This is a genomic window from Adlercreutzia agrestimuris (assembly GCF_943193125.1).
GTDB lineage: Bacteria > Actinomycetota > Coriobacteriia > Coriobacteriales > Eggerthellaceae > Xiamenia > Xiamenia agrestimuris.
In genome coordinates this window covers 461,371-576,713 of record NZ_CALPCX010000001.1, presented here as the reverse complement: position 1 = coordinate 576,713, position 115,343 = coordinate 461,371, and the positions used below count along the sequence as shown (strand labels likewise).

Annotated in this window: 83 protein-coding genes and 8 tRNA genes (2 of these 91 only partly in view); 46 read left to right on the top strand and 45 right to left on the bottom strand. The window is 45.6% G+C overall.

Translation table 11 applies throughout. The features are described 5' to 3' along the window. The 4 genes from NFR28_RS02305 to NFR28_RS02290 form a co-directional block, all read right to left on the bottom strand. A protein-coding gene (locus NFR28_RS02305) for an SdrD B-like domain-containing protein (protein ID WP_251178213.1) crosses the window boundary here: on the bottom strand, positions 1-12,834 show its beginning. 15,861 nt of this gene lie to the left of the window's left edge; the window shows 12,834 of its 28,695 coding nt (coding positions 1-12,834); the start codon lies at positions 12,832-12,834; its stop codon lies off the left edge, out of view. 501 nt (positions 12,835-13,335) lie between these two features. After that, the gene (locus tag NFR28_RS02300; protein ID WP_251178212.1) at positions 13,336-13,875 is read right to left on the bottom strand and encodes a rubrerythrin family protein; all 540 of its coding nucleotides are present in this window, start codon (positions 13,873-13,875) and stop codon (positions 13,336-13,338) included. 182 nt (positions 13,876-14,057) lie between these two features. Beyond that, entirely contained in the window at positions 14,058-16,214 is a 2,157-nt protein-coding gene (locus NFR28_RS02295; RefSeq protein ID WP_251178211.1) for a YhgE/Pip domain-containing protein, read from the bottom strand. Beyond that, the gene (locus tag NFR28_RS02290; protein ID WP_251178210.1) at positions 16,211-18,853 is read right to left on the bottom strand and encodes a YhgE/Pip domain-containing protein; all 2,643 of its coding nucleotides are present in this window, start codon (positions 18,851-18,853) and stop codon (positions 16,211-16,213) included. Before NFR28_RS02290 ends, NFR28_RS02295 begins: the two co-directional genes overlap by 4 nt. Before the next feature lie 119 nt (positions 18,854-18,972). On the opposite strand from NFR28_RS02290, the gene NFR28_RS02285 reads away from it, so the two are divergent. Further along, a complete protein-coding gene (locus NFR28_RS02285) occupies positions 18,973-19,797 on the top strand; it encodes an amidohydrolase family protein (protein ID WP_251178209.1) in 825 nt (274 codons plus the stop codon). On the opposite strand, the gene NFR28_RS02280 is transcribed toward NFR28_RS02285, so the two are convergent. The 7 genes from NFR28_RS02280 to NFR28_RS02250 all read right to left on the bottom strand — a co-directional run bounded on the left by NFR28_RS02280 (position 19,794) and on the right by NFR28_RS02250 (position 31,387). Beyond that, positions 19,794-21,128: a hemolysin family protein gene (locus NFR28_RS02280; protein WP_251178208.1), complete on the bottom strand. Its 1,335-nt coding sequence runs from the start codon at positions 21,126-21,128 to the stop codon at positions 19,794-19,796. The two genes, NFR28_RS02285 and NFR28_RS02280, sit on opposite strands and share 4 nt — an antisense overlap. 357 nt (positions 21,129-21,485) lie before the next feature. After that, positions 21,486-23,009, bottom strand: a complete 1,524-nt coding sequence (locus NFR28_RS02275; RefSeq protein ID WP_251178207.1) for a basic amino acid/polyamine antiporter — start codon at positions 23,007-23,009, stop codon at positions 21,486-21,488. Positions 23,010-23,167: 158 nt separating this feature from the next. Continuing rightward, entirely contained in the window at positions 23,168-26,146 is a 2,979-nt protein-coding gene (locus tag NFR28_RS02270) for an AMP-binding protein (RefSeq protein WP_251178206.1), read from the bottom strand. Between the two features lie 90 nt (positions 26,147-26,236). Then, complete coding sequence (menB, locus tag NFR28_RS02265) at positions 26,237-27,076, bottom strand: 1,4-dihydroxy-2-naphthoyl-CoA synthase (RefSeq protein WP_251178205.1); 840 nt, start codon at positions 27,074-27,076, stop codon at positions 26,237-26,239. A 228-nt stretch (positions 27,077-27,304) separates the two neighbouring features. Then, positions 27,305-28,264, bottom strand: a complete 960-nt coding sequence (locus NFR28_RS02260) for an alpha/beta fold hydrolase (protein WP_251178204.1) — start codon at positions 28,262-28,264, stop codon at positions 27,305-27,307. 63 nt (positions 28,265-28,327) lie between these two features. Beyond that, entirely contained in the window at positions 28,328-30,127 is a 1,800-nt protein-coding gene (menD, locus tag NFR28_RS02255) for a 2-succinyl-5-enolpyruvyl-6-hydroxy-3-cyclohexene-1-carboxylic-acid synthase (RefSeq protein ID WP_251178203.1), read from the bottom strand. A 3-nt stretch (positions 30,128-30,130) separates the two neighbouring features. Further along, positions 30,131-31,387, bottom strand: coding sequence for an isochorismate synthase (locus NFR28_RS02250; RefSeq protein ID WP_251178202.1), 1,257 nt, complete (start codon positions 31,385-31,387; stop codon positions 30,131-30,133). 168 nt (positions 31,388-31,555) lie between these two features. Here NFR28_RS02250 and mscL point away from each other — a divergent pair, with 168 nt between their 5' ends. After that, entirely contained in the window at positions 31,556-32,029 is a 474-nt protein-coding gene (gene mscL, locus NFR28_RS02245; RefSeq protein WP_251178201.1) for a large conductance mechanosensitive channel protein MscL, read from the top strand. 147 nt (positions 32,030-32,176) lie between these two features. On the opposite strand, the gene nrdD is transcribed toward mscL, so the two are convergent. The 8 genes from nrdD to NFR28_RS02205 form a co-directional block, all read right to left on the bottom strand. Next, entirely contained in the window at positions 32,177-32,542 is a 366-nt protein-coding gene (nrdD, locus tag NFR28_RS08955) for an anaerobic ribonucleoside-triphosphate reductase (protein WP_251178200.1), read from the bottom strand. A 218-nt stretch (positions 32,543-32,760) separates the two neighbouring features. After that, positions 32,761-33,240: a 23S rRNA (pseudouridine(1915)-N(3))-methyltransferase RlmH gene (gene rlmH, locus NFR28_RS02235; protein ID WP_251178199.1), complete on the bottom strand. Its 480-nt coding sequence runs from the start codon at positions 33,238-33,240 to the stop codon at positions 32,761-32,763. Between the two features lie 51 nt (positions 33,241-33,291). Beyond that, entirely contained in the window at positions 33,292-33,561 is a 270-nt protein-coding gene (locus NFR28_RS02230) for an ACT domain-containing protein (RefSeq protein ID WP_251178198.1), read from the bottom strand. A gap of 83 nt (positions 33,562-33,644) precedes the next feature. Next, the gene (folE, locus tag NFR28_RS02225) at positions 33,645-34,211 is read right to left on the bottom strand and encodes a GTP cyclohydrolase I FolE (protein ID WP_251178197.1); all 567 of its coding nucleotides are present in this window, start codon (positions 34,209-34,211) and stop codon (positions 33,645-33,647) included. Positions 34,212-34,237: 26 nt separating this feature from the next. Next, on the bottom strand, positions 34,238-35,023 hold the full coding sequence (locus tag NFR28_RS02220) for an exodeoxyribonuclease III (RefSeq protein WP_251178196.1): 786 nt from the start codon (positions 35,021-35,023) through the stop codon (positions 34,238-34,240). A gap of 48 nt (positions 35,024-35,071) precedes the next feature. Next, positions 35,072-35,590, bottom strand: a complete 519-nt coding sequence (locus NFR28_RS02215; RefSeq protein WP_251178195.1) for a shikimate kinase — start codon at positions 35,588-35,590, stop codon at positions 35,072-35,074. A gap of 150 nt (positions 35,591-35,740) precedes the next feature. Then, entirely contained in the window at positions 35,741-36,655 is a 915-nt protein-coding gene (locus NFR28_RS02210; protein WP_251178194.1) for a DMT family transporter, read from the bottom strand. A 2-nt stretch (positions 36,656-36,657) separates the two neighbouring features. Further along, positions 36,658-38,601: a DUF2207 domain-containing protein gene (locus tag NFR28_RS02205; RefSeq protein WP_251178193.1), complete on the bottom strand. Its 1,944-nt coding sequence runs from the start codon at positions 38,599-38,601 to the stop codon at positions 36,658-36,660. A gap of 166 nt (positions 38,602-38,767) precedes the next feature. Between NFR28_RS02205 and NFR28_RS02200 the strand changes: the two genes are divergently transcribed. Then, a tRNA-Ser gene (locus NFR28_RS02200) sits at positions 38,768-38,858 on the top strand. Positions 38,859-39,254: 396 nt separating this feature from the next. Here the strand turns inward: NFR28_RS02200 and NFR28_RS02195 are convergent. The 3 genes from NFR28_RS02195 to tadA all read right to left on the bottom strand — a co-directional run bounded on the left by NFR28_RS02195 (position 39,255) and on the right by tadA (position 41,437). Next, positions 39,255-39,809: a LemA family protein gene (locus tag NFR28_RS02195; RefSeq protein ID WP_251178192.1), complete on the bottom strand. Its 555-nt coding sequence runs from the start codon at positions 39,807-39,809 to the stop codon at positions 39,255-39,257. 109 nt (positions 39,810-39,918) lie between these two features. After that, positions 39,919-40,932 carry a 4-(cytidine 5'-diphospho)-2-C-methyl-D-erythritol kinase gene (ispE, locus tag NFR28_RS02190; protein ID WP_251178191.1) on the bottom strand — a complete coding sequence of 338 codons (1,014 nt, stop codon included), beginning with the start codon at positions 40,930-40,932 and terminating at the stop codon, positions 39,919-39,921. Then, positions 40,919-41,437: a tRNA adenosine(34) deaminase TadA gene (gene tadA / locus NFR28_RS02185; protein ID WP_275556957.1), complete on the bottom strand. Its 519-nt coding sequence runs from the start codon at positions 41,435-41,437 to the stop codon at positions 40,919-40,921. The genes ispE and tadA overlap by 14 nt, the downstream gene beginning before the upstream one ends. Positions 41,438-41,520: 83 nt before the next feature. Between tadA and NFR28_RS02180 the strand changes: the two genes are divergently transcribed. Then, positions 41,521-41,608: transfer RNA gene (locus NFR28_RS02180), tRNA-Ser, on the top strand. A 229-nt stretch (positions 41,609-41,837) separates the two neighbouring features. On the opposite strand, the gene NFR28_RS02175 is transcribed toward NFR28_RS02180, so the two are convergent. From NFR28_RS02175 to NFR28_RS02155, 5 genes are all read right to left on the bottom strand, one after another. After that, entirely contained in the window at positions 41,838-43,193 is a 1,356-nt protein-coding gene (locus tag NFR28_RS02175; protein ID WP_251178189.1) for a citrate/2-methylcitrate synthase, read from the bottom strand. 287 nt (positions 43,194-43,480) lie between these two features. After that, complete coding sequence (locus tag NFR28_RS02170) at positions 43,481-43,630, bottom strand: DUF5679 domain-containing protein (RefSeq protein ID WP_251178188.1); 150 nt, start codon at positions 43,628-43,630, stop codon at positions 43,481-43,483. Positions 43,631-43,769: 139 nt separating this feature from the next. Beyond that, entirely contained in the window at positions 43,770-46,754 is a 2,985-nt protein-coding gene (locus tag NFR28_RS02165; protein WP_251178187.1) for a zinc-binding metallopeptidase family protein, read from the bottom strand. A gap of 58 nt (positions 46,755-46,812) precedes the next feature. After that, positions 46,813-48,087 carry a hypothetical protein gene (locus NFR28_RS02160; RefSeq protein WP_251178186.1) on the bottom strand — a complete coding sequence of 425 codons (1,275 nt, stop codon included), beginning with the start codon at positions 48,085-48,087 and terminating at the stop codon, positions 46,813-46,815. A 49-nt stretch (positions 48,088-48,136) separates the two neighbouring features. After that, positions 48,137-51,211 (bottom strand): helicase C-terminal domain-containing protein, encoded by a 3,075-nt coding sequence (locus tag NFR28_RS02155; protein ID WP_251178185.1) that lies wholly within the window; start codon positions 51,209-51,211, stop codon positions 48,137-48,139. Positions 51,212-51,340: 129 nt separating this feature from the next. Here NFR28_RS02155 and NFR28_RS02150 point away from each other — a divergent pair, with 129 nt between their 5' ends. After that, a complete protein-coding gene (locus NFR28_RS02150) occupies positions 51,341-51,985 on the top strand; it encodes a hypothetical protein (RefSeq protein ID WP_251178184.1) in 645 nt (214 codons plus the stop codon). Between the two features lie 25 nt (positions 51,986-52,010). On the opposite strand, the gene NFR28_RS02145 is transcribed toward NFR28_RS02150, so the two are convergent. Continuing rightward, on the bottom strand, positions 52,011-52,949 hold the full coding sequence (locus NFR28_RS02145; protein WP_251178183.1) for a D-alanine--D-alanine ligase family protein: 939 nt from the start codon (positions 52,947-52,949) through the stop codon (positions 52,011-52,013). Positions 52,950-53,115: 166 nt separating this feature from the next. On the opposite strand from NFR28_RS02145, the gene rlmN reads away from it, so the two are divergent. Further along, on the top strand, positions 53,116-54,159 hold the full coding sequence (gene rlmN / locus NFR28_RS02140; protein ID WP_251178182.1) for a dual-specificity RNA methyltransferase RlmN: 1,044 nt from the start codon (positions 53,116-53,118) through the stop codon (positions 54,157-54,159). Between the two features lie 55 nt (positions 54,160-54,214). Here rlmN and NFR28_RS02135 read toward each other — a convergent pair whose 3' ends face one another. The 8 genes from NFR28_RS02135 to rpmH form a co-directional block, all read right to left on the bottom strand. After that, complete coding sequence (locus tag NFR28_RS02135; RefSeq protein ID WP_251178181.1) at positions 54,215-55,249, bottom strand: ParB/RepB/Spo0J family partition protein; 1,035 nt, start codon at positions 55,247-55,249, stop codon at positions 54,215-54,217. Beyond that, positions 55,242-56,108: a ParA family protein gene (locus NFR28_RS02130; protein WP_338025898.1), complete on the bottom strand. Its 867-nt coding sequence runs from the start codon at positions 56,106-56,108 to the stop codon at positions 55,242-55,244. The genes NFR28_RS02135 and NFR28_RS02130 overlap by 8 nt, the downstream gene beginning before the upstream one ends. Positions 56,109-56,339: 231 nt before the next feature. Then, positions 56,340-56,990 carry a 16S rRNA (guanine(527)-N(7))-methyltransferase RsmG gene (gene rsmG, locus NFR28_RS02125; protein WP_251178180.1) on the bottom strand — a complete coding sequence of 217 codons (651 nt, stop codon included), beginning with the start codon at positions 56,988-56,990 and terminating at the stop codon, positions 56,340-56,342. Between the two features lie 101 nt (positions 56,991-57,091). Further along, positions 57,092-57,637: a Jag family protein gene (locus NFR28_RS02120; protein WP_251178179.1), complete on the bottom strand. Its 546-nt coding sequence runs from the start codon at positions 57,635-57,637 to the stop codon at positions 57,092-57,094. A gap of 94 nt (positions 57,638-57,731) precedes the next feature. Continuing rightward, the gene (locus tag NFR28_RS02115; protein ID WP_251178178.1) at positions 57,732-58,514 is read right to left on the bottom strand and encodes a YidC/Oxa1 family membrane protein insertase; all 783 of its coding nucleotides are present in this window, start codon (positions 58,512-58,514) and stop codon (positions 57,732-57,734) included. A gap of 41 nt (positions 58,515-58,555) precedes the next feature. Next, positions 58,556-58,789, bottom strand: a complete 234-nt coding sequence (yidD, locus tag NFR28_RS02110) for a membrane protein insertion efficiency factor YidD (protein WP_251178177.1) — start codon at positions 58,787-58,789, stop codon at positions 58,556-58,558. Between the two features lie 4 nt (positions 58,790-58,793). Next, positions 58,794-59,126, bottom strand: a complete 333-nt coding sequence (gene rnpA, locus NFR28_RS02105; RefSeq protein WP_251178176.1) for a ribonuclease P protein component — start codon at positions 59,124-59,126, stop codon at positions 58,794-58,796. A gap of 13 nt (positions 59,127-59,139) precedes the next feature. Next, positions 59,140-59,274, bottom strand: a complete 135-nt coding sequence (rpmH, locus tag NFR28_RS02100) for a 50S ribosomal protein L34 (RefSeq protein WP_042432297.1) — start codon at positions 59,272-59,274, stop codon at positions 59,140-59,142. A 792-nt stretch (positions 59,275-60,066) separates the two neighbouring features. Here rpmH and NFR28_RS02095 point away from each other — a divergent pair. The 6 genes from NFR28_RS02095 to gyrA all read left to right on the top strand — a co-directional run bounded on the left by NFR28_RS02095 (position 60,067) and on the right by gyrA (position 70,379). Next, positions 60,067-61,077: an ATP-binding protein gene (locus tag NFR28_RS02095; protein WP_251178175.1), complete on the top strand. Its 1,011-nt coding sequence runs from the start codon at positions 60,067-60,069 to the stop codon at positions 61,075-61,077. A gap of 42 nt (positions 61,078-61,119) precedes the next feature. Next, complete coding sequence (gene dnaA, locus NFR28_RS02090) at positions 61,120-62,682, top strand: chromosomal replication initiator protein DnaA (RefSeq protein WP_251178174.1); 1,563 nt, start codon at positions 61,120-61,122, stop codon at positions 62,680-62,682. 354 nt (positions 62,683-63,036) lie between these two features. Continuing rightward, positions 63,037-64,140, top strand: a complete 1,104-nt coding sequence (gene dnaN / locus NFR28_RS02085) for a DNA polymerase III subunit beta (protein ID WP_251178173.1) — start codon at positions 63,037-63,039, stop codon at positions 64,138-64,140. A gap of 16 nt (positions 64,141-64,156) precedes the next feature. Then, positions 64,157-65,296, top strand: a complete 1,140-nt coding sequence (gene recF / locus NFR28_RS02080; RefSeq protein ID WP_251178172.1) for a DNA replication/repair protein RecF — start codon at positions 64,157-64,159, stop codon at positions 65,294-65,296. Between the two features lie 274 nt (positions 65,297-65,570). Beyond that, positions 65,571-67,517: a DNA topoisomerase (ATP-hydrolyzing) subunit B gene (gene gyrB / locus NFR28_RS02075; RefSeq protein ID WP_251178171.1), complete on the top strand. Its 1,947-nt coding sequence runs from the start codon at positions 65,571-65,573 to the stop codon at positions 67,515-67,517. 39 nt (positions 67,518-67,556) lie between these two features. Continuing rightward, complete coding sequence (gene gyrA, locus NFR28_RS02070) at positions 67,557-70,379, top strand: DNA gyrase subunit A (protein WP_275556956.1); 2,823 nt, start codon at positions 67,557-67,559, stop codon at positions 70,377-70,379. An 89-nt stretch (positions 70,380-70,468) separates the two neighbouring features. On the opposite strand, the gene NFR28_RS02065 is transcribed toward gyrA, so the two are convergent. After that, complete coding sequence (locus NFR28_RS02065; protein WP_251178170.1) at positions 70,469-70,990, bottom strand: bifunctional nuclease family protein; 522 nt, start codon at positions 70,988-70,990, stop codon at positions 70,469-70,471. Positions 70,991-71,090: 100 nt separating this feature from the next. Here NFR28_RS02065 and NFR28_RS02060 point away from each other — a divergent pair. The 21 genes from NFR28_RS02060 to NFR28_RS01960 all read left to right on the top strand — a co-directional run bounded on the left by NFR28_RS02060 (position 71,091) and on the right by NFR28_RS01960 (position 91,203). After that, positions 71,091-71,167 (top strand) — tRNA-Ile (locus NFR28_RS02060). A gap of 87 nt (positions 71,168-71,254) precedes the next feature. Continuing rightward, positions 71,255-71,330 (top strand) — tRNA-Ala (locus tag NFR28_RS02055). A 54-nt stretch (positions 71,331-71,384) separates the two neighbouring features. Further along, positions 71,385-71,948 carry a J domain-containing protein gene (locus tag NFR28_RS02050; protein WP_251178169.1) on the top strand — a complete coding sequence of 188 codons (564 nt, stop codon included), beginning with the start codon at positions 71,385-71,387 and terminating at the stop codon, positions 71,946-71,948. A 3-nt stretch (positions 71,949-71,951) separates the two neighbouring features. After that, positions 71,952-73,766: a translational GTPase TypA gene (typA, locus tag NFR28_RS02045; RefSeq protein WP_251178168.1), complete on the top strand. Its 1,815-nt coding sequence runs from the start codon at positions 71,952-71,954 to the stop codon at positions 73,764-73,766. A gap of 153 nt (positions 73,767-73,919) precedes the next feature. Further along, complete coding sequence (locus NFR28_RS02040; protein WP_251178167.1) at positions 73,920-75,194, top strand: peptidylprolyl isomerase; 1,275 nt, start codon at positions 73,920-73,922, stop codon at positions 75,192-75,194. Between the two features lie 109 nt (positions 75,195-75,303). Further along, positions 75,304-76,116, top strand: coding sequence for an ABC transporter ATP-binding protein (locus NFR28_RS02035; protein ID WP_251178166.1), 813 nt, complete (start codon positions 75,304-75,306; stop codon positions 76,114-76,116). A gap of 56 nt (positions 76,117-76,172) precedes the next feature. Beyond that, positions 76,173-76,264: transfer RNA gene (locus NFR28_RS02030), tRNA-Ser, on the top strand. A gap of 62 nt (positions 76,265-76,326) precedes the next feature. Then, a tRNA-Ser gene (locus NFR28_RS02025) sits at positions 76,327-76,419 on the top strand. Between the two features lie 250 nt (positions 76,420-76,669). Further along, complete coding sequence (locus NFR28_RS02020; RefSeq protein ID WP_251178165.1) at positions 76,670-77,191, top strand: hypothetical protein; 522 nt, start codon at positions 76,670-76,672, stop codon at positions 77,189-77,191. 355 nt (positions 77,192-77,546) lie between these two features. Continuing rightward, positions 77,547-77,840, top strand: coding sequence for a 30S ribosomal protein S6 (gene rpsF, locus NFR28_RS02015; RefSeq protein WP_120360186.1), 294 nt, complete (start codon positions 77,547-77,549; stop codon positions 77,838-77,840). 48 nt (positions 77,841-77,888) lie between these two features. Further along, on the top strand, positions 77,889-78,353 hold the full coding sequence (locus tag NFR28_RS02010; RefSeq protein ID WP_251178164.1) for a single-stranded DNA-binding protein: 465 nt from the start codon (positions 77,889-77,891) through the stop codon (positions 78,351-78,353). A gap of 19 nt (positions 78,354-78,372) precedes the next feature. Then, a complete protein-coding gene (gene rpsR, locus NFR28_RS02005) occupies positions 78,373-78,633 on the top strand; it encodes a 30S ribosomal protein S18 (protein ID WP_120360184.1) in 261 nt (86 codons plus the stop codon). Between the two features lie 14 nt (positions 78,634-78,647). After that, positions 78,648-79,205: a 50S ribosomal protein L9 gene (gene rplI / locus NFR28_RS02000; protein WP_251178163.1), complete on the top strand. Its 558-nt coding sequence runs from the start codon at positions 78,648-78,650 to the stop codon at positions 79,203-79,205. A 123-nt stretch (positions 79,206-79,328) separates the two neighbouring features. After that, the gene (dnaB, locus tag NFR28_RS01995) at positions 79,329-80,741 is read left to right on the top strand and encodes a replicative DNA helicase (protein WP_251178162.1); all 1,413 of its coding nucleotides are present in this window, start codon (positions 79,329-79,331) and stop codon (positions 80,739-80,741) included. 8 nt (positions 80,742-80,749) lie between these two features. Then, the gene (locus tag NFR28_RS01990; RefSeq protein WP_251178161.1) at positions 80,750-82,036 is read left to right on the top strand and encodes a metallophosphoesterase family protein; all 1,287 of its coding nucleotides are present in this window, start codon (positions 80,750-80,752) and stop codon (positions 82,034-82,036) included. After that, complete coding sequence (locus NFR28_RS01985; RefSeq protein WP_251178160.1) at positions 82,033-84,204, top strand: ATP-binding protein; 2,172 nt, start codon at positions 82,033-82,035, stop codon at positions 84,202-84,204. Before NFR28_RS01990 ends, NFR28_RS01985 begins: the two co-directional genes overlap by 4 nt. Positions 84,205-84,296: 92 nt before the next feature. After that, positions 84,297-85,613, top strand: coding sequence for an adenylosuccinate synthase (locus tag NFR28_RS01980; protein WP_251178159.1), 1,317 nt, complete (start codon positions 84,297-84,299; stop codon positions 85,611-85,613). Positions 85,614-85,640: 27 nt separating this feature from the next. Beyond that, positions 85,641-86,933 (top strand): phosphoribosylamine--glycine ligase, encoded by a 1,293-nt coding sequence (gene purD / locus NFR28_RS01975; protein WP_251178158.1) that lies wholly within the window; start codon positions 85,641-85,643, stop codon positions 86,931-86,933. A gap of 1 nt (position 86,934) precedes the next feature. Beyond that, entirely contained in the window at positions 86,935-88,248 is a 1,314-nt protein-coding gene (locus NFR28_RS01970) for a coproporphyrinogen III oxidase family protein (RefSeq protein WP_251178157.1), read from the top strand. Positions 88,249-88,409: 161 nt separating this feature from the next. Next, positions 88,410-89,630: an acetate/propionate family kinase gene (locus NFR28_RS01965; RefSeq protein WP_251178156.1), complete on the top strand. Its 1,221-nt coding sequence runs from the start codon at positions 88,410-88,412 to the stop codon at positions 89,628-89,630. Between the two features lie 175 nt (positions 89,631-89,805). Continuing rightward, on the top strand, positions 89,806-91,203 hold the full coding sequence (locus NFR28_RS01960) for a serpin family protein (RefSeq protein WP_251178155.1): 1,398 nt from the start codon (positions 89,806-89,808) through the stop codon (positions 91,201-91,203). Positions 91,204-91,235: 32 nt separating this feature from the next. Here NFR28_RS01960 and NFR28_RS01955 read toward each other — a convergent pair whose 3' ends face one another. Continuing rightward, positions 91,236-92,570 (bottom strand): Na+/H+ antiporter NhaC family protein, encoded by a 1,335-nt coding sequence (locus NFR28_RS01955; RefSeq protein ID WP_251178154.1) that lies wholly within the window; start codon positions 92,568-92,570, stop codon positions 91,236-91,238. A 220-nt stretch (positions 92,571-92,790) separates the two neighbouring features. Next, positions 92,791-92,866 (bottom strand) — tRNA-Phe (locus NFR28_RS01950). 341 nt (positions 92,867-93,207) lie between these two features. On the opposite strand from NFR28_RS01950, the gene NFR28_RS01945 reads away from it, so the two are divergent. The 10 genes from NFR28_RS01945 (at position 93,208) to NFR28_RS01900 (ending at position 104,587) form a co-directional block, all read left to right on the top strand. After that, positions 93,208-93,933, top strand: coding sequence for a DUF554 domain-containing protein (locus NFR28_RS01945; RefSeq protein WP_251178153.1), 726 nt, complete (start codon positions 93,208-93,210; stop codon positions 93,931-93,933). 189 nt (positions 93,934-94,122) lie between these two features. After that, a complete protein-coding gene (locus NFR28_RS01940; RefSeq protein ID WP_251178152.1) occupies positions 94,123-94,455 on the top strand; it encodes a nucleotidyltransferase family protein in 333 nt (110 codons plus the stop codon). Between the two features lie 63 nt (positions 94,456-94,518). Then, positions 94,519-95,136 (top strand): hypothetical protein, encoded by a 618-nt coding sequence (locus NFR28_RS01935; RefSeq protein ID WP_251178151.1) that lies wholly within the window; start codon positions 94,519-94,521, stop codon positions 95,134-95,136. A gap of 107 nt (positions 95,137-95,243) precedes the next feature. Further along, positions 95,244-95,918, top strand: a complete 675-nt coding sequence (locus NFR28_RS01930) for a vWA domain-containing protein (protein ID WP_251178150.1) — start codon at positions 95,244-95,246, stop codon at positions 95,916-95,918. 211 nt (positions 95,919-96,129) lie between these two features. After that, positions 96,130-96,600: a 5-(carboxyamino)imidazole ribonucleotide mutase gene (gene purE / locus NFR28_RS01925; protein WP_251178149.1), complete on the top strand. Its 471-nt coding sequence runs from the start codon at positions 96,130-96,132 to the stop codon at positions 96,598-96,600. After that, complete coding sequence (locus tag NFR28_RS01920) at positions 96,601-98,610, top strand: thiamine pyrophosphate-dependent enzyme (protein WP_251178148.1); 2,010 nt, start codon at positions 96,601-96,603, stop codon at positions 98,608-98,610. Next, positions 98,603-99,211: an indolepyruvate oxidoreductase subunit beta gene (locus NFR28_RS01915; RefSeq protein ID WP_251178147.1), complete on the top strand. Its 609-nt coding sequence runs from the start codon at positions 98,603-98,605 to the stop codon at positions 99,209-99,211. The genes NFR28_RS01920 and NFR28_RS01915 overlap by 8 nt, the downstream gene beginning before the upstream one ends. 173 nt (positions 99,212-99,384) lie before the next feature. Continuing rightward, positions 99,385-100,626: a phenylacetate--CoA ligase family protein gene (locus tag NFR28_RS01910; RefSeq protein ID WP_251178146.1), complete on the top strand. Its 1,242-nt coding sequence runs from the start codon at positions 99,385-99,387 to the stop codon at positions 100,624-100,626. Between the two features lie 516 nt (positions 100,627-101,142). After that, positions 101,143-102,720, top strand: coding sequence for a sodium:solute symporter family protein (locus NFR28_RS01905; RefSeq protein WP_251178145.1), 1,578 nt, complete (start codon positions 101,143-101,145; stop codon positions 102,718-102,720). A gap of 220 nt (positions 102,721-102,940) precedes the next feature. Then, positions 102,941-104,587, top strand: coding sequence for a Na+/H+ antiporter NhaC family protein (locus NFR28_RS01900; protein WP_251178144.1), 1,647 nt, complete (start codon positions 102,941-102,943; stop codon positions 104,585-104,587). Positions 104,588-104,769: 182 nt separating this feature from the next. Here NFR28_RS01900 and NFR28_RS01895 read toward each other — a convergent pair whose 3' ends face one another. Continuing rightward, positions 104,770-105,480, bottom strand: coding sequence for a 5-formyltetrahydrofolate cyclo-ligase (locus NFR28_RS01895; RefSeq protein ID WP_251178143.1), 711 nt, complete (start codon positions 105,478-105,480; stop codon positions 104,770-104,772). A gap of 444 nt (positions 105,481-105,924) precedes the next feature. Here NFR28_RS01895 and NFR28_RS01890 point away from each other — a divergent pair, with 444 nt between their 5' ends. Then, positions 105,925-106,395 carry an RrF2 family transcriptional regulator gene (locus NFR28_RS01890; protein ID WP_251178142.1) on the top strand — a complete coding sequence of 157 codons (471 nt, stop codon included), beginning with the start codon at positions 105,925-105,927 and terminating at the stop codon, positions 106,393-106,395. A gap of 71 nt (positions 106,396-106,466) precedes the next feature. On the opposite strand, the gene NFR28_RS01885 is transcribed toward NFR28_RS01890, so the two are convergent. The 3 genes from NFR28_RS01885 to NFR28_RS01875 form a co-directional block, all read right to left on the bottom strand. Next, positions 106,467-107,852 (bottom strand): NRAMP family divalent metal transporter, encoded by a 1,386-nt coding sequence (locus NFR28_RS01885; RefSeq protein ID WP_251178141.1) that lies wholly within the window; start codon positions 107,850-107,852, stop codon positions 106,467-106,469. A 1-nt stretch (position 107,853) separates the two neighbouring features. Continuing rightward, positions 107,854-109,206, bottom strand: a complete 1,353-nt coding sequence (locus NFR28_RS01880; protein ID WP_251178140.1) for a magnesium transporter — start codon at positions 109,204-109,206, stop codon at positions 107,854-107,856. A gap of 373 nt (positions 109,207-109,579) precedes the next feature. Next, complete coding sequence (locus tag NFR28_RS01875; protein ID WP_251178139.1) at positions 109,580-111,088, bottom strand: response regulator transcription factor; 1,509 nt, start codon at positions 111,086-111,088, stop codon at positions 109,580-109,582. A gap of 184 nt (positions 111,089-111,272) precedes the next feature. On the opposite strand from NFR28_RS01875, the gene NFR28_RS01870 reads away from it, so the two are divergent. Beyond that, on the top strand, positions 111,273-113,006 hold the full coding sequence (locus NFR28_RS01870; protein ID WP_251178138.1) for an FAD-dependent oxidoreductase: 1,734 nt from the start codon (positions 111,273-111,275) through the stop codon (positions 113,004-113,006). 246 nt (positions 113,007-113,252) lie between these two features. Here the strand turns inward: NFR28_RS01870 and NFR28_RS01865 are convergent. Continuing rightward, positions 113,253-113,329, bottom strand: a tRNA-Arg gene (locus NFR28_RS01865). Positions 113,330-113,523: 194 nt separating this feature from the next. On the opposite strand from NFR28_RS01865, the gene NFR28_RS01860 reads away from it, so the two are divergent. Then, complete coding sequence (locus NFR28_RS01860) at positions 113,524-114,009, top strand: hypothetical protein (protein ID WP_251178137.1); 486 nt, start codon at positions 113,524-113,526, stop codon at positions 114,007-114,009. A gap of 147 nt (positions 114,010-114,156) precedes the next feature. Here NFR28_RS01860 and pknB read toward each other — a convergent pair whose 3' ends face one another. Then, positions 114,157-115,343 carry the 3' portion of a Stk1 family PASTA domain-containing Ser/Thr kinase gene (gene pknB, locus NFR28_RS01855; protein WP_420840395.1) on the bottom strand. It continues 835 nt past the right edge of the window, so the window shows 1,187 of its 2,022 coding nt (coding positions 836-2,022); its start codon lies off the right edge, out of view; its stop codon occupies positions 114,157-114,159.

Genomic DNA, 115,343 nt, shown 5'->3' with positions numbered 1-115,343 from the left:
GGTATTAGAAGCAGTTGCCGTTGCAGGTACGTCATAGTAGGTCCAGCGAATGGCCATGACGGTACGGAACGGGTTAGCATTCTCGTAATAACCTTCATCAGAGGGCTCTTGCGGGCGCGCGGCATTATTCGCCATGAGGGTCTTATAGTCAACCCAATCACCCATCGTTCCATCTTGCTTCATTGCCTTGGAATCGTAGTACTCAATAAAGATGTCAGGACGCTGATTTGCTGCACCCGTGCCATTGAGATTTACGCTGTCGGGCAACGTTGACGGATAGCACAGATCAATAGGCTTGCCATTGGCGTCTTTACGAACACTCGAAGTGCCATTTGCCAATTTCGGCGTATCGGTCATCTCAAAAACTTGACGTCCCTGGCTGTCGTAGAAACGTGCCGTCACCGTAATATCGGTGGTATGGAATGTCGGGTTCTTGATACCACGAACGGTATATTGAGCTGTTTCGCCGTCGGTACGCGGCAAATTGCCGTAACGGTCAACGCCAGTAAAGTTGATGGCTACTGTGGTGTCATCGCGGTGATTATCCCCACCACGAACACGGTCATAACCATGGTTGTAGAAGCGCACGAATGAATAGTCATGCGCACCAAACTGCGTCTTACCACAAGCCGACGTCATACCACGCCAGTACTGCACGTGCTCAAGACCGCCATCAGCTTGCGTAACGAATACATCATGATTGTTGTCGCCGCCACCGGGAATGCGGTACTGCAAGAAGCCATGCATCGGAGCAGAAACTGCATAGAAGTCCGCCTGCAAGCGAGCATCTTGATATACTGGCGAGTCATTCGTAAACGGCGAATTTTCCGCTGCATCATAGGCATCTGATCCCAGCTCAGAAGTCATCTGCGTAATGACGCGAATGTATACGCCTTCACCAGCTGCAAACTGACGCGTTTCCGGATCAGTAATCTTGCCGTTTTCGTCCCACTTGTCCTGACCAATGTTGAATACAAGCGCGCGGTTGTTGTTGTACTCTTCAATGGTTTCGGGCTCGGTCGGATCTGTTGCATGTGCCGGGTTGTCTACGCGAGACATGTCCACTTGTTGTGGCGCATCACGCATAACCGTCAGATCAGCGTTGCCAATCTGTGCAATTACGTCATAACCGGTCGTGTTGCGCTCATACCACTTGCCGTCAGCATCTTGTGCTTTCGCTACTTCCCAACCGACAATGCGCTGGCCGCGCGGCACCTGGAAGCGAGCATCCACATGTTCAAGCGGCAATGCCGAACCCGCCTGCGCACCAACGTATAAGGTGTACTCAATGTAGTCGCCCGCATAAAGGCCACCATCAGGCACACCTGTTTGTACAGCATTTGAATCAGGATCAAAGCTAAACGGTGACGAGATGTCAGTATCGTCAGCATCGTAGGCAAAGATCTTGGTGTTCGTGCCGTTGAGATTTACGGTCTTGCCGCGAACCATAGAGGTTTCCATGGAAGCCAAGCGATGGTTCAGATAATCCTGTGCATACCAGTCAAGCGAGTTGCCCGTTAATACGTTGTGGTTCGGGTCTTTCGTCTTGATAGAGTTCGGCACAATGCTCAACGTCTCGGTGCTCGTAATCTGGCTGAATGCCTGACCTTGCTTACCAAATGATGGGGTTGAAGTTTCGTTCCAATTGCCCGCATTCAAGTCAGTAGCAGTTGTTGCTGTAGCATTCTTGAAATCATCCACGGTACGGTCAGCATATACGCCGTCATAAGCAAAGGCGAAATTGCGACCATTGCCCGAAGTATTATTTCTGTCTGCTGCCAACCATTGACCTGAGTCAAGCATTGTCTCAGGTTTTGCACGTTGTGCATTGGGTGATTCAAATTCAAGCGCCAATGTTGCAATGCGCGTATCAACATAGGTCAAGTTAACCGTTGCAATATCAGGAGCAAAGCCATCAATCATGTTGGTAGCAGATACTGCAGTATAGGTGCGCAAGGTGATATTACCAGCCACTAACTGCTCACGCAGATAACGCTCAAGGTCAACCTCGTAGCAACCAACATATTTACCTGTGGTCAGAGGCTCGGCAGAAACAACACCCGTTGCCACCAAGTCTTTCCAGTCAACCGATACGGTTTGGCCATTAAAGGTAAAGGTGAACTTCTTAAGCAACATCCAATCCGGATCACTTTGTGCGTCTCCGGGCACCAGCTCACGCGGTACATACACATGCTGCATACGGAAGTAGCTTGAGGTGGTTGTTTGCAGTCCCACCGCACTAATATGCGAAGCACGATATTGGTCATCTTTGCCGGGGTTACGATCCGAGATGTTCTGGAAACGCACCTCAAACGTCTCAGATGCAGGAGTCAAATTGTTCGTTGCATAATCAACTAAGCTTCCAATAGAGCTGTCGTTGTTATAGCGCTGAATTGAGGTGTTGTAACCATACGGAATGAGATAACCCATCATATAGGCTTGATCGGTTGAATGCTCGTTGTAGTAGTTACCCCAGTTCAGAACCGTTGGGTTTTCATCATCATATAAACCTGTCAGATAATTATGACCATAGGTAAATGACGTATTCGTTGAGTCTGCAAGCGTGGTCGGCTTCTGATTCTTATAGGTATAAGGACGTCCGTAAACATAGACATCGCGGTCTGCGTTACCCATATTACGATTGGGCGTATAACCACGTCCCGTTTCTTTGGTGTGGTCAATGTCGCCGCCAAAGTTCTGCATCACGATGTCATAGTTCACTACGAATTCGTTTTCGTCCAATGCCAGTTTGACGCACTTGTTCAAACCGTAGTTTTGCAGCTCGGTTGCAGGATCTTCATTTGGACGCTCAAAGTAAATATAGACACCTGTATTATTTGCAATTGCAGTGTCAATTCCCAACTGAGCACGATCAAGAGTTACTTGACGCGTGGAAGTTGAATAGGTCTTACCATCTGCATTGAGCGTGTATTTGCGAAGATTAAAGACGACCTTCTTCACATGCGGCAGCAAGTCTTCGCCATTGGTGCGATTGATCATTTGCATACCAGTTGAAAGGAAGCCGTAGTATTGCAGCTCAGGGTCTGGCTCACACACTGGCATGGTGTCGCGCAAGATGGCCTGGTCGGCAAAACTGATCTTGCCCGAGAATTCGTCTACTTCCCAACCGCCCGAATAACCATACGGTTCATAGAGGCGGTAGAAAGAAACTGAATAGTGTTGATCAGACGCAAAGCGCAAGCTCTCGTCACCATCGTTGCCCTCGGTGAAGTTTTCATGCACGCCTTTACGGGTAAAGACCGCCGACTCACGAGCACTCATGCGAGCGCTGGTCATAAGGTGGCGCATCTTATGTGCTTCATGGCTGTGATAATACCCGTGGGTATCATGATAGTCCTGATAGCCAAAGATTGAACGATGGTCATCATGGCTATCGCCAGAATCATAACGCTGAACAGCAACAGCGCCCGGACGCTTCGTTGCAGAATGCTCGCCACCAATGCGCATCTTCACGTTTGTCGTGCAATAGATATCTTCTTTGGGACGATACAGACGACCGGTTACCTCAAATGAGTCAACAGCCGGATTTGCATAGTTATACCAGGTGCCGAAGTCAGTCTGGTTTGCACGCTTAGAACCATCAGCAGCATCAGCAGCGTATTGTGCCTGGTTGATGTCTAAGTTGTAAACAATAGTAGTAACGCGATCCCCTACCAACGGCTCATTAGCCTGGTCATATGCACTAAAGGCATCTTTGTAGGCATATTGCTTACCTGCGGCGGTAGTGTCGAAGTTAGGTTTATGCTGACCATTTTCCTTGTATAGCAAATTCAAACGCATGAACTGCGAATTGCCCGCACTATCGGTCTCCACCGAATTGAGACCCGCCATCTGAATGGTAGCTTTATCAATGGTGAAGCTTGTGCCATCTCCATAATAGACCGTGATGGAGTTGAGATAGTTCAAGGCATAGCGATGTACGCGCACATAATATGCGTCGAAGTTGTCTGAAGGAATGCTCTGTACAACCTCAAGATTTGCTGCCGTATTATATGTGCGACCATCAAGCGTTTGATAATTTACATAGCTTTGGTCAAGGTGGCACGCACTTTCAATTGAGTTGTTGTTGTTCTGTCTAAAGTCAAACGTGAACGATGCCTGAGTCTTGTATCCAACATCAAGACGCGTATCAGGCTCGGTGCCCACATACCAATAATGACGGTGGCATGGATCTGTGGTGTATGACCACTTATCAAAACGATTTGCTCCGCCGTCGTTGTAGGCAGCACGCGATGTAGCATCAAAGAACATCTTTGACATCAAAATGCACGTATCATCTTTGCGTGAAACTTGATACTGGTGATTGTGGTCACTCGGCAAGTTTTCGCGAATACCACGAAGATGGTTGGTACCCGTTGCCGTGATAAACACGCGCTCTGAACCAAGAGCGGCGTCTGCGAAGCCATCAAAGATAACGCGTTGAGCGTTCACATTTTGGCTTCCTGCGCGGTTCATGTCTTTCCAGCTATAGAGGTTAAAACGCGACAGATGGTGGATACCCCAGCTGCGCATTTGAGCCTCGGTAATAACCATGTTGCCATTGGCTTCACGGTTAATAACAGAACCATCGGGCGCTTTCCAACCGGTCACTTCGCCACTAACATCTTTAACAGGAGTCAAAGTTGCCTTAAGCGACGTTGTGGTGTCGGAGTCCGCCGCACCATACAACATAATGTTGCCGGGATTCTCATACTTGGTAATCAAATCATTGGTGATAGTGACCTTTGTGGTATGGAAGCCGGTCCATGCAGTCGTGGTGGCACCACCTTGGTCGGTGATAATGCCTGTCTCACGAGCAAGGTAGAGCGAAGTGTCCATGTCCACATCGTCAAGCGTTGAGTAGCCGGAGCTATTCCAGAACTCTGCCCACATGACGAAGTCGCGGTCATAAGGAACTGCCAAATGCGTACGCGCATTGTCGTCATTTCCAACAATATTACCTTGATTGCCTTCTGTTACTTCAACGTACTGAGCATGCGTGCGAACATGCAAGCCAGGACGCGGAACGGAAAGCTCAGGATACTGAGAAGTTGTTGCGCTGCCGTCTTCGGGACCCGTTTGACGACCTACCATGGTCAAGCGCAAATAAGTTACCGGATTGGGGTTTGAGTTGGTGTAATTACCATTAACGTCTGGACCGTGTACATACAAAGGAGATGCTGTGTCATACCAATCGGAAACACCTCGCGTTGATGCATGCAGCGTGATGCCTTCATACCACGGATCAATGGTGTCGTAGCTTGCTACAACATTAGCTAAATGACTCGTTGCAAATGGAGCAAACACACCACTTTCAAGATCAAATTTGTAAGTACCATCAGCTTGCTGATACTTCGCCAAATCTGCCAACGCGATAACAACATCCGGCGTAGCTGACGTTGTTCCTGTCAGCGGATTCATAAAGCTAAATGCCAACTGCTTGAACGTAGAGGTACCGTCGGCATTGGTGCCCATCTTGGTTAACGCTTCATCAAAGGTAAAGGTCTTTGCCTTATAACCGTGAACAGCAACACCAGGAGCAACCTCTTTGTTGCTTACTGAATCAACGTTGAACGTAATAGTATTTTCATCTGAACGAGAGTCAGTGTTGTTGCGAATAGCAAAATCATAGCCTACGTTATCCTGATCAATACCAACCTCAACGCGTGCTGCCTTGGTGTCAGTTGTTGTCGTCGGAAGTGAAGCAGCTGCCTTGAAGGCGTTAGATGAGGATGCCCATGCAAACCAGCCAATATGCAGACGATAGTTTGCGGTACGCGAAACGCTTGAACCATAGTTATCATTAAGCGGCGTGAAGTTTGCCGTTGAGCGCGTGTAGTGCTGATTGTAAAGAGCATGCGTCCAGTTATAACCAGAATCGCGATTCACCCATGCGCCATGCGTTTCAACTTTGCCATATACATAGGTATAAAGGGTCTTGTCGTCTTTAACGAACGGATTCAGTGTTGCATAACGAAGGCGAATACGCTTAACGTCAGCTACGTTCTTGAGTTTATCAAGCGGCAATGACAACTGACCAGTTGTCTTATCTAAATAAGTAGAAGCAAGTGTTGCCATGTCGATATCAGCAACTTTGTTGTCGTCGATATCATAGATCTCAATGCCATCAATCTTACCTGAGGTATGAATATATGCACCTGCATTATCAGGGTCTTCGCTAAATCCAGGAATACGCAACTCAGTTGCAACGAAGCCGCGCAAGTTGCCTTTTGCGTTATAAGACAACTCATCCATGACCATATCAAATGCCACTTCGTCAGCTGAAGACTCGGTGTCGTTTTGCAGATAGTACCTAAACCAAACAGCTTCATGCGCGGTGTTTTCGCCCCAACGATACGGCACCATGGTGTTTTCGCCATCATTTTGAGCGCCGTTATCTTTAGTCCAATATGAGTTCACACCAATCTTCGGATTAATAGTTGTAACGTTTAACCACGAGGTTCCTGTTGAGCTCTTGTCAAGTGTTCCATGGGTGGACTGCAAGGTAGCAGAAGCGGTACGCGTTCCCACCAAAGTTGGCGTACCAAAAAGTGCTACGTAGACATCATCAGCCAGCGTAGTTGCTTTCTCTTCACCCATATCTTCAAAGTCAATAACAATACGCTGGAAGTAGTAGTTACCCCAAACGCTTGCAGGGATAACAGCGCATCCGATGGAGTCAGCTCCGTACTTATCAATCAAAGCGGTATCTGTTGACTTGACGATGTATTGATCAAGATCCTTGCGCGTCAAGGTAACCGGTGAGTTAGCCGGATCCAGTGAATACAGCTCTACTTTATTAATAGTAGCGTCTTCAAGGTACTTGCGAGAAATCACTACATGGCTTGTCTCGAAGCCCTTCGGATTTCCGTTTTCGTCATTTTCAAAGGGAATGTTGCCCGTTGAGAACAGACCCGGTTTGAACGTTGCGTTATTGCGGTTGAGCAAACGGAAAACGTATCCCGAGCGATTCATAGCAAGCGGAGCCGAAACACCACTATTGACAGCAGACATAGAAGCTCCCCGCTTGTCAAATGCGTACGCTTGTACAAGCGGATCAGCATTAAGCACACGAAGCGTTGCGGTAGAACTTCCTGACTGTTCCATTGGCGGGTCGCCATATTGTGTTTCAAGTTTACCCGTTACAGAATGGGTTCCTACTTCAGTTGATGCGCCGTAGATGGCAACATAGCTGCCGCCACCACGTACAACTGCTGTATCGCCAGCGAAGGTATCAAAGCTAAACTCAAGATGCGAGAAGTATTCGTCACCCCACACGCTTGAGGGGAAGATATAGCTTCCCTCCATCGAAGGATCATAGGTACCACCCGCAGCAGTCTTGCCTGCTGTATCAACCAAATACGGAGCAAACTCATCGGCTCCGACAGTGGTGTCGTGATTAAGCGTAACGGAAGAAACATTACCGGCAACATCGGTGTAGTAAAGCGTAAGTGATGTAACCTCTGCCTTTGTGAACAGATCTTTGCTCATAGTGACAGACTGAGTGTTAAAACCACGCAACGCACCATTATGTACATGTGCCGTAATAGGGGTAGTTGAAAACTTACCTGGTTCAATCTTAGTTGAGGTTGTATCACCTAAATGGAACAACCATCCTTGCTCAAGCTGTCCAAGTGGTACTTCATAGGTAGAACCACGACCACCGAACGGTGGATTGTATGCAGTCTCAATAGGAGCAGCATCTACATAAGGACGCGCCGGCAAAACAGAGAGTTTTGCTGTTGCATTGCTAGAGCGCTGAACGTTTGAACCACTATATTTCGTTGTAAACGTACCCGTGATTGGTTGTTCGCCCGTGAAAGAGGACAAACCATGCAGCGCAACAAAGGCATCTGTTGCATTCGGGGCAGTAGCAACGCCACCTTCAAAGGTGTCAAAGTCAACCTCTAAACGCAGGAACAAACGATCTTTGCCCAAAATAGAGGTAGGTATCAAAATGTTGCCTTCAAGCGAAGGATCAAACGTACCACCAGCAGGTGTAGAGCCACTTGCATCCACCAGATAGCGCGTCAAATCAGATGCAGATAACCTAATTTGTGGCGAACTTGACCCCGTCTGATAACTATAGAGGCGAAGCTCGGTAATATCACTCTTTGCCAAAAGTCCCGCAGAAACCATGACATACTCAGCTTCAAAGCCACGCACACCATTGCTGGTATCAAACTTGACTGCCGAAGTTGAGAAGGTACCCGGTTCAATCATGGACGGGTTAGGATTGCTGAGGTTAAAGACATAACCATTGCGCGGATTATTCAATGGCGCATTGACGGTACCGTTCAGCGGTGACCATATTTGGCCAAGCTTGTCATAAGAATAGGCTTGTACTGTTGGAACAACAGGACCAATTGCAACCAAGTGAGCCTGAGATTCAGCGCCAGTTTGTTTTGAGCTGTAATACTTGTTACCGTCATTTCCTACCGGTACTGCCCATTGCTTGCGACCAAAGAATGGCTGCACTGAATTAGTAAAGCGACCAGAAACGCCATCACTTGACGGTGCACGCATAATGCCGTTTACCGTAATCTCACCTGGCATGGTTTGATTTTGATGGATCTCTTTTGCCATCAAGAATCGCATGTTACCAGTAAACGTCAACACAGGTTTTGCAATAAGAGAGTTGCGCGGCTTCGCAGAAACACCTTGCTGCTCAAGTTGTGCTGCAATGCCATTTGCGGCAGTTGCACCACCAACACGCCAAACAGCATATTCGGTATTGCCGTTAACGCCACTATCAATCTTGACAGGTGCAGCAGAAAGCGTCACCCATGACTTTTGACCACGAGCATTTGTTGCCTCAAATTGAACAAGGCCGCCGTCAAGATAGAGCCAATCGCGCATGATGTCATCAACCGAGCGATTGTCCGGATAGGGATCATCTGGATCCGGCAATTCTTTTTCAATCCTGAAGTCAATGCTTACCGGCTCCCAGCTTGCTGGCAGATCGTCATCAAGTGTTGCACCATAAGGCACATCAAGATCTTGACCAGAAATGGGCATATTGCCCGTAACTTTCAAATTACGCAAACGATATGAAGACAGATAGCCCACACGATCATAAGCGTCTTGGCCGGTTCCCATCCAGCGTTTTGCATTGTAGTTGTAAGCCTCTTTGGTGACTTCTACATTATTAACTGGCTCAACAAACGTATCACTATTGCTCAGCTGTTTGGTCCAAGAATAACCATTCAGGCCACGACCGCCGAAATACACCGTGGACGATGTAGCAAAGTCTACGTAGGGATATACCTTTTTGCCACCCATCGTAAACGGCTGGATGTTGGTGGTATAAGGTACGGCAATAACCATGGTGAAGTGATCATGGTTGTCTGCGATGAGATTGCCATCTTCGTCATAAGCATCAGGCGTCAGCTTACCACCGCGTTCTGAAGGAATCTTAAACGAGAAACGACCGTCCATGCCGCCGGTAAAGTACGACAGCGGCTTCAAGCCCAATTCTTCAGCATTGGAGAACTTGTCAATATCAATGGTTTCCCAAATATCATCAGTCCAGTCAGTTGCATCATAAATCAAGATGCCGCCCTGGTTAGGTTTACCAATAAGCTCACCTGGGTAGTCCGGTGAGAAGTTGTTGTTCGGGGTGCCATTAGCATTCCAGGTCATGATGTCTTCTTGACGAACACCGCCGCCACCACGTGAGTCATTGGTGACCATGAACGAATAGTCAAGCAAGTCAACCAAGGTATCAACTGAACTTGAGGTGTTAGTTGTTTCAACCTTGTAGACCATGTAGTTATATTTGTCCCACAAAGCAGGACGCCATAAATTAGTAACGGTGGTGTTCCACTCAAGATTGGTTTTGATGAAGGTCATTGAACGCGAAGAGGTAACGCCGCCGGTACGGTCACCTGCAGGAATAACCAAGTTACCATACTCAGTGGTACCACCTTGTGGCGTGTAGTTGTGAACTTCGCCACCAATTTGAATGGTTGCGCCAGTGTTTTCTGGAATGGCGCCAACAAAAGAAATCTCAAACTGCGGGCGCTGGAATTCCGTTCCCATGCGGAAGTCAGCAGAACCACCGCGATAACGCAATTTGTAGCTGCCGGTCAGCGTGCCCTCAGGATAGAGACGATTAAATTGCTCTTGGCTACGAATGATCGTGCCTGCCTCGTTTACCAATTCCCAGTATACAAACAAATTCGAAGGTGGCTTAGCAACCAACTTAATAGGTGAATTAGCATTGTTGAAGGCTTCATTATCCTTCATAGCTTTGTCATAGTCGGTCTTGGTGTAGCACGATGCCACTGCACCATTTTTATCAAAGTACAGATAAGGCACATTGAAATAGAGAATGGCCGGAGACTGTTGCGTTCCTAACCAACCACTCTTGAATGGGAACGTTGCGTCCAAGGTTACAAACGTCGGATCACCCGTTCCTTTAATAAGGTACGTGTCAACAGCACCAGGGATTGCTTCGTTTTCTGAGTTCAGCGTGATAAACGGATTAATTGCCTGCGAAAAGTCAATTGTTGCATGCGTTGAAATTCCCGCATCAAGAGGATTGATGAGCGAGCGGTTTGCAAATAACGGACGACCCGCGCTAAGGTTAACGTTACCAGGCTCAACACCAACAACAAAATCAGCTGCATCATCAGTGTTGTCATCTTCGTCATCTGTATCAGAGGCTTGCTCATCGTCAGAAGATGGAATTGAAGGAAGGTTCGTCTCAGGGACAACCGTCGTAATGTTATCAAGGTCACCAACACCAGGAAGCGTCGGGGTTTCCACATAAGGCTGTGCTTCAAATTCAAATGCAACATCTGCGCGCTCGGTCAAAAGCACCGGAGCGTTGTTTTCCAACACTGATGCTTGCAAATCGAAAGTTGCAAACACCGGCTCATAATCAGCTTCAGCGTGCTGCGGCGCAATTGCCTTTGCGTCGTTTTCGTCATAAAGCTCAACGGCATCTTCGCGATACGGAACCGCAATGTAGAGCGTACGCTGCGCGTTTTGCTCAACACGGCCAGCACCCTCAGTAAGCGAAACGCGTGCTTGAGCATCTTCAGTGACATAATAAGAGAGCGGTTCTAGACCAGCATCAGCAAACGTCTGAGCGTCAGTGGGATCAAGCGCTGCAATTTGAGCATCGGTCAAATCAGTAACATCAAATACCAGCAGACCACCTTCGCCCGCCACTCCAACGAACTGATTGTCCTCACGCGTTTGTTGGGATGTGTCAATTACGCCCGCTTCGTCACAGTTAGCTTGTGCGCCTTCGTCAGTTGAGCGGAACGCCATAAGATCTTCCAGCGTAAGACCGCCGATGCCGCGCCAATCCGCATTAAATGTTGCGGCTAAAGCAATACTTTGTGCAGGCAGCATTTTCTCGGGAACACGATACGTAGCAAGAGCAGTTGCATAACCCATGCCTTCGCCATCGCGCTCAATCATGGGCGACAGAGTTGTTGCTGACAACGTCATCTCTGCTACAGCTTTGGTGGTATCTGTTGAGAGGATGAGCGAACCTAACGTGGTGCGCAGACCATTTCCGCGCTCAACGGTGCCTTCTCGATCAGTGAACGTATACGCCTCAACGCCATAGGCAACCTTAATCACGTTGTTGTCGCTTACCGTGCCTACAAAGCCCAACTCGAACTCAGGAGCTACGGCATCAGCGTCAAGTTTGCCGTTATCGTGAGCCTCATTTGTGCCCCCTTCATAACGCAAAATGACGTGACCCGTCACGCCAAGCTGTAAATCTTCTTTGGTTGCCTTTTGATAGGCATCACCGTGCTTAACCCACACCGACCAATCGGGTAGCTCATCTTCGGCGAAAAGCGCCACACGAGGCGCGTCTTTTACGAGGGCTTCATCTTTAGCCTTCTCTCTTGCAGCAGCGGCAATACCTTCTGCGCTGTCTTGCGCTGTTGCTTCTTTGGCAAGCACTGCACGTGCGGTGCGAAGGCGCCATTCTTCTTGCGAAAGCGTGGTGCCCAACGCCTCTTCGCCCACATCAAAGAGATATGGAATGTCCAGAGTTAAACAAAAAGCATCTTGATCGGAAGTTCCTCCAAGATATCCACCCTCAAGCAACTCGCCTAAGTTGCCAAGCTCATAGCGGCTCGGCATACGATTTTCACCCACCAGATATCCGCCGGATTGCGTGTAGGGAACACCCCATGTGGCAAGCAGCGGATTCGTGCGGGAAGCAATATCGGCTTTGTCAGTTGATTGAGCAGGGGTAGGCAAAACTTGTGCAGCTGCAGTCAGATTCTGCGGCAGAAGCGAATCAAGTGCACTTGCTTCAAGCTCAAGCGCTTGGACATCAGCAACACCAACGATGTTCTCTTCAGGCTCATCAGCTTCACCCTCGGTGGAAACATCAGTGTTTTGGTCAGCCTCATTAGTGGCATCCTGATCCGATGCATCATCAGCATCAGCGTCGGTTGATGCGCCTTCGTCCTGACCGTCTTGCTTGGCGTCATCATCTTCAGCCACTGCATTGTTGTCAGAGTCAGCCTTGTCATCTGACGATGCAGCATCTTGAGAGGCTTGCTCATCACGAGTGCCCTCTGCGCTTGTATCTACAGATTGCTCATTTGTTGTGTTTGCCGCCTGAGCAGCCTGCACCAATGGCGAAATCCCGGAAAGATCAAACATGGTGACAGCCAACAAGACAGACAGGACGCACGATAAAGTGCGTACCCACAATTTGTCCCTAAACGAGGTTGAGCTTAGCTCTCCTCCTGTTACAAAATTGTTCTCATGATTGGCTGCGTGATTGGAAGAAGAATGCATCTTCTTCACCTCCTGAACCTGCTGATGACACGCTTCATTTCGATTTTGCTTCATTTTCTGCCTTCGTATCATATGTAGTTTCACTACGCTTTGGATTGGTGTGGGCAAAAGTTCTTTTGCGAACATCATCCAAAATTATTTACCCTATCGAACAAAGAATGCGCCCAGAGGCGCTTGTAATTCTCTAATGCAATTTCCCTCGTACGACGTGCTTAAACTCCCTTAATTCAAGCGCTTCACATTCATGCCGCATTCCCCTTTAAACGTTGTTGCGATTCGGGTGTTTTTTTGCCCGCACCCGACCGCTCAGCAGCGCAAATTGAAGAGCTCTATCCCCATAATGGGATACTTGTTTACACATTATAACCTATTTGCAACCTAATCACAATCATTTGAATGCATTTTCTTGACGGGTTTATTTGAAACAAGCTGGGATTATATGTTCTGCAATAACCCTGCAAATCACAGCAAAAAAAGAGCCGACGCGCTGTCGGCTCTTATCAGATTCTCACTGTTGTTATGCACGCTTTGAACACAACGTGCGCGATGAATTGTCTAGTAGTTTTCCGCCTTCAATTCAAAGTGACCCTGCGGATGTTTACACACAGGGCACTCTTTAGGCGGCTCGGTGCCAATGTAAATATGACCACAAACGGTGCATACCCAAACTTTCGCTTCATCGCGCTTAAAAACTTCATCATTTTCAATACGATCAATAAGCGTTTGGAAGCGCTGTTCGTGCGACATCTCAATTTTTGCAAGCATGGCAAACCATTCGCCAATTTCGTCAAATCCCTCGTCATAAGCGGTTTTTGACATCTCGGTATATTCGTCAACGCCTTCATGCTCCTCAGATTTGCGTGCAGCTTCCAAGTTTTCGAGCGTGTGCGGCACTTCACCCCCATGCAGCTTCTTAAACATAAGCTTGCAATGGTGCAGTTCGTTGCTTGCTGTTTCATTAAAGATCTCTGAAATCTGGGTGTATCCGTCTTTTGCTGCTTGCTGTCCAAAGAAGGTATATTCGCAATACGCCTTGGCTTCCAACTCAAGGGCAGTCTCAAAATTCTTCCACGTTTGGGAATCTTTCAGTTCCATTTTGCACGCTCCTTCCAACTTCGCCTTGATGCTCATCCATACATGGAGCGCTTTACAAAAGCGCAGGCGAAGGCTTCGCTAATGGAACTGATGGTGCCACAAATGATCAGTGAATTACTCGGCATTAGTTCGATGGTTATCGCGTTGGTATGAAGCAGTTTCCAAGGTGTAACATTGAAAAATTACACCAGTTTCGTCTCATCAAGCTTCTTGTTGAAGTATTCGTTCATCTTGATAGTTGGCTTGCGAAGAACAAGTCCCACAAACAAGGTTCCCAGCAAGAACAAGCCAAGGCAACCCCAGCTTAACCAAAGCTGGTTGCCATAGATTCCCGCCATACAACTCTCCAATGCTTCCATAGCATGAGTAAAAGGAAGCCACGGATAAACTGCCTGGAAAAACTCGGGCGCCATCTGAATGGGCATCAGACCTCCCGAACCTGCAAGCTGCATCACAAGGCCAACGATTGCTATCGCCTTTCCAACGTTTCCAAAGACCACGGTAAGCGTGTAGACCATACTGCTGAAAACTACGGCAATAATCCAGCCGGTGACCAGGTATAACCAAAAGTGCGTACACTCAACTCCAAGGAAAAAGACGTTGCCGACACACACGATAGTGGCTTGCATAAGCGCAATCAGACAAAACACACCATACCGCCCGATATAGAGCTGACAAGGCGTTGGATTATCCAATGTGGCAATGCGTTTTTTTGATACGTTGACCTGCATCAGCGCCACCATAAACACCGCACCAATCCACAGAGAAAGCGTGGTATAAAAAGGTGACATCGCACTGCCGTTGTTATCCATTGCATACACCACATGAGTTTCAAGCTTGGTTGGTGCTGAAAGAAACTGTGCTATCGCGGCAGGATTCGTTCCAATGATAGTGCGAACTTGGTTGAGATCTTTGGTGTCAAGTGCTTGTATAAGCGCATCGTTTGCTTCGCCAAGCTGCGCGTTTGCGTCGCCTAATACGCGCGCGGTTTCATCAAGAGCGTCTTTTGCAGCATGCAGGTTGTCGCTCAAAGAGCCTGTTGCATCTTCAAGATCAGTTGTAGCCTGAGCAAGATCTCCTGCAAGGACGCTTCCCTGCTGGCGAATATTACCAAGGGTGGTTTCAAGCGTGCTGACCTGACTTCCAATTTCACTCTCATACGTTGCTTTTAAGCCGCTCACAAGCGACTTCGCACTTTCAATCTTATCAAGCGCGCGTGCTTTTTGATCAGCTATATCAGCAGAAGCGCTGCTTGTATGAGACGAAGCCTCATCAAGGTCGTTTTTCAATGTGTCAAGCTGAGCGATGACAGCATCAAGTTGCGCAAGCACTGGTGTTGTGGGGTCAATTTGCGAAAGCGCATCGCGCACATCTTGATAGGCGCCAGCCAGATCAGCAACATCAGCGCTCGTTGCTTCCATAACACCCGACGCCTCACGAGGTGCACTTTCAAGCGATTCAAATGCAGTTTCGGTATCAGAGGCAAGCGTATCAAACGCCTGAGCGCTTTGATCCATCGCGTTTGTCAGTTGATCAGATACGCTTCCCAATGCTGAAGCGCTCTCCTTTAAGCCCTGTTCAGCATCACTAAATGCTGGCTGCATCTGCCGAGCCGCATCATCTGACTCGGTCAACAGAGATGCGGTTGCATCAACCAAGTTTGCGGTTGCATCAACAAGCTGAGCAAAAGAGGTGACCTCAGTTGTGGCCGCTCGCAATTCCCCTGAAATAGTACGCAGGTGATCGCTCATGGTCTGAGCATAGGTCAAGATTCCTTCGCCATTCATGAACGTCATGAGATTTGACGTGGTATGCAGCGCCACAGTAGAAACCGTCTTGGCGAAGGTTTCGTCAATTTGCTGCTCTAAAGTAGAGGCACCTGTATTGGTCACACGCGGAGCGATGGCGTTGAGTTTTTGGTTGGAATAGTATTCAATGCTGGCATGTGTGACCTTCTCTGAGAACACCGTCATAAGATCGGCTGAAAAGTCCTCAGGGATCACGATAGCTGCATAGTATTCGCCCGACTTAACCCCTTCAACCGCCTCATTCTCATCTACAAAAACCCAATCAAACTGGTCGTTTTTGCGCAGTTCATCCAAAATATCGTCACCTGCATTGATGCCCATGGGCAGCAAATCGCTCTCGTATCCTTCATCCTGGCTGGCCACTGCAACTTTCAAGTTACCCGTATTTGAGTACGGATCCCAAAACCCCGCTGTAGTAAACCACGCATACAACGGTGGTACAAGCGCCAAGCCAATCACCACAATTGCGGCAATGGGATTTTTCATGAGGCGCTTCATGTCGCCCAAAAAGAGTTGCCACATGTTTCTCATGACTTATCGCCCCCACTGCTATGAGCACCCTCAGTTTCCTCAGTGTTTGAATTGCTGTCCGCACTTGAAGCAGGCGTGTCAGCTTCCGCTCCCACCAGGCTACCTTGACGCAGCGCTTGCGTACGGAGTTGCTGTGCTGACAAGGTGCTTACATGTTGTTGTTGCACTAAATCTGCATTGATGAATTCGATGATGATCAAATAGCCGTCAACCACAATGATTGCGCCTACCATTACCAAAAGCAGAATGACCTTTGTTTCAATATCGGCTTTGACGAGCACCATGATGGCAAAGGTGATAATTGGTTGTGCAAAAATGGCAATCCAACCAGCTTTTATTAACGTGGGGTAGCGCTTTTTGAAACGCGTTGCCCGCTCTACCAAACGCGTCCGATACGCCTTGTTGTTAAGCAGAGCCGAAAGCATATGACGAATCCGAAAGCGCTCTTCTGTACCCGGGTTTGATTCGCTTGCAAAAAGATCTGCTTCGCCCAGTTTTCTATCAAACAAGATATTGAGATTGAAGGCATAGCGACCAATAACCAATCCAATAAACAAGGCAATGGGCAAGAACAGTAACAGCGCCCCAATATCTTGCCAATAATGCATACCATAAAAGCCACCAATGGACTCGCGCATGGCATCAATGCTATAGGTAAAGGGCAAGAGCGGGTTGATGAACTGGAAAAAAGGCGGCATCATTTCAACTGGAAACATGCCTGATGAACCTGGAATTTGCATAATGAGCAAAATCACAGCAATTGCTTTGCCAATATGTTTAAAGGCAAAGGCTAGTGCAAACATGATGTTTACATCAACCACCACAGTGACCAAACCAGCAAAAATAAACGCCGCGGGGTTTTCACACTGAATTCCAATGATAAGATCGCCGCCACAAACAACAAGTCCTTGCAGCAAAGCAAGCACCATAAAAAGTAACCAGCGCCCCCAATATGCCTGTCCTGTTGTAAAGGGAGGCAGACCTTCTGGATCCACACGTAGCTTAACAATTGCCATTAAGATGAACCCGGCCACCCAGAGTGCCAAATTGCTAAAAAACGGTGCTACACCTGATCCGTAATTTGCCACGGGATTGATTTTGATTGTCTCAAGCTTTACTGGGGCTGCCATATATTCGCCAATTTCATCAGCAGAAACGCCAAGATATTCGGAGAGGTCTTTGACGGCTGCTGAACCTTGTAGTGAAGATAAGTCTGCTTCGGTTTGCGTCAATTCCTTATCAAGCATTTCAAGAGATGCAGTCATGTTCTCCACATTGGTTTTAGTAGAAGCAAGCGTATCTTTAAGCTCGACTAAAATGCCTTGCGTTTGAGAAATAAGCGGGTGCAATGAATCAGTTGTTGCTTGCATGTCCGCTAAAACATCAACCGCGTTGTCGGTAGCACCAAGCAACTGAGGATAGATTGTCGAATGGAATGCTTCGTCGCTTGATTGCACCTTTTCAACTTCGCCATCAATATTGTCATTGAGTGTTTGTGCATCTGTTTCTGCCTGATTTGCTGCAGATCCAAGCTGGTCAACACAAGGTTTTAATGCATCTATTGTCCTTTGGTATGCCTCGTTTTGTTTTTCAAGTTGTGCAATGATCTCCTCATATTCAGGATGAGCTGCAAGCTGTGAGCGGAGACTTTCAATGAGCGCTTGATTTTGCGCAAGCAGCGTTTGCGCACTCGTAAGCGATGTTTGCATTGCGTCTTCCAAGCGACTTACTTCAACCGAGCTGTTCGTAAGAGCAATGAGCGCTTCTGCGCTGGCGCGGCCTACTTCGGCTGCAGCTTTCGAGAGATCTTGACTTGCAGTTGCAGCATAGTGCTCCGATGACGTGCGCAATGCCGAAAGCTGGTTGCGCGCGTCTTCAAGTTTGTCTCTGAGCGCGGGCAGCGTGGAGTCAATATTTGAAAGAGTCGTTTGCGCGTCGTCTATAGTTTGCGTACAGGAATCAATCGTTGGTGAAAGCTCTTCGGTGAGCTTTTCGGTTTGCGAAATAGCATTGCGTGCCTCGTTAATGCCACTATCAAGTTTACCAATTGCGCTATTTGCATGATCTTCGGCACTCTGACCGGCATCTTGCGTGATTTTTACCACGGTTTCAGAAACGGTCTCAACGAAGTTTTCGTTCACTTGATCTTGCAGCGCAGTAGCCCCGGCATTAGTTACCTTTGGAGCAATTGACGAGAGTTTTTCGTTGACGTAATAATCCAACGTCGGATGCACGAATGTGCCGGTAGTTATACTGGCGAAATCTTTTGAGAAGTCTTCTGGGATGATAATAGCGGCATAGTATTCACCTGAATAAACCCGCTCAAGCGCTTCATCTTCATCCACGAACTCCCAACCTAATTCGTGATTGTCGTGAAGCTTTTCTACCACTTGCTGCCCCACATTTATGTGCTCAGAGGTGCTCATCTCAGCGCCTTCGTCATTATTTACGACAGCAACCTTAATTGAACTGGTGTTTTGATAAGGATCCCAATTCGCCAAAATGGTATACCAGGCATACAACGAAGGCATCAAGCACACGCCCAACACAACGATAAGCGCAATTGGATTGCGCACGAGCCGACGGAGATCACGTGCGAATATTTGCAAGATAACGTGGATGTACGATTTAAGCTTCACGAATTCATACTATATGTCTAACTTGGTCATCATTTGTTCGTTCGCGGCGCAGTTTACCCGCGGTTACAAAACCGTATACCGTGCGTTCGTCTTTTCACCTACACTTTATGAAGACCAAGATGGAAAGGTTGACCATGCCTGTTGTTGACGCTCACGCACATATTTATCCCGAGAAAATTGCCGCAAAAGCAGTAAACGCAATCGGGAACTTTTATGGCGTCACCATGGCAGCTCCTGGTACCGCCGAAGCACTCCTTGAATGCACTTCGTGCTCTGATATCACTCACTTTATCGTGCATTCAGTTGCAACCTCCGCAAAGGCTGTACCAACCATCAACAACTTCATTGCTGAACAGGCACGCATACATCCTGAGTTTATCGGCTTTATGACCATGCATCATGAATTTAACAACATGGAAGCTGAGGTAAATCGAGCCATTGAGCTTGGCCTTCGTGGTGTCAAGATTCATCCCGATACGCAAATGGTCAACATGGATGATCCTCGTCTGATGCAGCTTTATGAAATTATTGAAGGCAAGCTTCCCATTGTGATTCATTCGGGCGACTACCGCTATGACTATTCCAACCCGCATCGCCTGCTTCGTGTGCTTGAGGCTTTTCCTGACCTCGTGGTTGATGCTGCACATTTTGGATGTTGGTCGCAGTATGAAATTGGCTATGACGTTTTACATACCAAAGCGGCACAGCGCGGAAATGTCTTTCTTGACGAATCAAGTTCGCTTGGCTTTCTTGGTCCGCGTCGTGCACGCGAACTCACTCATATGTGGGGTTGCGATTGCATTATGTTTGGCAGCGATTACCCCATGTGGGACCCAGTTGCAGAGTATGAACAGTTCAGCTCGGCAGGCTTTACCGAGCGTGAACTGGATGATTTATGCTGGCATAATGCTGAGCGCTTTATTGGATCACCAATTGGACGCTAAGCTTCTTTAGCCTCGTCTTCTTCGCCTTGTGGGTCTTCTTGCTCAACTACCATACGAATCTTATCGATGCGGTGTCTATCCATATCTACAACGCTGAAGGTTGCCTTGATTTTGCCGTTATCAACAGCCACTTCATCACCTTCACGCGGAATACGATCAAACAAAGTCAGCAACAAACCACCTGCTGTTTCGCACTCTTCGGTCTCAGGTGGTTCAAAGCCCATGAGATCAACCACATCGTCAATTGAGATTGAACCATCTAGCAAGTATGAACCGTCAGCCATCATAACCACGCGATCTTCCCCGTGATTATACTCATCATCAATGCGTCCAACTATCTGCTCCATGATGTCACTCATGGTTACAATGCCCGCTGTTCCACCGTGCTCATCAATGACAACAGCAATCTTGGTGCGCTGTTCTTGCAATGTTTGCAGCAGTTTTGCAATTGATAGTCCTTCAGGAACTGCCACAATTTCGCGAATTTCCAAGTCATCAACGGTAGCATCTGCTGGAAGCGAGTAGAGATCCTTAACATGTACAAAGCCCACAATGCGGTCTTTTGTCTCGCGACACACCGGATAGCGCGTATAGTTGTACTGACGTGCCATGGCAAGGCTTTCATCAAGCGGATCGTCTAAGTCTATGCAGATCACATCCATGCGCGGCGTCATAATTGTTTCAGCATCTTTGTCTCCAAGATCAAAGATGTTGTCCACAAATTCATTCTGCTCAGGATCAATGAGACCGCTTTCGGTTGACTCGTCAATAAGAAGCTTAATTTCCTCGTCAGTGTAAACTTCGTGCTCGTTTGCTACGTCATGACCCAACAGCTTCATAACACCATTGGTGATAGCGTTGAAACATACCATGACAGGGTAGGTGATTCTATAGAACCAAACCAAAGGACCAGCAGAAAACAGCGCGTACTTTTCTGTAGAGAAGATTGCAAGCGACTTTGGAATCAACTCGCCTACCACAATATGCAAAGCTGTGATAAGAACAAAACCAATAGCTACCGAGATACCTGAAATCACACCTTCCGGCAAACCAATCGGAGCCAAAAGCGGTTCTATAAGCGCTGATACCGCAGGCTCGCCCAACCAACCAAGGGCAAGAGAGGCAAGCGTAATACCCAGCTGACAAGCCGAAAGATACGCGTTAACGTTATCTGCTACCAGTTTCGCATACTTGGCGCCAGGCTTTCCCTCTTCAAGGGCTATCTCAACTTGAGATTTGCGCACGCGCACAAGGGCAAATTCAGCCACAACAAAGAATGCGTTCATGAGCAGGAAGAATACGACGAGCAATAAGCTTATCGCGATAGACATGAGAACTGGTCTCCTTAGGTCGAATAGTGCAGTATAAACGTCATATATTTTCGCATAACTCCAAAGCTTTAGCGGGACTGTACATAAAACAATGCCAATTCGTTAGCACGCTGATATGTTGCTTCTTGTCTCTGTACTTGGGGCCATCGCCCCAACCTCCGACATTTGCCAATACGCCCGATGCAGCCCTGTACGCATGCGTCCACTTTGCCACAGCCTGCAATACGTACACGACACACAACAAAAGCCCAGCGCAAATCAAACTGACCTGCACTGGGCTACAAATAACACGGCAAGACTAACTGTCACAGAGAGTGAAACGAGCTTGCAAGCACCACGCCACTTTGAGCGATGCGTTTATGCGACAAAAGCGCCTGTTGCAAACATGATGACAGAGGTAATTGCAGCAATGAGAATGATAGCCACCACCACTTTGTCGACAACCGTACGCAAGTAAGGTTCGTTGCGCTCTTTTTTGCCTTTGATATATACCAAGATGCCAGGCGCATACAAAAGAGACATGATCATGAGCGCTTCAAATCCTGAAGCCCACGCCAAAAAGGCGCCATAGATCACACCGAGAACACCAAAGATTCGCCACAGAATCAGGTTGCCACCAATTTTTCCAGCAAATGCTTCGGGCTCAGTAACGGTAATTTTGGCGAAATATGCTGCGGATAACAAATAGGGCAGCAAGATCATGCCTGCCGACAAGCGATAGAAGAACTGATACGTGCTATCTGAGAACAGCATGATAATCAAGAAAATCTCGATGATGATATTGGTAACAATCAGCGTGACAATGGGAGCACCCTTCTTGTTTACCTTGGCAAAAGACTTGGTGAACACGCCTTCTTGAGCTGCTTCAAAAGGAGACTCGGCAGAAAGAACCGTGTATCCCAACATAGCACCAACCAGCGAAAGCACAACGCCAGCGTTGATGAGAATTGCGCCCCATTCGCCAACGGCATACTCCATAACGCCTGCCAATGCGGGATTAGGAAGCTCAGCCAAATCAGCCAGAGGCATAACGCCCATTGAAAGGGTTGAAACCATAAGATAGATTGCCAAGACGCAGATGAAAGCAATAATGGTTGCCTTGCCAACATCACTTTGATGCTTCGCGCGACCAGAAATTGCTACCGCGCCTTCAATACCGATGAATACCCAAATGGTTACCATCATGGTGTTGTTGACCTGATCCATAAAGGGCATGCCAGGCTCTGCGCCTTCGGCCATGTTTGCCATAAAAATTGCCGGATCGAAATTATTCAGGAAGATGATTGCCATAATGGCAACGAAAATAGGCACAATCTTGCTGATAGTAATGACCGCATTAATGCCTGTTACCTCGCGAACACCGCGTGATACCAAAAACACGTAGAACCAAATCAGAAGCGATGCTCCGATTATGGATGGAAGATTATTGCCATTTCCAAACACCGGGAAGAAGTACGACAAAGCCCCAAAAAGCAACGCCGAGAAACTTACAGTACACAGCAGCGCAGAAATCCAATAACCCCATGCGCTGTTAAAACCTAAAAAGTCGCCAAAGCCCGCACTAGCGTAGCTGTAAATGCCGCCTTTTAGCTGGGGTTTGATTCGCGACAATGCGAAAAACAGCATTACTAAGCAGAATACGCCGATAGCAGAAATGCCCCACGAAGTCAGGATTGCTGCACCGGATGCGCCGCCCGCTGCTTGGTCGCCAGCAAGTGACCAGACACCGCCACCAACAATAAGCGTGATAACGGTTGTTACCAGACGAAAAATGCCCAGGTTACCATGCGAAGTCTCAGCTTCTGCCTCATAGATGTCTTCGCCCTGCGCGATTTTCGCATCTTCTGCAGCATATAGTTCGCTGCGTGTGGAGTTAGCCATGTTCTCCTCGTTCCGTCGAATAACACTTGGAACATGATACTCCAGTTTGTTGTATTAACCACGTGCATATGCGCTATTTTGTATACGAATCATCTACATTCGGCGCTGGTGGTCGGCAAAAACATGCGTTGTGACCAAAGAGTATGGGGTCAACTCAGCTATTCAATGACTGTGCAATCAACCCAAACATCGCGCAGTACACGGCGATTGATCTCACAGCCTACCCCGTAGCTTTCGTCTTCTGCATTTAAGGCAACAAGGCCTGATGAGACCTCATAAGCAGGCAACGTAATATCGTGCGCAAAATACCGCGTGGGCGCCCCAATATCACCTGGCAAGCTTGCTGCCGCCAGTGTTTCAAAAGCGGCATGGAAACGCTTCGATATCCCCGTATCATACATGCCACCCATCCAAACAGTAATACCACGCGCTTTTGCCATGCGTATGAATTCAAGTGTAGGCTGCACACCACCAAACTTGCCTATCTTAATGACATAGCATGCAAGATTGGGATACGTAAGCGCGGTCAACAAATCCCGTGGATGAGCGATAGATTCATCCAAACAAATGGGTGTTTTCATCGTGCGTTGCAAGCGTGAAAGACGGGCGAATAAATCAATCGGTCCGGTGCCTGCCGTCCGCTTCGGATCAAGCGGCTCTTCAACCCAAGCAACGTTGTAGGCGTCAAGCGCTCGCAGTTCGTCCACGGTTCGCTCAGTAAAGCTTTGATTGGCATCCACGGTGATCATTAAATGCGGATATGCTGCGCGAACAGCAGCTACACGCGAACGCGCCATACCCGGCGCAACTTTAAGCTTGACGCGTTTATAACCTGCCTGCACGCATGCTGCAACTGAAGCAAGCGTCTCTTCAACACTTCCCAACCCCACAACAGCACCCGCCAAAACACGTGCAGTTGAGGGCATGGGTTTACCCAATGCACACGCAATCTGAGCAAGCGAAAGTGGTGCTGTCACATCAGGTGCTGTAAAACCTCCGTTAGCATCCACCGCAAACGGCTCTGACTGCGCCGCTTCCATATAAGCATTCACGAGCTGCCATAAAGGTTTTTTAACAATCTTGCCATACAGATCCCACAGCGCTGGCTCCAATGCACCGCATGCCATCGGATGGTTTTGCGCTTCAGGATAAGCATCAAACAGACGGCTCGCCTCACTTGGATGCAACATTCCTTCATGTAACACCAGTGGCGCAAGTGTCTGGGTTAACACGCGCATGTCTTCATCAAGCGTTTCGGGCAAATACCAATCCGTATCAAACGCCACGCATTCGCCCAATCCCGTTCGACCAGCATGATCGGTCACTTCTACCAAGATAGATTCGCGATACTCAAGTGTCTCCTTCGCCGTCTTGAAGGGTTTCTTGAATTTTTGGCGAATCCGGTAGAGGGTCACCTTGCGAATCTCAATACGGTCCTCATACATTGCTTCAAGCGCTACGCGATCAGTCTTACCAATTCCTGTACGAGGAAATTCGTCAAGTGAATAAATGTGTTTAGGCATATACATGCGCGAAAGTTGTGAGTTGAGCGTTGTGCGAATACGATGCTTAAGCGATCCAGGACCGGCATGTGTATCGCGCTCCACAAAAGCCACGGGGCGACGCCCCCACTTTTCATCAGGCACACCAAACACATGCGCATCGCTTACACCTTCAACACTCATAAGCTTTTGGCAAATCTCAGCGGGATAGATATTTTCGCCACCTGACACAAACATGTCCTTGGTGCGCTCTTTAACAAAAAGAAGGTCATTGTGTAAAGCTGCGGTATCCCCTGTGAGAAAATAACCGTCAACCGTAAAAGCTGCGCGTGCATTAAGATACCCCGAGAACACACCAGGACCTTTAACGGCAAGACGACCGAAACCATCAGCTCCCGGATCTACAATGTGCGCATCATATCCCGGCAGAAGGCGAAGTCCTCCACCAAACGCCGGAAGCGCAGGTGCATTTGCAATTTGGCTGGAAGTTTCAGTCATTCCATAGCTGGCATATATTCGCGCACCACGTACTCGTGCGCGCTCCATAGTTTGTGCATTCAGCGGGCCGCCACCAATGAGAATGCAGGTATAGTCACGGAGGCTATCGCCGCTTGCGCGATCCGCTTTGATCATCTCCTGAAGCATGCGATCCACCACCGAAATATGCGTGGCGCCCTCCATGCGCGCATCTTCCAACACACGTGCGGCATCAAAATGCTCATAGAGCATAAACGGGTTTGCATTCAGGAAACTGCGCACGATCACTTGAAAGCCGCCAATATGGTAAAGCGGCAAGGCGGCTTGCCACATACCCTGTCCGTACGAGTTAAGCATTTCGTTGGATATTTCAGCAGATGAGCAGATGTTATCCCAAGTAAGAGGCACTGCTTTTGAGTAGCCTGTTGTGCCTGAAGTGAACATGATAAGCGCATGCTTGCTGCGGTCGAACAAACGCGATGCATGTTCGGCAAAATGGATGATGCTATCAACTGCGTCTTGGCGCATCATCTCATCGCGGCGCCTCATAGAAGCGCGTCCTGCAGCTGCTCTCCCAAGCGCCCGATCAGTGCGCGGTGAAGCACTGCCAAATGCCTGCCGCTCAAGATCATTGGGCTTTGCCGAGCGCGAATGCAAACCCGACGAAGCACTTGTTCCCGATCGCGATGCACTCATACTGCGCAAGCGCGCTACTTTTGTCAGAGGGAGCGACTGACTTGTGCCCTCTCGCGAACATCGCGGCGCTTCACCCATAAGCAACGCAGAGGCCTGCTCAAAAAGATTGCGGGCACCTGCGCTATCAATATGAAGAGCAATACGCGCTTGATGTTTTTGTTCAACAGAAAGCACGCGTGCTGTTTTTTCCGCAGAGGTGAGACGATGGTTGAGCGCTAAAAGCGTAAAGCCGCCATACGCTGCCGCCAACATCAAAAAGATAAACGCAGGACAATTTGGCAAATCAAGCGCAACGCAATCTCCGCGCGAAACACCTTGCTGTTTAAGCACCTGCGCAAAAGCTGCTGCATAAAGACGCGTCTCTTGATAGGAAAAGCACTCAGAAGTGCCAGAAGCATCAACGTAAACGAAACACGTTTTAAGCGGAGTCCGCCTCACCGTGCTTTCAAATACCTCGATCATGCTTCGTATTTGCCTTTCCTGCTTGTTTCTAATCCGCTACTTCCATCAAACCCATTGTGCATTGCAAGCTTTGCGCCAAGCGTTTCTTTCCTACGGGAATTTCGGAAACTGCTCGAAGTGAGGCGTGCGCTTTTCTTTAAAGGCATCGCGCCCTTCTTTTGCCTCGTCGGTTGTGTAATACAAAAGCGTTGCATCTCCAGCCAACTGTTGCAAACCAGCCAAGCCATCCGTTGCGGCGTTAAACGACGCCTTCATAAAGCGCAGGGCTGTTGGTGAGAGTTGCAACATTTCACGTGCCCATGCCACACATTCTGCTTCCAGCTCACCAAAAGGCACAACCTTGTTGACCAGTCCCATGTCCAGTGCTTCTTGAGCACTGTATTGGCGACATAAGTACCAAATCTCGCGCGCCTTTTTCTGTCCGACAATTGCCGCCAAATAACCAGCGCCATAGCCTGCGTCAAAGCTGCCCACTTTAGGACCTGTTTGTCCAAACTTCGCTGTATCAGCAGCAATGGTCAGATCGCATAAGATGCTCAAAACATGACCGCCGCCAATGGCATAGCCATTCACCATTGCAATAACAGGCTTGGGCACCACGCGAATAAGTCTTTGCAGATCTAATACATTAAGGCGCGGGATGTTGTCATCTCCAACATAGCCTCCATTACCACGATTTTTTTGATCACCGCCTGAGCAGAATGCCTCATCTTCATGGCGACCACCGTGGTTTTTACCTGTCAAAATAATGACACCAATCTCTGCGTCATCTCGCGCGCAGGTAAATGCATCAAAAAGCTCGCTTACCGTGCGCGGCGTAAAAGCATTGCGACGCTCTGGACGATTGATGGTAATTTTTGCAATTCCCTCAGCGGTTTCATAGGTGATTTCGCTATAGGCTTGTCCTGGTTGCCAGGCAATATCGGTCATAGCTGTCCTTTCAAACTTATGTGGTCGCACTCAGGTACGCAAATATCTCTTCGCGCAGCTAACCGCCCCCGCATACGCGTAGTGATTCAAGAACGTTGCATTTGTAGTGTGATTTGCTTGATCTAGTGTATGGTACCGCGCCGATAAGCATATTTTGTGGTTCATTGCGAATTTTTTGGAAAATACGCTCATTTTATTGCGAGCGCAATAAAAGCGCACAGCCTACCTTCACGCAAGCATTGCTTCAACCATGCCAACAAACGCATAGGGGTCTTCAAGGTGTACATTGTGACCCACGCCCGGAATAATCTCAGTATAAAAAGATTCAAGCGCTTGGTTGGTACGAACTAGTTTTGCCAACATGCTATATTTTTTATCACGCTGCCCCGTTATGTATCCCACACCAACACCTGCCTGTATCAAGTACTGAGCAGCATCGAAGGTTTTATCAATTGAGGGCATGCAATGCTGTCCCGCATATTCAAAAGTACGCGCAAGTGCTTCTTCATCGTTGGCAAGCCGATCTGCACGAAGCTGTGAACGCGTTTCCTCATCAAGATCATTTTGGGTGGCAAAAACAGGCTGTCGCTCCCACCAGTTCATAAAGCGCACAAGCCCACCCTCACGAAGACGTTGTGCGCATGCATGATCTTTTTGCGCCGCCGCAATACGCTCTTGCTCACTAGGCATACCAAGACCGGCACTTTCTAAAACAACCGTGTCAATTTCACGAACAAATCTCTCAGGATTTGAAGTTGCCGCTTCAACAAGAATGCGGCCACCCAGCGAATACCCCACAACCACCGCTTTGGCACATGCTGTTGGGTCGCCAACAGACTCTGTCATCTGATCGGTTGTAGCTTCGCCCTCTTGAGCGCTATCCAAGCGCGCAAACTGCACAAAGGACAAAAGAGCATCGGCCTGACGCGCCAATAGATAAGGAGCTGCTTGTCCCGGAACTTGAGATCCTCCGTGTCCCACCAAATCAAGCGCATACACCAAACGGGCTTTCGTGAAAAGCGGTGCTACCTCTTGCCAGGTTTCACTTGATTGCGAAAATCCATGCACAAGCACGATGGGCGATGAGACCCTACTGTCAGCCTGACACTCCTGAGCATCGTTTGTCATCCATTTGCGATACCGATAGCGTATGTCACGATAATCAAAGCATCCGGTTATTTGCTTCACGTGAAACCACTCCTACACGCGTTGCTTCAGTTGCTCGTTGGCAACCATTCCGAATTTGGGCAATCACTCCAAGTGCGGTTGCCGGTACATGCGCGATTGTACACCACGCAAAGCAGTTTTAATCTCAATAAGCGAAATTCCTGGCGTATGTAGCGCTTGTTGATATGCACGGTCAAATTCCTCTGGCGTGGACACTTCGCATGTGGACACCCCAAATCCAGCAGCTGCCTGCTGGAAATCAAGTGTCTGCGGCGTTAAAAATAATCGTTCAAAATATGCATCCTCGGAGGATTGCGGCAGCATATCAAAAATTGCTCCACCGCTATTATTGAGCAGCACCACCACAATGGACGCATGGTTATCCCACTTCAACACTTCGCGCTGGAGAGCGAACGCATTTATATCATGCAACAATGCAAGATCGCCCAACAATACCGTTGTCGTACCCAAGCTCTTCGCTGCACCAATTGCTGAAGAAAGGGTGCCATCAATGCCATTGAGACCGCGGTTGCCCAACACACATAGTTGCTTGTTTTGACGAGCGACATAAAACAGATCAAGTAAGCGCACACTCATTGAATTGCCAGCAAATAAGCATGATTTATGAGGAATTGAATTAAGCAGCTTGCGAATAAAAGCACCTTCTCCTGCGTCCGCCATTTCAACACTCTCTCGCGATGCACGCTCAAGCGCCGCCGTCCATGCTGCAAGCCAGTCGCCCGCAGACTGAGAAGTACTCGTTGCTAAGAGAGCAGCTGCAAAGTTCACGGGCGTGGTGCGAACAAACAAACCGGTTGACGAGAGGAAGTCGCGCGTCTCAAGCGGATCAACGACCACTTCTACCGCACCGGCAGCACACGCACGCGCCACAAATTGGGTGGCGCGCTTAGAAATAGGATAGCGTCCGAAGCGCACAATGACCTGAGGGTATAACAACCCATCAGGTATACCACCTCTCGCTTGCAACACTGCATCATAGCTAACGGCTACCTGCGGCTCATCAAAAGCACGCAATCCAGAAAGAGGATCAGCAAAGACAAGCGCTCCCACCTGCCGGGTCCATGCAAGCACCTGCTCTGCCTCATGGACATATCGCGCGGTTCCTTCGCCTGCCAGCACCAAAACTCGCTTTTGCGCAAGAAGCGCTGCTATTTCCTCGGCCTGCGCTGATGACAGCGTCATTTCGCCCACCATGTAAGGCGCAACTGGCTTGAGCGACTGCTTGTCAATGATCTCATCAAGCAAGCGCCTATCGGGCAAAAGGGGTTCTTCAAAAGGAAAATTTGCATGCACCGGTGCGCCCAAACAAGCACCCGCCAAGGGATACTGCACAGCTCCTACCGATGCCGGCTCACCAAACGGCAACGACGCACTCACCAACTCACGTGCTGCTTGCGCCGCAAACAACAACGTGTCAGCATCATCTGCAGGAAGCGGCATCTGGCGAAACGTTGCAACATGCGACCCAAACACACCAAGCTGATCGCATGTTTGCGGTGCTCCTAAGTTTTGCAGACGACCCGGTCGGTCTCCCGTGAGCACAATAAGCGGCACGCGTGACACATTTGCTTCCATTACTGCAGGATAATAATTTGCCACCGCCGTACCTGAAGTACAAACAAGCACCGTTGGTCTACCACTTGCCTTCGCCATGCCAAGTGCCATAAAGCCAGCACTCCGCTCGTCGACATCCACATGAATCGAGAGTGCTTCAGGATGGCGAATTGACCACTCATATGCAGTTACCGCCAATGGTGTAGAACGTGAGCCAGGGCTAATCACCACATCACGAATACCCCACCGAACCAATTCATCAATGAATGCTGTTAAAAATCGCGCCGTTGCTTGCGGATTGGCTTTCACCGGTTAGCTCCTCTCCCCATCAAATGCGCTTAAAATAGTCTGCAGCTTCAGTGCTACTTCGTCATATTCTGCCTGTGCATCACTTTGCGCAACCACTCCACAGCCCGCATACAGCCAACCAATTTCGCCATCAAACACGCCGCTACGAAGCGCAACTGAAAATTCACCATCTCCGTTGCCATCCACATACCCACAGGCACCTGCATAAAAACCGCGATTGTACGGTTCAATCTGACGAAGCACCATACGCGCTTCTCCAACCGGCGTGCCCGCCACGGCAGGAGTAGGATGAAGTTGCGTCGCAATTTCCCATAACGTTGTGCCTTCTAAAAGTTCAGCTGTGCAGGGAGTATAAAGATGCTGGATCGTCGGCAATTCCAAAAGCGTAGGTGTTTCTGGAACAGAAACGTCGTAGCAGTTGCGCAACAATACCTCGCGAATAAAAGATACAACGTACTCGTGTTCTTCACGGTTTTTCTCATCCGCTAAAAGCTCTTCGCCTAATGCCAAGCGCTCATCAACACTGTTGCCCACCGGAGCACTGCCCGCAAGACACATGCTCTCTATCTGCTGGCCTGATTTGCGAACAAGCAGCTCAGGCGTACATGCGCAGAAAAAGACATCTGCGTAACGATACATAAGCACCGTTCCACGTGCTGGACCATCAATTAAATTGACGAGCAGATCCTTAGAGGAAAACGGTGACTCAGCAACTACTTTTTGACGGCGCGACAAAACCACTTTTTTCACGCGTCCTGTCTCAATGGCACCGAGCGCTTGTTCCATAGCATCTTGCCACGCTTCGCGCGAATCTGGTTCACGGGTATAGCGAATTGTACGACGCGTTCGCGGCGCAGCAGCCAGCGCTTGCTTACAAAAGCGCTGCACGCGTCCGGGATATACCGGCCCTAATGAGTTCACCTGCAAAAAGCTTCCGCTTTCATTCTCAATTAAAACAATCTCGGGAAGCATAAAGTGCAGACGAGGAAAAGACTCAAACAGCTCATCAGGAGGAGCAGGGTTTGAAGCATCAAATCTATTAAACGAAAAAAAGACGGGAGACACTTCCGCTAAGCCGCAAAGCGTGTAATCGTTTTCTTCAATGCTTGAAAGTGCAACACAGCGACCCAGTCCCATCAAGCGAGGAGAAGTGTCTTTGCGATAGTAGACAAATTGATCAGTGAATCCTTTTTGTAGCGCACAAAAAGCGTCCACGATATCAGTTTCAAGCGGAGTGGTAAACGAATATATTTTGCTCATACGAAAGCTTTTCTCTATCTGTTTTCATTAGTGCAACATGCCGTCAATTTGCCGTAAAGAGCATTTTAGCATGCTGGTTTTATACTAACTGAATAGGTAATAACATGCGCGAGGACACCTCGTTCTGACAACCAATGCACATGACATTATCTCCGGAAGGCGGATACTATGAAAAATTTCCTCGTCGAATTTAAAGAGTTCATTGATCGCGGCAACGTCATGGATTTAGCGGTTGCCGTTATCATTGGTGGAGCATTCACTGCAATTGTCACTGCGCTTACTGACAACATTATCAACCCACTGATTTCACTTATCACGGGTGGCGATGGCACCATCTCAGGGCTTGTTGTTCCAGGAACCCAAATTGACTTCGGCGCTCTCATCAGTGCAATTATTAACTTCTTGCTTGTAGCCTTCGTGGTCTTTTTGCTTGTTAAAGGCATTAACAAAGTTCAGAGCAAATCTAGTGTAATTGTGCGCCGTAAAAAGAACGGTCAAGGCGAAGTGGAAATTTCTGTTACACCTCCTACGTGTCCCTTCTGTTTAGAAGAAGTAAAAGAAGGTGCCACACGTTGTCCGCACTGCGCAGCTTCCTTTGATGAACCAGCTGCTCCAACTGAAACAATTATTGACAAAGCTTAGTGGTACAAACTTTCTAAAGCAAAGGCGAAGGCGCCGGTCAAAAGACCGGCGCCCTCTCAGACTAACAGTTGCTATGTAAGTTAGTCACCGATTAGTTGGAAATCACAAATACAAGATAACATACCGAAGCGCATATCTTATTTAAGATTAACGTCCCTCAGTACAAGAACAGCCCGTGTTTACGCCATGCTTAACGCGGTCGTGCTCTTCAGAGGTCTTTGCATCATTCCAACGATCCATCGTTCCCACAAGATATCCGGTGATACGACGAATACGCTCAAACGGAACAGGAGAAAGTTCGTAGCGAATATCAATATCATCGCCATCAACGGTAAGACCAAGGCCTGTAACCGTACAACCCATATGCTGCTGATTGCCACGATCAATATATGCGCGAATTTCTTCGTCACTTACTGGCGCATCAGAATCATTAGTATATGCAATTACAACGGTAACATCTTCTACGACGCGTTCTTCAGCGGCCTTTTGGTTGGTGTCGAGCAAAGTCTCCATAATGGGCTCCTTTAAAGCGAGGGGTATTGATACGCATTAACATCAATACGAGTCGTTTATATGATGCTAAAATACTAACATTTATTATTACAAATATGGGTTAAAACTTGAAAGCAAACAGCATTTATGCACAAAATTCACGATAAATGGTGGCTCTTTAAAAAGCAAACCACAATCTCTTGTGGTTTGCTTATTGATTCAAGAGAGTTATAAACTCTTTACTTATGATACGGTTCGCCACGAGAAATTTTTTGCGCGCGATACAACTGTTCTAAAAGTACTACGCGCGCTAAGTTATGAGGAAGGGTTATTTTGCCAAACGACAACAGCTCCGACGCTCGCGCATAAACCGCCTGATCTACCCCATCCGAACCGCCGATAATAAACGCTATATCGCTTTGGCCATAAAGTCCAAGATCATCAAGATGAGCAGCAAACGCTTCGCTGGTGTGTTGCTTACCCTCAATAGCAAGCACAATAACATGCGTTTTTGGAGAAAGGGCGCCAAGCGCATGAAGAATAGCTTCGCCCTCTTTTGCCCGCGCAGCAGCTACAGATCCTGCGCGAGCAGGATCCACATCCGCGATCTCTATTACCTCAGTTTTGGCATACGGTTTAATGCGCTTGAGGTACTCAGCGCAGGCATCCTGCCAAAACCGTTCTTTGAGCTTGCCAACCGCTATGATGGTAAAACGCATTTCACACGCTCACCTACGCAGAAGTTACGATATCACCAGATACCCAACCGCTTAAATGGTGTACATAGACTGGAACACATCTTCACGTTGAATAATGATCTGTACACCAAGTGCTGATGCCGCCTCATCAAGCTTCTCTTGTACGGTATTGAAGTCTGCTGTCTGGGGCTCCAATGTCACAAGCATCGTCATAGAGAAAATGTCATCAAGAATCGTCTGACTAATATCATCAATATTAGCTCCACAGTCTGCAAGAACGGTAGCCACCGTGGCAACAATTCGTGTACGATCCTTACCAAGAACTGAGATAACGCACTTCATAGGATATTCCTTTCAGATAGAACCAGCAGCAATGGTATCCCTACATAACCATCTTGCCAAAGGCAAGCTTTCGCTCACCCAGATTATCGACGAGCAAAAATAAGCGACAGCGCCTCAGCGCGTGCAGCAGTATCTTCGTCAAAAATACCGCGAATAGCACTCGTTGTTGTTTGTGTACCAGGCTTTTTTACACCGCGCATGCTCATACACAAGTGTTCTGCCTCTAAAACAACTATTGCGCCTTGCGGCCTGAGCTCTTTCATGAGCGTATCAGCAACTTGTGATGTCAAACGCTCTTGCACCTGGGGGCGGCGGGCAAATACATCCAGCAGGCGCGCCAACTTAGACAACCCACAAATACGACCATCGGGAGCAGGAATATAAGCAATGTGCGCATGCCCAAAAAAGGGTGCCAAGTGGTGTTCGCACATTGAGTAAAACGGGATGTCGCGAACTAATACCATTTCCTCATGGTGTTCATCAAAAGTTGTTTCAAAATGAATGGCAGGGTCTTCGTTCATACCCGCAAACACTTCTTCATACATCTTCGCCACGCGCTCCGGAGTCTTGCGCAGTCCTTCTCGCGACGGATCTTCGCCCACTCCTTCTAAAATAAGACGAACGCCCTCTTCAATCTTCGCTCTATCCATGAACTATCTTTCGCTCTCTACTTATCCTATAAATCTAATTCAAGTCCAACAGGGCAGTGGTCACTGCCAAACACTTCTGGGTAAATGCTTGCTGCACAAATTCTATCTGACAGCTCATTGCTTACCAAAAAATAGTCAATACGCCATCCCGCATTATTTGCACGTGCATTAAACCGATAACTCCACCAACTATATGCCCCCGTAACGTCGGGCTTCACAAATCGAAAGGTGTCAATAAACCCTGCGGCAATTAACTCTGAAAAAGAATCACGCTCTTCGTCAGAAAATCCCGGATTTCCTCTATTTGGCTCAGGGTTTTTCAAGTCAATCTCTTGGTGAGCAACATTAAAGTCTCCACACATGACAACCGGTTTAGGTTTGGACGTTTCACCAGAAGGCAATATGCCCTCCTCAAGTCCTTTGCAAAAGTCTCGAAACGCATCATCCCATTGCAAGCGATGTGCAATACGCGCAAGTTCGCTTTGCGAGTTGGGCGTATAAACATTTACAAACCAAAAATCTTCAAATTCAAGCGCAACAATACGGCCTTCGGTATCAAGGTATTCATCACCCAATCCGTGTAATACGCGCAAAGGCTCTTCGCGCGTAAGCACCGCAGTCCCTGAATATCCTTTTTTCTCAGCTGACGACCAATAGGCGTGATACTGTGGCAATGCTAGCTCTACTTGTTCCGGGCGACATTTGGTTTCTTGAATGGCGAAGATATCAGCTCCGAATTGCTCAACAATCTCCTCGAAACCTTTCTTTTGCACGGCACGCAAACCGTTAACGTTCCACGAAACAAATCGCACAGACCTACCAGCTTTCTTATGAGCTCCAAAACGATGCGCATGCCTGCGCTAATTATTTGCCTTCTCAATTGCATCAGCAACTTTACGCGCAGCTGCCGTAATGGACAAATCATTTACGTCAACGGTAATGTCTGCATACTGTTCGTAGAGCGGCTTGCGCTCGTCATAAAGTTCGCGCAAGCTCATACCAATGCCGCCTTTGAGAACAACGCCACGTTCTTGCAAATCTGACAAGCGCTCAACGAGCTGATCGTAAGAGATCTTGAGATAAACAATCGTTCCAATCTCACCCAGATGTTTCATAGCATCATCTGAATACACTGCAGAACCACCCGTTGAAATAATGGAATTCTCAGCTTTAATGTCGCTTAAAATCTGATTTTCTACTTCAATAAAGCCCTCAGGTCCAAGCGCATCAATGATCTTTTGCAACGTTTTATCGGTCTGATTCTGAATAACCAGGTCAGCATCAATAAAGTTCAAATTCATAATCTTTGCCAACACAATACCAAGCGTAGACTTTCCAGCACCAGGCATGCCTATTAAAACGATGTTGTTATCTGCCATAACCGCTTTCCCTTCTTCTGGGTGTATACCTGCAAGCGTGTTTCGCCATTATACCAGCCGTGTTGCAACAATATGTTTCGCTTAGGTGTCGGTCGGTGACAACATCACACGATCCACTTTGTCCACATCATTAACACAGCGCTTCGTCGTTTATGCACCATCACTTTCAATGGGCATCGTAGCTGAAACATTTCCCATTTTGATCGGCAATAATTCACTGATTAGAATTGCGCCAAAAATAAGGGCAAAACCACAGATGAGCTTGAATGTAAGCACTTCACCATAGAGCAAAACAGAAAAGACGACACCAAACACAGATTCAAGCGAAAGTAAAAGCGATGCCGGAGCCGGATCAACATGTGCCAATCCTACGTTCTGAAACACAAGCGCCATACATGATGCGAAAACAACCAAATAGACCATATTCCACAAAAAGTCAGGTGTAAGGGCTGAAACCGAAGGCAGCGTTTCAGTGCAAGCACCCAACAGTATGCCGCATGCCCCTCCTACCAAGAACTGATATACCGTCAACGCAAGCGCATCACAATCATCCGTAAACTTTGATACGTAAACAATGTGCAGAGCGAAAAACACACTGCACACCAACGTCATTGCGTCCCCAAAACCAAGGGTTAAATCTCCCGCACTTTCTTGCAACGACACAAACCCGATACCAACAATGCAAAGAATGGCTGCGATGATGTTATACCGCGTTGGTTTACGTCGCGCAAAAAGCCACCACGCAAACGGTACAAGCACACAATACGTTCCTGTAAGAAACGCATTTTTGCCAGGAGTGGTATAGGCAAGACCAATCGTTTGTGTCCAAAACGCTAAAAAGACCAGCACGCCAATGATGGTGCCGCGCATGAGATAGGTTTTTGTTAAAGCAGCAGCAAAACGCTTGCGAAACACCACCGCTAAAATAAGCCCTGTTGCCATAAACCGGATACCTATCAGCCATGCTGGAGGCAACACATCTACCGCGTCTTTCATAAAAACAAAACTTAAGCCCCAGATGATCGTAGCTGCAACGATCAGGAGTTTATACTTGAGCTGTCCCATTTCTAGCGGGCACCTCCGCCACCGCCACCGAAACCGCCACCGCCGCCTCCTGAAAAGCCGCCGCCGAAGCCGCCGCCGCTTGAGAAGTTGCCACTTGCGGCAGAAATCGCTGAGTTTGCGACATGTACGGTATTGGTGATCGAATGGGCAAATGATGTACTCAGTGCAGACATTGGTCTACCACCAGCACTATATCCGCCGATATACCAGAACCACCACGGCATATAGGTGGGACCATATTCGCCTGAGTATTCAAAAAGCTGTGGCTGAGTTTGTCTTAACTGACTAATTGCCCGATCGGCTACGCCAAAGAGGTAGGCATAGACCATATATTCGCCCCATACCTTTACATCTGTTGGCGGCCGCTCATCAAGTAAAGAAAAATCGCGAAGCCAATTACGCAACGCTTTGCATTTAGCTACCGTGTTATTACCAAACACACTGCGACGAGGCATATAATTTGCAATAACGAAAAGCGCTATTGCCGTAGGAACAAGAAAAATCAGCGGCACAAAATTTTCTGTTAACACAAAGGTGAGCACCGCAGCGACTACTACTATCAGTGATGCTGCAACAAGATAACCTTGGTAGCGATTGCTTCTCTCTTCAAAAAAGTCGTACCTGTTAGTTTCCGCCGAAAGCATCCCTTGCCATGCCGCCATAGCATCCAAAAACTGCTGCGGATGCTTTTTGCCATACTCCTTAATCGTGTCAAACCACAAAGCATCTGCTCCACCAGCAAACTGACCAAAAAGCGTTTCAAGTGCCATCTGATCAATGGGGTTTTTGATACTACTTGCAGCAGGCAAACGCGTAATGTAGCAGTCCTCAACCATAATTGAGCTACCAGGATATTTAGGGTAACTCCCTGAATCAATACGCACTGCTCCTACATGCGCCAGGTGCATGATAGTTGCAATAAAATCATCTTGGCTTTGACGATCCCATCGCCACAGACGGCCAATAACCGCTGGATGAATCCGCGGATCGGGCACATCTCGCCAGTATTCTTCAGTAAAATCGGGGGTGTGTTCTTTGCCGTATTTATAATATGCCCGCAATGCCCAAACTAAGAGCAGCACGCAGATCAGAGCTATACCAATAATAAACAACAGCGAAAAAATTCGATCTTTATTTGCCTGATCAGCCCAGATACTTTCTTGAGTGAGCACCTCTTGTTCACGACATTGCCCCTCATGGGCACTTGCTGCCTCAGGCGAAAGATTTGTTAACCACTCCACTGGAAAAAGTACATGCGCCTCAGCAAACTGACCTGATTCAACTTTGCTCACTTGATAAGTAATACTACCGTCTTCGTGGATGCTAACCGTTCCATCAATCGGACCATGTCCCCATGCTTTCACGTTGTCGCCCGCAACAACGCTCTGCCCTTCTGGGACAGGAAGCCACAGATTCATCGTGACATTTTTAGAAGATTCCGCCCAGCCAGATCCCACATATTTCCAATAGAGATCCGCAACGTCAGCATAAGCTTGCGCCGCATTGGTGATCGTATAGTCAATCTGAATTACCTTGTTTTCATCATGCGCAGAAAAGAATACGTAGAGTGTGTTGCGCGCAAGATCATAGGAGTACGCATCTTTTGATGGACCACCCTCGCTTCGCCACTCCGTTGAGAAAGGAACGTTGTCCAGTTCAGTGAGTTCGCCAATAAGTTCGCCCTCGGTATTTGCTGAGCCAATAGAGACAGAGGCTATGGACATCTTCCCGTTTTCTGGAAGACCCCCAAAATCCCACCAGACCGCACTAAAACTTCCGTCAAAATCAAACGACCGTTGTTCTACGACATGAAGCGACGCATCATTTCCAACCTGCGCTTCAATATTGACCCGTGGCATTGAATAGGATTTAGCGAAGGCGGTGTTTGGTGCAGCAACAACGCTCATAAACGCAATACAGACCAACACGACAAAAAATATCGTCATTCGCAGCCGCATAACACCTTGATATAACGTATCAGCAAAAGATTGAGATTTAGGAGCCGCACAATAATTGTGTGGAAGTATTCCTCTCATCATGTTTTATCGGTCCTCTGTTCTTGCACATTACCTAACGTCACGGTATCATAGCAAATTGCACTTCATTGTTCGCGGAGAGCTGACCGAGAGGCCGAAGGTGCTCGCCTGCTAAGCGAGTATACCCCACAAGGGTATCTGGGGTTCGAATCCCCAGCTCTCCGCCACTTCTTTTTCCCTCATAGCTTTCTTTATTTTTTACCCCCGCGAGATTTGAGTCGCTTTGTTCGTTGCGGCTTTTTGCGATATTCCGGGTGGCGCTTCAAGAAAATTGCACGACACCACAAGGTGATGCCGAGCCCAATTAGCATGGTAAGCAAAAAGCTGAACGCTAAATCAAAAACTGCTTCATTATGCTCAAACCACGCATATAAACTCACTAGTGCAAAGAACCCTGATGTGAGAGAAGTGATCCATATAAATAGTTTGATGAGTATTTCTTTTGCACGTGAGGGTGAATGGCGATACGTCATCACAACATAGATGACACCTGCAACCACTGCAAGCACCAACAGAAATGGAATTATCCTTGAAAGACGTACGAGCATCACGAGTAAGCTGTCCTAAAATTGCACGTTCGGAACAGTATTAGCTTCTGCTTGTGCTGAAAAACTTTCTCTTTTCGTGAAACCAAACATACCCGCTACGAGTACTGCAGGAAATGTCTGAAGAGCAGTGTTGTAGCGCATAACAGTATCGTTATGGCTTTGACGCATGTAACTAATTTTGTCCTCGGTATTTTCAAGCTGAGATTGCAATTGCTGAAAGTTCACATTTGCTTTGAGATCAGGATAGGCTTCGCTTACGGCAAAAAGCGTCCTTAGCGCGCCTGTTAATACGTTATCAGCAGCCATTTTCGCTTCTGGTGTTTGCGCCTGCATTACCGCAGAACGCGCTTGCGTTACCTCATCAAGCGTAGCGCGTTCATGAGTTGCATAACCTTTCACGGTCTCAACGAGGTTCGGAATAAGATCAAGGCGTCGCTGAAGCTGTACGTCAATTTGTGCCCATGCATTGTCCACCATGTTGCGCAGCTTTACGAGGTTGTTGTACAGCGCAATAAGCACCACAACCAACACAACCACAATAGCAAGGAGAACAAGTAATACCGTTGTCATAGCAATGACCCCTTTCGCTCTGCAAAAGTATCTGCATAAGCTTCATATCATACGAACTCGGTCATTGTATCATGCCTCATGCATGCAAAAATTGCTCTGTAACCACTCGTTAACGCACAGGCACCATTGCAGCTCGATACGCCCCCAACAAAGTAGCTCGTGCCCAAAGCCCAATCTTTTGCGCCTGAGTTGCAAGTGCTGTTGCATGATCAAAGGTGTCGCATAACGCAAAAGTGGCCGAACCGCTTCCTGACATAAGCGCTCCCTGTACGCCTTCGCACTCGGAAAGCCATACACGAATATCAGCAAGCTCTGGGTAAATAGCTTCCGAGGCATACGCCAAGTTGTTCGCTAATGGCACGTTTTCTGCTGTTTTAGCAGACAATGCTTGCTCGCGCACGCTATCAGGAAGCAAAAAAGGAGCTTTATCAAATGCTTGATACGACTGCGCTGTTGAAACTCCAAAATCTGGTTTCACAACGACAAGCGGTGCGCGCATAGGCTCAAGAGCGTGATCAAAAGTGTCTCCCACTCCACGCAAGCAGGTGCATCCGCCATATAAGAAAAACGCTACATCAGCACCAAGTTCTTGTGCAACAAGCTCAATGCGAGGATCATCTTTTGCAACCCCCCACAAAGCAGCTGCTCCTAACAGTGCAGCTGCAGCATCTGAAGATCCTCCGCCTAATCCCGCTTGCGAAGGGATGTGTTTTTCCAAATGAACAAAAAGGGGCGTTGGGTTTCTTAATTCAAGCACTTCGGCCAGACGAACAATTGCTTTCCACACGATATTATGGTGCGGGTTGATATCAAGCGGCGCAAGTCCCTCAAAGGCTCGCTCGCTTAGCTTCGCAATAAGAGGCGTATTGTTTTCAGTAGATTGTTGACGAATATACTCGAAATCTTTTTCGGTTGTAGCCTTGCGCATCCAAAGCACATCATGAAGCATTAAAGCATGCATTACTGAAATTGCATTATGATATCCATCCGCGCGCTTATCACTAATATCCAGATAAAGATTCACTTTTGCCGGAGCTACCAGCTTTATACCGTCGCGCTTAAACGGCTGTAACTCAACTTCTTGAGCCGCTCGAGCCACCTCCATCATGTCAACGTGAGGCATCGGCCTTCGCTCCTTTCTTTTGTGCGCGACGTTTCGCAAAGAAATCTTTGAGCAACTGGGCGCATATGTCCTGCTTAACTCCTGCTCTAACTTCAAAGGTGTGATTAAGGCGTTCGTCTGCGTGAATCTCATAAAGTGATCCCAGCGCACCTGCCTTTGGATCACGCGCACCATATACACATCTATCAATACGCGACTGGTGCATAAGTCCGGCGCACATAATACACGGTTCAAGCGTCACATACACCGTACAACCTGTTAATCTCCACGTATCCAGCTCACGCGCTGCTTGTTTCAGTGCGAGAAATTCAGCGTGACCCGCTGGGTCATTTGTCGTCTCCCGAAGGTTTCCTGCTTTCGCTATAATGCGCGGTTCAGCAAGAGGTTTTCTTGTTGCTGGATCAACAGGAGCATAGACAACAACAGCACCAATGGGCACTTCGCCATCCTTTGATGCCCGAATTGCCTCATTTATTGCTAAAGTCATGTAGTCTTCGTCTTGCATTTCTCTATTATATGGTATTATGAAAAACGATCGGGAAATTACTGCATGACTTACAGAGCAGTAAGCTTCCGAACCGCTTAAGCGGAGGAATGGCCGAGTGGTTGAAGGCGGCAGTCTTGAAAACTGTTGTGCCGAAAGGTACCGTGGGTTCAAATCCTACTTCCTCCGCCAGTTTTTTCTTTTTACTTCCCTTTTATATTTCCTAATACCTGTCTACTTGTCTACTGGTAGCTTGCTACTTACTGCAGCATGACTTCGTTGCTTTCTTTGTGAGCGCTTTATAAGAAAGCCGTTAGCATGAGCGTACTTTCAAACGCACATACTAACGACTCTCATAAACGTACAAAGCAATTATTTACCTTGACGTAGTGTTCTATTAAACGAACGCCAGGTTGAGTGCTTATTCCTCTGATCGTTCTTCAAGTGGTTGATATTCACGCCCATTTGCAAACATAGATTTATATGCTGGACGAATAATACGTTTTCCGGAAACAATCTCCTCAAAACGATGAGCCGCCCAACCCGACATGCGGGCACAAGCAAACAACGGTGTAAACAACGACTCGGGGATCCCCATCATGGAGTACACAAATCCTGAATACATATCAATGTTTGCGCACATATCCTTTTTAGTTCCTTTTTCACGAAGGATAACTTCAGGCGCCAAGCGCTCAATACTCTCAAGAAGTCGGTATTCTGCTTCATACTCAGTGCCTTGCGCCAGGTCGGCAGCAAAGTTCTTACAAATAATGGCGCGGGGATCTGATTTCGTGTAAACCGCATGTCCCATGCCATATACCAATCCCGTTTTGTCATAGGCTTGCTTGTTTACAATCTTCGCCAAATAGTCGGCTACTTCGTCGTCATCTTCCCAGTTTTTCACAGCTTCTTTGATTTCTTTTTGCATTGCCAAAACTTGATGGTTGGCGCCACCATGCTTGCGACCTTTCAGAGAACCGATAGCTCCTGCATACGCAGAATATGGATCGGTGTCTGATGAAGTCAACACACGAGTAGTAAAGGTTGAATTGTTACCGCCGCCATGCTCAGCATGCAGACAGAGCATAATATCAAGCATGCGAGCTTCTTCTGGTGTAAATTCACGATCAGGACGAAGCATAGACAAGATAGTTTCTGCCGTAGATTGTCCTGGGATAAAGCGGTGCATGATCATAGAGCCATTGTTGTAGCGAGCTTGCTGGGCATAATAGGTCAGCACCATAATGCGCGGCAAACGCGAAATCAACGACATGGCGGTATGAATCTCATGGTGTGCTGAGCGATTTTCAGCTTCATCGTCGTATGCATACAAGAGCAAGATAGAACGCGCCAAAACGTTCATGATGTCAGGCGGAGTGTCGCGCATAATCATTGATGCCGTAAACCCATCAGGCAATTCGCGATAGTCGTCAAGTACCGAAATAAAACGCTCAAGCTGCGTTTTAGTAGGCAGCTCTCCCATGAGCAGCAAGTAGGTAATCTCTTCAAAACTATAACGCTTGTCTTGTGGCTGACCGCCGAGCAAGTCATATACGTCATAGCCGCGATAGCTCAAGTGGCCTTCATCAGCAATTTTTACACTGTCTGAAACAACGTAACCGTGAACATTAGAAATGTTCGTTAAACCTGCCAATACGCCCGTGCCGTCAGCATTACGCAAACCACGCTTAACATCTAAGCTTTCATATTTGCTTGCATCGACAGAATTCACGCTCTGGAAGTTGTCATATAACGAAATTTTCTGTTCTTCATCCATGGTGGCTCCTTCCCTCTGCCTCATAACGCTTGTTCGGGCACCTTGGTATTGTTTTCGTTCGTTAGAACTCTCTAGACACCCTCATAAAACGAGTGTTTTTTTACGAATGGTTTAATAGTAGCTTGTGGCGAAGATAACACCTATACCCACCCTTCGCTTCAGGTGCTCCGCTTCGGCGAATGCCATAGAAATGCGTTCTGGCTTTTTAAAACACCTCCTTAAATGAACAAAATGCTCACCATAGGTGAGCATTTAGATTCCAAACAAATAAGATGTTTGTACAAACGTTATTTTGCTGCGCCAATGCGGCAAATAGTGGTGCCACAGTCAGGGCACTTACCCTTCGTGATCGGCTTACCGTTCTTGGTAACACCTTCAACCGGATCTTGCATGGTTTTCTTTGCTTTGCACTTTACGCAATATGCTTCAATAGCCATTGGTGCAAACACCTCTCTGTCTAACATTTGAGCGTGATAACACACGCTATCCCGAGTACTTTTTGTGCAGGTGTATCACCAGCACGATGGCATATTATAATCTAACCCGATCAGGTAATTTACCATAGTCTGTAAGTGGTTAAATTATCTTCAACAACTCCATAACGAAGTCAGCATTTTTGCGCAATATTTCCTCATCAACGTTCTCCAAAACATCATCTGCTTGCGCAAAATAGGCCGGCTTACCCTGCTTCATACCACACAAATGCATAGCTTGATATCCGCGCTTGATAGCATAGGAAGCCGCACTGTCCTTCCATGTAATTTCGCCATCTCCTACCGACATCTGAGTAGCTTGAGATGCTTTTCGAATATAGCGCTTGATACGTGAAGATGTTTTAACTGAGCGCAGCTTTCCTTCTTTACTGATCACGCACAAATCGCCAGCGCCAAGCGCGTCTAAATCAATAATGATAGAACCGCGCATATCTTGCTGATGCTCATCAAGGAATGCCCTCATGCCACCATTGTGTTCAAGCTCAGAACCAAGAGCAACAAACCACACTTCGGTATTGATATCAGGATTGCGGAATTGATAAATCTGCTGCAATTCGTCTTCTATTTCTACCGTTCCTGCTGCAGCTATAGCAGCTTCTTCGGCAATCTCTTCTGAATCTAAATCAGCAGATTCCAGGCGACGAAGCGAATATCCACCACCATTCCAGTTTTCATCGTCAAACGAGTCTCTCGTTGCTGAGAAGTTCTCTTCATAGGTGTCATAATCATCAGAGCGGAAGCTCTCCCAGCCACCACGTTTTTCGCCTACGCTGCGTGCTTCGAAATCTTCGTCAACATCAAGCCACTCATGAGCAGAGGATTCAACCTCTTTATCCTTATGACGAAACTTACCAAACAAGCGATGCATACGAGACTTCGGCATCTCAACATAACCAGGACCTGCAAATGCGCCTGTCTCAGTTATGGTCTCGTGATAGGCCGAATCATCAACATCCTCAACATAGATATCTTCAGGAGCTACATCTTGAATAAGCTCATCCCCTACAGGAGCAAACGATCCTGTTGCACCTGCAGGAACAAATGCACCTGCTGCATTAACGCTTGTTGCAGGCATTGCTATTGTTTGCGAAGAAATATCTTCCGTTACAGCTTCTTGGCTAACCGCTTCAAGGGAAGAAGCTACTGAAATAGGCTCAAGCGCACCGGTTACGGCGTCAATTTTGCCCGTTGATCCTACGTCTTTTGGATCTTCCAAGGAAATAGTAGGCAACATCGTGAGCAAGCTTTTCGCTGCATTTTGCGATGAGGTTTGTGCTTCAGCTAAAGGAGCGCGTTGCTTCGTTAACTCAGCAACAGGCGTGAGATTTGCTACGGTTGCATCAATGTCTGGAAGCTGGATAGCGGGACGTGCGGGCTGCTTTGCTGGTTCCTCAATAGAGGGCACCATAACTCGAGGCGTGCCGGGTTTAACGGCAGATTGCACAGTCGGAACAAATTCCACCGCTGGCACCGATTCATTCAGAGTGTCTTGAGTGGGTTGCGCTTGCGCTTCAAGCGTTTGACGTGTTTGTTCTTCAATGTCTAAAACGCCAATACCAAGCTCTCCTGTTTGCGAAGGAACTTGAGGTGTTGCCCATTGTGGCGCTTTTACTTCACGAATTTCCTCACGACCTGCTGCAAGACTTTCTTCAAGTTCGTGCTCAACGATGTTGTTTGCCTGAGCAAAATGAGCCGCAGACTCTACTACTGCTGCATCCAGCGCACTTGCATAGCGCGAGCGCTGTGCGGGCTTTTCGGGCTCGTCTGACTTTTTAGCTTTTGCTTGTGCTGCCTTAAACCAATCAGGTACTGAAGCGTCTTCTTCGGTTTCGGTTACCGGAGTTGCATACATTACACCATCTGTAGATATTTCAGGCGTCGCTAATACCTGTTGTTCTAATGCTTCATCTGCTTGATCTTGATCTGCAAAGATAACCGCATCAAAGCCAGCACTTTGTTCGTATTCGTTGTCGCCTAGGCCAAAAGGTGTTGCCATAGACTCTTGCTCAAACACTTGTGCAGCAGCCATAGCCTCTTCTTGCTCATTTCGCTGAGCGCGCGCAGCGTTTCTTCGCATACGATCAAGCTCGTCAGGCGAAGGTGCGCCCTCCACCGGTTTACCCATAAACGCTGCCATTGCTGCTTTTGCTGATGCCAAACGTAGTTCTTCGCTACCGTAGTAGTTATCATCATCAAATATCTGAGAATCGGCCTGAGGATTAGCAACATAAGTTAGATGCGTATCAGGCGACACATCTCCGCTTGCTAGCGCAGCATCATAACCATGCACTACAGCATTGTCACGTCGAGCCAACTCGGCTTCACTAACACACCCTTTACCTACGCGACGAGCTACTTCCAACAACACCGCTGTTCCTGCAGCGTTGCAATTAGCGCCTTCGTTATAAGGGCTTATCTTATGAATAATGCTCAAAACTGGTGAAATTGCCACAACGATCAAAAGAATGATCATAATAACGCGCATAACTGCATTACCGGCGCCTTCTGCATTAGCAAAGGCTACGGTATTAATTGTCATAACAATTGGCAGAAGTATAAGTGCTCCCACAATGACCCATTGAAGAATTGGAAGGATTTTCAAAAGAGCGGGTGATGTTTCGGGGCGAACTTTACCGCTGTCATAACGCGCGATTAATACTACCTTGAGGCGACGCGAGCTACCAGTTTGAGTGGAAAAGCCAGGGTCATACTTCGCCACAACATTTTGGCTAATTCCACGGCTTAGAAGGTTTGATAAAATAGGTTTGTCAAAAGCCTCTAATACATACAGTATCGCCGCTATTGCTGTAACAACAATTGCTGCAACACCTACAGCCGGGAAAACAAGAGCCGCTATAGTAATCACAATTGAACATAAGCAGCAAATAAGATTAGCAAGATTGAGATCTGGCGAACCTTTAAAGTCTTCCATTACTGCAGACAAACCAGCTTCCTGCTGCATTTGATCCGTAATATAAAGCGCAGCTTGCTGCTCTTCTTCGGTTCCAGCAGGTCGTGGACCAATCTCTTGTGATAAATATGCAACATGATCAAGTATTTCAGGCATACTTTTTGCCTTTCATGGTAGTTACGTCCAACTTTGACATACACGCTTAAAGTATACGCTATTTAGTCTGTTTACCCAAATAATCACGAATTTCGGCATCTGAGGCGCTCGCTTGTGTTCGGGCTGCCTCAAACGCTTGATAAGTTTGCTGTGTAGCTTGATCAAAAGCTTTCTCATACCCTGCCATAGGATCTTCATCTAAATCTTGTGCGAGCAAAACAGCTTCTTGATCGGCTTGGTTATATGCATCGTTTTGCGCTTGTGCCTCTTCCTTATTTCTATCTAACAACGCCTGATCAGAGGCGATTGCATATTTAAGAGCTTCAATACGTTTATTAATATAGGCGATATATGGATCCCTATTAACGGCAGGATAATTCTGTTGCGCTTGTGATATCAATTGCGAGGCCTCGGTTAAAGAGGTAATCGCATTATTTGTTTGTTCAATGGAAGCTTCAACGTTTTCCGTGGTGGGATCCTCAACAAGAGCAGCGGCTGAACGGACCTGCTCGTCGGCTTCGGCTACCGCATACCAACCATCCATCATTTGCTGAGCACTACTTTTGGCTCTATATGCCTCGTTAAGTATTTCTAAGCCATATTCAATCATTGATATACGAGCCGAAACTGCACTTACTGTTTGACTTGCAATGTTTTGTTCGTTTGTATTTGCTAGGTTTGCTGAAGCTGATTTCGCCAGATCATCAGCCTCTTTTAAAGTAGAATCCGCTTCTTGGGTTGTTGTGGTTAAAGAAGTTAGTTTGTTTTCGCTTACTGAATCAAAAGGGTCTTGTAATTCTTCATCAAGTTCAAGCATGGCATTATCGGTCTCGGTTAAAAGATCAATTGCATCATTCAATGTTTGAATATATGTTTGCTCTGTTTTATGTGCTTGATAAAAATAGCCTGTTCCTGTGGCTATTAATAACACGCTTATAACCATGATGAGAAGCATCGCGGTAAGGTTGCGAATACGACGTTGCTTTTTTCTCCGTGCAATCTCTTGTTCAAACGTATTGTTTCTTTTGGTAGCCGTTTCGGGTTTTATTGCTTGATGTTGCTTTTTTTCTTGAACATCAATTTTGCGTTTTCTTCCTTTTTGAGGAAATGCAGACATGATTGCATGTCCTCGGTAAAAACCACTACGCCTACTTTTTTTACCTGCTAACGTAAATAGTGATACTTCACCAACGAGAGGAAGGTCGTCTTCGCCACCATTAAGTTGCGCATTTTTAGCTGCATCAAGCACACTAAATGACAATTCGTTAGAAGTGCCTTCTGTACGACGCTTAATATGCGCAGCATGATTTATCTTGTCGTGACGCTTTACCATAAAGCACTAAACTCCACATACCTATTCGCAAGAAGGCAAAGTATTCTCTTCATAGGATGACGTTTTTAGAGTGGCTGCACGAGGCGCCTTTTTTCATCATATCTGCGCGAGATGCAATGTCCTTAATTATCTCCTGAGCAGGCATGATGTGTATGTTTTGCGATGGGAGCGAGTTCAAAAATGTCTTTCCATACCCTTTAGTTATTAGTCTATTATCCGCTAGAATCAAAATACCAGAATCGGTCGATTTACGAATAAGACGCCCTGCTGCCTGCTTTGTTTCTAAGACCGCTGCAGGCAAAACAAAATGCCTCCAAGCTTGATCATCTCGTGCTGCACGCTCACACGAAAGAGGATCACTCGGTTTAGAGAAAGGCAATTTTGGAATTACAACTCCTTTAAGTGTAGATCCTGGCGCATCAAACCCTTCCCAGAAGCTTTTTAACGCAAAGAGCGACAAATGCTCATCTTTAATAAAATCATCACGCAATCCTTTAACTGAAACACCCCATTTTTGGCAGACGAGTCGTAAATCTTCTGCTTTCAATTGCGGTTGAACCGCCTCGAAACAAGCTTCCATTTCTTTTCGGTTCGTAAATAACGTCAACATTGAACCCTGTTGCGCTTTATGAGCCCCCACCAAAAGATCCTGCAGTGCTGTGAGGTATTGAGGGGAGTTTGGATCCGGTATGTCTTGAACGACATAAACAACCATTTGTTTATCGAAGTCATAGCTGGATTTAACTAAACAAGTTGTCGCGGGTGAGTATTCACCGCTATTAAGTCCAAGCGCTATTTCTAGAGGTTTAAAACTGTTGTTCACCGTAAGTGTTGCCGAGGCAAATACTACGGAATGAGTATGTGAGAAAAGCTTTTCGTTTAAAGTTTCGCCAACATTTAGAAGAAGCGCCTCTAGAACATCATTTTGACGATCTTTCTTTTTTGAGAGCTTCGCTGCATATGCATAAGACTCTTCAGGATGCGTTAAGATGACATTAATTGCACCTATTTGGTCTTTGAGCTCTATAGCCACAAGGGCTATTTCGCGCTGAATTTCTGTAACATCCTCAAGGTCTTCTAAGAACCCGACAAGATCTTGGCAGGTAGTTATTGCCTTCCCAGCGCGTTTTTCTACTTCTGAACCCAATTCAACTAGCTGCTGAAAGGTCTCTGAGTTGCGTATTTCGCTATTTATCCACAACTCAACGGTGTCATAGGATTTATTACGTTTATTAGTGTCGAAGTACAGTAAATCTTTTATATGAATACATAATTCTCGCGCTACCTGGGAATACTCAGAAGCAGCACTTTTAGCTTTTTGTGATAACCCGTAATAGAGCGTACAGTTTTCACCTATAAGCTTTTGCTCTACCTTCCTATCCGCACGATTAAAAAGATTGCGCGGAAGATCCGTATCGCCTATCTGATTTGTTAGCCTCACTATTTCTTCTGCATCAAGTTCAACTGAAAACGCTCTACGCGCCTCGCTCTCAGCTCCATGGGCCTCATCAAGCACCCAATATCTTAAAGGAGGTAATAGACCACCATCTGCTGCTTTATCACAGAAGAAGAGGCTATGGTTTGTAACAACAATGTTTGCAGCTTCCGCTTTTCTTCTTGACCCGTGAACAAAACAAGTGTTCCCATAATAAGGGCATTTCCTGCGGAAGCACTCTTTACTTGATGTGGTAATTGTTTTTCGAGGCAGAACACGATAATCAATTTTCAAACTATCAAGATCATCGTATTCCGATTGTTCAATATATGAAAGCAATGCAGCGTATGCAGGTGCTTGCGATATCTCCTTACCAGCAACCTCACGCATTCCAACACCATCGCGGCCAATGCGATCAATTTTCCGTAAGCAAGGATAATGGGAGTATCCTTTGAGTGCTACAAACTCAAGGTTTTTGCACTCTGGATTTTGTACGCTAAGGGCATCGCGTAAAGCTGGTAGTTCATGGTACACAAGCTGATCAAGGAGGGCGTTTGTCTTTGTAGCAACACCAACTCCGATATTATTATCAAGCGATGTTAGTACTGCAGGTACAAGATAAGCCATTGATTTACCAACACCTGTGCCTGCTTCAACCATGAGATTCTCTGACGTCTCAAACGCCGTCCGCACTGCTTGAGCCATCTCTAATTGTTCAGCACGCGGCTCAAAATCATTGTATAAACAACCGACTAAGCCTGCTTGTGAAAAGGCACTTTCTATGTCAGCTGGACAAGGAAATACTAAAGACTTATTTGGATCTGCTGCAATGTCATCTGCATCAATCTTAGGTTTATTAATACTATTTAAAACACGTTCTTTTCGCATTGTACGAAGAGAAAAGTTTATATCAGTAAACACCTTTTCTGCTTTATGTGTTTCAGATTCCTCTTGACTTAATTCTTGTTGATGTTGTTCGCGATAGAATTTTGCAAAATGTTCAAATACCACCTGTGTAGACCATTGATCTGGTGTTGTAAGATCCGCAATCTCACAAACAAGTGCACTAGGCATACTTGCTACTGCAGCTAACAGTATCCTATAAATAGCACATGTAGCCGCTACATCATCATCCGCCCTATGAGTAGACAGTGGCGCACCAAAGGCTTTAACAAGGTCAATAAGCCTATGTGATTTCATTCGCGGGAGTGCTATTCGGGCAAGATCAAGGGAATCTATCCATTGGTTATTCAGAAGCGGATAACCACCTGGATGATGAGTGGTAAACGTTTTATCAAATTCAACATTATGAGCAATAATCTTTGCATCGCCAACAAATTCAGCAAGTTGTTTTAATGCTTCATTTGGTTCAGGGGCATCTTTTACATCATCGTCATGAATATTAGTTAGGTATTGCACATCTTCAGGAATTGGCTTGCCAGGGTTTACAAACGTATTAAACCATTCAACAACTTCACCATTTTCCATTCGAGCTGCGGCAATTTGGGTCAACTCATCATGATGAAAAGAGAATCCTGTTGTTTCAGTATCTAAAACAACAATATTCTCATCCAGGTCGCCAAATTTTCTATGATTTGAAATCTCTGGCAATCGCTGATATCTTCTAATTACATCTGAGGGTGTCCCATCTAAGATATATTCCGAAAGATTTTCTGGATTAATATTCATAATATAGGTTATCTAACTCTCTATTCCTATTTTGTGTAGTCCTCGAATTATCTCACGATTCAGCTGTATATACCTGCATAAGTTCAATTTGCTACGCTATAGTAGTTTTAAAAGATGTTTGGGGGTTATATGAGTCAAGAACAATTCTTCGGCACTTACTACACTTTTAACACTGCTTCAAAAAAAGATGCAAGTTTATTGCTTGGTGCAGACAATCTTGTTGGAGATATATATAACATTGTTTTCAAAAAAGAGCATAATACAACAATTGCTTGGTTATTAAATCGTTTCGGTCAAGAGATTGCTTTCTTTGACCAAGACATTTCTCACAAATTAGCACTCCTTCAAGCTCGTAATTGGAATATTAAGGCAGTTTTGTCTTTTGTTGCTTTTACTGAGAGCCCTGAACCTGGCTATTATTGGGGTGAATGCGCTGTTTTGGCATGGCCTAAAACGCTTGATGCGCCAATGACTACTTTCCTTGAAAAAGTTTCAAAAAGAATTGGAGAAGGTGTTCGTCCAAACCTCGAACTAGGTAAACAAGGTGTTCAACAAATTATAGAAACTCAAGGATCTTGGCAACCTACTTCAACTATCCCATTACCAAAAAAGAAACCAGGGACGGTTATCATGAAGTCCCATCTAAAACTTTCAGAAAAGATGATCGAACAAGGTCGTAAAGGTAATAAAGGTTGTTATGTAATTAGTTGGGTTTTCTTACTAACTATCGTCGCTCTTATAGTTATTTTCGGAAAATCTTGTATAGGATTTTAAAAGGGGCGACATTTCGCCCCTTTTTCTACTTTTCCAACGCTAACTCTATAAGCTCTCTGCATAATTCTGAGAAAGTTTGCCCTGATGCGCGAGCTGCATCAGGTAATAGTGATGTTGCTGTCATACCAGGCAACGTATTAGTTTCCAACGCCCAAGCTTTCCCAGTCTCATCAAGGATAAAATCAGTACGTGACACGCCTTTACAACCAAGAGCATGATGTGCCAATATTGCAGATTCTTTTATTGTCTCGGTTATTTCATCATCAAGCTCAGCAGGACATACATGACTGGAACCGCCAGGCTTATATTTTGAATCGAAATCATAGAAATCGCCGGTTGGAATGATTTCAATAATAGGTAATGCACGTGCATCTTCATTACCAACCACTGCTACTGTAAGCTCTTTACCTTTTATATAAGATTCAATAAGAACTTGATCATCAAAAGTAAAGGCGTCTTGAATCGCCTTCTCAAGTTCATTTTTACCTTTTACAATAAACACACCAAGTGTAGAACCTTCTTTACTTGGCTTAACAACACACGTTTCGCCAATATCGTCAATAATGGCATCTAGATTAAGGTCATCACTTGAATTTATTGTAATTGAGACTGGTGTGAGAATACCATGCTGTGTATAGAATACCTTTGTTTTTGCTTTGTCCATTGCTAATGCACTTGACCATACATTTGATCCTATATAAGGAAGCCCAATTACCTCAAGAAAACCTTGCATTGCTCCATCTTCGCCATATTTTCCATGTAGACAAAGGAATGCTATATCAAAATCACCATCAATTAAGCTTTTTAGATCTTCTTTATTTGCTGGATCTAATTCAGTAACAATAAACCCAGCTTCTACGAGTGCTTCTTTTGCCCCTCTGCCTGACATAAGTGAAATTTGTCGTTCGCCGCTTCGACCACCTGCAAGAAGTGCAACTCTCGTCTGTGCTGGAGTAATTTTCATTACCTCTATACCTCCTATACCGGTATAAATAGTATTGCTGAGAACATTGCTTCATTATACGGCAGCTTTATTTTCAAATAAATATGTTTCACGTGAAACAACTTTATAAATCAACCATAAAACTCCAGGTCGTTACAATGAATTACTATTAAGTTATAATCAACTTATGGAAACGAAAACTAAAATATCACTGAAATCTCTATCTTATTCAGATCTTGTTAATCTAGTCTTAGAGTGTGGCTACCCAAAATTTCGTGCTGACCAAATCTATACATGGATGTACCAGCATAATGCTCAGACGTTTGAAGAAATGACAAACCTACCAAAACAATTACGAGAGTATTTGGAGGCATCTTATAGTCTTTCTTCCCTGTCTATTCTAAATATCCAGAAATCTAAAGATGGAACACGGAAATATTTAATGCAACTTGAAGATGGGTTGCTAGTAGAAACTGTTGGTATACCCTCGCATAATAAACAAAGATTAACAGTTTGTTTTTCAACGCAAGTTGGTTGCGCTATGCAGTGTGATTTTTGTGCCACAGGTAAAGAAGGTTTCTCTAGGAACCTTCTTCCAGGAGAAATATGTGATCAAATTCTACTTGTGCAAAACGATTTTGGTTCTCGAGTAACTAATGTCGTTGGAATGGGGCAAGGTGAACCTTTCCTAAATTTTAAGAATGTTCAAAAAGCGCTTACTATACTTAACGACCCTAAAGGCCTTGCTATAGGTGCACGCCACATAACAATCTCTACATGTGGAATTGTTCCTCAAATAGAATCATTCTCAAAAATTAGTGAACAATACACATTAGCGATATCATTACACTCTGCAATCCAAGAAACTCGTGACAAACTTATGCCAAAAGTAACTTATTATCCATTATCTTCTTTAAAGATAGCATTACAAAACTATATTGATGCAACAGACAGACGAGTGACTTTAGAATATGCCATGATTAATGGCGTGAATGATACAGAAGAGCATTTAAATGCTTTAATAGATTTCTGCAGAAACTTATTATGTCATATCAATCTCATTCAATTAAATGAGATACCAGACGCTGTTTATAAACCAAGCAACAAGGCAACACTTAATCATTGGATCACAACTTTAAATGAATATCATATTGAAACAACTTTAAGACGTTCAAAAGGTAGCGATATATCTGCAGCATGTGGTCAACTAAAGAATTCTTTAGCAAAATAAATAAAGGGGGTTTAAAACCCCCTTTATTTTAAGATGTTTCACGTGAAACAATTATTTATTCTTCGGAACCAACAATCTGAGTAAAGAGTCTTTGTAGGTCATCTTCATCTTTAAACTCAATTTCTATTTTATTTTTTCCTTTAGATGATTTAACGCGCACATTAGTTTGCAATGATTCACGCAGATTTTTTGCAACAGTTTTATACATTTTCGGCATAGGTTCACGTGGCGTTGATGTTGCATTTTGTTTGCCAGCTAACAAGCGCGCAATAGCTTCTGCTTCACGAACTGAAAGCTTTTCTTGAATTAATTTATCAGTAAGCTTTTGACGTCCTTCTTTTGTGGGAATAGAAAGAATAGCGCGCGCATGACCTGCGGTTATTTTATCTTCAAAGAGCAGCTGCTGAGCATCCTCAGGAAGTTCTAATAATCTGAGCGCATTGGCAACCGTAGATCTTCCTTTAGATACTGCCTGAGCAACCTCGGCTTGTGTCATTCTGCGGCGTTCCATCATCCTTCGATAACCATACGCTTCTTCAATTGGATTTAAGTCAGAGCGTTGTATATTCTCAATCAAAGCTAATTCAAGAGCTTCATCGTCATTGGCATCTTTAATACGGATAGGAACCTTTTTCAATCCTGCTAACTGCGAAGCTTGCCAACGGCGTTCACCAGCAATAATCTGATATTTCCCACTATTAAGTGGACGAACTAAAATAGGTTGCAATAATCCATCTTTTTTAATAGATGAAGCAAGTTCTTCTAACTCATTTTTATCAAAATTTGTACGAGGTTGATCTGGATTAGGTTCAACCAGCGTTATATCCACTTCGTCAGTATTCTTTTTCTCTGCAACAGGTGTTTTCTCGGATTTACCAGCTTTAGGAGTAGGTTCTGAAGGTGATTGTTTAATTTCTCTCTCAACCACAATACCTTCTTCTGCAGCTAAAGGATCAATAATTGTTGCATTTTCCTCAATTTCAACGCGTACTCTATTCTGAGCAGGCTCCATAGGAGTTGCCTCTTCCATAGAACCACTTAAAATTGCATTTAATCCACGTCCTAAACCTTTTTTCACATTATTAGCCACGTTGTATCACTTCCTTAGCGAGATCCATGTAAGCAAGAGCTCCTTTTCCGGCTGGATCATAAGTGATAATTGCCTGACCGTAGCTTGGAGCTTCTGAAAGTTTAACTGTACGAGGAATTAGAGTCTTAAATACTGACTTCCCAAAATAATTACGTACTTCTTCTACTACCTGTCGAGATAATGTTGTTCTTCCATCATACATCGTTAAAAGAACACCATAGATATCTAATGTTGGATTTAAACGAGATTTGACACGTTTCATTGAATCAAGAAGTTTTGTCACGCCCTCTAACGCATAAAACTCGCATTGAATTGGAATAATAAGTTTATCCGCTGCAACTAAAGCATTAATTGTTAGTAATCCTAATGCAGGTGGACAGTCAATGAGTATAAAGTCATATTTACCACGCAGTGATCCTGTTGCGTCTTTTAAACGATTCTCACGCGCCATCTCAGTTACTAACTCAACTTCGGCACCTGCTAAGTTGATAGTTGCTGGGACAATATCCACACCTTCACAAATATCAGGAATAATTACTTCCTCTATTGGCTCATCATTAAGAAGAACATCATAGATACAATTACGTATCTGGCTTTTCATTACACCTAAACCACTTGAAGAGTTTCCTTGAGGGTCTAGGTCTACTAGAAGCACTTGTTTACCTAATGAACCAAGAGCAGCAGCGAGATTAACAGCTGTAGTAGATTTACCAACGCCACCTTTTTGGTTAATGATTGCAATAATTTTGGTTTGCCCAATTACATGTTTAACCGGTGCTTTATCTTTATATGTTTTAAGGGGTGGTGCAGGTATCTCTTGTGCTGGTGATTGAACCGCTGGTCTTTCGATTACTTCAATTAATTCTTCAGAATCTACTTCTTCTCTTAAGTCAGATGAATTTTCAGATTCAAACTGACTTTGTTGAGAAATGAGATCTATATCCCTTTTTTCGCGCTTTAAACCATCAAAGAATCCCACAAGGACCCCCTTTCATATTAATTGGACAGTATACCTTGTTTTCAATGTTTCACGTGAAACATTGAAAACAATATTTGTTTGTCGGCTAAAGTGATAAGGTTAATTAGCCTCTTATAAAGGTTTTTTTTGAGCAAAGCCAGTTTTTCTAGGCAGGCTAATTGATGGTTTACTTATTTTTTCAAAAACAACTATACAACGGTGTTTATCATATAAATCAAAATCCCGGCGTGAAATTAATTTCATACCAAGTTTCTTTTCTAAACTTATTGCTTTATTAAGCTCTTCTTCACTGAGATTGCTTTTATAACAAATAAGATAACCACCTTTAATTAGAAGGGGAGAGGCGAATTCCATTAAGATAGATAACTGAGATAAAGCACGCGCTGAAACAACAGCAAAACTAGAAGGTTGTTCACGTGCGAGATCCTCAATACGACCATGGTAGGTTGATATATTAGTTAAGTTAAGCTCTTTAATAATCTCATCTAAGATATCAGTCTTTTTCCGTACTGAGTCAACAAGTAATGTTTCTCTCCCACTTGTAACTGCTAAAGGGATTCCTGGATAACCAGCGCCGCAACCAATGTCAGCATATTTTCCTTGTGGTGCTTTATTAAGTTCGTTTAATCCTGTTAAGGAATCTTCAATATGAAACTTTTGACCATCTTCAAAAGAATCAATACGTGTCAGATTAGTAATTTTATTTGCCTCTAAAACTAAGGTTAAATGCTTCTCTAGTATTTCTTTAGTTGATTCATCCATGAAGTATTCCTTAATTAGTCTTTTGTAAAACGTATCATAAAAAATGTCTGGATAGTTGCAATAACTACCCAGACATTTATATGAACACTATAAATAAAAGATTATAGAGGTATTACAACAACATGACGAGAGCTTCCTTCACCCTCAGAAGCTGTTTCAACTCGTTCATCATCACGAAGTGTAATATGTATAATGCGACGCTCATAAGGAGTCATCGGGCGCATCTTAATACTACGATGTTGACTTACAGCTCTATTAGCCGTTGAATGAGCAATTGATTCTAATTTCTCACGTTGACGTCCTTTATATCCTTCAACATCAATGACAACTGGATAACGGAAGCCAATTGTGCGAACTGTAATGGCTGAAACTAAGAATTGGAGAGCATCTAATGTTTTACCGTGGCGACCAATAAGAACCGCTAGATCATCTCCAGTGATATCTAGGATTAATTCTCCCTCATCGCCCTCATACTCATCAATAGTTACTTCTCCAACATCAAAGTATTTCAAAATATCTTGAAGAACATTAATTGCAGTATCAGCAATGTTATCAATGTCTTCGTCAGTGAGTGTTTCTTCAATACACTCATCTTCTACTTCTTCAGATTCAACTACTTCTTCCTGAAGATCTATTTCTTCGGTCATAACTTACTCCTTACTATTGCCAATCAGCTCTTTTGAGCTGTGAACCTTAAGATAAAAAAACAAGGATATAGAAACCTATATCCTTGCTAGTAATTTAACGATTTGAATTATTCTTCTTTTTTGGACGGGGTTTTTTATTCTTTCTTGTTACATCAACTTCAATAGGTTTCACTTCAATAATCTCTTCTTTTTCCGCATCACGGCGTTTCATTAGACGGAGTGAAACTTGTTGTTGCGCGATTGCAATAAGTGATGATGTACCCCAGAAAAGCAATACACCTGCAGGAGAACTCCAGCTAATCCATAACATAAATAAAGACATAACACCTGACATAATTAATGTCTGGTTGCGTTGAGGATTATCTTTTTGACCTCGCTGCATAAGGATCATCGGCAAGAAGGTAGCGCCAGCAAAAACCAGCATAAGAACCAGATAGGGAACAAATGTTCCTATACCATAATTGATTGCCTCAGAAGGAGACATAATAAGGTTTGGAACAATATGATAAAACTCATAAGTTGTATCACCTACACGTGTTGCCATTTCACGTAATACTTGGAACAACGCGATAAAGATAGGCATCTGAAGAAGCATTGGTAAACAACCAGCGAGAGGGTTAAACTTCACCTCTGCATAAAGCTTCTGCATTTCTTGCTGCATACGTGTAGGATCGTTTGAATACTTCCTTTGAATTTCTTGAATCAAAGGCTGCACTTTTTGCATTTGATAAGACGATTTCGTCTGTTTATACATAAGGGGAGAGATAATCACACGGAAGATGACGGTGACGATAATAATGGCTAATCCCCAGTCGCCACACATATGGTAGAAAAACTCGATTATGCCAAAAATCAAGTCTTTAAAGTAATCCCACATCTCCTTATATCCCTTCTATAACACACATGATAAGACTACCCCTAAGGAACAGGGTCAAATCCATGTGGACCGCCAGGACGACATTTTAAAATTCTTTTCGTAGTTAAAATGAATCCTTTTTTAAATCCATACCGTTTGAAGGCAATTATCCCATACTCTGAACAAGTAGGAGTAAATCTACAACAAGCAGGAAATAATGGCGAGATTGCACATTGATAAAACTTTATAAGAAAGAGAGCTATATTAGTTAATAGTATTGATAACTTCTCCTTCATAAAGTTAATCCTTAATAATTTTAGCGTTTCGGAGTGCATCCTCACATGCAGTAAGTACTTTACTATAAGTAACCTCGCAAATATTTGTTTTTGCAAGAAATACCACGTTATATGCTTCCCATGGCCCATGTAAGGTCTGACAAACCGCACGCATCCTACGTTTAGCTTTATTTCTCCAGACAGCATTTCCATTCTTTTTTCCTGCAATAAAAGCAACACGACCTTGGAGGTCGTGCTCTTTTACTGGCAACACTATTAATGTTAAGTATGGTGTTCTTAAACGCTTGCCTGAAGTAAAGAGATTGTTAATCTCTTCCTTAGATTTGATTGTTTCCAATCAAATCCTCACCTTAGACGCAAAGACGCTTACGGCCTTTTGCGCGGCGCGCGGCCAATACCTTACGTCCGCCTTTCGTAGCCATACGAGCGCGGAAACCATGGCATTTGGCGCGTTTACGAGTGTTCGGTTGGTAAGTGCGCTTCATGTTAGTCCCTTTCGTTTTTACATAGCAACTTAAGAAGTATATCTATCTAATACGAAAAGTCAATATATCCTTTAGCATTTAAAAGGATTCTATATCTTAGTAAAAATAGAGACTTAAGAAGAGAATTAACAATGTCACTCGACAACACTCTTCTTACTAAGAACCCAAAATCAAATTTTGTTCGATATTTTATTCTCCGAGATAATCAAATTTGTTAGAAATGTTGAAAACTTTAAAATCATTCGTATGTTGTTGTGGAAAACCTCTATAACAAGATCAAGTCAAGTATTATTTTGAGGTCAACTTTATTTACATTTCACCAGGTCAGTTTATTTCACAGAAAAGATTTTTAATATCTGATCAGGCTTTTTAGAACAAATTGATTCAACTTATAACAAGAAAGATTTTTCTAATCTACAGAACCCCACGTCAAACCAAGATTGCATTGATTTAAGTATTGCGGCCACTTTATTTACTACTCTTCAAGAACAATTACCAACATTAGGTTGTGGTTTTCCACATTTCAAAAGCCATTTATTCAATCTATTTAGGTAGTTTTCCACAATATTCGAATAAATTGTTAATAACTTTATGTCTAACCTGATTATCTAAGATATTTAGGTTTCATAATTCTTGAATTATTGATATATTCGACCGGAATTATTATTCACCTGATAGTAAAAAGACCAGGAAAACTATTACAATACAACTTAATTTGTTCAGTTTATATTGAATATTCATTCAATATATGGAACTAAATATTCAAATTAGAGTGAAAACACAGATCAAACGATGAATACAGACAACACTAGACAAACAATTTCTTCTGATTATTCTTTTGTGGATTCAGTTGCACGTATCGCACTTTATGATGATCTCCTTAGTGCCCCTCGTGTTACTGAAATACAACCGAATGAAACGGCAGTTTATTTAGAATCTTTAGCTTCCACTATTTATAACCTCTCACATGAAATCGGAGGAACGATTCCTTACACCATAATTAGAGAGGTGAGCGAGAATTTTATTCATGCTCAATTCAATGAACCAACTGTTACTATCCTTGATAAAGGCAACACTATTCAATTCACTGATCAAGGACCTGGAATAGAGCAAAAAGAAAAAGCTCTCAGACCAGCCTTTACTACTGCAACAAAAGAAATGAAATCATATATTCGAGGTGTTGGTTCTGGATTACCTATTGTTGCTGAATATCTCGAAGTCTCACATGGTTATATTACGATTGAAGATAATCTCGGCGCAGGATCAGTTATAACAATCAGCCTTAATGAGACGCGTAAACATACTGATTTAGAGAAACATGTTGATCAAACATCTCATATCCAGCCTGCGCCACAGACAGCACAACCACCAGTTCAGTCAATAATACAAACTGAAATTCCTTCGTCATATGTAGTACCTTTGCCACCGCAAAGTACACCACAACCTATTCAATATAGTCCTGTTCAGCAAATAACACCTCAACCGCAAGTACCTACTTATCAAACAAATCAGGTACCTTCAAGTTATGTTTCCCCTCGTCAATACCCAACACAACAACAAGCAACATATATACCAGTTCCAAAAATTGATGAAAAAGAACGGTTAATCCTTATAGAGCTTTTACAACAAAACTATCTTGGTGTAACCGATTTGACGCGTTTAACTAATATCGCCCAAGCAACAGTGCACTCAAAATTAACCAAACTAGAAAAACATGGACTAGTAATTACTGTTGACACACCACGTAAAGGACTCAGAATGTTAACTGAATTCGGTGTAAACGTCGCAAAAACGTTGTTATAGTTATGAATCTGAGAGATAGATCGACCGAGAATAGGCAGCATTATGGATAGCAATGCAGTAAATCAATCTTGGAATAATGTTTGTGAAAAAATAAAAACATATGAAGGAGTTACACCTTCGCAAGTTGACGCATTCTTCTCTCGCATTCACCCACAGGCAATGAGTGAAGGTTTTCTTATGCTCACAGCCGATAATCAATTCATAAAATTCTTTATTGAAAGAGAATTCCTACCACATATTAAAAGAGCACTTGAGGAACAATTTTCGGTTCCTTTTACGGTCATGTTAGAGGTTGACCCACTTTCTACTGACAACACACCTCTTCAAAATGAACCAACAACACAACAAAATCTTCCTAATCAGCAACAACCAATAACACATTCTGAAGTTTCACCGTTATCATCACCTTCGCAATCACTCCCAACACAAAGCGAAGTAAATGACCGAAACCACAGTTTTCCAAAAGTCGAAGATCTTTTAGAAGATCCCGATTACTATATAGAAGAGACAACCCCGTCTAAACAAGAAAGAACCGACTCTTCTCAAAACAATACCTTTTCAACGTACACATTCGAGAACTTCGTTATTGGTGATTCAAACAGAATTGCCCATACCATGGCTGTCACAGTAGCCGAACAACCAGGCCGACAAGCTTATAACCCACTCTTTATTTATGGGCGAAGTGGGTTAGGTAAAACACACCTTCTTTGTGCAATGAAAAACTATATTGAAGATACTCGCCCTGAACTCAACACAATTTATGTTGATGCAGATGAATTAGTAAACAAATATACCGAGTCAGCATTAGCCTACGACAAAGACAAAGCAAGTTATAAAAACTTCAAAGATCAATATGAAGATGTAGACGTACTCTTCATTGACGATGTTCAACAACTACAAGGTAAAAAACAAACACTCGATATTGTTTTTCAAATATTCAATACTTTAATCCATAAAGGCAAACAAGTTGTCTTATCAGCAGACCGTGCTCCTCATAATATTGATATCGACGAGCGCTATTATTCACGATTCAATCAAGGTGGTACATTTGACATCCAGCCTCCTGAATTAGAGACAAAACTTGGCATCATTAAGCTTTACATTAAGGATTACAACCAAACAAATCCTTTTGACATAGTTGAAATACCTGATGATGTGCAGCTTTATATTGCTGAAAACTCAGGACCTAATATTCGCGAATTAAAAAGCGCTGTGTTAAAAATAATTTCGAAAATTAAAATTGAGCACTTAAACGATATGACAATTTCCGATGTTCGCAGAGAACTCGAAAATCATTTTTCAGGTGGTTCTTTTAGAAGGTTCACTTCGGATGACATTATTGAACAAGTCAAAGCATTCTATAAAGTGAGCGATAAAGAATTAAAGTCTTCAAATCGTGCGCATAATATTGCTTTTGCGCGACAAGTAGCCTTTTTTCTAATCAAACAGTTCACTGATCTCACTTTTCAAGATATAGGTAAGCAATTCCATCGTCATCATTCAACGGTTATTACATCAGTTCAAAAAATTGAGAAACTTATGATTACCGATAGGGAAGTAAGTGAAGAGATTGATGTGCTCTCCAAGATGATTCGAGAAGGATAATTGAAGATATTGTGCAAATTGCAATGTTAATAACTTTCGGTTAACCACTCGGAAACTTAAAGGAAAACTTCGATATCTACTGTATTGATAAAATAAAGAATAATTGGTTGTAAAACTACAACATCTTTACCTCAAGAGTATTAAGAGAGAAATATTTGGAACCATAAGGGGAAACTCTTACTTTTCCACAAACTAACACACCTTATTAAGGTAATGATTAAGACAAATATTTATAGTTTTAATTTTTAATAAGTAAAGAAGAAACGCACACCTTAATGGATTAACGAAAATCTCCAAGGTGTGCGATACTAGCACTCTACGAAAACCAGTTGTTTGAGTGATATGAGGGTTTGTATGAAATTCAGTATTAATAAAACTGAACTCCAAAATGCATTAGCTGTTGTTATGAAAGGAACATCTACCCGTTCAACGCTTCCTATTCTTTCAGGTATTTATATTGAAACCCAGGAAGATTCACTTCTTTTACAAGCAACTGACTTAGAACTCTCTATCCAGTATCACACATCAGCACTTATTGAAGAACCAGGTAAGACCGTATTACCAGGCAAACTGTTCTCAGATATTGTTAAGAATATGCCCGATGCGGCTATCCATATTGATATTCAAGATGATGCTGCAGTTATTACTTGTGATACATCTTCATTCTCAATTAAGACTTTATCTGCAGATGATTTCCCTGGCTTTCCTCATGTTGATATTGAGCAAGAGATATCCGTTCCTTTTGATACGTTCGCTGCAATGGTTAAACGAGTAGCACGTATTGTATCTAAAGACGAAAGCCGTGGTGTTTTACAAGGCGTTCTGATAACACTGAAAGAAAATCAGCTTCGTATGGTAGCAACTGACTCATATCGTGTTGCGGTTACCGATGCAGAGACAACACAGTCAGAAGTGTCTGATTTCCAAGCAGTAATACTCGGAAGCTTTTTACAAGAGATAGCATCACTTCCTCGTAGTGAAAATCCCATTTCAATTGCGTTGTCAGAAAATCAAATTGTTATGAAGTATCAAGATACGGTTTTTATTAATCGTCGTATCGAAGGAAATTATCCTAATTACCAACAATTACTTCCAACTTCATACGAAACACGCGTAGAAATTCCGACGGATACTCTCTTAGCTGCTGTTAAACGTATTTCTTTATTGAGCCCTAATAATTCGCGTGTGAAATTTGATATCAATGTTGATTCGCAAACTTTGCAACTATCAACTACTGCACAAGATGTTGGTTCAGCGCAGGAAATTTTGCCGGCAACTATTATGGGTGAAGATAACGTTATTGGTTTTAACTACACATATATTGTTGACGGATTAAGTTCTATCGTGACGAATAATGTGATATTTGAAATGCAAGCTGCGAATAAACCTGGCGTTTTAAAAGCAGATCAAGGTGAGGATTATCTCTATCTTGTTATGCCAGTCACCCTAGATTCGTAAGGTTGTCAGGTTTCACGTGAAACTAACACTAAATCGGTTAGAATTTCAAAATTTTCGCAATTATCACCAGCTAAAGCTTTCTGATATTGGATCGCTGACGATATTTGTAGGTCCAAACGCCGTCGGTAAAACTAACATCATTGAAGGTATGCAGTTATTGACGGCGCAAACCTCTTTTCGTCATCCGAAGATTGATCACCTCATTTATCAAGGTGAACAGATGGCTCGCATTACTGCTGAAGTATCTGATGAACAACGTCGTTTAGATTTTGAGATACAGCTGGCGCCAAAAACAAAAAGACACCTTCTAAATGGTAAAGCGAAAAAAATAATTGACCTTAAAGGTATTCTTCCTTCAGTGGTTTTTACACCAGATGATTTAAGTCTTATAAAAGGATCATCATCAGGGCGACGTCGTATGCTTGATGAATTAGGGGTGCAACTAACGCCTAATTACTACCAAATCTTGAAAGACTACGAAAAAGTAATTCACCATAAGAATACTTTGCTTAAAGATAATGCAACCGATTCATTATTAGATAGCTTAGATGATTTAGTAATTACCTGCGGTACACAATTAATATGGTACCGGGTAACGTTATTCCAAAAACTCATATTAAAAGCGCGTGAGATTTATCAAAACGTGTCAGGTAATAAAGAGGTATTTTCAGCGAAGTATTATCTTTCATGGGATCAGGTAAGCGAGGGCTATAACGAAATATCTGAGATAGATAAATTTGAATTACGTGAAAAAATAACTAACAACTTGGCATATTATCGAGATCAGGAAAAACAACGTGGTTATTCCCTTATAGGTCCTCATGCAGACAAAATAGAGTTTTATCTCGACGATAACCAAGTAAGTATATTTGGTAGCCAAGGTCAACAACGTAGTCTTGTTTTAGCCTTGAAACTTGCCGAAGTAGAATTGATCCAAGAAACTCTCAATCAGAGTCCACTCTTTTTACTTGATGATGTTATGAGTGAACTTGATAAAGATAGAAGAAAAGCGCTTTTAGAACTAGTACGCGATGATGTTCAAACTTGTATAACAACAGCTCATATGTCCTACTTTGATCAAGAGACAATAAACCAAGCGGATGTAATACAACTTCCACAAAGTAATAATGATGAAATGGAATCTAACGCCTTATAGCTTATATTTTGGAAAATTTTTGAAAAAGTATCTTTAAAACGTCATACAAGCCGATTGAGATACCTTAATTAGCGCAAAAATGTACACTATGATAATCACCTGTGCTATACTTCATCACTGATAAAAATAGTTCTATTTCGCACTCATGTTGTTATGTACTTATAAAACTAACCCATAGTAAAACCTATTTACTATGGGTTAGTAGGTAATGAATTGTCTTACATAAACAAGGAATAGAAGCACTCAAAAAGCAGTATGAGACGAAGGAGTAAGTGTGGCTAAATCATCTGAGCACGAATACAGTGGAGCAGATATTCAAGTCCTTGAAGGTCTTGAAGCAGTACGTAAACGTCCTGGTATGTATATTGGCTCTACTGGACCACGTGGTCTTCATCATCTTGTATATGAGGTAGTTGATAATGCTGTTGATGAAGCATTAGCAGGTTATTGTGACACTATTGATGTTTGGATTCGTCGCGATAATTCAATTACTGTTATTGATAATGGCCGTGGTATTCCAATTGATAAGCACCCTAAAGAAAAAATTCCAACTGTTGAAGTAGTTCTTACTATTCTTCACGCAGGTGGTAAGTTCGGTGGAGAGGGATATAAAGTATCTGGTGGTCTACATGGCGTAGGTGTATCAGTAGTAAATGCACTTTCTTCAAAGGTAGTTGTTGACGTTCGTCGCGATGGAAAAGAATATGAAATTGCGTTCGAATATGGCAAAACATCTGAAAAGTTGCATGAGATTGGAAAATCTAAACACAACGGTACTTCAGTTTCCTTCTGGCCGGATCCAACTATCTTTACTGAGACGACTAACTATGATTTTGAGACCCTTGCCAATCGTTTCCGTGAAATGGCATTTCTCAATAAGGGCCTTCGCATCACCTTACATGATGAGCGAGTAACCGACCCAGAGGGCAACCCTCGTATGGAATCCTTTATGTACAAAGGTGGCATTATTGACTTTGTACAATATCTAAACCAAGGTAAAGAGACACTTAATAAACCAATTTATTTTGAAGCAGAAAATGATGCAGGTAGTGTTGAAATTGCCATGCAATGGAATGAAACATATACAACAAACTCTGTTCTAGCTTTTGCGAATAATATTAATACCCATGAAGGTGGTACTCACCTTGAAGGTTTTAAGAATGCTGTCACCCGTACTATTAACGAGTATGCTCGTGCAAAGAAATTCTTAAAAGAAAAAGATTCAAATCTTACTGGTGATGATACACGAGAAGGTCTTGCTGCAATTATTTCAGTTAAGCTTCATGACCCTCAATTTGAAGGACAAACAAAAACAAAGCTTGGTAATACTGAAATTCGTGGTTTAGTTCAAGATGCCGTTCGCCAAGGACTGGCAGATTATCTTGAAGAGAATCCAACACCAGCTAAAAGAATTATTACAAAAGCTACAGCAGCGCTGCGTTTGCGTGAGCAACTTCGTAAAGTAAAAGAAAAAGCGCGTAGTGGATCAGGTTTAGATTCTTTGTCTCTTCCTGGAAAACTTGCAGATTGTTCATCTCGTAAACCAGAAGAAAGCGAAATATTTATTGTAGAGGGTGACTCTGCAGGTGGTTCTGCAAAACAAGCGCGTGATCGTAAATATCAAGCTATTTTGCCTCTTCGCGGTAAGATCTTAAATGTTGAACGCGTTAATCCAACCAAAGCAATGTCTAGTGATACGATTAATTCACTAATCACGGCAATTGGTACTAACGTTGGTGATTCATTTGATGCGGATAAAGCACGTTATCATCGCATTATTATCATGACAGACGCTGATGTAGACGGTGCACATATTCGTTGCTTGCTTTTAACTTTCTTTTATCGTTATATGCCGGAACTTATTAACCGAGGATATGTTTACATTGCGCAACCACCTATCTTCGGTCTTAAGAAAAAGAATTCACGTAATCCGAAAATTGAACGTTATATCTATGACGAAAATGCTCTTTCTTCAGTTCTTTCTGAATATGAGGATCCGTCGAAATTTGATGTTCAGCGATATAAAGGTCTTGGCGAGATGGATCCTGAGCAACTCTGGGAAACCACAATGGAACCAGCAACTCGAACACTGTTGCAAGTAAATATCGATGATGCTGCAGAAGCAGAGCGTGTGGTAAGTGAACTTATGGGTGATATTGTTGAACCGCGTAAAGAGTTCATTCAAAAACATGCGCGCGACGTTCGTTTCTTAGATATTTAAATATCGTTGGTGAATAAGATAAAAGTTGAAAGGTAATCCATGGCAGATAATACTGAGGATTTCAACAAAGAAAATGATTCTCAAGATGACAGCTTAGAAAGATTATTGTCTCAGGCTGAAATTGATGAGTTAGATGATGAAGAGAATGTAAATGAAGAGGATGGCGAACTTGCATCAGCAGGTGTAATCCCAACAAATGGGTATTCAGAAGAGAATAAAGCACGTTCGCTTATTGATATCTCTACTCTTGAAAAACCACATGGTTCTATTGTTGAAGATGCGAATGGCGGCGAAGGTACGACAGTAATCTCTGCATATCTTGGCAAAGAGATGCAAACATCATTTCTTGAGTATTCGATGTCTGTTATTGTATCGCGCGCACTTCCGGATGTTCGCGATGGCTTAAAGCCAGTTCATCGTCGTATTTTATATGCAATGAATGAGAGTGGTTATACCCCTAATCGCCCTCATATGAAATCAGCTCGTACTGTCGGTGATGTTATTGGTAAATATCATCCTCATGGTGATAGTGCAGTTTATGATGCAATGGTTCGCTTAGCACAACCATTTTCTATGCGTTTACCGCTTGTTGATGGTCATGGAAACTTTGGATCTATTGACGGTGACTCCGCTGCAGCAATGCGTTATACCGAAGCACGTCTTGATAAAGCCGCAATGGAGTTACTTCGTGACCTTGATAAAGAGACGGTTAACTTCCAACCAAACTATGATGAAAGTTTGGAAGAACCAGAAGTTTTACCAGCGCGTTATCCGAATCTTTTAGTAAATGGTTCTAATGGTATTGCTGTTGGTATGGCAACTAATATTCCTCCTCATAATCTCGGCGAAGCCATTGATGCAACTTGTTTGCTCTTAGATAACCCCGATGCAAATACTGAAGAGATTCTCAAAGTAATGCCTGGTCCTGACTTCCCAACAGGCGGCATTATTATGGGTCGTGAAGGTATTCACGACTACTACAACACAGGACGTGGATCTTTAACTATTCGTGCGCGTACTGAGATTACTGAAGACAAAAAAGGTCGTGCATCAATTGTTGTAAAAGAAATTCCGTATCAAGTTAACCGTCAGCGTTTGTTGGAAAAACTTGGCGAACTTGTTCGCGATAAAAAGCTGCCGGAGATTTCTAATATTCATGATGCAGCAGATCGTCATGGTATTGATATTATTATCGATCTTAAAAAAGATGCTATTCCTCAAGTTGTATTAAATAAACTCTTTAAGCATACCCAGCTTCAAGTTGGATTTGGTGTAATCTTACTTGCTCTTGTTGATGGCATCCCGCGCGTTTTATCACTAAAAGAAGCTCTTCATTACTATATTGAGCACCAAAAAGAAGTTATCGTTCGTCGTACGCGTTATGAATTAGCGAAAGCTGAAGAACGTGCTCATATTCTTGAGGGATATATTATCGCGCTTGATAATATTGACGAAGTAATTTCTATTATTCGCTCTTCTCAAACTGATAAAGAAGCATCCGCGCGATTAACTGAGCGCTTTAAGCTAACCGATAAGCAAACTTCTGCAATTTTAGAAATGCGCCTTCGCCGACTCACCGGTTTGGAACGCAACAAAATTGAAGAAGAGCTTGCAGAATTAAACGAGCGCATTGCATATTATCGTCGCGTATTATCTGATGAATCACTAGTTCGCGACATTATTAAAGAAGAGTTGCTTGAAATTAAAAAGCGCTTTGCAAATCCGCGACGCACTCTTATTTCAGGTAAAGCAAAAGATATTGATGTGGAAGATCTTATTGCTGATGAGGTTATGGCGGTCACCGTTACCCGTTTGGGTTACATTAAACGCTTGCCTGTAGCAACATATCGCCAGCAAAAACGTGGTGGTAAAGGTATGCAAGGCGTCAACCTTAAAGATAATGATTATGTTGAGCATCTCTTTGCCGCATCAACACATGCATATATGCTGTTCTTCTCTACAAAAGGAAAGGTATATCGCAAGAAGGTATACGAAATTCCTGAAGCGTCACGCCATGCACGAGGTACAGCAATTGTAAATTTGCTTCACCTAGAACAAGGCGAAACTATTAGTGCAGTTATTGCTACTAAAGATTTCCCAAGTGATGAATACCTTATGTTTGCAACTGCACAAGGTATGGTTAAGAAGACTTCTATGGATCTCTATGATCGCACTCGTAACGATGGCTTAATTGCAATTAACCTTAAAGATGGCGATGAGCTTATCAGTGTACGTCGAGTTGCCGAGGGTGAAAAAGTAATGATGGTTTCATCTGCTGGCAAAGCGATTATGTGGGACGAAAGTGAAGCACGTGCAATGGGTCGCGATACCATGGGAGTTCGTGGTATGACGGTACCAGTTAATGCCAAAGTGCTTGGAATGGAGATTGCTCGTCCCGAAACTGATCTGTTTGTTATTACTGAAAAAGGTTATGGTAAACGTACCCCAGTGACTGAATACCCGGTACAACATCGCGGTGGACAAGGTGTCTTCACAATTACTATGACTGCTAAAAAAGGTCAGTTAGCCGCTATGAAAATTGTCGGCCAAGAAGATGAAATTATGATTGTTTCTGAGGAAGGTGTTGTGGTTCGCACGCCTGTCTCTGGAATTTCTGAGCTTGGACGTTCAACGCAAGGTGTTCGAGTTATGAATGTTGCCGACGAAGATAAAGTGGTAGCTGTAGCTATTTCTTCACATGGCAAGAAGAAGAAAGATGCAGCGGCTGGCTCTAATGATGAGATCAGTGATAATGACATTGATACTGATGACGAATCATCTCATAACGAAGATATTATTGAGATAGATGAAGAGCTGCAAGATGAGATGCCTAAGCCTGGCGAGGCAGAAGACGATAATTAGTTTTCTCATAACAAACAAAAGAAACTAAAACAAAACCCCGCAAAGCGGGGTTTTGTTGTTTGAGTAAACGAACTACATATAACTTCGCCTTATATATCTTTGTCTTCAAAATCTTGAGGAGCTAAAGTAGAAATAAACTCATGAAATTTATCCAACTCCTCTTCCATGGCAAGGTTATTGTTGCGGTTTTTCAAAACATAAGGGAAAGAGGCATGTTCAAGAACATCCTCTTCAATATAGAGAGGAGCCTTTTGTCTAACTGCAAGTGTTATTGCATCGCTTGGACGAGCGTCAAGAGTGATAAGCCTTCCGTGTTGTTGTAGCGTTAATTGAGCATAAAAAGTGGTGCCTTTCACCTTATTAATAACAACATGATCAACCCGTGCATCAAGATTAGTTAGCGCATCTAAGAAGAGGTCATGAGTCATAGGTCGCGCAAATTTCGTTTGCTCAAGTGTAATAGACAGTTGTGTTGCTTCATTAACACCAATCCAAATAGGTACTACGCGAAGCATTCCAGGTTGAATTTCTTCTTCGCAAGGCTGTAAGACAACAACCGAAAAAAGAGGTCCTGTTGACACGATGAGCATTTGTATAGAGACAGGAACCACAAGACCTTCTTTCGCAGAGAATAAAAAAGTTTCGCTTTATTATAAAATAGTTCTTGACCCACACCCTTTGTTTGTTATAAAGTAGTCAAGCACTTTTTTTGGGCCCGTAGCTCAGTTGGTTAGAGCGCACGCCTGATAAGCGTGAGGTCGCTGGTTCAAGTCCATTCGGGCCCACCATTTATCGCAATAGACGCTCCACCGTGAGCCGAGTTTGCCGGTGGAGCGTTTATTACAAAAAAAGTGCACGCGTACAGCGCAGTTCATGGGGCGTTAGCTCAGCTGGGAGAGCGCGGGCTTTGCAAGCCTGAGGTCAGGGGTTCGATCCCCCTACGCTCCACCATGAAATTGTAAGCCGAACGGAAACGTTCGGCTTTTTTGTGATAAGGGACTATTTATGAACCGGATTGAGGCACTAAGAATCCTTGGGTTAGATGAAAATGCAACCCAAGAAGACATCAAAACTGCCTACAAAGAGACGGTGCAAATTCTTCATCCTGATAAATTTGCTAGCAATAAAAAACTTCAAGAGCGAGCAACTGAACAATTTAAGAACCTACAAGAAGCATACGATTATTTAACTTCTGCAAAAGGTAAGCGCGCTGCAGCAAAAGATAATCCACGTGCAGCTAGATCAACCACTTATTCGTACAGCCAAGCGGAAGCAAAACTAGCTGGTATAGCTGCCGCACGCACTCAGTTAATAAAACAGCGCGATGTTGTATTAGATGAACGTCGCAATGGAATCGGTATGGCGGCAATTGGTGCAATCGTAGCGTTGATATTTGGTCGTAGACCTGGTGTATTTGCGGTAGTTGCAGGAATTGCAGGTGCGGCTGCGGTATGGGGGATTGTGCAAATTGTTTCATCACAAAAAACAATCACCACCCTTAATGAACATATTGCGCAACTTCGTAAAGAAGAGCGTAAGTTAAGACAAAGCTTAGAAGAGGACGAGTAATTTATGAAGCAAGAAAACATTCGCAACGTTGCTATTATTGCTCACGTTGACCATGGTAAAACAACACTGGTTGACCGTTTGCTATACACCGCGGGAGTATTTCGCGAGAACCAGCAGGTTGCAGAACGTGTTTTAGATTCAAATGATCAAGAGCGTGAACGCGGTATTACTATTTTGTCCAAGAATATCTCGGTCACATATAAAGATGTAAAAATCAATGTTATTGACACTCCTGGCCATGCTGACTTTGGTGGCGAAGTTGAGCGTGTTTTAAACATGGCAGATGGCGCACTGTTGATCGTGGATGCATTTGAAGGCCCAATGCCTCAAACTCGTTTTGTTCTTCGACATGCTCTTGATCAAGGCTTGCGTATTATCGTAGTCATCAACAAGATTGACCGTCCGGGTGCTCGTCCTGAAGAAGTCGTCGACGAAGTATTTGACTTGATGGTTGAATTAGAAGCAAGTGACGAACAGCTTGATTTTCCCGTCATTTATGCAAGCGCGATGAATGGATACGCGCGATACAATCCTGATGATGACAACATGAATATGGTGCCACTTCTAGAGACAATTCTTAAAGAGGTACCTGCTCCAGATTGTGAGCCAAATGGTCCTGTTGCATTGCAAATCTGCACCGTAGACCACTCAAGTTTTGTTGGTCGAATTGGTGTTGGCAGGCTTTTTAGCGGCACGATTCATAAAGCTGAACCTGTGTTGGTGATTAAAAACGACGGTACGCGTTATAACACAAACATTAAGCAGGTTTTCACTTTTGAGGAACTTGGCAAAAAAGAACAACAAGAGGTTCATGCTGGTGACATTGTTGCGGTAGTTGGTGTTGAAGATGCCGATATCGGAGATATGGTAACAAGTCGCGATAATCCCGTTCGCCTTGATCCTATTAAAGTAGAAGAACCCACTATGGCAATTGTGTTTGAAGCTTCTTCAAGCCCGCTTGTTGGTCGTGAGGGCGAAATAGTTGGTGCCCGCCAGCTCAAAGAGCGTCTTATGCGCGAAAAAGAGAGCAATATCTCTATGCGTATTGAGGAGCTTGAGGATAAATCAGGCATTGAAGTTGCTGGTCGTGGTGTGTTGCACCTTTCTGTCTTGATGGAGACCATGCGCCGCGAGGGATTTGAATTCCAGGTTGGTCGCCCGCGCGTGTTGATCAAAAAAGACGAAGCCGGCAACAAGCTTGAGCCTATTGAGGAAGCTACAGTTGATGTTCCGAGCGAATATGCGGGTAAAGCAATTGAGGTGTTTGGCAGCGCGGGTGGTGAAATGGTTGACATGCATCAACGCGGAGATCAAACGCATCTTGTATTTAAGATTCCTTCACGTGGAACAATGGGTCTGCGCACGCGTCTTTTAAATGCTACACGTGGTGAGGCCACGATGTTCCATCACTTCAGCGAGTATGGCGCATATCGCGGTGACTTCGCTGGTCGCAAAAATGGTTCAATGATCAGCATGTCTACCGAGAAATCAGTAGCTTATGCATTAGATACACTTCAAGAGCGTGGACGTTTATTTGTTGGACCGGGCGAAGATTGCTATGAAGGTATGATCGTCGGTGAGTCCGCAAAAGAAGGCGACATGGTTGTTAATATTGCAAAATCAAAGCAGCTTGGCAACCAACGTTCAAGCGGTGCTGATAAAGCAATCCAGCTCACGCCTCCTATCACCTTTACCCTTGAGGAAGCGCTTGAATATATTGAAGACGACGAATTAGTGGAAATTACTCCCAAAAACATTCGTCTTCGTAAGCGTATTTTATCTTCCGTTGAACGCAAAAAGGCTAATAAACGACAGTAGTTTATGAAGCGAAAGTGGTCATATTGTGCACAGATAAGAATGTTTTGTGCCATGTGAGAAAATACCAAAGGTTTATACACCTGTAGGTCGTGGGCGGCATATTATTGCAAATCAAACTAATAACGGACGAGCCCACGTAAAAGGAAGGGATTTATGAAAACAGCACGTTTTATGAAAGCGGTATGCGCAGTCGGTGTTGTTGCTGCGTGCTCTTGGGGGCTTGCCGGTTGTTCAAGCTCAGAGCAAACCACGGTAACTGATGATTCGGTTGCTGCTACTGTTAACGGTACGCCTATCCCCGAGGCACAGGTTACTGATTATATCGAAGGTCTTCGCCAGCAATATAACCTGGTTGAAGAGAGTGACTGGGGCACGTATCTTGCTCAGATGCAAATGACACCGGAGTCTCTTCGCGAGAATATTATCAATCAGTACGCTCAGATGGAAGTCATCCAGCAAGGTGCAGAGGATGCAGGCATCACGGTAGAGAGTGCTGAAGTGGACACCTATGTTGACGCCATGAAGTCAAACTATGGTGATGACGAGCAGTGGCAACAAGCTCTTGAAGGTGCAGGTATTACCGAAGAGCAATATCGTGAAGAGATTGAAAGCCAGCTCAAGGGTCAGCGTTTCATGGAAACTTTCGAGACCGACGAAGAGCCTACTGCTGATGAGCTTTTGCAATACGGCCAGATGTATGCACAGTCATACGATGGCGCAAAGCGCTCATCACATATTCTGTTTGATTCAGCAGATGAAGCAACCGCACAAGAGGTACTTGATAAGATCAACTCAGGTGAACTTGACTTCGCAGAAGCTGCACAACAATATTCAAAAGACTCAAGCGCTCAAAATGGCGGCGATGTAGGTTGGGACAAAATGACTAGCTTCGTTGAGCCATACCAAACTGCGCTTGATGGTCTTGAGGTTGATCAGGTTTCAGGTTTAGTAACCACCGATTATGGTATTCATATCATTAAATGCACCGATGAGTTCAATGCTCCGAAAACCACTGACGAAGAGGGCAATGAAGTTGCCAACATCACAAGCATTGATCAGCTTCCTGAAGAGTGGGTAGAAGAGATTTCAACCCAACTGAAGAGCCAGAAGCAAAACGAGGCATATCAAGAGTGGATCACGCAGGCTGTTGAAGAGGCTGATATTGTCATCAATCCAATGCCTGAAGGTTTGCCTTATGACGTTGATATGTCACAGTATGAATCTGAAGTTGTGCAAGAATCAATTGATGAAAATGCTGGCGTATCTTCAACACCAGAAGAAGAGCAAGTAACTGATGTTGAGACGGAGGGCGAAGTAGTTCCGCAGGACGAAACCACTGAGCAGTCCACTGATAATCAGTCAGGCGCAAACGATCAGACTGCTGGTAATGAAAATACCGAAGCCCCTAGTGGAACTTCAACCAATTAATGGAGCATTTAACTCAGAATAAAAGCTCTAAATAACATTAAGCGTTATAGTACGAAGACCTGCATTTGCGGGTCTTCGCCATTTTGAGAAGATAACATGACAGGATGTTATGACACGTAAAAAGACACCACCACTTCTTGAAATTAATGATGCTGTTGTTCGAAGAGCGGGCAACGATATCTTATCTATTGATACTTTGTGTCTTGGGATAGGGGAGAAAATAGCTGTTTTAGGACCGAATGGTTCTGGAAAATCTACCCTTATTCAATTGTTAACACGAGAGGTATTGCCGCTTTATCGCGATAACCCTCCTGTCAAATTTAAAGGTGATGCACGTGCAGTGCGCGCTGATGTGCACAAAAGCCTAGGGGTAGTATCTTCTACTATGCAGGATGAAATTACCGTTCATCTTCCCGTTGGAGAAGTGGTTGAGGGTGGGTGTTTTGGAACGCTTGGTCTGCCTTTTCATGTGCATAGTACAGAGCAATCTCGGATTCAAGCGGCTCAAGCTATGACACTTCTTGGTATAGGTGATTTAGCTGACCGAGATGTTATGACGCTCTCAAGTGGACAGGCTCGACGTGTGTTGATTGCTCGTGCGTTAGTGCATAATCCTGAGACACTTGTGTTTGATGAACCTTGTTCTGGTCTTGATCCTGAAGGTATGCATTATGTTCGCTCGGCAATGCGGAAGCTGGCCCAAATAGGTAAGGGCATTATTTTGGTTACCCATTATCCCGAAGATGTAATTCCAGAAATATCTCGCGTTGTTCTTCTTAAAAATGGAAAGATTTTTAACGATGGCGCAAAAAGGGAAATGCTTTCGTCTACCCAAATGTCAGAACTATTTGATGTGCAGTTGGTCAGTGAATGTCGCTGTGTGGATGGGAATGAATATTTTTCTCTTGTGAGTGCCTATTAGTGTTGTATACTATCTATTCGCTGATCACCTCATTGGTGAGCGCGTATTCGTAAAGCGGAGAGATGTCCGAGCTGGCCGAAGGAGCACGATTGGAAATCGTGTATACGCCAAAAGCGTATCTGGGGTTCGAATCCCCATCTCTCCGCCAGATTATTCTGGTCTTTTCTTTGGCCTTTTAGATATGCTGCTTATGGCAGCAATCGCCCCTGCGGAGGGGTGGCAGAGTGGTTGAATGCGGCGGTCTCGAAAACCGTTTCACCGGTATTCCCGGTGACGAGGGTTCGAATCCCTCCTCCTCCGCCATTTTATGACCTGGGGTTTTATCTGATTTCCCTACTGAAAAACTCCGCACAGTTCTCCACTGGAAATGAAAAGGCGGCAAGATTATCGTCTCCTATGAGATCTTGAAGTGTTTTAAGCAACGTACTCCAAATAAAAGTGCGTGTCTTTTGGTTACAGGGCAGTTCCTCGGTATAATCCATAAACATAAAAGCGCTTGACAAGATGTCGATGTCGTTAAAACAGGTAGCTAATCCCAAGAGAAGGAAATTTGATGGCAGATCGTGTAGTAGAGACAACAGAAAACGAAGTTCCCGAGATTCCTGAGATTCTCGAAAAAGTTCTTTTGTTTACCCTTGAAGAAGCAAAAGAAAAAATGTCAAACGGTGCAGATGTTATTCCGTTTACTGGTTTAGTCGTGAAAGAAAATTTATTTATTGAAAGCCATCCAGGCGAGTCTGTTGAAGAGTGTTTTGCTTTTGCAAAACATACGGTTGAAAACGCTCGTGGTGCAGATGCCTATGCATTTTGCTACGACGGATACATTGATACCGATGAGGGAGTAAAGGACGCACTGATTGCTGAAGGTGGTGTCCCAGGAGAAGACCGCGGCTATGCAGTTGGATATCTCTACACGCCCAACGAAGGCACACCTACTTTTGAAGCTGAAGTTGCCTATATTGGTGAAGCTCCCAATTTTATGAGTGAGCTCAAAGACGCCGAAAGTTATAGCGAAGAAGAGATTGACGAAAAATATACTGCAGAAGACGAAGTTGATGACGAAGAGATCGTATAAGAACTGCATGTATTTCGTATAAGAAATCTTGTACGTTTCGCAATAGCTTTTACGACCATACGCACAAAATTTATTTGTTTCACGTGAAATAAGTCCCGCAGCTGTCTGTCATGATGAACTTGTTTCCTAAGCGGTAACGCAGAATCGATTGGTAACCAAGCAGGGAAGCAAACTCTAAGACGAGTTAAAATGGCAATTCAGCGCGGGACTTTGTGTGTGTAATCCGTGTAAATCAGCCAGTTAAGAAGTAAATCGCCCAAAGTACTTCGCGGTTTGCTAGAATAGTTTGGCTAATTCCTGCCCCGGTGTATGCCTTCACCAGCCCGGGGCCGTATAGTCCAAAGGAGGTGAGCTGATGAAGGCTTATGAATTGCTGTTTATTGTCGCTCCGTCAATCGACGAAGAAACTCGTGGTGCTGTTATGGCACGTATTGAGTCTACAATCGCCGAGGGCAAAGGTACGGTAGACAATGTCGACAACTGGGGCAAGCGTAAACTTGCTTATGAGATCGACGGTCTGACCGATGGTGACTACACTCTCATCGATTTCCATGCAGATCCTGACAATGTTGCTGAGCTCGATCGTGTTCTGCGTATCACTGATGCCGTAGTTCGTCATATGATCGTGAAGCGTACTGATCGCGATTAAGAAATTGAAGCATAGGTTTTAACCTATGCGATGAGAAGAGGTAGAAACATGAGCATTAACCGTGTGATTATTAGCGGAAATCTAACACGAGATCCTGAGCTTCGCCAAACTGCAAGTGGTATGCCGGTTTTAGGCTTTGGTGTTGCTGTCAATGATCGTCGCAAGAATTCTCAAACTGGTGAGTGGGAAGATTGCCCGAATTACATTGATTGCACTATGTTTGGCACTCGCGCGCAGGCGCTTTCTCAATACCTTTCAAAGGGCAGCAAAGTTGCCATTGAAGGCAAGCTCCGTTGGAGTCAGTGGGAGCGCGATGGACAGAAGCGTAGCAAGATTGAAGTGATTGTTGACGAACTTGAGTTCATGTCAAGCCGCAATAATGACTCCTCGCAAAGTGCAGCTGGTGGATATAACAGCTACCAACCGGTAACTGCTCCCGCTCAACCTGCGCCTGCGATGGCTCCGGTTATTGATGCTTCCGCTTCAGTTTATGACGAAGACATTCCGTTTTAACTTTTGAAAGAGGTTAACTATGGCTGATTACGCGAAGCAGCCGCGTCGCAAGTTCTGCCAGTTCTGCAAAGAGGACACGCAGTTCATTGATTACAAAGACACGCAAATGCTGCGCAAGTATGTTACTGATCGTGGAAAGATTAAGCCCCGTCGCGTTACGGGTGCATGCACTCAGCACCAGCGCGAGATTGCTAATGCCGTAAAGCGCGCACGTGAGATGGCTCTTATGCCATACTCAGTTCCCGCTGTAAGCGGCCGTGGCGATCGTCGCGGACGCTAGGGCAAGGAGGAACTATGAAGGTTATCCTGCTCCAAGAGTTGAAGGGCAAAGGCGGCGAAGGTGACATCGTTGATGTAACTCGCGGTTTTGCTAACAACTACTTGCTTCCCCAGAAAATGGCTGTTGAGGCTACCCCTGGTAACTTGAAGCAGCTTGAGCAGCGCAAGCACAACATTGCTAAGCGCGAAGAGACCCGTATTGCAAATGCTGAAGCTTTGAAGGCACAGCTGGATGCAGCTACGGTAAAGATTGATGCAAAGGTTGGCGAAGAAGGTCAACTCTTTGGTTCAGTTACCGCTCAAATGATTGCTGATGCAATTCAAAACGACTTGGGCGTAGAGGTTGACCGTCGTCGTATCGAGATTGGTTCTCCGATCAAGACCGCTGGTCAGCACAAAGTAACCGTGTCTTTGTATCGCGACATCAAGGGTACCGTAACGGCACTTGTTGGTGTTGATGAAGCACCGGTTGCTGAAGAGGAAGTTGTTGCAGAAGAAGCTCCTGCTGAGATTGTTGTTGAGGCAGAAGAGTCTGACGTTGATCCGGAGTACCTGGAAGAGGTTTCTGAATAATCACGTGCAACACTTTGCATTGTTAATTATGCCCCTTGCAGCGTTTGTAAAAGTGCGCAAGGGGCCTTTTTCTCACTAACTTGCTACACTCACATTTGGTCAAACCCATAAGGAGATGATCGGATGCCCGCCACGCAGCCCTATAATCCAGACTTCGCGCCCGAAGCACCACGCGACCAAAACCAAAAAATTGATCCGCAAAACATTGATGCTGAGAAGTCGGTTTTAGCTGCCTGCATGCTTTCGCAAGATGCCATTGATGAGGTTATTGCGAAACTGATACCGCAGAACTTTTATCGCTTTGCGCATCAGACGATCTTCTCTTCCATGTTGGATTTACAACAGCGTCATATCCCTATCGACCATATTTCGTTGGCAGATAATCTTAAAGCCCAAGGACAGCTTGAAAGCATAGGGGGTCGAGCCTATTTAGCAGAGCTTGCTGATTTTACTTCAGCGCTTACCAACTGGAGAAACCACGCCGATATTGTAAAACGCACCTCTATGTTGCGTGATCTTTCGCGTGCTGGTTCTGCTATTTCAGCGCTTGCTTATGACGCGCCAGATGATCTTAATGTGGTAGTTGAAGAGGCCGAAAAAACACTCTTTAGCGTAACTGAAAAACGCGTATCTTCTTCTTTTGAGAAGATGGATGTTTTGGTACAGAATGCCTACTGTTCCATTCAAGAACTCAAACGTAATAAAGGCCAATTCGCAGGCGTTCCCAGCGGTTTTGCTGATATTGATAATTTATTCGGTGGATTTCGCGGCGGCGAGCTTATTATTTTGGCAGCTCGACCTGCAGTCGGTAAAACTGCCTTTGCTCTTAATCTTGCCACCAATGCTGCGCGCATGGGATCGACCGTAGCGTTTCTTTCATTGGAAATGTCGAAAGAGCAAATTGTGCAGCGTATTTTAGCTGCTGAAGCGCGCATTGCTTTAAGTAATATTCGCTCAGGCAACATCACTGATGCTGATGAGGGCGCCATTATTCAAGCTGCAAGTACGGTTTCAATGTTGCCTATGTATCTTGATGACACCACTAATCTTTCCATTTTGGAGTTGCGCGCAAAAGCGCGTCGCGAACTGCGTGGAATTGAAAAAGGCATCATTATTGTTGACTACTTGCAGCTGATGCAACCGCCACGGTCACGCTCAGATGGCAATCGTGCAGTTGAGGTTGCTGAAATCTCCCGCGGGCTCAAGGTATTAGCAAAAGAGCTTAACATGCCTGTAATTGCGCTTTCCCAGTTAAGCCGAAGCATTGAGCAGCGCGGCAAAGATAAGCGCCCTATGCTTTCTGACTTGCGCGAATCTGGTGCTATTGAGCAAGACGCGGACATCGTTATGTTTTTGGATAGAAGCACCTCAGAAGAAGAGGCCCTTCTCGATTCGCGTCCTGATCTTGGAACTGCAAAGCTGATTGTGGCGAAACATCGTAATGGTGCCACGCGCGACATTACGCTTTCGTTTGTGCCTGAGTTCACAAAATTTGGCGACTATTATGATGAATCAGTCATCATGCAATATGAATAGAGTGCACTATGGCGTCCCATGTCACATTTATTCATGCTGCCGACCTGCATTTAGGTGCGCCTTTTCGCGGGTTGCGTGCAGTCTCTCAATCATGGGCGAGGCGATTAACATCTGCATTGAGTGAGGCGTACGACAAAGTTATTTCTGCAGCAATTGAGCGGAGCGTAGACTTTGTTGTCATAAGTGGTGATTCTTTCGACTTATCAGAAACATCATATAGTGACTATCTTCACTTCGTTACTGGGTTACAGAAATTGGCAGACGCTCATATACCCGTCTTTATTGTGGCAGGCAATCATGATCCGCTGACCTCTTGGCAGCATGATTATTTCGAGCTCCCATCAAATGCGATACTGTTTTCCGCTGACAGACCTAACTTTGTGCTTTTGCGCAAAGAAGGCAAACCGCTCTGTATTGTTGGTGGACGGAGCTACTTTAATCAGACCTGGCTAGAAGATATTTCTATTGCCGAAGGAATCACGCGCAGCTCAGCAATAAGCACACTTCGACCTCTTAATCCCGACGTTGACCAGGCGCCATTTGCTGTAGGCGTTGTTCATTCAGGGCTTAATTTAGACCCCTATAAGGCACCGACTTCTCCCGCAGAACTATTGAATGCTGATATGGATTATTGGGCATTGGGGCATGTACATATGCCCTACATTTGGCCAAATGCAGATGATCCGCGCATTGTTTTTTCGGGTTGTATTCAGGGTCGTGACATTAAAGAAACTGGTCCACGTGGCGTTTATGAAGTTACGCTTCGTGAGAATCAGCCCGCACAACTTACATTCATTCCCACGGCATCGGTCGTGTGGCAGCAGTTTGAAGTTGATGTGTGTGATTGCTCAAACGTGCTTGATATTCAAAACAAAATTGTTCGTGAACTTTTTCGCGTAAATGGCAAAGCGCGATGCGAAGAAATGATATCTCGTATAACGCTGGTGGGTGCAACACCGCTTTGTCGCCACCTCAGCAATGATTCTACGTTGGAAGACTTGCGAACAAGCCTCAACGAAACTTATCCTTCATTTTTCTGTGATGCCATCATTAACAAGACAACGATGCCGCTTGATCGCAGCAAACTTGCTGCAGAGGGGCTTTTCCCGAGCGTGTTTATGCGCGTTGCCTCAGATCAACAGGCACTACCAGATGCTGAACTTTACTATCTGGAAGAAGCATTCACTGAACGAAATTTGTCGTCTTTGTTAGGACGCATAAAAGATGTCGAAGAGTTAGCTTCTGATGCAGAAACGCTTGTGCTTGATTTACTAACAAGGGATGAGCGCTCATGAGCAGATGGTTTTTAGAGCGCATCCACCTTGTGGCATTTGGCTCCTTGTCGCAAAAATTTGTTGGCCCGTTAAAGCCTGGCATGAACGTGGTATACGGAAAAAACGAAACGGGAAAAACAACAATTGCCGCTTTTATTGAAAGCGTGCTTTTCGGCTGGCCCCGCACAACGATGAACCAAAATGACTATAAGCCACTTGATGGGCAACGTGCAGGAACCCTGTTTTTTGAAAATACCGACGGCGAAGAAGCTTCGCTTTCGCGCAATCAATCTTCAAAAGAGCTTCAAGGTGATACGTGGCTTCTTGAAGATATTGATAAAGAAACGTATTCGACAATTTTCTCGCTTACCAGCGATGAGTTGCGTTCACTGGCGAACACATCTGATATTACTGCAAAGCTATTAACTGCCGGATCTGGTACGGCAAGCTCTCCTGCCCATGCCCTTCGTGATATACAAAAACAGATAGACGAATATACCTCACGCTCAAGTGCGCATGATCATTCGCTTGTGCTCCTTCGAGAGCAACAAAAAGCAATACGCACCAAAATCATAAGCGCTGCTGAAGAGGCAAATAACCTCAAGCATAAGAATAAGGACTTCCACGATCTTGAATTTGAGCGAAACGATGTGCGTTCGCGACTACAAGACTTACAAACTGAAATATCTGAGCTTACGGCATGCAAAGTGTCACTCAATCATGCCCTTGAAGATATATATCGTCTCCAAGAAGATATCGCCGAGATCAAACAAAGCGAAGAAGATGTTGCTCGCAGGCGCGCATATAGTCAGGTTGATAAGGCACCACTTGTATCTCTCAATGAACAGCAAGATCGTTCGCTGCGCGACATGATTGAGCGATACGAGAGAGAAAAACAAAAGCATGATCGTGCCGTTGATTTAGCGGAAAATGACTTCGCCAATTCGCTTGCTGCGTTTAATACAACGCATGAAATCGTGGACACTCAGGCAGCACATCGTCAAGAAAAACGCGTTCGTGGTGTGCAAATTGCATTGTCAGTATTTTTCCCGCTGCTTTTTATTGGAGCGGGAATCCCCTTATTTGTTCACGGTCGTACCATTTCCAGTATGTCGTTTACTGCACTCGGCGCCGGCTTGGTGCTTTTTTCCCTTATGTTGGCGCTTGGCGCACTCGTGATGCTTTTTAAGTCGGGTGGCCAATCTGTCACGCGTGAAGATGTTAAAGAATCAAGCGAATGGGTGCTTCGCAAAGATCAAAAGAAGCTTGAAGTGCTGACTTCTAAGCGAAAAGAGTTCTTGCAACATATGAAAGACGAACTTGATCGGGCGGGACTTGAACACGCAGAAGGATCTCTTTCTCAAGCGCGAACAATTTTAGACGAGGCACGAACGGCACGCGCTCAGCGAGATCGTTTTGACTTAGAGGCGCAATCGCTGGTAAGCAGGCGCACCGAATACGGTAAGCGTCTTCAATCAGCACAGGGCATGCTTAATGAACTGTGCGAAAAACACGAACTTGATCCGTCACAGCCGGCAATTTCGGTTGAGGTGCAGATAGACCGCAAAGAGCAGCAACGCAGAAGCTTGGAAGCTTTAAGCGAAAACCTGGATAAACGTTATGGCGAGCTGAAGCAAGAACTAACCTCAGCGCAAGATAAAACAGAACTTGCTGATGTGAAGCTTCAAAATGAGCAACTTACGACGCGCATCACCGAAAGCGCCGAAAACCTTGCGCGTCTTCTTTTAGCGAAGCGGATGCTTGAAGGAGCTATTGCTGCTTGGGATGAAACATCTCAGCCAGAAGTTTACAAACGAGCAAGTCAGCTCTTTGAATTGATGACCGATGGCGCATGGGTAAAAATCTCGCTTGGACAAGATGGTCGCTTGCAAGTTACTAATGCGCTCAAAATTACCCGCGACCCCAAAGAGCTGTCCCTTGGAACATGCCAGCAAATGTATTTAGCGCTGCGACTTGCTTTGCTTATGACCGCGGAAAACGTCGGTGCTGCATTTCCGGTGGTGGCTGATGATATTTTGGTTAACTTTGACAACGAAAGAAGGATGGGCGCGGCAAAGGCGCTTCTAGAGCTTGCAAAAGTTCGCCAAGTTGTGCTTTTTACCTGCCATAGCGAAGTTGTTGATGCGCTTTATCAAACAGGTTGTGAACTCAACGAATTAACGCTTTAGGACGCGCGTATCCATACTATAATGCAAGGGTTGTAGGTAACAACCGAGGAGAACTGTTTGCCGCAAAGGCACAGCGAAAGGATGCATACATCATGCCAAGCACCGTGTTGGTTGGCGCCCAGTGGGGCGATGAAGGCAAAGGCAAAATCACTGACCTAATTGCAAGCGATTATGATTATGTCGTGCGTTACCAAGGGGGTAATAACGCTGGTCATACCGTCATTCATGGCGACAAAAAACTGGCGCTTCACCTTATGCCCTCAGGCGTAATGTATGATCATGCGGTACCGGTCATCGGTAACGGCGTGGTAGTTGACCCTGGTGTGCTTATCAAAGAGATGGCCATGCTTGAGGCAGAGGGTATCTCGTGCAAGAACCTCAAGATTTCGTGTGATGCGCATGTCATTATGCCGTATCACAAAGATTTAGATGGCGCTGATGAAAAGCGTCTTGGTGAACATAAGATCGGAACAACCAAACGTGGAATTGGTCCGTGTTACCAAGACAAAGTTGCCCGCAAAGGTATTCGCATTCAAGACCTTATGGATGAGAAGATTTTCCGCCTCAAGGTTGAAACGGCGCTTGCTCAAAAGAATCCTATCCTCAAAAACATTTATGGTATTCACACTTATACCGTTGATGAGATTTGCGAAGAATACCTTCCCTATGCGCGCATTTTGAAACCCTACATGGCCGAGACAGCACAATTGCTCAACGAGGCCGTTCGTGAGGATAAATCAATTTTGTTTGAAGGTGCACAAGGTACACTGCTGGACATTGATCATGGCACCTATCCTTATGTGACCTCGTCATCATGCTGCGCAGGTGGCGCTTGCACCGGTACCGGTGTTGGTCCTAAGGCAATTGATCGTGTGCTGGGCATTCAAAAAGCATACGTGACGCGTGTTGGTGGAGGTCCTTTCCCTACCGAACAACGCTATCCTGAAGACGGTGGCACGGGCGAAGAAGCACTTGTGGGAGAAACACTGTGCGAAGTTGGTCACGAGTTTGGTGTTACCACAGGTCGTAAGCGTCGTTGTGGCTGGTTTGACGCAGTTATTGCTCGTTACGCTGCTGAGGTAAACGGCTTGACTGATGTGGCACTTACTAAGCTTGATGTGCTCTCGGCGTTCGACACTATCAAAGTATGTGTGGCCTATGAGTGCGATGGCAAAACGTATGATTACTTCCCCATGCAGCAAAGCGTGTTGTTCCACGCTAAGCCAGTATATGAAGAGCTGCCAGGTTGGAAGGGTATTGATATTACCGAGTGCCGCACGTTTGAGGAACTGCCAGAAAACGCGCAGCGCTATGTTGAATATATCGAAGAGGTTGCTGGCGTTCCGGTAACCATTATTGCAGTTGGACCTGACCGCGAACAAACTATTATGCGCGGTTGGGACAGATAACTCACGCACAGGCTGAAAGGCTGAGATATGAACATTTTAGTGTTAGGTGGCGGCGGTCGAGAACATGCTATTACGTGGGCTCTTGCAAAAAGTCCTCGCACCGATGAGCTTTTTGTTGCTCCAGGTAATGGTGGCACCGATGCAATAGCAACTAACGTTTCTGATCTGGATGCATGTGATGCGCAGGCGGTGCTTGCGTTTGTGAAAGATCACAACATTGAGTTGGTGGTCATAGGTCCAGAGGCCCCGCTTGTAGCGGGTGTGGCTGACGTGTTGCGTGAAGCCGGCATTGCGGTATTTGGTCCAGATGCACAAGGTGCACAACTTGAGGGAAGCAAGGCTTATAGCAAAGCATTTATGGAAGCCAACAATATCCCTACTGCACGCTATGCTACGTTTACTGAGCTTGAGCCGGCGTTGGCTTACGTTCGCGAACTTGGCGCTCCCATTGTGGTAAAGGCTGATGGTCTTGCCGCAGGTAAAGGTGTTATTGTTGCCGAAGAACTAGAAGACGCCGAAGAAGCTGTTCAGGATTGCTTCAGTGGTGCTTTTGGCGAGGCAGGATCTCGTGTAGTTATTGAGGAATGTCTCACTGGTCCGGAGTGTTCGCTTTTAGCTTTCGTGTCGAACGGTCAAGCACATTGCATGACCACCGCGCAGGATCACAAGCGTGCTTTCGATGGGGATCTCGGTCCAAATACTGGTGGCATGGGCGTATATTCACCTGTTCCGATTGTAACGGCAGATGAGTTGGCAGAAATGCGCGAAATCATGCAGCGTTCTGCAGAAGCCACGGCGCGTGAGCCGTTTGATGCGGATTATCGCGGCGTACTCTATGGTGGCTTTATGCTGACCCCTGAAGGACCAAAAGTGCTGGAGTTTAATGCACGTTTTGGTGATCCAGAAACGCAGGTTGTGTTACCGCGTCTTGAGAATGACTTGGTTGACATTATGATGGCCGTAGCCGAAGGTCGTCCGCAAGACATTGAGCTTGAATGGCAAGACCAATGGGCGGTTTGCGTGGTGTTGGCAAGTGAGGGATATCCGGGCTCTTATGAAAAGGGCAAGGTCATCCTGGGCGTTGATGAAGCTGAAACAATTGAGGGTGTAACAGTTTTCCATGCGGGAACTGCAAAGAATTACGACGACGAGCTGGTAACCGCTGGCGGTCGTGTATTGAACGTAGTAGCGCTTGGTGACACCTTTGAGGAAGCTCGCGAAAAAGCATATGAGGCTTGCGCACTCATCAACTTTGAAGGCAAACAGTATCGCAGCGATATTGGCAAACGCGCGTCACTCGGTAGAGAGGCGTGGGCATAGTATGCTGTCAGAACGACTTCTCAGCACGGTTGTAAGAGGATGTACTAATCAATATCTTCGCCTTACACCTTGCGAAGAAACGCGCATTCCGGATCCCGTTCCTGGTCAACGCTACATGCTTTATATGCATGTGCCGTTTTGTGAGCGTCTCTGTCCATACTGTTCGTTTAATCGCTTTCCTTTTGCTGAGGATCGCGCGCGCCCTTATTTCGCTAATATGCGCAAAGAGATGCTTATGCTCAAAGAGCTGGGCTATGATTTTGACAGCGTATATATTGGCGGTGGTACGCCAACAATCATGCTTGATGAGCTGTGCGAAACCATAGATTTAGCACGCGATACGTTCTCCATTCAAGAAGTCTCTAGCGAGACAAACCCCAATCACCTCATTCCTGAGTATTTGGACAAACTTCAAGGTCGCGTCCAACGCTTGAGTGTGGGTGTACAGAGTTTTGATAATGGTCTGCTTAAGCAGATGGATCGCTATGAAAAATATGGCAGCGGTGAAGAAATTCTTGAGCGCATTCAAGCGGCAAGTCCTTATTTTACGTCGCTTAATGTGGATATGATTTTCAACTTCCCTGCGCAAACAGATGACATTTTGATTAGCGACATTGAAAAAGTAGTGCAAAGCAATTCTAGCCAGACGACGTTTTATCCGCTTATGGCTTCACCAAGCGTTGAGCGATCACTGGCACAGACGGTTGGAAAAGTTGATTATGCACGCGAGCAACTCTTCTACGAGATCATTGATGAGTTGCTTGCTGGTGGTGATGATCCGCTATTCACCCACGGAAGTGCTTGGACGTTTAATCGTAACAACGCCGCTGGTGCATCCGATGAGCGCGGCATGATTGACGAATATGTGGTTGATTACGAGGAATACCCCGCAATTGGCAGTGGTGGTATTACCTATCTTGGTGAAAACCTCTACGTGAACACGTTTTCGGTAGTGGATTACAGCAAGGCAATTGAGCGTGGCAGTATGTCGCTTATGGGTAAGGCAAAATTCTCCAAGAAGCAACGCATGCGCTATCGCTTTATGATGCAGTTGTTTGGCTTACGCCTGGACAAAGTGCAGTTCAAGCGTGATTTTGGTTGTTCGGTTGAGGTAGGGCTGCCCGCCGAGATGGCATTTATGATTGCCAATGGCGCTTTTGCCACCAACACACCTGAAGAGCTTACACTCACTCCAAAGGGCCGCTATCTGATGGTTGTCATGATGCGCCAGTTTTTTGTCGGTGTTAATAATTTGCGCGACCAAGCGCGTGCTGCTTTGACCGGAGATGAGAAGAAGCTCATATTTGGTGAGTAGTCATTTCGCTCTATGTTCTGAATAATAGTTTGCAGCGCCCGCGAAACACGCGGGCATTTTTTGTGGGCACATAAGCTGCTGCAAGTTGTTGCCTAACGCTCACAATCAAATGCTTGTCGTGGCTTAGAATAAAGCTACAAAAGAAAAGAGAGGCGGCAACTATGATTGTGCTGGTAGTAAACGCAGGTAGTTCTACGCTCAAGTGTCAACTCATTCAAACCGATGGTAAACATCGCCTGATGAAAAGCTTAGCAGAGCGCATCGGAGATGCAGATGCTGTTATGGAAGTTGCCTTCGCCCCTGATTTTGAAAAGCAGGTATTTGATGTTGCAGGCTTAAGCGTTGAACAATGCCTTGAGAAACTCTTGCAGCTTTTAGCAACTGATCCTGCGTCACCCCTTCAAAGCCTGTCAGATATTCAAGCAATAGGAAGTCGTATAGTTGCAGGTGGCGAATATTTCTCGGCATCAGTTTTAGTAGATGACGATGCCTTTGAGAAGCTGCGCCTTTGCGAAGAACTAGCACCTCTGCACAATCCTCACGCTGATGCCTGCATAGCCCTTTTGCGCAAGGAGTTGCCAGACGTGCCGCAGGCTGCGGTATTCGATACGGCGTTTCATCAGACCATGCCGCCAAAAGCATATATGTATCCACTACCGATGCGCTATTACGACGAATATCGCATTCGTCGCTATGGTGCGCATGGAACATCGCATCGTTATGCAGCAGCACAAGCAGCAAACTTGTTAGGGCGTCCCCTTGAGGACTTGGGTATTATCACGTGTCATCTAGGCAGCGGAGGATCCATTACGGCAGTCAACCATGGCGAGTCCATTGATACCACGATGGGTTTTACTCCGCTTGAGGGGTTGATGATGGGCACGCGTTCGGGTTCTATAGATCCGGCAATTGTGACGTATATCATGCGCCGTGAAGGCATTAGCTTTGACGAGATGGATCGCATCCTGAATAAGGATTCGGGAATATTAGGTGTATCAGGACTCAGCAGCGACATGCGAACGGTGCTTGCCGCCGCTGATGAAGGCAATGAAGATGCCGAGCTTGCCGTTGAGATGTATGTTTATAAAGTACAAAAAGCCATCGGATCATTTTATGCAGCCATGACAAGAACCGATGCGGTGGTTATGACTGCGGGAATCGGCGAAAACTCCGCTGAATTGCGTGAGCGAATCTTTGCTGGTTTGGCTCACATGGGGATGATTCTGGATAAAGAAAAGAACCAGGTTGAGGGAGCAATTGGTGTAAATCGCATTGTTTCTATAGATGACAGCCCCATCAAGATCTGCGTTGTAACAACCGACGAAGAGATGCGTATTGCACGCGAAACTGATGCGTTAGTAAGTGGTGAGCATTCGTCATAAGCGTAAGCGGGCAAGGGCAAAGGCATCATGCTCAAACAGTCCTCGCTTGGTGAAACAGTTCGCTGAACTGTTTTAGTCGCTGCGGAACTGCGCGTGATACCTTCGCCCTTGCCAAGCCCTAGGCTGAAGACAAAGTTGCAAGCAGGCAAAAAGCACGGTTAGGAGGAGTGTCTATATGAAAGCTCAACGAGATCTTGCTTTAAACAAAGGGTTATCAAAAGAAATATCTACATCAACTAAAACGGAAGTCCCACGTAAAGCAATTGCGGTAGTGTTAGTAAGCCTGATGGGGTTTTGCATCTTTGGTTGCGCTTCGCCATCCCATGATGAGGAATCGTCAACGAGCGTTCCAGACAAACCAGCTAACCCTACCACGCAGATAGATTTTCCTGCTGAGCCTGCACCGACGAATAATGTCATGACAACAGACCAAGCTGACGCATTAGCTGATTTTTCGTTGCGGTTGTTTGGTGCAACGTATAATGATGACAATACTCTTATTTCTCCGCTTTCTGTTGCGTATGCTTTAAATATGGTTGAGCTTGGCGCACAAGGGCAAACGCTCTCACAGATTGAAGACGCAACAGGAATGACGTCTGAAGAGATGAATGGTGCTTTAACTACGCTTTCAACATCATTTACTCAGAGATTAGGCGCATCGGATAACGATGATTCGGAGTCTTTATATATTGCCAACGCGCTTTGGGTTGACCCAAAATTTCCAATAAAGTCAGACTATCTTGCAACTACCGAATCCCAGCTCAACGCAGAAGTGTTTTCGGGTATGTTTGGAGATCAGACGGTTAGCGAAGTTAACACCTGGGTAAATTCGCATACAAATGGAATGATCCCGCATGTTCTTGATAAGTTATCATCGTTCTCCGCACTCGTCCTTGTCAATGCGGCGTCTTTTGATGCGCAATGGGATTCAGCATATGAAGACGACGATCTGGTTGAAGATGTGTTCACGAACGCAAGCGGACAAACGCAAAAAGTCACTTTTATGGAATCTGAGGAAGATTACTATATTGAGCTTACTAACGCTTGTGGCTTCATGAAATTTTACGATGACACCCCATTTGCATTTGTTGGTCTTTTGCCTGCCGAGGGGAGCACGCCCGGTGATGTAATAGAGGGTCTTACGGGGGAAAACTTAAGACAAGCTCTTGCATATTCGCGCTATGCAAATGTTTCTGTAAGGCTGCCTCGGTTTTCGGATGAATGCAGAACTAACCTGGTTGATCCGCTGAAGCAGCTCGGCATTACTGATGCCTTTGGAGATTATGCAAACTTCTCGGGGATGATTGATGATGCGCCATCTGACAACAATGACGTTATTACGGGCGATGAAGGCTTCCATATTTCAAGTGCGATGCAAGATGCTGTTATTGAGGTAGATGAGAATGGAACAAGGGCAGCAGCGGCAACAGTTATTGTAGGAGATACGGCAGCTCCCGCCGCTCCACCTGAAGATCACGAAGTTTATTTGGATCGGCCGTTTGTGTATATGATCGTCCATGTGCCAACAAACCTTCCGGTTTTTATTGGCACCGTCAACACGCTTAACGCCTGAGCAGAGTATTCTTGCTGTTTGTTGTGCTGCTCCTAGTTTGTAGGATGAGCTTCTTTGCGTTGTGACTTATCGGGAATGATAAAGATGAACACCAGCACGCTTATCAGCAAGAGGTAGTTGTAGAACAAGAAAGGCATAACCTCAAAAGCGTTAATAGTAAATCCGAGTTCTGCGCAAGCTGAAAGAGCGACGAGCATTTGCGCGCCATAAGGGATAATGCCTTGCGCTACACAGGAGAAGGTGTCAAGCAAGGAAGCTGTTTTGCGCGGAGAAATGTCATAGGTTTCGCCCATTTCGCGCGCAATGGGGTTGGACATAACAATAGCGACGGTATTGTTTGCCGTGGCCACATCCATTGCTACCACAAGCACGCCCATGCCAAGCTGGCCGCCTTTGCGTGTTTTGAATGTGCTGCGAATGCCGTTAAGGAGTGCAACAAATCCACCATTTTCGCGGATGAGTGCACAGATAGCAGAGACGAGGATTGCCACCATGGTGGTCTCAAACATGCCAGCTGCACCTGAGCCCATATTCGCCAAAAGTTCAGTAGCTGGAGTTGCGCCCGTTGCAACCATGATAAGTGAGCCGGACACAATACCAAGCAGCAGGACAACAAAGACGTTGATGCCAATAATGCCGCCAACCAATACGATGATGTAGGGGATAAGCTGGATGAGATCGTAGCTCTCATTGACGCTGCCATTAACTGAGGAGGTCATAGAGAGCGCAAAAATGATGATGAGGGTGACCAGTGCAGCAGGCAGAGCAATCTTGAAATTCTCGCGGAACTTATCCGACATCTTGCACCCTTGCCCTTGACATGCGGCAATGGTGGTATCGGAGATGAACGAGAGGTTGTCGCCGAACATTGCGCCACCCATAACAGATCCCACACAGAGAGGCAGACTAAAGCCCGATGCAGCAGAAACGGCAATTGCAATGGGTGTAATGAGTGTGATGGTGCCAACCGATGTGCCCATAGAGATGGAAACAAAGCAGCTCACCACAAACAACACAACGACAGCAAGTTGTGTGGGAAAGATTGAAAGCAGCAAGTAAGCAACACTTTCGGCACTGTCGCGACCGACGGTGCCAACAAAAATGCCCGCAGTCATGAAGATGAGGATCATAGTGACAATGGTTTTGTCGCCAATACCTTTACCCATGACCGACAGCTTTTCGTCAAAGCTGAGTTTTCGGTTTTGGAAACAGGCAACTAAAAGCGCTACCAAAAAAATAACAACAATAGGAATGTTGTAGAAGCCCATAGGGATATTCATACCGTACTCAAATAGGATGCCAAGTCCTAGGTAGAGAACGAGAAAAACGCCGATAGGAATAAGTGCTTTAACGTTGCCTTTTTGCATAAGTGCCTCTTGTGTGTCGATACGGGCGAAAATTGCGGGTTCATAGTGTAAAGCAACACGTGATGTGCGCTTGATAAAAAGCGTAGGTGGTTTAGTGTATTTGGTTAATGGGTGATGTGGCGCCGCTCACTTGCGAGCTGCCCTCTGGTTTTTGCACAAGAAGTAAGACCGATACGCGAAGCAACAAAAAGCCCTCGCCGAAGCGAGGGCTGTAAGTTCGTGGTGGTCGGAGGGGGACTTGAACCCTCGGCACGCGGATTTTCAGTCCGCTGCTCTACCAACTGAGCTACCCGACCGGATTACGTCTGGTTTTGACGTGCCTTGATATTGTACTGGTCATAAACGAGCGGGTCAAGAAAAATATTTGCGCATGATGCCAGGTGACGGAATGAGCGGATTTATAGTGCTTGTGTTGCCTAATGGAGCGGAGGCTTATCTTTAGAGGGGTTGCTATTGGTCTTATTGTCGTGCTTGCGCCTTTCTTGAGGAAACAAGGCTCTCATCAGTTGAAAAAAATACCATCAAGGGCGCCTCGCCGCATCCGTTTTACCGATGCGCGCCATTTACCTCTTGCGAGCTCTGCCATAATTAATCCTGTTGCTAACGAAGAGACTCCAGCAAAAGGAGGGCATTGTCAGTGCCAGGCATAGGAACGATCATCAATGTCGTCGCTATCATTGCCGCCGGGCTTTTGGGCATGGTGGGCGAACGACTGGTGGGCGAACGCATGCAAGACGGACTCGAAAAGGCTTGCGGCGTATGCGTGATGTTTATTGGTATTTCGGGTGCCCTTTCCGGCATGCTATCTATCAGCAATGGGGAGCTTGTTTCGGGTATGTCTTTGTTTGTCGTCATTAGCATCGTTGTAGGAACGTTCTTCGGCGAGATAGTGGATATTGACGGGCTTGTGCGGCGTTTTGGCGAATGGTTAAAGCGCAAAACCGGTAACGAAGAAGATCGCTCGTTCGTGCAAGCATTCGTTGCTGCCTCCATAACGGTATGTGTCGGCGCGATGGCTGTTGTCGGATCGATCGAGGACGGCTTGAGCAGCGATTATTCCATCCTTATGACCAAGGCAATTCTTGACTTCGTCATCATCCTTGCTATGACCTGCTCAATGGGCAATGGGTGTGCATTCTCTGCGATCCCCGTCGGGTTGTTCCAAGGATCCATTACGGCTCTGTCGGTGTTTATCAAGCCGTTTGTGACTGACCAGGCGCTTGCCTCGCTTTCGCTGGTTGGCGGCGTTCTTATCTTCTGTGTGGGCGTGAATCTGGTTTGGGGTCAGAAGGTGCGCGTAGCCAATATGCTTCCTGCGTTACTTGTTGCGCCTGTCCTTACGTTTTTGCCGATTGTTTGGTAGTGTAGATTGGCGAAGTGCGGTTGTAAAACGCACCTGCCTATTTTCAACTGCAGACGAGGCACATGTGCCTGTTTGTCAACAACGTGGCAATGTGGTTGAAGATCTCGTAAAAGTGCAAAATATAAAAGAGATAGAGAGCTTGAGTTTGAAGGCCACCAGATCACCAATAGATCCAAAATGATAACGAATTTGATCTTCGATTATGAGCAATCGGAAGATAAGCTGAATATTAGCAAGATAGAATACCACGTTAGAGATATTGCAAAGAAATACGGAGCAAAAAAAGTATCTCTGTTCGGTTCATTTGCAAGAGGAGAAGAAACCTTGGATTCCGACATAGATCTCCTGGTAGAAAAAGGGAATATAAAAGGAATGCAGATAATAGATTTCCAAGAGGATTTGCAAAAAGCATTGAATCGAAAGGTTGATGTAGTTACCACTGCTGGAGCAAGCGAGCGTTTTTTGAATAGAATCGGCAAAGACGTCATAGTTCTATATGAGGCGAAACATATCGGTGTGTAATATCGACGAAACGGCCAACCTTTCGCCCTCTCCTAAGGATGGCTAGAAAAAGGAGCAAAGATCATGTTGCGCAATTGGGGCTCTAACAAATATAGCGAACGCAAGACCAGAGATTTTTCTCGGGCATTGCCTGCAGAGCTTTTTGAGCAAGTTCAAAGCTTTGTTCAAGAAAACTATATAGACGAAGAAGGCTTTGAGAAAGAAGAGTTGCAAGCCGCTTCATTTTTTGGTGATACATGTGAGTCCATGAGTGTTGCCGCTCCGTGCAGCAGTGTGCCTGCTGCAATGGATGAGGTGTTTGTTCGCGAGCGAAGGCTTGAGGACGTTGTCAACCAAACCGAAGAGACGTTTGCCGAAGCGCTGCTTCGTCATATTGACGAGCGAGGATTAAGCGATCCGGATGTATATAAGCGCGCGCAAATGGACAGAAAGCTCTTCTCGAAAATTCGGAAGAATCCAAATTATCAGCCCAGCAAGAAAACCGCTATAGCGCTTGCTCTTGCTTTGGAACTCAATCTGGATGAAACAAAGGATCTTCTGGCGCGAGCGGGATATGCTCTTTCGCATGCGAACAAAGCTGATCTGATCGTAGAGTTTTTTATCGAGCACAAACAATATGACCTCATGATGATTGATGAGGCGCTCTATGCATTTGATCAGCCGCTTTTGTGTTCATATTAGCGCACGTCAATCATAAGCAAATAAATGTCGCTTTCGAGGCGACACCTTTTGACCGACGCTTTCGTAAGCTGTGATGCGTTCCGATAATCAATCTTTAAGGAGGCATCATGACTCAGCTAAAGCTACATCCTACCTGTGAAACCACAACCGAGATGGTCTTTATTCTTGATCGAAGTGGTTCTATGCAGGGGTTGGAAAAAGACACCATTGGTGGTTTTAACTCACTCATTGCAAAACAAAAAGAAGAACCTGGAAGTGCATTTGTGACCACCGTGCTTTTTGATCATCGCGTGGAAATGATCACTTCGCAAAAACCGCTCAACGAGGTTTCACCACTAACCAAAAAGGAATACTACGTGCGTGGCTGCACTGCGCTGCTTGATGCAATCGGCTCAACTATCAAGCATATACGCAAGCAGCAAAAGCAGGACAAAAACAAACCTGACCAGACCGTATTCGTCATCATCACCGATGGTTATGAAAATGCAAGCACTGAGTACTCGCTTGAAAAAGTGAAGTCCATGATTGAAAAACGCCAGCAAAAGAACGGTTGGGAGTTCGTCTTTTTAGGCGCGAACATTGACGCCATTGAGACAGCTGGCAGTTTAGGAATTGCTGCCGATCGTGCTTCTGCCTACGTTGCTGATAGCGATTGCACGCGTTTGAGCTATGAAACCATTTCGGATGAGGTACTCTCACCACTACGTGTGTGCGCAGCACCCAGCGTTGATTGGAATGCATCTCTGGAAGAATATGTGCAAAATCACAGTTCAGACGCATAAGAAAGACACCAAAGCGCACCTCGCGCCTGCGAGTTGCAACCTGGTCTGCCGCGGCGGCGCTCTCTTGGAGATGAGTGGTACAATTTCCCCACGTAAAACAAGAAAATCACCGCCTTCATTTTGGTTCATTTATTGGTGAGAGTACCATCAAGTATGTGCCTAAAAGTTTGGCGAATGATTTAACCGAGAAGAATGTAGCGAGGAGAAAGCCATGTCAAACGAGACTGCAGCGCCGCAAGTAGGCATCATTATGGGTTCTGAATCTGACATGCCAGTTATGGAAGCATGCATGAAGCAACTTGAAGAAATGGGCGTACCGTATGAAGTGAAGGTAGCAAGCGCACATCGCAAACCCGCCGAGGTGCATGAGTGGGCCTCAACTGCCCATGAGCGTGGCATCCGTGTCATTATCGCAGCTGCTGGAAAGGCAGCGCATCTTGGTGGTGTCGTTGCAGCTTACACACCTAACCCTGTCATTTGTGTGCCTATGAAGACCAGTGACTTGGGTGGCTTAGACTCGTTGCTTTCAATGGTGCAAATGCCCTCCGGCGTGCCTGTTGCGTGCGTAGCCATTAACGGCGCTAAGAACGCGGCAATTCTCGCAGTGCAAATTCTTGGCACGGGCAACGACGAAGATCGCGAAAAGATTATTCAGTTCAAGCGCGAAATGGCTGAGGCATAAATGACAAAGCAATTATTGATGGGAAACCAGGCGTTCGCGCATGCCGCTCTAGAAGCAGGCGTGCGCGTTGTCGCGGGATATCCGGGTACACCGTCCTCTGAGCTGGTAGAAACAGTGGCTCATCTTCACGAGAAGGGTGCAGCGCAGGGCGTGCATGTGGAGTGGTCCACCAACGAAAAAGCTGCACTTGAGCTGGCTGCCGGGGCTGCATACTGTGGCGCGCGCGCGTTGTTTACGTGTAAGCAGGTGGGCTTGAATGTTGCATCTGATGCGCTTATGAGTCTCAACTATGTAGGAGTCAAAGGCGGAGCGGTGCTCTTTGTAGCGGACGACCCCGGTCCCATCTCCTCTCAGACGGAGCAGGATACGCGTCGCTTTGCAAGTTTTGCAAAAGTACCCGTGCTTGATCCGGCTACACCCGAACAAGGTTTCGCCATGATGCAAGTGGCGTTTGACCTGTCGGAGCGTTATCGCACGCCGGTGATTGTTCGCCCCACAACGCGTATCTGTCATGCATCAACGTTTTTTGACGTTGCTGACCAAACGCAAGCGCGTGCATTACCGGAGGAGGGCTTTGAGCCTGATCCGCGATGGATTATTTTCCCGCGTCGCGCATATCTTGGGCATGGCGAAATCAATGATCGCTTGAAAGACATGGCACACGATTTTGCTCACGATGAGCAGTTTGTGCAGTTCAATACAATGTTTGAGGGCGGCACGTCCGGCCGCAGCGACAGAGCAGGCACACCTCGTCTTGGTATCGTAGCGGGCGGCGTTTCTGCCGCATATGTTCAAGACGCGCTCTCAGAACTAGAGCGGCGCGCACAAAAGGCAAACGTTTCTCTGCCCGTCTATCGTTTCTGGCAGGTGGGCACGCCATATCCCTTCCCCGAAGATCTTGCCACTTCGTTTGCTGCGGGGCTTGAGCGCGTCATCGTGTTTGAGGAGCTTGATAGCGTCTTGGAAGATGAGATGCTCATGCACGCGGGACGCACGCATGCATCATATGAGGTGCTTGGCAAATACACGCATGATACTCGCGATAGGGGCGAAAACGACCTTGATGACACGCTTCTGCGCCTGGCGAATTATCTTGGCGTGGATGCACTTGTTGGATGCATGTCCATGTCAGAGGAGCAAGAGTCGCTCATGGCGAAGGTGCCGATTCGGCCTCCCGTGCTGTGCGCGGGCTGTCCGCATCGCGGTAGTTTTTATGCCATCAAGCGTGCGTTGGGCAAAACTGAAGCTGTGTTATGCGGCGATATTGGTTGTTATACCCTTGGCAACGCCGCACCGCTTGAAGCTATTGATACCTGTTTGTGTATGGGTGCAGGAATTACTATGGCTCAAGGGTTTTCGGTGGTGGAGCCGCATAAAAAACAGGTGGCATTCGTGGGTGACTCTACGTTTTTCGCAAGTGGGCTCACCGGCGTGGCGAATGCAGTCTACAACGGTCATGACATCACCATTTGCGTGTTGGACAACTCTACGACCGCAATGACCGGATCGCAACCTCACCCGGGAACAGGTGTCACGCTCATGGGAGAGCATCGCCCGCCAATTTCAATTGAAGCAGTTTTGCGCGCGCTTGGCGTGAAGTGCATAGAGCATGCCGATCCGCTGAACCTGGAGGAATCTCTTGCAGCTGCACAAAACGCTCTCAACTATGCCGGTCCTGCTGCTTTGATTTTTAAGTCTCCCTGCATTCAAATTGTGAAGCCTGGCGTGCCGGTTGAAATTGATACTGAAGCATGTACCGGCTGCAAAAAATGCATCACAGAAATTGGCTGTCCTGGCATTGGTTTTGATCCGCAAGCCCGCGGTGCAAAAAGCAAAGAGCGTGGTCAGGCATTTATTGACCCAACCTTATGCAATGGTTGTAACCTCTGTTGGCAGGTATGTCCTTTTGATGCCATTGCGCCGTCAGCTCCGCTTGATACTCAGCAGACCGAGCAAAGTACACCGGTATCGGTGCACGAGTCTGCAGTAAAGGAGGCGCGCAATGATTAATATCTTGTTAGCCGGTGTTGGCGGACAAGGCACGGTGTTGGCAGCGAAAGTATTGGCGCAGGCCGCACAAGATAAAGGTTGGAGCGTGCGCACTGCCGAAACCATTGGTATGGCGCAGCGCGGGGGTAATGTGGTGTCGCATGTTCGCATGGGCAACGAAGGCGAGTCGGTGCTTTCGCCACTCATAGCTCATAAAAGTGCAGATCTTATTATTGCTTTTGAACCAGGCGAAGCAGCACGTGTTTTGCCTTACCTTGCGCCCGGTGGCCTGCTCGTTAGTGCAACGTCAGCACTACAACCGGTTACTGCTGCACTTTCAAAAAAACCTTATAGCGCAGTCGACATGCTTGAAGGGATAAAGCGCGCGCTAGCTCAAACGTCCGCAGAGTTGGTGTGCGTTGATGATGCAGCGCTTTGTGCAGAAGCGAAAACGCGCAAGGTGCTTAACACTATTTTGCTGAGCGCGGCGCTGTCTTGCGCCAACGTTAATCTTTCGCTTAATGATTTGCGCGCTGCCATTCAGGCATGCGTAAAGCCGCGCTTTGTGGATATGAATCTTGCTGCTATTGATATTGTAGAAGCCGCAAGCGCAAAAGAGTGAAGCTAAAAAACACGCCCCGAGCACGAAGGTTCGGGGCGTGCATTCTCATCAGGAGCTCATTGATCTTGTCGAAAAGTGGGAACCAACCTGATAAAGGATTGCACCCTTTTGCTACAATCGCATAAGCGTGCCATGTGGGCACGCAAGACAAAACATTAAGAAAGAAGCATCTCATGCGCATGACTGATGAGCAACTCGAATTAATCAAAGGCCAATTCAAAAGCTTGAAGGCTCGCTCGGACTTTTACGCGAAAAAGTTTGCCGACATTGATCTGTCTGACGTGCAGTCACAAGAAGACTTTGAAAAACTGCCATTCTCTGAAAAAGACGACCTTCGCGCGGCTTATCCTCTTGGATTGCAAGCAGTGCCAGACGAAGAGATTGTACGCATTCATAGCTCATCAGGCACAACGGGAACACCTGTCATCATTCCTTACACCCAGCAAGATGTTATTGACTGGGCAACACAGTTTGCACGTTGCTATGAAGTGGCTGGCATCACTCCGCTTGACCGCATTCAAATTACTCCCGGCTATGGACTTTGGACGGCTGGAATTGGTTTTCAGCTTGGAGCCGAGCGTTTGGGCGCTATGGCAATTCCTATGGGCCCGGGCAATACTGAAAAGCAGCTCAAGATGATGCAAGACCTCAAATCAACGGTTTTGTGCGCTACTAGCTCCTACGCACTTTTGCTTGCTGAAGAAATTGCGCAGCGCAACCTTCGCGATCAACTTCATCTTCGCAAAGGCGTCATTGGCTCTGAGCGCTGGGGCGAAAAGATGCGCAATCGTATTTCTAATGAGCTGGGCATTGAGATTTATGACATTTATGGTTTGACCGAGGTATATGGACCGGGTATTGGTATTTCGTGTGACGAACATCACGGCATGCATGTTTGGGATGACTATGTCTACATTGAGATTGTTGATCCCGTAACAGGCAAAAATCTACCTGATGGTGAAGTTGGTGAGTTGGTCTTGACGACGCTTCGTAAGCAAGGCGCGCCGCTGATTCGTTATCGCACGCATGATCTGACTCGCATTTTGCCAGGAGATTGCACGTGCATGTGCGGGCATCGTCATCCGCGTATTGACACGCTGACCGGTCGCACCGACGACATGTTTAAGGTGAAGGGCTGTAACATTTTCCCCGCTCAAGTGGAAGAAGTTATTGCAATTACCGACGGTGCCAGCTCTGAGTATCAGGTCATGATTGAAAACATTTCAGGCAAAGATATTTTGACGGTGTTGTTTGAAACTCCGCTTGATGGCGAAGACAAGACGCGCGCCGAAGAGCAACTTGCGTTGTTGTTCAAGGCGAAGTGCGGTTGTACTCCTGACGCAAAAGGCGTGCCTATGGGCGAATTGCCACGAAGCGAAAAGAAGACAAAGCGCATTTTCGACAGCCGTTACTAAACTTGAGCTAAGAAATAATAAATTTTGCAGAGTTTAACTCTGTATATAGAACATGGGTGTATGCGAAGAGAGAATCGTGTGCACCCACTTTGTTAAAGATTACCAAAATACCCAAATTTAATTTCACAGCGTCTCAACAGTGTGCTAGAGTAGGCGCATGTTTTTCTTGGACGGACATATCGCACACACTGATACAGCATGCGCTGTGATGAGCCAGCATGTTGCTCAACAGTGTTGCGGTGACGCGGCTTGTGCAATTATGAGTGAACACTTCGCCCAGAAATCCGCATGCCTGTCCTTCATCAGCTCAGCCTCTGATCGATATTGTTAGCACACGAACTTCGTTGTTCGGGTGCTAATTTTTTTGCCCGGACACGTGGGTCGTGTGCGCCTCCGATGGGGCGAGTTGACGAAGGGCTACACAGATTATCGTCTGCTCTCCTTGAAAAACACCTTGTGGAATGTGGGTGATGAAGGTACTAGCGTGCATTCATCAGAAGAAGAGAAGGGAAGAAGATGATTATCAAGGTTCTGCTTGTGGTGGTTTTTATAGCCGTTGCAGTAGGAGTTGGTCTGTATTGTCGTAACTCTACCAAGACAGTTGACGGGTTTGTTCTTGGTGGAAGAAATGTTGGTCCTTGGATGAGCGCATTCGCCTATGGCACCAGCTATTTTTCAGCAGTGGTATTTGTGGGCTATGCTGGTCAGTTCGGATTCAAGTACGGTATTGCCACAACATGGGCTGGCATTGGTAATGCTATTTTGGGAAGCTTGCTTGCGTGGTGGGTGCTTGGACCGCGCGCTCGAGAGATGACACATCGTTTAGGTGCGCAAACAATGCCCGAGTTCTTTGGTAAGCGCTATCAATCAAAGGCGCTTCGCATTGCGGCGGCAGCCATCATTTTTGTTTTCTTGATTCCTTATACGGCGTCGGTCTATAACGGGCTATCGCGTTTGTTTGGTATGGCATTTAACTTGCCCTACGATGTTTGTGTGATTGGCATGGCGGTTGTGACGTGCATTTATGTGGTGCTCGGTGGGTACATGGCAACCGTTATGAATGACTTTATCCAAGGCATTGTCATGCTTTTAGGAATTACCGCGGTTATTGTGGCGGTCATTTTGAGTAACGGTGGCTTTTCGGAAGCAATGATTCAGCTTTCCCAGATTCCAGCCGATGGATCCCAGATGCAAGGGGCCTACACCAGCTTTTTTGGACCAGACTTATTCAACTTGCTTGGCGTTGTTATTTTGACTTCGCTTGGTACATGGGGTCTGCCGCAAATGGTGCAGAAATTCTACGCTATCAAGAGTGGTCCTGCTGTTAAGCAAGGTGCTATTATCTCTACCATTTTCGCCTTCGTTGTTGCTGGCGGTTCATATTTCTTGGGAGGCTTTGGCCGTCTTTACACCGATCAGATTGAATATGCAGCAAACGGTACACCGATTTATGACTCAGTTATTCCTACGATGCTTTCCACCTTGCCCGACATTCTCATTGGCTTGGTAATTGTATTGGTATTGTCAGCGTCAATGTCTACGCTTTCGTCGCTTGTGCTGACCTCTTCATCTACGCTTACCATTGACCTGATCAAAGGCAATATCGTTAAAGATATGTCCGAGAAAAAGCAGCTGGTTTCTATGCGTGTGCTGCTTGTGGTCTTCGTTTTGATCTCGATGCTGATTGCCCTTTTGCAGTATCACTCTTCAATCGTTTTCATTGCGCAGCTGATGGGTTACTCGTGGGGCGCTTTGGCTGGCGCATTCTTGGGACCCTTCTTGTGGGGATTGTACTCTGGCAAGATTTCAAAGGCAGCAGTATGGTGCTCATTTGTGATTGGTGTCGGTTTGACCGCAGTCAATATGATTATGGGCATGGTTGGTACGCCGCTCATTGCAAGTCCTATTAACTGTGGTGCATTGGCAATGCTTTTGTCGCTTGTGGTTGTGCCAGTTGTAAGTCTGTTTACACCGAGCGTACCTTTCCAGATTGAAAAGCCTACTCCTGAAGGTGCTATTGACCGTGAGTATGAACGAGAGATTGAAGCTGAAGAACTTGCGAGCGCAGAAGCGGGAGCCGCTGCGGACGTATAAGAGTGCGTGATGGTAGTTGTGGCCGCAAAAGTGGAGCCACAACTACCAAATTATCAGCTATTTGCTCGTTGCACGGCGCTGATCATCGTATACTATTCGCACGTATTGCGAATGAATGCTGTTCGGCTTACGTCCTCATGAGATCTTATGCCGTAGAGATTTTGTCGAAGGCGCACGCGGGCCAGCGTCATTTCGCCCATCCTATGAGAAGGGGACAAACATGGAAGGATTTGACCTGATCACAACTGGTCTATGGTCAATCGTGCCACCAATCCTGGCGCTTGCGTTGGCGCTTATCACCAAGGAAGTGTATTCGTCGCTGACCATTGGTGTGTTTGTGGGCATGATCATTTATCAGTTCACTTTGGCAGGTGTTGGTTTTGACCAGCTTATTGCAGCGTTTGTTATGGTTCCGCGCATGATGGCTGAGCAAATAGCTGGCAATGGAGCGCTGTTGCTATTCCTTGCGCTCTTAGGCGCGCTTACCGTTGTTATTGCTACGGCTGGTGGCTCGCGCGCCTATGCTGAATGGGTATCAACCCATATCAAAAACGCAAAGATGGCTCAGATTCTTACGGCAATTTTGGGCATTATCATCTTCGTTGACGACTACTTCAACTGTCTGACAGTTGGCGCGGTTATGCGACCGGTGACGGATCGCTTCCATATTAGCCATGAGAAGCTTGCTTGGATCATTGACTCCACTGCAGCTCCGGTTTGCATTATCGCGCCGGTATCTTCATGGGCTGTGGCTGTTGGTGGATACATTGGCGAGGGTGGTTTTAACACCTTCGTTGCTTCTATCCCGTACAACTTCTACGCACTGCTGACCATCTTCTTCGTTTTCTTTATGCTTGCATCGGGAGAAGATTTTGGTTCAATGCGCGCTGCAGAAGAAGAAGCTCGTAAGGATATTCCTTCAGAAGGCAGCGCACTGCATGCGGTTGCTACAGCACGTCTGGGCGACAAAACGGTTGAGGATTTCGAAGAAGCTCATCCTCATTTGAATAGTGTTGTTACTGAAGTCACCGATATTGACGACGCTGCACAAGAGACAGTTGAAGAGTACAAAGGCCTCAACATTTCTGATAAAGGCAAGGTCTATGACCTCATCATCCCCATTGTGGTGCTCATCATCTTCTCTATTTTGGGAATGCTCTATGTTGGCGGGTTCTTTGAAGGCGTAGATTTCGCAACAGCTGTTGGCGAAGACCCCGTAACGGGTCTGTGCGTGGGCGTGTGCGTTGCGCTTGTGGCAGCGGCAATTATGTTCTTGCCGCGCGGTCTGACAACGTTGTCAGGGTTCATGGATTCAATGAGCGAAGGCGTGCGCTCCATGGTAGGCGCCATTATGATTTTGGTTCTTGCTTGGAGTTTGGGCGGAACGTGTCGCTACCTTTTAGGTACGGGCGAGTTTGTGTCCAGCTTCTTGGGCAGCATGGGCGTTGGTCTGGCGCTTTTGCCAGCTGTCATCTTTATTGTTGCGGCGTTTATCGGTTTTTCGATGGGCACATCTTGGGGTACTATCGCACTCATTTTGCCGATCGTGATTGGTGTATTTGAGGCGGATGACCCGCTGTTCTTGGTTGCTATTGGCGCGACATTGGCTGGATCGGTATACGGCGACCACATCTCACCCATTTCGGACACGACGATTCTGTCCTCTGCAGGAGCTAAGTGTAATCACCTTCGCCACGTTGCAACGCAGATTCCTTATGCGACGCTTGTTATGGTGTTCTGTTTTGTGGGATATCTCATTGCCGGCTTTACGCTTAATCCTTGGGTTTCGCTTATCTTTGGTGTAGTTGGCATCGTGATTGCGGTAACCATCTTGCATAAGATAAAGCCAAAAGCTCAGAAGAAATAAAGAGCGCGTTTGGTGCGGGTGTTCGTAAAATGCGAGCACCCGCTTTTTTATGCGGAGTGCACATGACTGCGTCTTTTTGTCCTACAACCCTTTTGTGGCGACTTCTGAGTGACAGCTTTCAGGAGGCGCAAGCGCGGCAATGTGCGAAGTGGGCGGAGCGCTCGTTGTGATGGAACGTTCGGCTACCCCGCGATAATAGAGGGAAGCGACAAGTCGTGGGGTTCGCAAGGAACTTCATCAACATGTTGCTCTTTGAAGGCAACACCAACAATGACGGCATCGTCGCGCAGTTTGGGCAAAAACTGATCATAGTTGCCGCCCCCGTAGCCCAGACGAAATCCTTGATCATCAAATGCTACAAGCGGCACAACGACCGCATCTAGCTCAGAGGGCGCAACCTCTCGCAAACCCGCATTCTTAAGCTCAGCTTTCTTGTATACGTGCAATTGGTGATTGAGAATGCTTGTTTTGAGTGTGTCAAAAGCATCGCGCTTTATGGCAAAAAATCGCATCTCTTTGGCTGCCCGATGTGGTGTTGTGCATGGGGGCTCAGAGATATCGCTTGCCGTAGTTTCTACCATAAGCGGGAAGCAAAGGGTCCAATTATCGCTCAGCAGACGAACCGCTAAATAGGAAAGATCCACCTCGGAATTCATGGCGAAATAGAGTGCTATATGTTGAGGGTTTTGGTCGTCATTAACTCTGACATTTCTGCTCAGAAAATCGTGCACGTCTGTACAGATTTCAGCACTTCGCAGCGAACGCTGTTTTGGATCTATATGGTCGCGTCGTTCAAGAATCGTGTGACGTAGCTTGCGTTTTTTGGCTCGATTTTCGTTGCTATTGCTGTCCCAATTTGTGGGCAGTTGAATATCATTTGAAATTGTTACCATTTGAACTCCATTAATAAAACCCCATGTAAATTAAAAATCACTATCCCAAAAATGGGACGATAAAAATCAACAATCACGTAACATCGCAAAGTAATGGTCTGGTAACGAACAAATTTCGTTATGATGACTGTATGTCGTATAAGTAACCAAATTCATTCGATATGACCTGCAAACACATCATTTACCTTGATAACCGTTGTAAGCATTGAGTACACTCGTGGTGAAGTTAAGGCTGCTCCTACTCAGGAAATTAGATCAGAGGCCCTAAGCACTTCTCAGGTTTGCTAATCCAAATTTCATGGGCAGTTGAGATTAAGAGACCTGACGTGTAGTGCGTCGTTTCTAAATATAACGGGCAGAATAGATGGATGCAACCACGATGAAACGGTTGCTGATCGGCGTGCATCTAGCACCAAAGTGAGGCGCCGAGTTAGGAGACAATCAATGCAATTCAAAGCTTCTACAGACTATGGGATGCGTGCCGTATTGTATCTGGCGGCGCGTGGCACCACGTGTTCCTCGCGTGATATAGCAGAAGACATGTCAATCCCTCGTGATTACTTGATTCAGCTTGCTCAACTTTTGCGCAATGCCAACATTATTGAAGCACGTCCGGGAAAACATGGCGGATATCGCTTGGCGCAAGACCCCACTGAAATTAGCGTTTTGGATGTCATCAATGCACTTGATGAGGATTCAAAGATGGCAACTCGCGAACGTCGTAGTGCACGCAAGGGCGGTCAGATGGTACAAGAAATCAAGCAAACCTATGATTTGATTGAGGAAAGCATGGATGCATTCCTTTCAAGTTTAACGGTTGCGTCGCTTCTTGAATGTGTCACAAATGGCGACAATAGCAGGCAATTCTTGGCAAGTCGTCTCCAAGAAGAGGGCGAACGCCTGGTTACTGCGTAAGGTTAGATAGCGATAACTACTTACAAGTAAAAGAGCTGCGTCAGACATCGCATCGGCGCAGCTCTTTTGTATTATCCAATACCAAGAATCTGCATAGCAAGAAGAGCAACAGTGAGCAGGGTAACGATGCCAACTGTTAGCCAAATAAGAATGCGAGACACGGGCCTTGAAGCATAAGTTCCCATAATGCGCTTGTCTGCAGCAATGATGGCCATGAAGACCAAAAGCACAGGAAGTACCAAGCCGTTTACGAATTGCGCAGTGAGCATCATGCTCATGAGATCCACGTTAGGGATGAGCACCACTACCATGGAAAACGCAATAACGAAGGTAAAAATACCTTTAAAGGTTGGAGCTTCACGCCATTTGAAGGAGACGCCTGCTTCCCATCCGAAGGCTTCACAAATCACAAAAGCCGTGGTGAGCGGCAAAACGCATGCTGCTAAGAATGAAGCAGCAATCAGGCCGATTGCAAATAACACTTCAGCGTATTGACCAGCAAAAGGCGCAAGTGCAGCTGCGGCGTCTGCAGCGCTTTCAATTTGAATCCCTTCGGGATAAAGCACTGTGCCTGTAGTAACAATAATGAACCACGCAACTAGACATGCTGCAATGGTGCCAGCAACAACGTCCACCTTTTGGGAAAACATGTCCTTAACTGAGAGACCTTTTTCTACCACGTTGCTTTGGTTAAAAAACATCATCCAAGGAGCAATAGTGGTACCAATCATGGCAATTACCAGTGATAAAAACTGCTGGTCTTGCACGATTGTCACCATAACGGTGTCTTGTACAGCTTGCTCCCAGTTCGGTTCAGCCATAAATGCTGCAATCACATAGGTCACAAACACAAGCGAAAGTATTAAGAACACTTTCTGTACGCGCTTATATGAGCCGCCAACAATAAGCAACCAAACGGCAATAGCCGCAATAGGTACCGCCAAATACTTCGACACACCAAACATTTCCATGCCGCTTGCAATGCCGGCGAATTCCGAAAACGTGGTGCAAACATTACCTATGAGCAGCGCCAACATTGCTAGGGCAGTGAGGCGAATACCAAAACGCTCGCGAATGAGTGCAGCAAACCCCTTGCCGGTGACTGCACCCATGCGCGCTGCAGTCATTTCAACCACAATAAGCAAGATGCACATAAGTGGGATAACCCACAGTGTGGCAAATCCAAACTGCGCGCCTACCGTTGAATAGGTGGAAATACCACCAGCATCATTGCCTGCCATGGCGGTTACGATGCCTGGTCCCATGGCAGCCAGCACCAAAAGCAACTTGCTTTTTTTGCGCGGCGTTTCTTCAGGCAAAGCTACGTCGGTAGTTCCTTCTTCAGAAGGAGTGCTTGATTCTACACTGCGGGCATGCCCTGTTACAAATGCACCCCATTCGCGTTCAGTCTTGTTGCGAGAGATGGTGTGTCCATGCTGCCGATTCTTTTCAGACATGCTACACCCCCAATACGCCAACTACCTGCAGTAACGCTAGGGTATAAAGCGCCAGCCCGATAAGAGCAGCCACGCCAATGCCTACACCTTTAAGCACGCGCGATTTTGTCTTATCGCTTGTGACATCCTCTTCAATAGCGTCCCACGCGTCATCGACCGTAACAATGCCAAGCATGACGCCGTTTTCGTCAACAACAGGCATTGCAGGAATGTCATACTTAAAGATGTCTGCGGCTACATCTTCTTCTGTCTCATCAGGGGTTACCGAGATGACATCGTCATACATAACCTCACGCACTTCTTTGCTATCATCGGTGAGCACCAACGTGCGCAGAGACAAAAGGCCGCTCAGCTTGCCATAGTCATCTAACACGTACACGTAATGCACGGTCGGATGATCTTCATCAAGTTCGCGAAGTACTTCAATGGTTTCGCCGACGGTGGTGTCTTCCTCAACAGCAACAAATTGCGTGGTCATCATGCCACCCGCTGTGCCGTCTTTGTATCCAAGGAGGCGACGAATGCCACTTGCATCCTCAACGCCCATCAGGCGCAAGAGCGTTTCAGCCTTTTCATAGGACAAGTCGCGCACAATGTCAGCAGCATCGTCAGGATCCATGTTGCCCAAAAGGCCAGCAGCTCGCGCATCATCCAGGTCCTCGAAGAAATCTGCTTGATATTCGTCTTCCATCTCCGAGATTGCCTCGGTTGCCTGCGCGTCATCGAGATGCTGAAAAACGTTCGCGCGTTGTTGCGGATCAAGCTGCTCTAAGATGTCCGCCACGTCAGCAGGGTGAAGTTCGTCGAGGCGTTTATGGGTGACCGAAAGCTGCACTTCAGAGAGGTCGCGATCAAGCAAATCCATGTAGTTCCATGCAATGATCTGTTCGTCGATGCGCTTGTTGAAAAGCTTTGCAACCGCAACTGTTGCGCGCTCAACAAGTGGATGAAGCCCACGCAAGATACCGCGTGCGCCAACCTCTGCACCGAGCAAGCGGAGTTGAGAGCCAGAGACGGACAACTTGAGGTCGTTTACGCGAACGACTTTCAGGCCTTGCGTGTCTACGATCTGACGGTTGAGCAGGTCTCGCGCGAGCAAAACTTCGTCAGGTTGCAAATAGCTAAAGCGAATATCGTGCGCGGCAACTTCTAGCGTAATGCCATCTTCGTTGAAATCTTCAACATACTTGCGCCAAGAGATCATAAACGGCACTTTGCCAGGACCCTGGAAAGCAAGCGAGGTAATTCGAGGGAACACTTCGCCGGTGGAGATAGCCAGATCAGAAATGGTACCAATCTTTTCGCCATCTGCGTCGACAACAGGCTTCCCCATCATCTGAGAGAGATAGAGCATGAAATCCCCTTACGGTCATCATGATTGCAGCTCCTTTGGCTGCCGACATAAGGGGAGCCAAAGGACTACAAACTGTGAGGTTTCGATTTTCGAACCTTCAACAAAGTTCCTTTCTACGGCCAACAAAAAACCGCACGTGCTGGTTTCAGTCGTTGCGGCGAAGGATACTTCCAAAGATGCGCGTTTGTTCTGGTGAACACACGCAACAAGCCTTGAAATGGCGCTGAATATAGGTAGCGCACAATCCTTAACTTTGCCATTCTAGCAGATACTAAGCGCAGTTCATAGTTTTATCGACAGTTGAGTTTATGGGTTAGTTAAAACTCTTCACAGTTTGCAGAGGAGACATGAAGCTGTCTGGTAGCAAAATGTCTCATTCGTCTGTAAGTGATTTTTGCAGATTCATTTTTTCAAAGAGTTGAACGAGACGCTTAAGATCATCACGGTTGTGCACGTCGGTCTTTTCGTAAATACCGCGCACATATACCTTAATAGTATTTGGGGACACAAACAGCTCTTCGGCAATTAACTTAACGCTATATCCTCGAACAAGATAGGTAAGCGTCTCAAACTCACGCTCAGTTAAAGAATAGAGTTTGCACATTTCCCTTAAAGCATGCTCTTCAGAATGAGTAGAGAATTCTAGGTTTGGTTGTATGTGGACATTGGCATGAGAGCTTTGGCTATCAGAACTCTGCGAAGGTGTTGATGAGGATGAATTTGAGTCAGCATTTTGGTGTTTTAAGTGCGTTTGCAAAAAGATAAACATGCACATTGAGAGAAGATAGATTACCAATAACGTAAGAATTACAAGCTTTGCTGTTTCAGAAACATTGGTATGAGAGAAAAGCAATACGCCACTGAAGATGCCTATGATCATCACAAGACGAAATGCGCTTTGCGTAAGAGCTGTGACAGTAATAATTGGCCATGAATTCTTCACCGAGAGGCGTGCCATAAAGCAAAGGAAATTGTAAGTTAGTAGATGATAAGTTGCTACAACAATGCCGTTTATTGCAATGCCATAGTCCATTCCGAGAAGCGGTAAGAGAATAAAGACCGTAATAATGATAGGCGTAATCCAATAATAAATTTCTGAGCCATGAGTTTTAGACCCAACAAAGTTGCCAAACACAAGAAATATGAGGGCTGCAATTAAGGTAAACACCACCATCGTATTGTTGGTAGCAAGAAAAGAATGTCTGGCAAATGCAAGTTGTCCGCTCATTCCAAAAACAAATGCAAATACAAGAACCGTTAAAAAGGATTCAGCTGCTCCGCTCTTTTTGAAGTCTAAAAAGGTAAAGCTTTTTTGCGAAGTCTTTGGTGTGTCTTCATTGGGTTGTTCTAGCAAAAAACCCGCTCCCCATATTGCGCAAACGGCAAAAAGAGAACCAAGAGGAAATCCTAAGAGAATAATGACAGACGCTACAAGTGGTGCACCAACGAAAGCCTTAGCCATTGTTTTGCCATCGCATGTTTCGTCGTTTGTCGCAAAGTGTTGCTGCCATCCGGTAAACAGTAGTGCGCTGCCAAATCCTGCACAGAAGCCACCTGTTATAAACCAGATAGATCCACTGGGAAGTTGTGTTGCCGATAAGAGGAATATGCCAGCTGTCATAAGCGCTGGGCCAACTTTGGAAAACAAAAAGTTTAGAGCAGCGTTTGAAGGTCGCTTAGCGAGAATTGCTTGCAGCACAAACGAAAGAATGAGAGCAATAAGGAATGTGATGTTGAATTCATCATTGGGAACTCGACCGTTTGATAGATTAAAGACTGACTCGCCAGATAAAAGCGATAACTCTACACCGCGAGCCAACGAGAACCCATAAGCAGTTTTGTTTGCCCACGAAGCTGATCTAGATTGAAAGAGTGAGCGCATAGGAAATCCCTCCATTTTCCTGATATAGGGAGTATATAAGTACCTGCTAAATCCTATTCGCCCAAAACGGGTGAATAGAAAGTTTACCCATTTGAGATGAGGATATTTTTGCTTCGGTTGATAAGGTGTGCCACAAGGGGGCTTTCGTTTAAGGAAAGCGCGAACTCAATGAAGGAGGCATACAATGAAACCGTTAACACGTAGAGCATTTTTGGGGAGTGCAGCTTTAGGAGCAGCTGCCGCAGGTGTTGCATTTACCGGTTGTGCACCAACAAAACAAGAGGAGGCAGAACTTCCAACATCGGGAGAGAAGACTGAGACAATGTCCGCTGAGCTTGCAGAAAAACCATGGAGTTTTGAGATTCCACCCGAGCCGATTGCTGAGGACCAAATTGAGTCAACAGTTGAAGCAGATGTAGTAGTTGTCGGTTGCGGACAATCTGGTTTGTGTACGGCATTGTCGGCGCTTGAAGCTGGTGCTGGAGATGTAATCATTATCACGCTTGGCGAGGTTCCAACTTCCCGAGGCGGTTCAAACTTTGCTGTCTATAGCCGATTGATGGAAGAAAAAGGTTACGAGCGTCATGACATGAGCAAGTTTCTGAAAAAAGAAATTTCTCGTTATGGATATACCATTGACTTCGCAAAATGGGCGAAATGGTACAACAACAGTGAAGAAGCCATGAATTGGCTTATGGACAAAATGGATAAGGCCAATGTGCAAACTGTTCTAGAGATGCCTTATAACGACGCTGAAGGAACCTTCCAAGATCCGGTTGGCTCGCATTCTTTTGTCAACGAAGAATTCACCAAAGCCGGTCAAGGACAGGCGCTTTGCGTGAATGCGCTTGCAGAACAGTTCGTTGATGAGGGCGGACAGATTTTCTGGAACACATCTGCTTGTCAGCTCATTCGCGAAAACGAAAATACAGGACGCGTGACAGCTGTAATTGCACAAGGTGAAATTGATAAGAAGTATACAAAGTTTGTCGGACGTAAAGCTATCGTTTTGGCTTCAGGCGACTTCTCAGCAGATAGCGAAATGATGGCAAAATATTGTCGAAACGTGTTGGACTTCCTTGGCGATAATAGCGACAAAGACATTTCAGATGGCCTCAATTATGGAGGACTCTACGAGGGCATTGGTCAAAAGATGGGCTTGTGGGTAGGAGCTGCGTGGCAGAAAGCATATCCCAATGCCTGCATGATCCAAGGTGGTGTAGGAACGAAAGACCAAGTTGCTGGCTGCCATCATGGTCTTGTAGTAAACAATCGTGGTGTTCGTTGCTACAACGAAGATGTTCCTGGCTCATATGCTGGCGCTGTTCAAATGCAGCAACCCGACATGCAAGTATTTTGTATTTGGGACACTGAATATGCGACAACAGGCCAGCCGTTCTATATTTTTGGCGACACGGTTGATTCAGAGGGTATCCCTGCAGAAGCAATGATAGAGACATGGAATAATGCAGCTGAGCAAGGAGAAACCCTCACAGCAGCTGGTATTCCTACTATCACCGTTAAAGGTGATACTGTAGAAGAAGTCATAGAGCAGCTTGGTTTGCCGTTAGAAGAAACGCTCAAGACCGTTGAGCGCTACAATGAGTTCTGTGCTAATGGCGTTGATGAGGACTTTGGTAAGCGAGCTGGTTGTTTGTGGCCAATCAAAACAGGACCTTTCTATGGTGCTTTGTCAAACAAGCCTAATTTCTTGACGGTAATGGGTGGTTTGCGAACCGATGTAAATTGCCACGTATGCGATGCTGATGATAATCCGATAGAAGGCTTATACAACGTAGGCACCATGATTGGTGATATCTTCTCGCCGACTTACAACTTCCTGCTTCCGGGTCATAGCTATGGTTTATGCACGACTTACGGAAAGCTTACTGGTGAATATATCGCCGAAAACGAGTAACTAAATACCCGAAGAAACCATCTCTCGTAGCAGATCCCTCCACTGCTACAGGTTGTAGCAAGAATGACCCGACATGCAAACAAGGCAGCGGGTCATTCTTGTTTGCTTGGCGTGCTTAAAACCGAAATGGATGCATCTACAAAAATGGGTTGAAGTAGGGTAGGCAAGAAGGAAAGCGCGTAAACGCCACATGAAATAAAAAAACCGCTCAAACTGAAATCAGTTGAAGCGGTGAAGCTGCTAAAGTGGTGCGCCGTGAGGGATTCGAACCCCCGACGTACTGATTCGTAGTCAGTCCCTCTATCCAGCTGAGGTAACGGCGCACGTAAAACAGTAAAGATTATTATGATTGTGAATTGGGTATAAGTCAATACCCAATTTTTTAAATTGCCAAAGTTTCTAACGGAGGTCTGCGGATGTGACAAACTGCCGTAGTTGTCCTCTTGATCCGGGTATCACAAAAGCGCTGTTCGCCTACAATGTTGAACAGCCTACGTGATTACTATTGGGAGACAAAATGAACTTGACGTTAACACTGATGACTGCCGCTTGCTTTGCAATTTCAATTGCTATTGCCACGAAGTTGAGCAAAGGCGATTGGCTTTGGCTGGTTGGAAAGCCTGAACTAATGGACACCAAAGAGAGTCGCAAACGGTCGGGCAAAAAGAGCAGCAAAGGCAAAAAAGAGCTTGCCTATACCGCGGTCACTATTAAGTCTGCTGTCCGAGCTGCATGGGTATATGTAGCGGCTGGCGTTACGTTCCTATCGTTTCTCTTTATTGACTTTGCGAAACAAAGCGACATGGAAGCGCTTAATGTTGTTGCATGGGTGATCAACACGGCGGGCTTGGTGGCTTTTACTATGCTGCTCATTTGGACTATTGGCTCGCGCATGCGCGATACGGGACGCAAACCAACGTTGAGCATGGACGAAGATGGTCGCTTGCTTACTTTGCTCCTTGCAATTGCCGTGATGGTTGTTGTGGTTGCGTTATTGAGTTAGAGGATCGGATAGTTGTAGGCTGAAGAGAAGCAGCGTATCACTACCGGCTTTCGTCTTGAGAGACTGAGGGCAAATAAAAACCCCGCATTTTTGTGCGGGGTTTTGTCGGTTTAGAGCTTAAAGGAAAATGATTGATCAACGCAGAAGCTATTCCTTTTTGTCATCTTTTTGATCCCCGGGATTCTTTCCATTATCGGGATTGGGAGCTTCCTGTGTTGGTTCAAATGTGACCGAGATATTGATGTTTTCTGAAACGTTGGTAAGGGGGAACGTGCCACCGTTTTCAGGAACGCCGTCAAGACCAGCTACCGAGGCAACTTTGTAGCCATCATTTGGTTGGATATAGATAGTGACATTGCCACCCTTTTCAACGGAAGAAGAGCTTGAGGAAACCTGACCACCACCGTTGGCACTTACGGCAACAGTGAATGTCTCGGTGGCAGGTCCGGAGCTGACCGTCAGCTCAACCGAGGTGCCTGGCTTAATCTTTGTACCCACGGCAGGTTGACAGCTGATAACTTCACCAGCAGGACGTTCGCTTTCTTGGGTGTAGTAGTTGCCATAGTTGGAAACTTCAATACCTTGGGCGTTGAGTGCTTGTACAGCAGCGTCGGTATTCATTCCAACAATGTTTGGTACCGTCAGCGTTGCTTCTTCCTTCTTGCCAAGAGAGAGGTAATAAGTGACGCTGGCTCCCTTGTCCGCTTGGAAGTTTGCAGCGGGATCTTGGCGAGCAACTTTGCCTTCATCAACAGTGTCGGAATATTCAGGGGTGCCTGCTACGGGGTTAAAGCCAGCGTTTTCAATTTCGCGTTTTGCCTGGTCTTCGGACATGTTGACCACGTTGGGAACTTCCGATTGACCAACGCCAGCGCTTACCACAAGGTTAACCGCTGTTCCTTCTTCGCGCTTGACGCCGCCCTTTGGATCTTGGGAAACAACCTTGCCTTCTTCTACGGTGTTGTTCGTGGCTTCTTCCACATTACCAATTTCAAAGCCGGCATCCTCAAGTTCTGTAGTGGCTACCTCAATGGTTTTGCCCGTAACGTCAGGAATGGGTGTGTTGGCGGACTCATCAGGATTTTCGCCACCCATAAAGTTCATGACCACAGCGGCAATTGCAATGATGACAACCACAGCAGCAATTGCAAGAGCAATGCCCTTAGCCTTGCTCTTCTTTTGCGGCTCTTCGGCCGTATAAGAGGTGCTTGTGCGACTTGGATTAACCGGAACCGTGGTATTACCTAAATTAGGCATCTGCATGGTATGGTCCTGGTTAGGAAGCGGCATAGGCGGAACGACGCCTTGCATGACATGCGTTTGCGCGGTGGTGA

Excerpts from the sequence above, each read along its gene's own strand:
- nrdD (WP_251178200.1), bottom strand. The coding sequence starts at position 32,542 with ATGGAGACTTTGCTCGACACCAACCAAAAGGCCGCTGAAGAACGCGTC.
- NFR28_RS01870 (WP_251178138.1), top strand. The coding sequence starts at position 111,273 with ATGAAACCGTTAACACGTAGAGCATTTTTGGGGAGTGCAGCTTTAGGA.
- rpmH (WP_042432297.1), bottom strand. The coding sequence starts at position 59,274 with ATGAAGCGCACTTACCAACCGAACACTCGTAAACGCGCCAAATGCCAT.
- purD (WP_251178158.1), top strand. The coding sequence starts at position 85,641 with ATGAACATTTTAGTGTTAGGTGGCGGCGGTCGAGAACATGCTATTACG.
- NFR28_RS01910 (WP_251178146.1), top strand. The coding sequence starts at position 99,385 with ATGCGCATGACTGATGAGCAACTCGAATTAATCAAAGGCCAATTCAAA.
- NFR28_RS01970 (WP_251178157.1), top strand. The coding sequence starts at position 86,935 with ATGCTGTCAGAACGACTTCTCAGCACGGTTGTAAGAGGATGTACTAAT.
- rsmG (WP_251178180.1), bottom strand. The coding sequence starts at position 56,990 with ATGGATGAATCAACTAAAGAAATACTAGAGAAGCATTTAACCTTAGTT.
- NFR28_RS01895 (WP_251178143.1), bottom strand. The coding sequence starts at position 105,480 with ATGGTAACAATTTCAAATGATATTCAACTGCCCACAAATTGGGACAGC.
- NFR28_RS01875 (WP_251178139.1), bottom strand. The coding sequence starts at position 111,088 with ATGCGCTCACTCTTTCAATCTAGATCAGCTTCGTGGGCAAACAAAACT.
- NFR28_RS01955 (WP_251178154.1), bottom strand. The coding sequence starts at position 92,570 with ATGCAAAAAGGCAACGTTAAAGCACTTATTCCTATCGGCGTTTTTCTC.
- menB (WP_251178205.1), bottom strand. The coding sequence starts at position 27,076 with ATGACCGATATTGCCTGGCAACCAGGACAAGCCTATAGCGAAATCACC.
- ispE (WP_251178191.1), bottom strand. The coding sequence starts at position 40,932 with ATGCCTCACGTTGACATGATGGAGGTGGCTCGAGCGGCTCAAGAAGTT.
- NFR28_RS02295 (WP_251178211.1), bottom strand. The coding sequence starts at position 16,214 with ATGAGAAACATGTGGCAACTCTTTTTGGGCGACATGAAGCGCCTCATG.
- NFR28_RS02145 (WP_251178183.1), bottom strand. The coding sequence starts at position 52,949 with ATGAAAATTACTCCAGCACAGACGAGAGTTGCACTTCTTGCAGGTGGT.
- rlmH (WP_251178199.1), bottom strand. The coding sequence starts at position 33,240 with ATGCGTTTTACCATCATAGCGGTTGGCAAGCTCAAAGAACGGTTTTGG.
- NFR28_RS02020 (WP_251178165.1), top strand. The coding sequence starts at position 76,670 with ATGGCAGATCGTGTAGTAGAGACAACAGAAAACGAAGTTCCCGAGATT.
- NFR28_RS01965 (WP_251178156.1), top strand. The coding sequence starts at position 88,410 with ATGATTGTGCTGGTAGTAAACGCAGGTAGTTCTACGCTCAAGTGTCAA.
- NFR28_RS02175 (WP_251178189.1), bottom strand. The coding sequence starts at position 43,193 with ATGGATGAAGAACAGAAAATTTCGTTATATGACAACTTCCAGAGCGTG.
- NFR28_RS02170 (WP_251178188.1), bottom strand. The coding sequence starts at position 43,630 with ATGGCTATTGAAGCATATTGCGTAAAGTGCAAAGCAAAGAAAACCATG.
- dnaN (WP_251178173.1), top strand. The coding sequence starts at position 63,037 with ATGAAATTCAGTATTAATAAAACTGAACTCCAAAATGCATTAGCTGTT.
- mscL (WP_251178201.1), top strand. The coding sequence starts at position 31,556 with ATGAAAAATTTCCTCGTCGAATTTAAAGAGTTCATTGATCGCGGCAAC.
- NFR28_RS02165 (WP_251178187.1), bottom strand. The coding sequence starts at position 46,754 with ATGCCTGAAATACTTGATCATGTTGCATATTTATCACAAGAGATTGGT.
- NFR28_RS02250 (WP_251178202.1), bottom strand. The coding sequence starts at position 31,387 with ATGAGCAAAATATATTCGTTTACCACTCCGCTTGAAACTGATATCGTG.
- NFR28_RS02230 (WP_251178198.1), bottom strand. The coding sequence starts at position 33,561 with ATGAAGTGCGTTATCTCAGTTCTTGGTAAGGATCGTACACGAATTGTT.
- NFR28_RS01900 (WP_251178144.1), top strand. The coding sequence starts at position 102,941 with ATGGAAGGATTTGACCTGATCACAACTGGTCTATGGTCAATCGTGCCA.
- NFR28_RS02215 (WP_251178195.1), bottom strand. The coding sequence starts at position 35,590 with ATGGCAGATAACAACATCGTTTTAATAGGCATGCCTGGTGCTGGAAAG.
- NFR28_RS01915 (WP_251178147.1), top strand. The coding sequence starts at position 98,603 with ATGATTAATATCTTGTTAGCCGGTGTTGGCGGACAAGGCACGGTGTTG.
- NFR28_RS02010 (WP_251178164.1), top strand. The coding sequence starts at position 77,889 with ATGAGCATTAACCGTGTGATTATTAGCGGAAATCTAACACGAGATCCT.
- NFR28_RS01880 (WP_251178140.1), bottom strand. The coding sequence starts at position 109,206 with ATGCTCTATCTCTCTCAGATGATGGGGAAGCCTGTTGTCGACGCAGAT.
- NFR28_RS02040 (WP_251178167.1), top strand. The coding sequence starts at position 73,920 with ATGAAAACAGCACGTTTTATGAAAGCGGTATGCGCAGTCGGTGTTGTT.
- NFR28_RS02280 (WP_251178208.1), bottom strand. The coding sequence starts at position 21,128 with ATGTCTATCGCGATAAGCTTATTGCTCGTCGTATTCTTCCTGCTCATG.
- NFR28_RS01985 (WP_251178160.1), top strand. The coding sequence starts at position 82,033 with ATGAGCAGATGGTTTTTAGAGCGCATCCACCTTGTGGCATTTGGCTCC.
- NFR28_RS02300 (WP_251178212.1), bottom strand. The coding sequence starts at position 13,875 with ATGGAACTGAAAGATTCCCAAACGTGGAAGAATTTTGAGACTGCCCTT.
- NFR28_RS01990 (WP_251178161.1), top strand. The coding sequence starts at position 80,750 with ATGGCGTCCCATGTCACATTTATTCATGCTGCCGACCTGCATTTAGGT.
- NFR28_RS02195 (WP_251178192.1), bottom strand. The coding sequence starts at position 39,809 with ATGACAACGGTATTACTTGTTCTCCTTGCTATTGTGGTTGTGTTGGTT.
- NFR28_RS01905 (WP_251178145.1), top strand. The coding sequence starts at position 101,143 with ATGATTATCAAGGTTCTGCTTGTGGTGGTTTTTATAGCCGTTGCAGTA.
- NFR28_RS01920 (WP_251178148.1), top strand. The coding sequence starts at position 96,601 with ATGACAAAGCAATTATTGATGGGAAACCAGGCGTTCGCGCATGCCGCT.
- dnaB (WP_251178162.1), top strand. The coding sequence starts at position 79,329 with ATGCCCGCCACGCAGCCCTATAATCCAGACTTCGCGCCCGAAGCACCA.
- NFR28_RS02120 (WP_251178179.1), bottom strand. The coding sequence starts at position 57,637 with ATGACCGAAGAAATAGATCTTCAGGAAGAAGTAGTTGAATCTGAAGAA.
- NFR28_RS02275 (WP_251178207.1), bottom strand. The coding sequence starts at position 23,009 with ATGGCTAACTCCACACGCAGCGAACTATATGCTGCAGAAGATGCGAAA.
- NFR28_RS01980 (WP_251178159.1), top strand. The coding sequence starts at position 84,297 with ATGCCAAGCACCGTGTTGGTTGGCGCCCAGTGGGGCGATGAAGGCAAA.
- NFR28_RS01890 (WP_251178142.1), top strand. The coding sequence starts at position 105,925 with ATGCAATTCAAAGCTTCTACAGACTATGGGATGCGTGCCGTATTGTAT.
- tadA (WP_275556957.1), bottom strand. The coding sequence starts at position 41,437 with ATGCAAGACGAAGACTACATGACTTTAGCAATAAATGAGGCAATTCGG.
- NFR28_RS02210 (WP_251178194.1), bottom strand. The coding sequence starts at position 36,655 with ATGGGACAGCTCAAGTATAAACTCCTGATCGTTGCAGCTACGATCATC.
- typA (WP_251178168.1), top strand. The coding sequence starts at position 71,952 with ATGAAGCAAGAAAACATTCGCAACGTTGCTATTATTGCTCACGTTGAC.
- NFR28_RS01885 (WP_251178141.1), bottom strand. The coding sequence starts at position 107,852 with ATGTCTGAAAAGAATCGGCAGCATGGACACACCATCTCTCGCAACAAG.
- rlmN (WP_251178182.1), top strand. The coding sequence starts at position 53,116 with ATGGAAACGAAAACTAAAATATCACTGAAATCTCTATCTTATTCAGAT.
- NFR28_RS02285 (WP_251178209.1), top strand. The coding sequence starts at position 18,973 with ATGGAAAGGTTGACCATGCCTGTTGTTGACGCTCACGCACATATTTAT.
- NFR28_RS01930 (WP_251178150.1), top strand. The coding sequence starts at position 95,244 with ATGACTCAGCTAAAGCTACATCCTACCTGTGAAACCACAACCGAGATG.
- NFR28_RS02270 (WP_251178206.1), bottom strand. The coding sequence starts at position 26,146 with ATGATCGAGGTATTTGAAAGCACGGTGAGGCGGACTCCGCTTAAAACG.
- NFR28_RS02155 (WP_251178185.1), bottom strand. The coding sequence starts at position 51,211 with ATGAATATTAATCCAGAAAATCTTTCGGAATATATCTTAGATGGGACA.
- NFR28_RS01860 (WP_251178137.1), top strand. The coding sequence starts at position 113,524 with ATGAACTTGACGTTAACACTGATGACTGCCGCTTGCTTTGCAATTTCA.
- NFR28_RS02050 (WP_251178169.1), top strand. The coding sequence starts at position 71,385 with ATGAACCGGATTGAGGCACTAAGAATCCTTGGGTTAGATGAAAATGCA.
- purE (WP_251178149.1), top strand. The coding sequence starts at position 96,130 with ATGTCAAACGAGACTGCAGCGCCGCAAGTAGGCATCATTATGGGTTCT.
- rpsF (WP_120360186.1), top strand. The coding sequence starts at position 77,547 with ATGAAGGCTTATGAATTGCTGTTTATTGTCGCTCCGTCAATCGACGAA.
- rpsR (WP_120360184.1), top strand. The coding sequence starts at position 78,373 with ATGGCTGATTACGCGAAGCAGCCGCGTCGCAAGTTCTGCCAGTTCTGC.
- dnaA (WP_251178174.1), top strand. The coding sequence starts at position 61,120 with ATGGATAGCAATGCAGTAAATCAATCTTGGAATAATGTTTGTGAAAAA.
- NFR28_RS02095 (WP_251178175.1), top strand. The coding sequence starts at position 60,067 with ATGAATACAGACAACACTAGACAAACAATTTCTTCTGATTATTCTTTT.
- NFR28_RS01935 (WP_251178151.1), top strand. The coding sequence starts at position 94,519 with ATGTTGCGCAATTGGGGCTCTAACAAATATAGCGAACGCAAGACCAGA.
- NFR28_RS01960 (WP_251178155.1), top strand. The coding sequence starts at position 89,806 with ATGAAAGCTCAACGAGATCTTGCTTTAAACAAAGGGTTATCAAAAGAA.
- rplI (WP_251178163.1), top strand. The coding sequence starts at position 78,648 with ATGAAGGTTATCCTGCTCCAAGAGTTGAAGGGCAAAGGCGGCGAAGGT.
- NFR28_RS02115 (WP_251178178.1), bottom strand. The coding sequence starts at position 58,514 with ATGTGGGATTACTTTAAAGACTTGATTTTTGGCATAATCGAGTTTTTC.
- NFR28_RS02035 (WP_251178166.1), top strand. The coding sequence starts at position 75,304 with ATGACACGTAAAAAGACACCACCACTTCTTGAAATTAATGATGCTGTT.
- gyrA (WP_275556956.1), top strand. The coding sequence starts at position 67,557 with ATGGCAGATAATACTGAGGATTTCAACAAAGAAAATGATTCTCAAGAT.
- folE (WP_251178197.1), bottom strand. The coding sequence starts at position 34,211 with ATGGATAGAGCGAAGATTGAAGAGGGCGTTCGTCTTATTTTAGAAGGA.
- NFR28_RS02205 (WP_251178193.1), bottom strand. The coding sequence starts at position 38,601 with ATGACGATATTTTTTGTCGTGTTGGTCTGTATTGCGTTTATGAGCGTT.
- NFR28_RS02160 (WP_251178186.1), bottom strand. The coding sequence starts at position 48,087 with ATGGTAAAGCGTCACGACAAGATAAATCATGCTGCGCATATTAAGCGT.
- NFR28_RS02150 (WP_251178184.1), top strand. The coding sequence starts at position 51,341 with ATGAGTCAAGAACAATTCTTCGGCACTTACTACACTTTTAACACTGCT.
- yidD (WP_251178177.1), bottom strand. The coding sequence starts at position 58,789 with ATGAAGGAGAAGTTATCAATACTATTAACTAATATAGCTCTCTTTCTT.